Genomic DNA, 113,815 nt, shown 5'->3' on the forward strand with positions numbered 1-113,815 from the left:
GCGAATAGACTTCCAGGCGCTTGCGCACGGTCTCTTCCTTGTCGTCGTCGCGCTGGATCAGCGGTTCGCCGGTTTCGTCGTCGACGTTCTCCACCTTCGGCGGGTTGTAGCGCACATGGTAGGTACGGCCCGACGCCACGTGGACACGGCGGCCGCTCATGCGCTCGATGATGGCATCGAACGGCACGTCGATTTCCAGCACGTAGTCGATGGCCACGCCGGCTTCCTTCATGGCCTCGGCCTGCGGAATCGTGCGCGGGAATCCGTCGAACAGATAGCCCTTTGCGCAGTCCGGCTGCTTAAGACGGTCCTTCACGAGGCCGATAATGATGTCATCCGACACCAGTCCGCCCGCGTCCATCACCTTCTTGGCTTCGATGCCCAGCGGCGTACCGGCCTTCACCGCGGCGCGCAGCATGTCGCCGGTGGAGATTTGCGGAATGCCGAACTTCTCGCAGATGAACTTGGCTTGCGTGCCTTTGCCGGCGCCAGGCGCGCCCAACAGGATCAAACGCATTTACGGGTCCTCAAGGTATTTGAATTCGGTCTGGCGGGATCTATGGAAGGAGGGTACCGCTGCAACTTGACGCGGGACTTACGTCCGGCCATGCCTCGACGTCGCTACGTGAAGGTCAAGGCATATGCCGGCGTCCGCTCATGCGCGGCGCCCGAAGCGCAGCGTCGTCTGGCTGTCGTGCGAAGGTCCTGCAATTCGCGGCGACTGGCCAGCGGCGCGCATCCGGGCGGCTCGATCTTTATCTCCCCACCGAGCCTTTGCCGCCGTGTCGCGCACGGCTGCGGGCTCTGTATCGGCACGCATTATGCCATGGGCAATGCCGGTTCGGCCTTCGTCCAGGTTGCAGCAGTATGAACTCCAGCGGGAAACCGGGGTCTACGGCACCGGCCGAGTGATGCTCAGGGACCGTCCTGTGCCATCCCCTGCGCCCAGAGCGCGCGTACGCGCTCCAGATCGGCCGGCGTGTCCACGCCCGGCGCTGGCGTCGCGGCCGTCATCATCACGCCGATACGCTCGCCATGCCACATGGCGCGCAGCTGTTCCAGCGCCTCCACCTGTTCGACTGGCGAGATCGCCAGCGTCGGGAATCGCCGCAGGAAGCCGGCACGATAGGCGTAGATGCCGATATGGCGCAGCACGGGCATGGCCGGCATCGGCACCTGCGCGGTGGCGGCCGGCTGCGTCGGCACGGCGGCCCAGGCGTCGCGTGCCCATGGAATCGGCGCGCGCGAGAAGTACAGCGCGCGGCCCGCGTTGTCGCACACCACTTTCACGACGTTGGGATTGAAGACCTCGGCCACATCGTCCAGCGGATGCGCGGCCGTGGCGATCGCGCAATCGGGATGCGCGGCCAGGTGCAGCGCCACCTCGTCGATCAGGTTCGGATCGATCAGCGGCTCGTCGCCCTGCACGTTGACCACGATGGCGTCGTCCGCCAGGCCCAGCTGGGCGGCAACTTCGGACAGGCGGTCCGTGCCCGACGGATGGTCGGCACGCGTGATCACGGCCTCCACGCCGCGCGCGGCGCAGGCGGCCGCCACGTCGGGCGCGTCGGTGGCCACCACGGTGCGCTGCGCCGACGACGCGTGCGCGCGTTCGGCCACGCGCACGATCATCGGATGACCGCCAATATCGGCCAGCGGCTTGTTCGGCAGGCGGGTGGAAGCCAGGCGCGCCGGAATGACGACGGTAAATGCGGGAATGCTCATGATGATTGCCGGATCGCGCCGACGCGGGTGGCGCGGGGGTCCGCTCAGTGGTCGGACGGTTCCACGGGCACCACGCGGCCCGGTACCGACTGGCGCGCTTCGTCGGCCAGCATGACCGGGATGCCGTCGCGAATCGGGTAGGCCAGCTTGTCGGCGTGGCAGATCAGTTCCTGGGCGGCGCGGTCGTACTCCAGCTTGCCCTTGCACAGCGGGCAGACGAGGATTTCAAGCAGCCGGTTGTCCATCCTGGTGTTCCTTGTCGAGTCCGGTCGCCGCGCCGGAGGATTGCCCCGTGGTAACGGGGGTGGCGACGGCCGGGTTGCGCGCCAGTACGACGCGCCGGATTTTGTCGATCAGGCCCGCGTCGATCACGGGCGTGGTGGGGACGACCCAGATCCTCGGGTCGTCAAAACGCTCGCATTTTACGGCATCCTTCTCGGTGATCAGGATCACGTCCGCATGGAGCGCATCGTCATTGCCGGCGAACGGGTCGTCGGCGAAATCGTAGTGGTCGGGCAGCGGCATCGTCGCCGTGGGCGTCAGGCCCGCGCGGCGCAGGCTGGCAAAGAACCGTTCCGGATTGCCGATGCCGGCTGCGGCCAGCACGCGCTTGCCCGCAAACTGGGCGACCGGGCGCGCCATGGTGGGGTCGTTGAGCTGCCAGGCGTCATCGAGCTCCAGCCGCATTCCATAGACGTCGGGCTTGTCCGGCGTGGCCTTGAAGTTCGGGTCGTTGATCAGCGTGGCGTCGCGCGGCCGGCTCAGCGGCTCGCGCAGCGGCCCGGCCGGCAACAGCATGCCGTTGCCGCCCATCCGTGCATCGAACATGACGATCTCGAAGTCGCGCTGCAGCCGGTAATGCTGCAGCCCGTCGTCGAGCAGCAAAACATTTACGCCCGGATGCGACACCAGCATCGTCTGCGCGCACAACGCCCGGTCGGGGAACACCCAGACGGGCACATCGGTGGCACGCGCGATCAGCAGCGGTTCGTCGCCCACGTCCACGGCCTTCGAGGTCGGCTTGACCCGGCGCGGGTGCTTCAATGCCACGCCGTAGCCACGCGATACCACGCCGGGACGCAGCCCGGCCTCGCACAGCGCATGGGCCAGGGCGATCACGGCCGGCGTCTTGCCGGTGCCGCCCACCGTCACGTTGCCGACCACGATCACCGGCATCGGCAGGCGCGTCGACTGGAACCAGCCCTGGCGGTAGCCGTGGCGCCGGATGCGCGCGATCAGCCCGAACAGCAGCGACAGTGGCCACATCAGCCAGGCGAACCAGCCGCGGCGCTGCCACTGGGCGGTGACGAAGTCGGCAAGGGCGTGTCGGGGAGCGGGCATGAGCGGGACGGATGGAAAAAGGCGATGCCACCCTGGGGTGGCATCGGCCCGATGCAGACATTATGGGCATTGCGCAGCGCATGCGGCAAGTTTGCCGCCCGTCCGGCCCTGCGCACCCGGTGCGGGGTCAGCGTTGCTGCGCGGTCTGCGTGGCGAAGGTCAGGCGCGACAGGCCCGCCACGCGGGCCGCTTCCATCACGTTGATGACGGCCTGGTGGGTGGCCTGGGCATCGGCATTGACGATGACCACCGGCTGCTGCCCGCTGCCGGCCGGGCCGGCGGCGCTGCGCAACTGGTCGGCCAGGCTGGTGACGTCCTTCTGCTCCAGCACCTGCTTGTTGACGGAGTAGACCCCGCGCGCCGAAACCGATACGACGATCTCGGTCGGGTGTTGCTGTGCGCGGTCGGCATCGGCCGTGGGCAGCTGGATCTGCAGTTCGGTAAAGCGCGAGTACGTGGTCGTGATCATCAGGAAGATCAGGATCACGAGCAGCACGTCGATGAGCGGGATCAGGTTGATCTCCGGCTCCTCGCGCCGCTGGCGGGAACGGAAATGCATGGCGTGCTCCGGCCGCGTCAGGCCCTGCGCTGCGGCAGGATGGCGTCCAGGAACGCGGTGGCGCGGAATTCGAGCTCGGCCACGTAGTCGTCCACCAGGCGCCGGAAGTAGCGCCAGAAGATCAGGGCCGGGATCGCCACGATCAGGCCGAAGGCCGTGTTGTAGAGCGCCACCGAGATGCCGTGCGCCAGCTGCTCGGGGTTGGCGCCCGTGCCGCCCTGGTTGCCGAAGATCTCGATCATGCCGATCACGGTGCCCAGCAGGCCCATCAGCGGCGCCACCGAGGCAATCGTGCCCAGTGCGTTCAGGTAGCGTTCGAGGTCGTGCGCCACGATGCGGCCGGCTTCTTCCACCACGTCCTTGGCGGCGTCGCGCGACGTTTGCGGCTGCAGCACCACATGGCGCAGGCCGGCGGCCAGCACGCGGCCCAGCGGGGAGTTCTTTTCGAGATTGCTGACGACCTCGGGCGTGGCCTTGCGCTGCTGGGCGGCGGAGAGCGCCTCCTCGTACAGCTTGGGCGGCAGGATCTTGCTGCGCTTGAGGGAAACGAAGCGTTCGACGATCAGCGCGAGCGCAATGACCGAGGCCAGCAGCAGCGGCCAGATCGGCCAGCCGGCCGCTTGAATGATGGAAAACACGTGGACCCCCGAAATTCTACGAAAGCGACAGACCCGAAATGGACGGCATGACGACAAACTGCGCGGCAGCCTTTGATGCGCGCTGGCTCCCATGCGCACCGGCAATGCTCGAAAAATTGCAGGCGCCACTCTAACCCGCTCCCGGCCAGCCCGGCAAGCCGCGTTGGATGCCGCTGTCTGCGGCTTTCCACACTGACGCGGGACAGCATTGTGGACCACTTGTGGAAAGCGTTCGGAAAAACGGGCTAACCCGTTGATTCGAAAGGATTGCCGTCCTGTTGCCTGTTTTTTGTGCAGGACGGGGAAAGTACATGGAATCGACGGTGGTTTGCCAGTTCGACCGGCGCCATCGGGCGTTTCCGTCACAACTTTCCACACGCAGGCGGGACAGTGTTGTGGATCGGCTGTGGAAAGCCGTCGAAGAGAGACGCTAAATTATTGATCCGAAAGGGAAAGCGTTGTCGTGCCTAAAAAACGGTCAACGCGTTGGCGGGGCGGGCGCCCTTGGCACGCCAGCGCGGGGCGTCAGCTTTCCACATCGGCACAGGACAGGATTGTGGATCGGTTGTGGATAAGGGCGGGAGAAACCGGCTAACCCCTTGATCCATATGACGGTATACATGTCTGCCTAAAAAATGGGCAGTCCGGGTGCCCGCGCGTGCCGTGCGGCACGGTCGACTTCCCACTCGCGCATGCGTTGCCACAGCGTGCTCCGATGCGCAACGTATACGTTGTCCACAGGCCAGACCCTTGACAAATCCATTATCCAAAGCTTCTGTGGATAACTTTGTGAACAAGCGCCGGCCCGTTTTGGTAAGTGGTTGACGCGTAAGGCTTTCTCTTACATTGCCTGTTTTTTGGTCCCGTCAGAAACCTCAAGCGAATCAATAGCTTGTACCGACTCATGCGCAATGCCGGCGAACACATGGGTACTGCCCGGTGCCTCTTGACATAGCGGTTATGCTGTGGACATGTCCATCTCACGCCGCCTGCGCGGTTGTGCACCATGCCAGAGAACGAGAACCTTTCGCGTTTTGCGCCGTCTCAGCCGCCCTCGCGCACGCGCGACGTGATTCCGGTCAGCGAACTCAACCATGCGATTGCCGGCGTGCTCGAACGCAGCTTTCCGTTGGCGTGGGTCAGGGGGGAGATCTCGAACTTCACTCGCGCGGCCAGCGGCCACTGGTATTTCTCGCTCAAGGATGCCCGCGCGCAGATCCGCTGCGTGATGTTCCGGGGACGTAACCAGCACGTGGACTTCGCGCCGCGCGAGGGCGAGGCCGTCGAAGTGCGCGCCGTGGTGTCGATGTACGAGGCCCGGGGCGAACTGCAGCTGGGCGTGGAAGCCATGCGCCGCGCCGGCCTGGGCAATCTCTACGAAGCGTTCCTGCGGCTCAAGGAAAAACTTGCACAGGCGGGTCTGTTCGATCCCGCACGCAAGCGGCCGATCCCGTCGCATCCGCGCACCATCGGCGTGATCACGTCGTTGCAGGCCGCCGCGATGCGCGACGTACTGACCACGTTGCAGCGGCGTGCGCCCCACGTCAACGTGATCGTATACCCCGTGCCAGTCCAGGGCGCCGGCGCGGCCGACAAGATTGCCGCCATGCTCGATACGGCCAGCGCACGCGATGAATGCGATGTGCTGATCCTGTGCCGCGGCGGCGGCAGTATCGAAGACCTGTGGTCGTTCAACGAGGAAGTGGTGGCGCAGGCCATCGCGCGCAGCCGCGTACCGGTGGTGTCCGGGGTGGGTCACGAAACCGATTTCACGATTGCCGATTTCGTGGCCGATGTCCGCGCCCCCACGCCGACCGGCGCGGCTGAAATGGTCAGCCCGGACCGCGCGCATCTGCTGCAGGCCGCCCGCCGCGCCCGCGAGGCGCTGGCCCAGTGCATGGACCGCCAGCTCGAACGTCGCGCGCAGCATCTGCAGTGGCTGTCGCGCCAGTTGCGTAGCCCGCAGGCGCAAGTGCAGGAACGGCGCGCACAGGTCGACAATCTGGCCCGACACTTGCGTGCGGCACTGCGCGATACGGTGTCCGCGCAGCGCCACCGGCACGACGTGCTGGCCATGCGCTGGCGGGCCTGCCGGCCCGATACGGATGCGGCACAGGCGGTGCTGGACCGTACGGCGGCGCGCATGGACGCCGCGCTGGAACGCCGTCACGAACGTGAAACGCAGCGGCTGGCGCGCGCGGCCGGGGCGCTGGAACTGCTGGCCCCGCAGCGCACGCTGGAACGGGGGTATGCGGTGCTGCTCGACAATCGCGGGCGGGCGCTGCGGTCGCCCAGCGACCTGCGCGCCGGCAGCATTGTCGAGGCGCATCTGGCGGACGGCACGGCGGACCTGGAAATCGCCAATGTACAGGCCAAACTGGCGGCTTTCTGAGGGTTTTCGAGGCGCGCGCGCCGCCCTGGTTGCGACTGATTCTCAGTCGATTGCAATGACTCCCCTGAGCGGCCGCAGGGGAAACTAACATGAGGTCAGGGGGCTTTCCGGGGCCGTTTGCGCGGGTCTGGCAAGTCACCTACAATCGGCCATTCTCCCCACCAAAACCGTAGAGACAGAACAATGGAACACACGCTCCCTCCTCTCCCGTACGCGCATGACGCCCTGGCTCCGCACATCTCCAAGGAGACCCTGGAGTTCCATCATGACAAGCACCACCAGACGTACGTCACGAACCTGAACAACCTGATCAAGGGCACCGAGTTCGAGAACGCTTCGCTGGAAGAGATCGTCAAGAAGTCGTCGGGCGGCATCTTCAACAACGCTGCCCAGGTGTGGAACCACACGTTCTACTGGGAATCGATGAAGCCGAACGGCGGCGGCCAGCCGACCGGTGCCCTGGCTGACGCGATCAACGCCAGGTTCGGTTCGTTCGACAAGTTCAAGGAAGAATTCACGAAGACGGCCGTTGGCACCTTCGGTTCGGGCTGGGCCTGGCTGGTCAAGAAGACCGATGGCTCGCTGGACCTGGTGTCCACCTCGAACGCCGCCACGCCGCTGACCACCGACGCCAAGCCGCTGCTGACCTGCGACGTGTGGGAGCACGCCTACTACATCGACTACCGCAATGCCCGTCCGAAGTATGTCGAGGCATTCTGGAACGTCGTGAACTGGGACTTCGCTTCGAAGAACTTCGCCTGAGTGCCTGCGCTGGCCGCATCAGGCGGCCAGGTGCGGTCCCCGGCAAAGCGCCCCGGAAATTCCGGGGCGTTTTCGTTTGCGCACGGAACGACGCGCAGGGTTACGGTTCGCGCGCCCAGCCCGTGCGGCGCCATGCCACGGGGCCCATCGACGCCAGCGTCACGCCGGCCACGATCAGCGCGCAGGCCAGAAAGATCATCGACCCGTCGCGTTCGGTGACCTTGCCAGCCAGCGCCAGGCACAGCAACGACAACACGGGTGTGCCGTAGCCCAGGATGCCGATCTGCGCCGCGTTGCCGTGCCGCATGGCGTAATCCCACAGCACGAACGAGATGCCCAGCGGCCCCAGCCCGATCGCCGCGACCCATGCCAGGTCGCTGGCCGATGGCACGAAGCGGGGCTCGATCAGCAGGTGACTGGCAATGGCCAGCAGCCCGGCCCCCAGGCAGAAACCGCCGACGGCCCACGACGAGAACGGCGGCAACCAACGCGCGCCCAGCGAATAGACCGCCCAGACGATGGCGGCCAGCAGCGCCAGCGCATAGCCGGCCATGTGCGTGCCGTCCGGGCCGCCCGCGCCCGCGCCGAATGCGCCGGCCCCCGATCCTGCCGTGATGGCCACGATGCAGCCGCTAAAGCCAAGTAGCGCCCCGGCGACCTTGGTGATGCAGTCGATGCCGCGCCAGATCGTGGTGCCAAGCAGCACCAGGATCAACGGCCACAGGTAGTTGATCAGGTTGGCCTGGGCAATCGGCGCCAGCCTGAACGCCATGACCAGGCCCGCGTTGTACACGAACAGGCACGTCACGCCGAACGCCAGCGTGCGCGGCGGCACACGCCACTCGCGTACGCGATGCAGGGAGGTCGCGCTGCCCAGGCACAGCGCCAGGCCCGTCAGCAGCAGCGGCGGCACGTCGGGTGCATGGGACACCAGCGTTGCGAACGACGCCCAGAGCAGGATCGCGCCGGCGGCGCAGAGCCATGCGGCGCGCCTCATGCCGCCGCTCCTAGCGCGGTGCCTTCGCAGTCGTCCGCCACGTTGAAGTCCGTCAGGCAGTTCAGCCTCATGGCGCGGATCTGCTCGGTCATGAAATCGATAAACACGCGGATGCGCGTGGGCAGATGCTGGCGGCTCAGGTAGCAGATGTAGTGGCCCCGATCGTCGGGCGCATGGCGCGCCAGCGCCACCAACAGTTCCCCGCGGGCGATGTGGTCGCAGATCTGGTAGCCGGCCATCTGCGCGACCCCCCAGCCCGCCAGCACCGCATGCAGTACCAGGTCGGCGTCGTTGAAGGTCATGCGCGCGCGGGGCAGGAACTTGCGGACGATGCCGTCGGCCTTGAACTCCCATTCGAAGATGCGCCCGCTGGAAAAGCGGAAGTTGATGCATTCGTGCTGCGGCAGGTCGTCCAGCGTCTGCGGCAGCCCGTGGCGGGCCACGTAAGACGGCGCGGCGCACAGCGCCATCTGCATCGGGATGAGCTGTTTGGCGATGATGCTCGAATCCTCGATCCGCCCGTTGCGGAAGGCGACGTCGATCTGTTCCGACGCAAAGTCCGTGGGCCGGTCGTCCAGCAAGAGGTCGATGGCGATGTCCGGGTAGAGCTGGACGAATTTGTCGAGCAGCGGCGCCACGATCTTGCGGCCGAACCCCACGGTGGCACTGATGCGCACCAGGCCGCGTGGCGGGCCCTGGCGCAGTTCCAGCATGTCATTCATGGCCTCCACGATATGCGTGACGCCCTGATGGCAGTTTTCGAAGAAGCGTTGGCCTTCGCGCGTGAGCTGCGTGGTGCGCGTGGTGCGCAGGAACAGCCGCGTGCTCAACTGGGTTTCCAGCTTCTGCACGTTGCGGCTGACCGCCGAGCGGCCAATGCCCAGGCGCTCGCCGGCCTTGGCGAAGCTGCCTTCGCTGGCCACGGCCATGAACGCCATGATGCCGGCGTAGCTGGCGGCAAAGCTCGTAGACAGTGCGTCGGCGCGGTTTGGCAGGCTGAGCCTGAAAGTGCGGTCCGACGCGTCGGCCGGTTGTATCGGTTCCATGATTTCCCCTGCGCTTCCCGGCGCTACCTTGGTGCCGCGCGGGAAGCCGTTTGATCCTGCCGGGGCAGGCGAATTTCGAAGCACGCGCCGCCTTCGCGGCGGTTTTGCGCGCGGATGCTGCCGCCGTGGTCCGTCACGATGCGATGGCAGATGGCCAGCCCGACGCCCAGCCCATCGTCCTTGGTGGTATGGAATGCGTCGAACAGGCGCGGCAGGTCGTCGGCCGCGATGCCGCAACCCCGGTCGCTGATAGCCACCACCGCATCGTGGCCGTCCGCCGACAGATCCACGGTCAGTTGGCGGGCCTGTTTTGGCGTTTCGGCCATGGCTTCCATCGCGTTGACGATCAGGTTGCCGAACAACTGCTGCAATGCTGCGGGCTCGGCCATGACGACGACGTCGGGATGGCGCTCGTTCGGCGCCACGTGGATACCGTGACGCCGCAGGTCGTCGTCGAGCCAGTGCAGCGTGTCGCGCAGCACTGCGTGGAGCGGCACCGGCTGCCGTGGCCGTTCCACGGGCGATGCCAGCATCCTGAGATGGGCCAGCAGCGTGCCCGCGCGCTGCGCGTCGGTCACCAGGCGTTCGAGCGACGCGATGGCCGCCTCCACGTCGGGCGGGTCGTGTCGCAGCCAGCGCAGCGCCGACTGGCCCCGCGTCACCACCGAGGCCACCGGCTGCACGGCGTCGTGGACGACCATTGCCACGCACCGACCCAACAGCGCCAGCCGGTCCGCGTGCACGGACGGCGCCTGCAGGCGCAATTGTCCATGGTCGCCCCTGCACGCCGGGGCGCCGCGAACTGGTTCAGTCATGTCCTTCTCGCTGTCGATATGACCGCCGGCACTCATGCCCACCCCCTTTGCCGACCTGCACTTGATGTTAATAACCGGTGAATTGACCGTAAATGACAGCGTTCCCGTTTTTTCTGCCAGACTGCCAGCCGCTCCCGGCACGTCGGGCCAACGCCATGCGCGATTGGTGCCCTTGTGGAAACAGCACTGCGCGTGGCGCGGGCTTGTGACCGGTCCCCCGCACTCACTACACTCGCGCCCAACTTGCCTTGCCGCCCCGACCCCGCCGGCCCGAACCGTCGCGGGGATGCCAGGCCCGTGCCCGGGTGCCGGCCAGGCCCATACGTGACACCGAGCCCGCGACACACGGGAGGAGACGAACAATGACCGCCTTGCCAACCCTCACGCGCATCGTCCCGGGTGTGCCGGCGGTGAAACGGCCGTGCCGCCGACGCGCCGCATCACGGCCGGGGCGCAGGCTTGCAAGGGATCGTCCCGTTGGCATAGCATCGGTCGTCTACCGCAATACCCCTCATGCTTCAGCACCAGCCGCCCCCCTCCGCCGGAAACATTGAAGACATGCCGCGCAACATCCTGTTCGTGGCATACCCCGATGTGAGCCTGCTCGACCTTGCCGGGCCCCAGACCGTGTTCTGGGCTGCGTCCAACTACGCACGGGCGCGTGGGTTGGCCGGCTATCGCTGCCACACGACCAGCTTTGCCGGCGGCAGGGTGGCGACGGTGGAGGGCACCACGATGGATTCGGTGTCGCTGGCATCGTTCGACTTGCGGATGATCGACACCGTGATCGTGCCGGGGTCGCCCATCATCCTGGAGGTGGCGAAGCACGAGACCGCGTTGCTGGATTGGCTGGCCAATGCGTCGGGCACGATCCGCCGCATGGCGTCGGTGTGCAGCGGCGCCTTCCTGCTGGCATTCGCGGGCCTGCTCGACGGCAAGCGCGCCACCACGCACTGGGCCATGCTCGATCGCTTCCGCGAACTGTTTCCCACGGTGGACCTCGATCCCGACGCGATCTTCGTGCGGCAGCAAAACCTGTGGACGTCGGCCGGCGTCACCACCGGGATCGACCTGGCGCTGGCCATGGTGGAGGCCGACTATGGCCACGAGGTGGCACTCAATGCCGCCAAGGAACTTGCGGTGTACATGAAGCGGCCCGGCGCGCAACCGCAACTCAGCGAGATCCTGATCTCCCAGAGCCGGCAGGTGCCGGTGTTCGAGGCGCTGCACCTGTGGATCGTGCAGAACCTGGCCACGCAGGACCTGTCCGTCGAGCAGCTGGCCGGGTACGTCGGCATGAGTCCGCGCAACTTCGCGCGGGTCTACAAGGAAAAGACCGGCCGCACGCCGGCCAAGGGCGTGGAGCACTTCAGGCTGGAAGCGGCGCGGCGGCAGTTGCAGGACCCGGGCCGGCCCATCGACGTGATCGCCCACGAGTGCGGCTTTGGCAGCGAAGAGCGGATGCGCGTGACGTTCCAGCGCCATTTCGGGCTGTCGCCCAGCGAATACCGGCTCAAGGTCAATCGCTAGGTCCGCGCGCCGTCCGCCCCGGCGTTCTTTTTCGATGCGATTGGTGCAAATCGGGAAACACCGTGCGCCGGGCGTCGGTCTGGTGAGCCGCCCCGCACGCACCTAGCATGCAAGACACGTGGACCCGTTCCACTTTTCGAGCATGGAGACGCATCATGAAGATCGTAGTCGTAGGGGGCACCGGCCTGATTGGCAAGAAGGTGGTTGAGCGGCTGGCCGCGCAGGGGCATGACGTGCTGGCCGCGTCGCCGGGCACCGGCGTCAATACGCTGACGGGCGAAGGCCTGACACAGGCGCTGGCCGGGGCCCAGGTGGTGGTGGACGTCGCCAATTCGCCATCGTTCGAAGACCAGGCGGTGCTGCACTTCTTCGAGACTTCGGGCCGCAACCTGGCGGCCGCCGAAAAGGAAGCCGGCGTGGCGCACCACGTGGCGCTGTCGGTGGTGGGTACTGACAAGCTCGCGCAAAGCGGCTACTTCCGCGCCAAGATCGCCCAGGAAGCCCTGATCCGGCAGGCGGGTATTCCGTACACGATCGTGCGCTCGACTCAGTTCCTGGAATTCCTGGCCGGCATTGCCCAGTCGGCAGGGCAGGCGGACACGATCCGCCTCACCCCGGCCCTGATCCAGCCGATCTCGTCGGATGACGTGGCCGATGCGGTAGCCGATGCCGCGCTGGCCGCCCCCGTCAACGGCACGATCGACATCGCCGGGCCCGAACGCTTCCGCATGAGCGACCTGGTGCAACGCTACCTGCAGGCCACCGGCGACCGCCGCACGGTCGTGGCCGACCCCGCCGCGCGTTACTTCGGCGCCGACCTGCAGGAAGGCACGCTCGTGCCAGAAGGCGAGGCGCGTCTGGGCCACATGCATTTCGAGGACTGGATTCGTCAACTGCAGAAATAGTCTGGAGACGACGCGATGGAGAACGAGAGGTTGCAGCCTCCGCCATTGACGCTGCTCGACAGATACCGGGGCCAGGGCTTCACGGCGCTGTACACGACGACCGTCACGGTTGGCGGGGGCCAGGCCGCGCATGGCCGCGCATCCGGCATCGCCAGGTCCGACGATGGCAGTCTCTTCCTCGAACTTCGGTTGCCGGTCGCCATGGGTGGCCCTGGCGGCGGAACCAACCCCGAGCAGTTGTTCGCCGCTGGCTTCGCTGCGTGCTTTCACGGTGCGCTGAGCCTGCTGGCCCGGCGCGCGCAGGTGGAGATGGCCCACGCCACCGTTGCAGCCGAAGTCTCGTTTGGCCGCGATCCCGTTGACGGCGCTTACGCGCTGATTGCCGAGATCCGCATCCGCATGCCCGGCGTGGCCCGGCGCGTGGCCGAGGAACTGGTACGTGACACCGAGCGGCTGTGCCCGTACGCAAAGATGGCCCGCGGGGGCATCTACAGCATCGTGCGTGTCATCGACTGAGCCACGGAGCGGTACATGAGTCCCCGCCGTGCGGGGCAGTGCGCCATTGGTGCCGGCGCGGCAACAGACTGGGCACCTTGGCGGCACTACCGGCACGGCGGGCCGCGCACTACGATCCATATCAAGCCGATCCCGTTGCGCAACGCACTGCGGCGGGCGGCGAACGTATCCCCCTTGGTTCCGCAGGAGCGACACATGTCACAACGTTTGAACTACTTCCAACAATCGCCGGAACTGACGAAGAAGCTCGTCGAACTCGGTGCCCTGTTCCAGAAGACCACGCTCGAGCAGCACATCCGCGAGCTGGTGGAAATCCGCGCGTCGCAGCTCAACGGCTGCGCATTCTGCGTCGATATGCATGTCAAGCAGGCCAAGATCCACGGCGAGCGCGAACTGCGCCTGCATCACGTGGCCATCTGGCGCGAGTCCACGCTGTTCTCGCCGCGCGAACGCGCCGCGCTGGCCTGGACCGAGGCGCTGACCCAGCTGCCCGCCCACGGTGTGCCCGACGAGGTGTTCGAGCACGTACGCACGCAATATTCGGAGAAGGAGCTGTCCGACCTGACGTTCCAGATCGGCGCCATCAATGCGTGGAACCGGCTTAACGTGGCGTTCCAGATGGTGCCGGGCTCGGCCGACAAGATGTTCGGTCTCGACAAGGCCGGACTGGAGTAAGGCCATGAGACGCGTCCTGTCCATCGCGGCCATGCTGGCTGCCTCATGTGCGCTGCTGGCACCCCCGGCCTTTGCCGCGGCGGCCGACGCGAAGGTGACGCCGCTGACCACCGAACCGCTGCCCGAGTATCCGGGCAAGGAGGTGCAGATGATCATGGTGGAATACCCGCCGGGCGGCTACGACCCCGTGCATCGCCACGATGCCCACGGCTTCATCTACGTGCTCGAGGGCACCATCATCATGGGCGTGAAGGGCGGCAAGGAAGTCACGCTCAAGCCGGGCCAGACGTTCCATGAAGGTCCCGACGACATCCATACGGTCGGGCGCAACGCCAGCACCACCAAGCCGGCCAGGTTTATCGTGTTCCTGATCAAGAATCAGGGCGCGCCGATCCTGACACCCGTGAAGTAGCCGGTGCCATCGGGCCGGCAGGCGCGCCAGATCCGTGCGCGCCTGCCGCCCCAGTTCCCCCCTCGTTTCACCCATCCCTCCGCCATGCGTATCGATCGTTGTTCCGTCCCGCCAGGCCACCGCAGAGATACCGGAGTCCAATCGTGAACGCCATGACGTCAAAGCCCGGCGGCCGCCGCGAGGCCACCGAACCCGTGGTCTACATCGTCGACGATGATGTGGATCTGAACGACGCGCTGGCGGACCTGCTGCGGTCGGTCGGCCTGCGGGCGCGTTCGTTCCTGTCGGCCGACGCGTTCCTGAAAGCGCCGCTCGAACCGGTGCCCGGCTGCGTGGTGATGGACGTGCGGCTGCGTGGCGCCAATGGCCTGGAAGTCCAGCGCGAGCTGATCCGGCGCGGCATCTGCCTGCCGGTGGTGTTTATCACCGGCCATGGCGATATCGAGATGACGGTGCGCGCCATGAAGGCCGGCGCGCTCGATTTCCTGGCCAAGCCGTTCCGCGACCAGGACTTTCTGGACGCCGTGACCGAAGGGATTGCCGTGGACCGCTGCAACCGGCAGGCACTGCAATGCGGTGACGATCTGCGCGCGCGCTTTGCGACGCTGAGCGGCCGCGAGCGCGAGGTGATGGCACTGGCCGTGTCGGGCCTGATGAACAAGCAGATTGCCGGCAAGATCGGCATCAGCGAGGTCACGATCAAGATCCACCGCAGCCGCGCCATGCGCAAGATGGCCGCGCGCACGTTTGCCGACCTGGTCAAGATGGCGATCGATCTCGATCTGCGACTGGATGCCGAGACCGCCGGTATGGCCGCGACGCTGGCCGCGCCGCCGGCCGCCCAGGCGCCGCGCGCCGGCCTGGCCGCGGTGGACCAGCCGATGGTCGCGCATTGACAACGCAGACCTACGCCGACGCCTGTCCGGCGACGGCCGTGCGGTTCCGGCCGGCCTGCTTGGCCTGGTACATCAGCGTATCGGCGTCCTTCAGGGCTTCGGCCAGCGACGCGGCGTTGCGCGGCCACGTGGTGACGCCAAGCGAAATGGTGATGTGACCGACCGGATCGATGGCGGTCTGCTCGACCAGCCGCCGCAAGCGCTCCGCGGCTTCACCCGCCGACCCGGCATGCATGTCGGGCAGCAGCATCAGGAATTCCTCGCCGCCCACCCGGAACGCCAGGTCGGTGGCGCGGCACACCTGGCGCATCATCTCCGCCAGCCGCTGCAGCACGATGTCGCCAACATCATGGCCATAGGTGTCGTTGACCCGCTTGAAGTGGTCGATGTCGAGCGCAATCACGGCCACCTGCTGGCCGCTGGCCTCCAGCGTCGCCAGGCTGGCGTCGAGCGCGCGGCGATTGAGCAGGCCGGTCAGCGGATCGGTCTGCGACGCGATTTCCAGCCCCATCACCTGCATTCTGGCCAGGTCGATGCCGTGCAGCAGCGCCTGCTTCAGATGGCTGGCCTCGAAGTACCAGGCATTGACCTGCGCCACGGAGGCGGTGCTTTCGATCAGACCCGTGGACGTGGTGCTGTCGGCCAGCTGCCTGAGCGGCCTGGCAATGTACCGTGTCAGGATCCAGATCAGCACGAAGCCGATCACGGCAATCGGCGCGCTGGCGACAACAAACCGCTTCATCAGCGTGTCGATCGGTGCCAGCACCGAAGCCAGCGGCTGCTGGCTGACGATGGCCCAGTGCGCGGTGGGGATGCTGGCATAGCCCGCCAGCATCGCGCGGCCGTCGGCGTCCACCATCTCGATGCTGCCTTGTCCGGCGCCCAGTGCCTGTTCGGTGGCCGGATTGGCGGCGGCGACGGCGCCAATCCGCGCCTTGACCGGATGGAACAGCAACTGGTGCCGGCCATCGACCGCGTAGACTTCAGAATCGGTGAGGAAAACATGCTGGCTCATCAGTTCATGCAGCCGGCCGTCCTTCAGCAGATGGAGCGATCCGCCGATCAGTCCCAGATACGTGCCATGCCGGTCGAAGATCGGCACCGAGACGAAGATCACCAGGTTGCCGGCAATCGACCGATACGCGTTGCTGACGACGGGCTTGCGACCATGGACCGCGCCGATCTGTTCCGGCGACTCGACCGTGCGTTGCTCAAGGTGCAGTGCCTCGGGCAGGGCGGCGACGATGCGGCCCTCGGCATTGACGATGGCGACGGCGTCAAAATCCCGGCCCATCGAAGTCAGCCGCTCCACGGCGTCGCGGCGGGCCGCGGGGTCGTCGAAGCGATCGGCAAGCCGTTCGCCGGCTTGCTGGAACCGAAACTGCGCCTCGCGCAGGAACCCGTCGATCGAGGACGCAACGCGCGCGCTGTAGGCCCGGTTGGCTTCCAGCGACCGCTCCACCAGCGTTTGCCGCTCGATGCGGTACGCGGCGTAGAGGCAGTTGCCCAGCGTGACGACGCACGCTGTCAGCGTCAGTCCCAGGATCAGGGTTCGCAGGTCGATTTTCTGGCGTGCCATGAGCGTGCGGAGGTTGCGTTCCGGGCGGGAAGCGTTTGCCGCAGCCAGCGCAGGCTAACGGCCGACGGGGGAGACTGACGCCAAGAGCATACAGGCTGGCCGCGGTTGATGCGAAAAAAATGGCCCCGGCGGGTGCCAGGGCCATCGATCAGGCGACTAGGGGAAGGAAACGGCTATTGCGCCGTCCAGCCCCCATCCATCGCCCAGGCGGCGCCGCGCACCTGGTCGCCGAACGGCGAGCACAGCATCAGCACCAGGTTGCCCAGTTGCTCGGGCGTGACGAATTGCCCGGAGGGCTGCTTGTCGGATAGCAGGCGGGCCTGCGCGGCCTCGACGGTGATGGCGTCGCGCTGGGCAATCGCGTCGATCTGGGCGGCGACCAGCGGCGTCAGGACGAAGCCCGGGCAGATCGCGTTGCAGGTGATGCCGGTGGCGGCCGTTTCCAGCGCGGTGACCTTGGTCAGGCCCACCAGCCCGTGCTTGGCGGCCACGTAGGCGGACTTGCCGGCGGAGCCGACCAGCCCATGCACCGACGCGATGTTGACGATGCGGCCCCAGTTGGCGGCGCGCATGCCCGGCAGCGCCAGGCGCGACGTATGGAAGGCAGACGTCAGGTTGATCGCCAGGATGTCGTCCCACTTCTGCACCGGGAAATCCTCCACGGGCGACACATGCTGGATGCCGGCATTGTTGACCAGCACATCGACCCCGCCGAAACGCCCGGTCGCCAGCGCGAACATGGCTTCGATCTCGTCGGGGCGACGCATGTCGGCGGCGTGATGGATCACCTCGGCACCGAGGGTGCGGATGCTTGCCAGGGCGGCCTCGATGTCGCCGAAGCCGTTGAGCACGATATTGGCGCCGGCCTGCGCCAGGGCCTGGGCGATACCCAGACCGATACCGCTCGTGGAGCCGGTGACCAGCGCGGTCTTGCCATGCAGATTGACCATGATGCTTCCCTGGGTGCGGTCAGACCAGACCGGTCGTGTAGAACACGAAGATCACGAAGAACACGGCCAGCGTCTTGATCAGCGTGATGGCGAAGATGTCGCGGTACGACTCGCGGTGCGTGAGGCCGGTCACGGCCAGCAGCGTGATCACCGCGCCGTTGTGCGGCAGCGTGTCCATGCCGCCGCTGGCCATCGACACCACGCGGTGCAGCACTTCCAGCGGAATCTGCGCGGCCTGCGCGCCCTGGATGAATACGTCGGACATGGCGGCCAGCGCGATGCTCATGCCGCCCGATGCGGAGCCCGTAATGCCGGCCAGCGTGCTGACCGACACGGCGGCGTTGACCAGCGGGTCCGGAATGCTGCGCAGGGCATCGCTGACCACCAGGAAGCCCGGCAGCGCGGCGATCACGCCGCCAAAGCCGTATTCCGACGCCGTGTTCATCGACGCCAGCAGCGCACCCGACACGGCACTCTTGGTGCCCTCGGCAAAGCGCGACTTGACGGCGCCGAACGCGGTCAGCAGCACGATGACGATACCCAGCAGCAGGGCGCCTTCCACGGCCCAGATGGCGGTCACGCTGGCGATCTTGGTTTCCACCGGCTTGGTCAGGCCCGGCAGCGACACACTGTTGGACTGGCCGTACCAGAGCGGGATCATCCGCGTCAGCCAGAAGTTGGACACGCCCACCACTACCAGCGGCAGGATGGCCAGCAGCGGCGGCGGCAGCTTGCCGCCTTCCACCCGCTGCGGCTCGTTCAGCAGGTTCGTGCCGTAGCCCTCGCCACGGGCGGCGGCCGCGCGGCGGCGCCATTCCAGATACGACAGGCCGACGATGATGATGAACAGCGAGCCCGCCACGCCCAGCGCCGGTGCGGCCCACGAGGTGGTCTTGAAGAACGTGGTCGGGATGATGTTCTGGATCTGCGGCGTGCCCGGCAGCGAATCCATCGTGAACGAGAACGCGCCCAGGGCGATGGCACCCGGCATCAGGCGCTTGGGGATGTTGCTCTGGCGGTAAAGCTCGGCGGCAAACGGGTAGACCGCGAACACCACCACGAACAGCGACACGCCGCCGTAGGTCAGCAGCGCGCAGACCGCCACGATCACCGCGTTGGCGCGCGAGCGGCCGATGTAGCGGATGGCCGCGGCCACGATCGATTCGGAGAAGCCCGACAGTTCGATGACCTTGCCGAACACGGCACCGAGCATGAACACCGGGAAGTACAGCTTGACGAAGCCGACCATCTTCTCCATGAAGATGCCGGAAAACACGGGCGCCACCGCCGACGGGTCGGTCAGCAGCACCGCGCCCAGCGCAGCCAGCGGCGCGAAGAGGATCACGCTGTAGCCGCGATAGGCGGCGAACATGAGAAAGGCCAGTGCGGCGAGCACTATGACAAAAGACATGAGGTCTCCATTGCTTGTTCTTGAATGCGGTAGAGCCGTGGCAGGTTACCCCGGTGCCGTGTAATGCGAGGGTCCCCTGCGCAGATGACAGGGGACCGCTTGATTAGCAGGCTCCGTGCCACATTCAAAAGTTAAGAATAAGGCGCAAACAGTGTAGTCTGGCTCGCCTTGTCTCTTCATTGAGACAAAGCAAGCGATGCGCACAGCGTTGAAGTCTCCGTTATGAGACACTTCGTGTCTACAAATCGAGACAACCATTCCCGGACCCGCAGCCATGCACAAGATCGCCGACCCAGGTGGCGCCCTGCTGTTCGACTACGACTACGTGGCGCGACGTGCCATGGAGTCGCTGTTCCGCACCTTTGAAAACTTCAGCGAAGGCACGTTCGTGGTGGACGAGCACGCGCGCGTGGTCTGGATCAACAAACGCTATGCGGCGCGCTTCGGGTTCACCAACCCGCAGGACGCGATCGGGCTCGATTGCGAGCAGGTGATTCCGAACAGCCTGATGCGCGAGGTCGTCACCACGGGCAAGCCGATCCTGCTGGACCTGCTTGAAACCGACCGCGAACCGATGATCGTCACGCGCCTGCCGATCAAGGACGACAGCGGGCGCACCATCGGCGGGGTCGGGTTCGCACTGTTCGACGAACTCAAGGCGCTGACGCCGATCTTTGCGCATTACTCGCGGGCCCAGGCCGAACTGGCGGCGGCGCGCCGCTCGCTCGATCATGCGCGCCGGGCCAAGTACACGTTCGCCAGTTTCGTCGGTGCCAGCCCGGCGGCCCAGGAGGTCAAGCGCCAGGCCCGGCGGGCCGCGCTGGTGGAGTCGCCGGTGCTGCTGCTGGGCGAAACGGGCACGGGCAAGGAACTGCTGGCGCATGGCATCCACGCGGGTTCGGCGCGTGCCGAGCGGCCGCTGGTCACCGTCAACGTGGCGGCCATTCCCGATACGTTGCTGGAAGTGGAGTTCTTCGGTGCCGCGCCGGGCGCCTACACGGGCGTGGACCGCAAGGGGCGCGTCGGCAAGTTCGAGCTGGCCGATGGCGGCACGCTGTTCCTCGACGAAATCGGCGATATGCCGCTGGCGCTGCAAAGCAAGCTGCTGCGCGCCCTGCAGGACCGCGAATTCGAGCCGCTGGGGTCGAACCGCATCGTGCGCAGCGACGTGCGGATCATCGCGGCCACGTCCGCGGACCTGCCCGCGCTGGTAGCCGAAGGCCGTTTCCGCGCCGATCTCTATTACCGCCTCAATGTGCTGTCGATCAACCTGCCGCCGCTGCGCGAGCGCCGGGCCGACCTGCTGCCGCTGGTGTACGCCATCGTCGAGGAACTGAGCATCAAGGCCGAGCGCCACCCGATGGGCCTGCACGACGATGCCCTGCGGCTGCTGCACGACTATGACTGGCCCGGCAACGTGCGCGAACTGCGCAACGTGCTGGAGCGCGTGGTGATGCTGTGCGACGAGGATTCGGTGGACGCCGCCACGCTGGCACCGCTGCTTGGCACGCGTCGCACCGGCCCGGCGCCGGTGGCCGAACCGGCGGTTCCCACGGAAGAACCCTCCGCACCCGTCGCGCAGAGCCCGCAGGCCGTCGTGCCCGGGACGTCGCCGGCAGCGCCCGCGCAGACGTACGCAGAGGCCATGGCGCAGTTCGAAGCCGCGTTCCTGGCCCAGGCGCTCGATGCATGTGGCGGACGCGTCGCAGAGGCCGCCGCGCGCATCGGCATCAGCCGGGCGGCGTTCTACAAGAAGTTGGCCGCCACGCGCGGCGGGCTGTGATAAGGTCGCCGGCAGAGAGGCTCCGCCCTGGTGTTGATCGCGGCGAGAGCGCCAGCCAGGAGACCGCCAATGCGCAATGCGCTGACATTCCAGGATGCCCTGCAGGCCGACGTGCTTGCCGCCGGCCACGATGACGGGGCCGACCGCAGCGAACTGCTGCGCCGTGCCCATGGCCGCTCGGCCGGTTTCGGGCTCGACGCCGCACAAGTTCCCGACTATCAACCGCTGAGCCGCCGCGCGCTGGGCGAACGCGTCGAGCGCAACCGCGCGCTGTACCGCCTGGCGCTGCCCGTGATGGAAGGCCTGTACCGGCAGGTGGCCGGCACCGACAGCCTGGTGCTGCTGAGCGACAGCGGCGGCGTCATCCTGCACAGCGTGGGCGACGGCGATGGCAGCGGCTTTGCCGCGCGTGCGCGCGACGTGGCGCTGGCGCCCGGCGTATCGTGGTCGGAGGCCAGCAAGGGCACCAACGCCATCGGCACCGCGCTGGCCGAGGGACGCTCCGCGATCATCCATGGCGACGAGCACTTCCTGCACGCCAATCGCCAGCTCACCTGTTCCTGTACGCCGATTGCCAGCCCGACGGGCGACTGGCTGGGCGCGCTCGACGTCAGCGGCGACCCGCGCGGTTTTCATCCGCACACGATGGCGATGGTGCGCATGTCGGCGCAGACCATCGAGAACCAGCTGTTCGCCGCCCAGTTTGCCGATGCACTGCTGGTGCGCTTTCACGGCCGGCCCGAACTGGTCGGCACCCTGTTCGAGGGCATGGCCGCGTTTGCGTCCGATGGCACGTTTCTGGCCGCCAATCGCAGCGGTTGGTTCCAGCTTGGCATGAGCGCCGATGTGCTGGCCGGCGCCACCTTCACCGAACTGTTCGGGCTGCCGATGCCGCCGTCCGGCACCGCCGATACGCTGCTGCGCGACCTGGCGTTGCCGAGCGGCGTGCGCATTTACGCGCGGCTGTCGCATCGGGCGGAAGCTGCCGCCCCGTCGAGCGTGCCGCAACCGGCAGTCCAGCCGTCGTCGGCGCTGGCGCGCCTGGACACCGGCGACGCCCGCATGGCCGCCGTGCTCCAGCGCGTGGCGCGCCTGCGCGGGCGCGATATTCCGCTGCTGATCCAGGGACGCACCGGGTCCGGCAAGGAATGGCTGGCGCGGGCCGTGCATGCCGATTCGCCACGGGCCAGCGGCCCGTTCGTGGCCGTCAACTGCGCGGCCATTCCCGAGACGCTGATCGAGGCCGAGCTGTTCGGCTACGAAGACGGCGCGTTCACGGGCGCGCGGCGACGCGGCCACGCCGGCAAGATCGCGCAGGCGCACGGCGGCACGCTGTTCCTGGACGAAATCGGCGACATGCCGCTGGCGCAGCAGGTGAGGCTGGTGCGCGTGCTGCAGGAGCGCGCGGTGACGGCGCTGGGCGGCACGCACAGCACGCCGGTCGATATCCGCATCGTCTGCGCCACGCACCGCGACCTGCGCGCACAGATGGCCGACGGCACGTTCCGCGAAGACCTGTACTACCGCATCCACGGGCTGGCCGTGACCTTGCCGCCGCTGGCCGGGCGCAGCGATTTCGACGTGCTGGTGTCGCGCATCCTGCAGGACGAATGCGCACACGGGCCGCAGGCGATCTCCGCACCGGCGCTGGCGCTGCTGCGCCGGCATGCATGGCCGGGCAACCTGCGCGAACTGGCCAGCGTGCTGCGTACCGCTGCGTTGATGGCCGAAGGCGAGGCGCGGATTGACGTCGAGCACCTGCCGGACGACTTTGCCGCGCACCCGGCCACGCCGGCCACGCCGGCCGCGCGGGCCACGGGCGATGCCGATGCCGCCGCGGGCAGCATGCGTGACTGGGAGGCGGCGCGCATTCGCGAAGCCCTGGCGCGCCACGGCGGCAACGTCAGTGCCGCGGCGCGCGAGCTTGGCGTGTCGCGCAATACCATCTACCGGCGGCGCTAGCACCGGCCTGGCCGGCGGCGCCGCGCCTGGCGGGTCAGAAGAATCCGAGCGGATTCGGGTTGTAGCTGACCAGCAGGTTCTTGGTCTGCTGATAGTGGTCCAGCATCATCCGATGGTTTTCGCGGCCCACGCCCGACTGCTTGTAGCCGCCGAACGCGGCATGGGCCGGATAGGCGTGATAGCAGTTGATCCACACGCGTCCGGCCTCGATGCCGCGGCCCATGCGGAACGTGCGCGCGCCGTCCCGCGTCCACACCCCGGCGCCCAGCCCGTAGAGCGTATCGTTGGCAATCGCCAGCGCCTCTTCCTCGTCCTTGAAGGTCGTGACCGAGACCACCGGGCCGAAGATTTCCTCCTGGAAGATGCGCATCTTGTTGTGGCCCTCGAAGATCGTCGGCTTGACGTAGTAGCCGCCCGCCAGATCGCCACCCAGCGCGTTGCGCTCGCCGCCGGTCAGCACGCGGGCGCCTTCCTGCTTGCCGATGTCGATATACGCCAGGATCTTCTGCAACTGCTCTTCGGAGGCCTGCGCGCCGATCATCGTCGACCTGTCCAGCGGATGCCCCTGGCGGATCGCCTCCACGCGCTTGACCGCGCGCGCCATGAACGCCTTGTAGATCGATTCCTGGATCAGCACGCGCGACGGGCAGGTGCAGACTTCGCCCTGGTTCAGCGCGAACATCGCAAAGCCTTCCAGCGCCTTGTCGAAGTAGGCGTCGTCGGCAGCCATCACATCCTCGAAGAAGATGTTTGGCGACTTGCCGCCCAGCTCCAGCGTCACCGGGATCAGGTTCTGCGACGCATACTGCATGATCAGCCGGCCCGTAGTCGTTTCGCCAGTAAAGGCCACCTTGGCGATGCGCGGGCTCGACGCCAGCGGCTTGCCCGCTTCCACGCCGAAGCCGTTGACGACGTTGATCACGCCCGGGGGCAGCAGGTCGTGCAGCAGTTCCATCAGCACCAGGATCGACGCCGGCGTCTGTTCGGCCGGCTTGAGTACCACGCAGTTGCCGGCCGCCAGCGCCGGGGCCAGCTTCCACACGGCCATCAGCAGCGGGAAGTTCCACGGGATGATCTGGCCCACCACGCCTAGCGGCTCGTGAAAGTGATAGGCAATGGTGTCGTGGTCGATTTCCGAGATGGTGCCTTCCTGGGCGCGGATGCAGCCGGCGAAGTAGCGGAAATGGTCGACGGCCAGCGGCAGGTCGGCGGCGGAGGTTTCGCGCACGGGCTTGCCGTTGTCGATGGTCTCGGCCACGGCCAGCAGCGTCAGGTTGGCCTCGATCCGGTCGGCGATGCGGTTCAGCAGGTTCGCGCGCTCGGCGGTGGACGTGCGCCCCCATGCCGCGCGGGCGCGGTGGGCGGCGTCCAGCGCGGCTTCCACATCCTTTTCGTTCGAGCGCGGCACGCGCGTGAACGGCTTGCCGGTGAGTGGCGTGACGGCTTCGAAGTACTGGCCGTCAGCCGGCGGCACCCATGCGCCGCCAATGTAGTTGTCGTACTGTTCCTTGAACGGGTAGGGCACGCCCAGCTGGGCAATTTCAGCCATGTTCATGTCTCGCTCCACTTGTCGATATCGTTGGTCGTGCCATCGGGCACGCCGGGACCGACTGCAAGCGCCGTGCCGGGTCCGCGCCCGACGCTGCCATGCGGGATGGCGGCCGGCGGGGGCCGGTGGCAGGGGCGGCGGGGTGTTCCAGAATGGAGCAGGTGTTGCGGGCCGGTACAACCGACGCGGCCGCCGCACCGGGCGTCATGGCGGCGTGATAACGTCACGCGAGGCAACGTGAAGGGAGTTTGCATGCAATCGGGCATTGTCGAAGCCGGCTATGGTTCCGACCCGGTCGGTCTGGTCAGCGGTTTCCTGTTCGAACCGGGGCAGCCGGGGCGCGAGATCGATTCCAGTGCCGCCGCCGCCTGGCTTCGCGCGCATCCGGCGGCGGGCCCGGACGACGCGGTGGAGCAGACCGAGCGCCCGTTCGTCTGGCTGCACTTCAACCTGTCGCACAGCGCCTGCGAACGCTGGATGCGCGGTCAGCTTGGCTTGCCCGACGATTTCTTCGAGGCGCTGCGGCAGGGCTCCCATTCGACCCGCATCGAACGCCAGGACGCCGCGCTGCTGGCCGTGGTCAACGATGTGATCTACAACTTCGGCGTGGCCTCGACCGATATTTCCACGCTCTGGGCGCATGCCGACCACCGGCTGGTGGTCACCGCCCGCGCGCGCCCGCTGCGGTCGGTGGACCGGCTGCGCGCCGCCGTGCGGCGTGGCGAGCGGTTCCGGTCGCCGCTGAATCTGGTGGTGCACCTGCTGCAGGACCAGGCCGACGTGCTGGTACAGATCGTGCGCGAGACGGGTGTCAGCGTGGACCAGATCGAAGACCAGCTGCTGTCGCAGCGGCTGCAGTCGAACCGGGCGGACCTGGGCGCCATGCGGCGCGGCCTGGTGCGCCTGCAGCGGCTGCTGGCGCCCGAGCCCGGCGCGCTGTTCCGGCTGCTGAACCGGCCGCCCGCGTGGCTGCTCGAAACCGATTTGCAGGAATTGCGCGAATCGACCGAAGAATTCTCATTGGTGCTCAATGACCTGGCCGCGCTCGTGGAACGCATCAAGCTGCTGCAGGAAGAGATCGCCGCCAAGCTCAACGAGCAGACCAACCGCACGCTGTTCACGCTGACGCTGGTCACGGTGCTGGCGCTGCCGATCAACATCGTGGCCGGCTTTTTCGGCATGAATGTAGGCGGGATTCCGCTTGCCGGGCATCCGCACGGTTTCTGGGTGCTGGTGGTGCTGGTGGCCAGCTTCACGGTGCTGGCCGGGCGCTGGGCGTTCCGCAAGCAGGAAAGCGGCATGATGTGATGCATGATGCCTCTATGACAATTCGTAAAATTGCCATATTGCAGGCGTACGATCAGTCACCAAGGCGCCCGCCGTTCGGCGCGCGCAATGGAGGAAAGCCATGGACTACAACGACGAAGCCCTGATCCGGCGCATTCACCGCGAGGTGGCGGACTACTACGACGAAGAGCTCGAACTGGAGCTGGAAGACCGCGATCCGCTGGTGGTGCAGCGTGTGCTGGCGGGCGAGGCAGGCGGCCCCGGCGACAACAGCAATCTCAACGGCGACGAAGCCGAGCGCGCCGAGCGTCGTCTCTATTTCCGCGAGCTGTTCCGCCTGCAGGGTGAACTGGTGAAGCTGCAGAGCTGGGTGGTGGCCACGGGCCACAAGGTCGTGATCCTGTTCGAGGGGCGCGACGCGGCCGGCAAGGGCGGCGTGATCAAGCGCATCACGCAGCGGCTGAATCCGCGCGTCTGCCGCGTGGCTGCGCTGCCCGCGCCGAACGACCGCGAACGCACCCAGTGGTACTTCCAGCGGTATGTGTCGCATCTGCCCGCCGCAGGCGAAATGGTGCTGTTCGACCGCAGTTGGTACAACCGCGCCGGCGTGGAACACGTGATGGGGTTCTGCACCGACGAGCAGTACGAGGAATTCTTCCGTTCCGTGCCCGAGTTCGAACGGATGCTGGTGCGTTCCGGTATCCAGGTGATCAAGTACTGGTTCTCGATCACCGACGACGAACAGCACATGCGCTTCCTGAGCCGCATCCACGACCCGCTCAAGCAGTGGAAGCTGAGCCCGATGGACCTGGAGTCACGCCGCCGCTGGGAAGACTACACGCGCGCCAAGGAAATCATGCTGGAGCGCACGCATATCTCCGAGGCGCCGTGGTGGGTGGTGCAGGCCGTGGACAAGAAGCGCGCCCGGCTGAACTGCATCCACCACCTGCTGCAGCAGATGCCCTATGTGGAGCCGGCGCAGCCGTCCATCGTCCTGCCCGAACGCGAACGGCATGCCGACTATGTCCGCCAGCCCGTGCCGGACAACATGATCATTCCGGAGATCTACTAGCGAACGGTGTCGACGCCCGCAGCGGGCCTGCGTGCGTATCACGACAGATTGAAACGGTTGTTGGCGCGAACCATCGCGGAAAAGCGATGTAATGGCGCTAAACCTGCCGCGTTCCGCGTCGTTATTGGGTGACCACTCCGATCGGGCGCGATGCGCGCGCCCGGCCCCGGAGACCGCTTAGTTTCGGAGCCACCCAATGCGTCGCATGACCCCGCGTGCCGGCACGCGCCATCGTTTTCCCGCCGGCTTGACCGGCCTTGCGGCCTTGGCCGCGTTTGTCCTGGCCGCTTGCGGCGGGGGCGGTGACGGCGGCGACAGCGCCGCCGCCAGCCAGGCCGCCAGCACGGCCACCGCCACGACCCCGCCGCCCCAGCAGGTGGGCCTGAAACAGTCGTGCACCGGCTGTGGCGCCACGGGCGACAGCACGTACGGGGGCACCGATGCCGGGATCTGGGGCTACCAGAACAACACTGGCGCGGCGGTCGACGCGCAGTATGCAATTTCCGGCGTGGCCGGCAAGACGATCTGGCTGCAACTGTCCAATCAGGGCGATGCCGCCGTGGCCATGCCTGCGGGCCTGTCGGCGCAGGTGGCGGCAGAGATGATCGCGCCGCAGGCGCTGAGCCAGGCGTCGGCGGACGAAACCACCCAGCGGGCCATTGGCGAGTACAACCGCAAGGGCTGGGTCGATGCCACGCGCACGCCGGGTGATCCGATGCTCAGCACGCTGGGCGTGCCGGCGCCGCTGGCCGCGGCGATCGGCACCGCGGGCCTGGCGGAGGGTGCTACCCGCAACTGGTATCACACGGACGGTACCCAGCGTGCTGCCACGCTGCGCAAGCAGGTGGCCGCCAGCGACGGCACCATCGTCAACGTCTGGGTGGAGACCGCCGAGGCCGCCAATGTGCCGGACCCGACAGTTCTCGAGCTGGCCAGCGCCTTTGCCGGCAGCAGCATGATCTACGATCGGCTGCTCAACGTGGGCGGGCGCGTCTGGGGTGCCAATTCGTACGGCACGTCGATGCTGCCGGCCGGCGCGCCGGTGGATATCGTCGTGCTCAATTTCAACCGCGACGGCAAGCCCTACGGCACCGTGGGCTACTTCTGGGGCCTGCACAACTTCCTGAAGACCAAGGAACCGAACAGCAACGAGTCGGTGTCGCTGTACCTGGACAGCGAAACGCTGTCGCTGGGCAATGCGGCTGGCCTGCGGTCGGTCAAGACCACGATGGCGCACGAAGGCACGCACATGCAGAACTTCTATCGCCGCCAGATCAGCATGGGCGCCGATTACGCCTACGACACCTGGCTCGAGGAAATGACCGCGATGCAGATGGAGGACTTCCTGAGCGGCGCCATCCTGTCGAACTACAACCCGATCCGCGACGTGCGCCTGCCGGACTACTACCGCTACAGCGACTACAACTGCAACCTGACGGCGTTCACGGGCTTCGGCGTGTCGTGCGAAAGCTATGCGGTGTCGGGCAGCTTCGGCGGCTTCCTGAACCGCCAGCTGGGCATCGGCTTCTTCCGCGACCTGCTGACCCGCCAGCAGGCGGGCTCCAAGGCGGTGCTCGCCGCCGCAATCGCTGGCGGCGGCTGGAGCTTCGATCGGGCCCTGACCAACTGGCGCGCCAGCACCAACAGCAACATGCCGCTGGCGCTCACGCCGCAGGGCTTCGGCTATCCGCAGTGGTCTGACGGCACGTACACCCTGCCGGAAATCGATCCGTCCGGCGCCGCGTACACCGCGCTGCGCAAGTTGCCGGCCACCGCACCGTCGATGCTCCAGGGCTACGGCAGCTACATCGCACCGCGCAGCGGCAGCAACGGCGTGTACAGCGACAAGGTGCGCGTGCCGGCCGGCGTGACGCTGTCGGTGGTGGTGTATTGACCGGAGGCGGTGCGTTGGCGATTGCCGGGGGCTGCGCGTTGCGGCCTACAGCACCACCCCCGGAAACGCCTCGGCGAACGTCTGCACCGTGCCGGTCAGTGCGCCGTCGTAGCCGGGCAGGGCGTTGACGCGTTCGCGGAAGCTGCCGCTCTTCATCGCCGATACCGCGCCCTGCAGCGCCGGGCTGTGCAGGGCATCCGTTTCCAGCGCGAAGAAGTAGCGTTCCTTGAGCACCGGCACGAACTCCAGGTTGAAGCGCCGGGCCGCCGTTTCCACGCCGAATCCCACGTCCGCCATGCCGCTGCCGATGTAGGCGGCCACGGCCGCGTGCGTGAATTCGCCGTTGCTGAAGCCTTCGATGCGGCTGCTGTCGATGCCGCGCCGGGCCAGCATCAAGTCCAGCAGCAGGCGCGTGCCGGACCCCAGTTGCCGGTTGACGAAGCGCACGTCGGCGCGCGTCAGGTCTTCCAGCGAGCGGATGTTCAGCGGATTGCCGGGGCGCACGAACAGCCCCTGCTGGCGCGTGGCCAGGTGGATCAGGCAGTGCTTTTCGGGGTGCAGCCAGCGCGAGAAGCCGCGCAGCGTCTCTTCCTCGAACTCGCCAACCGGCACGTGAAAGCCGGCCACGTCGCAGGCGCCCTCGGACAGCGCGGCGGCGGCCTCCAGGCTGCCGCAGTACTTGAGGTCGTGGCGCACCTTCTGTTCGTCCAGGAAGTCACGCAGCGCCGCCACGGCAAAGCCATGGCTGGCGTGAATGCGCACGGCCGGATCGCTGGCCGCCATCAGCTTCTTGAGTTCGATCTCGAGTTCGGAGGCCAGGCTGTCGAGCGTGGGCGACAGGCGCGCGGCAATGCGCTTGCTGGCCCACACCAGCTGTTGCGCCAGCGGCGTCAGGGTAGACCCTCGGCCCCGGGTCTTGGCGATCAGCGCGCCGCCGAAAAGCGTCTCGGCATCGCGCAGGATGCCCCAGGCGTAGCGGTATGACAACGCCATGGCCTCGGCCGACTGGGCGATATTTCCCGTGGATTCGATCAGGCCCAGCAGGGCCACCAGGCGCGACACATCCAGTGCTGGCGCGGGTGCCGGGGCGGCGTCGTCACGGATCTGCAGGTGCGGAAGGATCGAAATACGTAGCATATGCGGAAAATAGCATATTGAACGGGGCAAAACACGGTTCTATAGTCGCATAAAGAGGCCAAAAAGCCCGTTGTGATGTTCCGGAATATGAATAAAAAAGCCGATTTCGGAACCGACAGAACAAAATGGAGACAGCATGCCAGACACCGCCATCCCCACGGCGCCAGCCGGCAATGGCCGGACGGATTCCGCAGATATCGCGCGCATCGTCGCGGCCAGGCGTGACATGCCTGGCGCGTTGCTGCCGATTCTGCACGAGATCCAGGACACCCAGGGCTATATCCCGGCCGATGCCGTGCCGGTCATCGCCAAGGCCCTGAACCTGTCGCGTGCCGAAGTGCATGGCGTCATCACGTTCTATCACCATTTTCGCGAGCAGCCGGCCGGACGCCATGTCGTGCAGGTGTGCCGTGCCGAAGCGTGCCAGTCGGTCGGTGCCGACGCGCTGGCCGAACACGCCTGCCGCAAGCTGGGCTGCGACTTCCACGAGACCACGGCCGACGGCCAATATACGCTGGAGCCGGTCTACTGCCTGGGGCAGTGTGCCACCGGCCCGTCGATGATGATCGGCGACCGCATTCACGCGCGCGTCGATGCCAAACGGTTCGACAAGCTTGTCGATGCCGTCCGTGAAGACCAGGAGGCCCGCGCATGACCACCACCATCTTCGTTCCGCGCGACTCCACCGCGCTGGCGCTGGGTGCCGACGAGGTGGCGCAGGCCATCGCCGCCGAAGCCGCACGGCGCGGCGCCGACGTGCGTATCGTGCGCAACGGCTCGCGCGGCATGTTCTGGCTGGAACCGCTGGTCGAGGTACAGACCGCTGCCGGACGCACGGCGTACGGCCCGGTGACGGCAGACGACGTCGCCGCGCTGTTCGACGCCGGCTTGCTGACCGGCGGCCAGCATGCACTGGCGCTCGGGCTGACCGACGAGATTCCGTTCCTGAAGCAGCAGGAGCGCCTGACCTTTGCCCGCGTGGGCATCACCGATCCCCTGTCGCTCGACGACTACATCGCCCACGAGGGCTATGCCGGCCTGACGCGCGCGCTGACCATGGAGCCCGCGCAGATCGTGCAGGAGGTGCTCGACTCCGGCCTGCGGGGTCGGGGCGGCGCGGCGTTTCCGACCGGCATCAAATGGAAGACCGTGCTGGCTGCGCAGTCGCCGGTCAAGTACATCGTCTGCAACGCCGACGAAGGTGACTCGGGCACGTTCTCCGACCGCATGGTCATGGAAGACGACCCGTTCATGCTGATCGAGGGCATGACGATCGCCGGCCTGGCCGTGGGCGCCGAGTCCGGCTACATCTACACGCGCTCCGAATACCCGCACGCGATTGCCGCCACCGAGGCCGCCATCGCCACCGCCACGCAGGCCGGCTGGCTGGGCGACAACATCCGGGGCAGCGGCAAGCGGTTCACGCTGGAAGTCCGCAAGGGCGCCGGCGCCTATGTATGCGGCGAGGAAACCGCGCTGCTGGAAAGCCTGGAGGGCAAGCGGGGCGTGGTGCGCGCCAAGCCGCCCCTGCCGGCGCTGAAGGGGCTGTTCGGCCAGCCCACCGTGATCAACAACGTGATCTCGCTGGCCACGGTGCCGGTGATTCTGGCGCGCGGCGCCAGGTTCTACCAGGACTTCGGCATGGGCCGCTCGCGCGGCACGCTGCCGTTCCAGCTGGCCGGCAATATCCGGCAGGGCGGTCTGGTGGAAAAGGCGTTCGGCGTGACGCTGCGCGAGCTGATGTTCGACTTCGGCGGCGGCACCCGCAGCGGCCGGGCCATCCGGGCCGTGCAGGTGGGCGGCCCGCTGGGTGCCTACCTGCCCGAGTCGCGCTTCGATGCGCCGCTCGACTACGAGGCCTATGCCGCGTTTGGCGCGGTGGTGGGCCACGGCGGCATCGTTGTGTTCGACGAGACCGTGGACATGGCAAAGATGGCCCGCTATGCCATGGAGTTCTGCGCCATCGAGTCGTGCGGCAAGTGCACGCCGTGCCGGATCGGATCGACGCGTGGCGTCGAGGTGATCGACCGCATCATCGCGGGCGACCAGCCCGTGAAGCATGTGGCGCTGGTGCGCGACCTGTGCGACACGATGCTGGCGGGTTCGTTGTGCGCGATGGGCGGCATGACGCCGTACCCGGTGCTGTCCGCGCTGAACGAATTCCCCGAGGACTTCGGCTTGTCGGCCAAGCCGGCCCGCGCCGCCTGAACGGTATTCAAGAACCGACGCACCCCTCAGGGGCGCGCATCCACAAAAAGCAGTGCATTACGGGAGACATCCCTTGAACGCTCGCGACGATTTCGACTACGGCACCCCGGCCATCGATTCCGACACTCTGGTCACGCTGGAGATCGATGGGGTATCCGTCACCGTGCCGGCCGGCACCTCTGTCATGCGCGCCTCTGCCGAAGCCGGCATTGGCGTGCCCAAGCTCTGCGCCACCGATTCCCTGGAACCGTTCGGCTCGTGCCGGCTGTGTCTGGTGGAGATCGAAGGCCGGCGCGGCTATCCGGCCTCGTGCACCACCCCCGTGGAACCGGGCATGAAGGTGCGCACGCAAAGCGGCAAGCTGGGCGAACTGCGCCGTGGCGTGATGGAGCTCTATATCTCCGATCACCCGCTCGACTGCCTGACCTGCCCGACCAACGGCAACTGCGAACTGCAGGACATGGCCGGCGTGGTGGGCCTGCGCGAAGTGCGCTACGCGGACGGCGCCGGCGGTGCCGCCCCGATCGCCACGCACACGCACATGAAGAAGGACGAGTCGAACCCGTATTTCACATACGACCCGTCCAAGTGCATCGTCTGCAACCGCTGCGTACGGGCCTGCGAGGAAACCCAGGGCACCTTCGCGCTGACCATCAGCGGCCGGGGCTTTGATTCGCGCGTGTCCGCCGGCACCAGCCAGCCGTTCATGGAATCGGACTGCGTGTCGTGCGGCGCCTGCGTGCAGGCGTGCCCGACCGCCACGTTGACCGAGACGTCGGTGATCCAGCTGGGCCAGCCGTCGCACAACGTGGTGACCACGTGCGCGTACTGCGGCGTGGGCTGCTCGTTCAAGGCCGAGATGAAGGGCAACGAGGTGGTGCGCATGGTCCCGCACAAGGACGGCGCGGCCAACGAAGGCCACGCCTGCGTGAAGGGCCGCTTCGCCTGGGGCTATGCCACGCACAAGGACCGCATCCTCAAGCCGATGATCCGCGCGAAGATCACCGATCCCTGGCGCGAAGTGTCGTGGGAAGAGGCCATCGGCTACGCCGCGTCGCAGTTCAAGCGCATCCAGGCCGAACACGGCACCGATTCGATCGGCGGCATCGTGTCGTCGCGCTGCACCAACGAGGAAGGCTACCTGGTGCAGAAGCTGGTGCGTGCGGCGTTCGGCAACAACAACGTCGATACCTGCGCACGGGTTTGTCATTCGCCGACCGGCTATGGTCTGAAGACCACGCTGGGCGAATCGGCGGGCACCCAGACGTTCCGCTCGGTGGCCAAGTCCGACGTGATCATGGTGATCGGCGCCAACCCGACCGACGGCCACCCGGTGTTCGGCTCGCGCATGAAGCGCCGCCTGCGGGCGGGCGCCAAGCTGATCGTCGTGGATCCGCGCCAGATCGATCTGGTGGATTCGCCGCACATCCGTGCCGACTATCACCTGCAGCTGCGCCCGGGTACCAACGTTGCCGTGGTCACGGCGATGGCCCACGTGATCGTCACCGAAGGCCTGCTGGCCGAGCAGTTCATCGCCGAGCGTTGCGAGGACCGCGCGTTCCAGCAATGGCGCGACTTCGTGGCCCTGCCCGAGAACTCGCCGGAAGTGCTGGAGGCGTCCACCGGCGTGCCGGCCGAAACGCTGCGCGGCGCCGCGCGGCTCTACGCCACCGGCGGCAATGCAGCCATCTACTACGGCCTTGGCGTGACGGAACACGCGCAGGGCTCCACCACGGTGATGGGCATCGCCAACCTGGCCATGGCCACGGGCAACGTCGGCCGCGAAGGCGTGGGCGTGAACCCGCTGCGCGGCCAGAACAACGTGCAGGGCTCGTGCGACATGGGATCGTTCCCGCACGAACTGCCGGGCTATCGCCATGTATCGGATTCGACCGTACGCAGCAGCTTCGAGGCCGCGTGGGGCGTGGGCATCAACCCCGAGCCGGGCCTGCGTATCCCGAACATGTTCGAGGCCGCGCTGACCGGCACGTTCAAGGGCCTGTACTGCCAGGGCGAGGATATCGTCCAGTCGGACCCGAACACCCAGCACGTGGCCGAGGCGTTGTCGTCGATGGAATGCATCGTCGTGCAGGACATCTTCCTGAACGAGACGGCCAAGTACGCGCACGTGTTCCTGCCCGGTTCGTCGTTCCTGGAAAAGGACGGCACGTTCACCAACGCCGAGCGTCGCATCTCGCGCGTGCGCAAGGTGATGCCGCCGCAGGCCGGCTATTCGGACTGGGAAGTGACGCTGCTGCTGTCGAAGGCGCTGGGCTATCCGATGGAGTACAAGCATCCGTCCGAGATCATGGACGAGATTGCGCGCCTGACGCCGACGTTCTCGGGCGTGAGCTACCAGAAGCTCGACGAACTGGGCAGCGTGCAGTGGCCGTGCAACGCCGAGGCGCCGCAGGGCACGCCGACCATGCACGTCGACGGATTCGTGCGCGGCAAGGGCAAGTTCATCATCACCAAGTACGTGCCGACCGACGAAAAGGTGACGCAGAAGTACCCGCTGCTGCTGACCACCGGCCGCATCCTGTCGCAGTACAACGTGGGCGCGCAGACGCGGCGCACGCACAACGTGCACTGGCACGACGAGGACCGGCTGGAGATCCATCCCCATGATGCCGAGGAGCGTGGCATCAAGGACGGGGACTGGGTGGGCGTGCAGAGCCGGGCCGGCGAGACCGTGCTGCGAGCGATCGTCAGCCAGCGCATGCAGCCGGGCGTGGTCTACACGACCTTCCACTTCCCCGAGTCGGGCGCCAACGTGATTACCACCGACAACTCGGACTGGGCCACCAACTGCCCCGAGTACAAGGTGACGGCGGTGCAGGTGATGCCGGTGGCGCAGCCGTCCACCTGGCAGCGCAACTACCAGGCGTTCAACGAAGAGCAGCTTGGCCACCTGCGCGCGGCCAGCGAGACGGCGCAGGCGGGCTGACCCGGGAGCGGCGATGAAACGCGACGTGCCATCTCCGGACAGCGCGGCCGGCACCGACGAGGTGCCGGCGCAGCGCACGTTCCCGGTCAGCCGCTGGCGTCACGGGGTGTTGACGGCCGAGGTCGATCATCTGGCCGAGGAAGTGCCGGTGGCGCTGGAGTTCAACGGCATCTCGCATGCGGTGATGCTGGCCACGCCGGCCGATCTGGAAGACTTCGCGCTGGGCTTCAGCCTCAGTGAAGGCATTGTGGCGGCCGCCAGCGACATCTACGGCGTTGACGTCGAGGCCGGCGCGCAGGGCATCACGGTCAAGGTCGAGATTGCCACGGGCGCCTTCGTCGAACTCAAGGGCCGCCGGCGGGCCATGGCCGGACGTACCGGTTGCGGGCTTTGCGGCACCGAATCGCTGGACGAGGTCATGCGCATGCCGGAACCGGTGCGCAGCCAGGCCGAGTTCGATCCGCGCGTGTTCGAGCATGCGTTCGCGGTGCTGCACAAGCGTCAGGCGTTGCTGCGCGACACCGGCGCCACGCATGCGGCGGCGTGGATGCGGCCGAATGGCGAGGTGGCGCTGGTGCGCGAGGACGTGGGCCGGCACAACGCCCTGGACAAGCTGGCCGGCGCACTGGCCCGCGGCGGCCAGGAAGACATTGCGCGCGGCGCGGTCATCGTGACCAGCCGCGCGAGCTACGAGATGGTGCAGAAGACCGCCGCCATCGGCGCCGGCGTGCTGGCGGCGGTGTCCGGTCCCACGGCCATGGCGGTGCGCCTGGCCGAGACGGCAGGCATCACGCTGGCCGGCTTCGTGCGGGGCGGCACCATGGTGGTCTACAGCCATCCTCAACGACTACATACTGGATAAGGGTCTGGCATGCATATCGAGAACCTGGTCAAGATGGCCAACCAGATCGGCAGCTTTTTCGAGGCGATGCCCGATCGCGAAGAGGCGCTGGCCGATATCGCCTCGCATATCAAGAAGTTCTGGGAACCCCGCATGAAGCGGGCGTTCCTGGCGCATATCGAAGCCGGCGGCGAGGGGGTGCACCCCATCGTCGTGGAGGCGGTGGCGCGTCATCCCGAAATGCTCCAGATCGTCCTGCGGGCGGCGGCCTGAGGTTCGTCTTCGCCGCGCCTTCTACTTCCTCAGCCGGTAGAGCAGCTGCAGGATCGCCAGCCCGAACAGGGTGGCGATCACGGCCGTCGCTTCGCGGCCCAGCCCGCAGGCGACGCCGATGGCCGCCACGGTCCAGATGCTGGCCGCCGTGGTCAGGCCGCGCACATCCTCCCCGCTGTTCAGCTTGATGATCGCGCCGGCGCCCAGAAAGCCGATGCCGGACATCAGGCCCTGCAGCACGCGGCTCATGTCCGGCAATGGCACGCCGGCCTGCAACGGCACCAGCACGAACAGCGCCGAGCCCATGGCCACCAGCATGTGAGTGCGCAGGCCGGCCGGCTTGCCCGCCGCTTCGCGCTCGTAGCCGATCAGCCCGCCCAGCAGCACGGCCAGCGTCAGGCGCAGCAGGATGCGCGTGAGTTCCTTGATGTCCGGCACGTCGGCAAATTCCGAGCGCAGCGTACCGTAGATATCGCCCCAGAGTCCTTCCATGGCTGTCTCCACCCAGGCGTGTTTGGCTGGGGCAGGCTAGCATGCGGGGGCAGGGCGGCGCCGTCGGGCGCGCGCTGACAAGACGGTCAGCGCAGACGCAGCGGCTCCAGCAGCGCGGCGTCGTACTGGGCACGTGTGATCCGGCCCAGTTCCATCATCCGCAGCAGGATGTAGCTCTGCCGCTGCCGCGCCCGGCGCGGGTTCACCACGGGATTGTTGGCCGACGGTGCCTTGGGCAGACCGGCCAGCATCGCGCATTCGGCCAGCGACAGCTGGTCCACGGGCTTGCCGAAGTAGGTATCGGCGGCTTCCGAGAAGCCATAGGCGCCCTGGCCCAGGTAGATCTTGTTCAGGTAGAGCTCGAGGATCTCGTCCTTGCTCAGCGCGTTTTCGATGCGGTACGCCAGCAGGATTTCGTAGAGCTTGCGCGTGTAGGTCTTCTTGCGCGACAGGAAGAAGTTGCGGGCCACCTGCATGGTGATGGTGGATGCGCCCTGCGACAGTTCGTCCGACAGGTTGGCGATGCCGGCGCGCATCACGCCCACATAGTCGACGCCATCATGCAGGTAGAAGCGGTCATCCTCGATGGCCACGACGGCCTCGGGCAGCGTGTGGGGGAAATCCGCCAGCCTGACGTAGCCCGGCGTCTGCCGGAAGGCCAGCATGGCGTCGAGCGACGGCAACTGCCGGTTGGCCATCAATACGGCGAATGCAACCAGCAACGTGCCGCCCACCACGGCGAGCAGCACGAATTTGACAAAGGCGGACCAGATACGTTGCATGGCGCGTATTGTGCCATTGCCAGAAGCGATACCGGATTTTCTGGCCGCTCCCAGGGCAGGGCCAGGGGCGCCCGCGCGCCCGCGCCGAGGGTATCTGGTGATAATCGGGGTGTCGTCGCCGTTGGCGATCTGAAATAATCGACGCCAATGCCGAACATTTCAAGAGCCATGCAGATCGATAACCTTTATAGCGCGGCCGCCACAATGCGGCCTTGCCTGGACCTGGAAACCATCGCCAACGCGCGCGACCTCGGCGGGCTGACCGGGCATGCCGGGCGCCGGATTCGCCAGAACAAGCTGTACCGCAGCGCCAATCCGGCACTCGGTTGCGCCGCGGATCTCGACAAGCTGCACGCGTTGCAGCTCGACATCGTCGTCGATTTCCGGTCGTCCGGCGAGAAATCACCGGGCGAGCAGGCATTTGGCGAGCGTTTCGCGTGGCTGGCGGTGCCGGTACTCGATGGCGCGATGTCGATGGACGTATTGCTGCCGCGCCTGCGTGCGAGCAACGCCGCGCAGATGCACGGCTTCATGCTCGACGTGTATCGCGATTTTCCGGTGCGGTACCGCGACGCTTTCCGCACGTTCCTGCGGCACGCCGAAGCGGGCAAGACGCTCTACTACCACTGCACCGCTGGCAAGGACCGCACCGGCTTTGCGTCGCTGCTGCTGCTGGGCGCACTCGGCGTGTCCCAGGACGATATCGTGGCCAACTACCTCGAGTCGAACCACTGGAACCAGCGATTCAATGAAAAGATGCTGGCCGGCGTCGCGCAGATCGGCGTGACGGCCGAGGCGATGCTGCCGCTGCTGGAAGTGCGCCCCGAGTACATCGAGGCATCGATGGATGCCATCACCGCGACATACGGCGGCCTGGAGCGCTTTCTGTCCGACGACCTCGGCGTGGACACCGCATTGCTGCGGGCCCACTACCTCGCGCCATAGCCCAACCCCCCAGTCTCAGGGTCCGCCGCTCTCGCGCAGGATACGCGCCGTAGACAGCGCGATCATGCCTTCCTCGTCGGTCGGCAACACCAGTACCGGGATGCGGCTGCTATCGCGGCTCACGCGCTGGCAGTTGTCGCCGTTGGCGGTGGGGTCCAGCGAAACGCCGAACAGTTCGGTCAGGTGCGCGCAGATGCGGGCGCGAATGTCGGGCGAGTTTGCGCCCACCCCGGCCGTGAAGACCAGGGCGTCCAGGCCGCCGAGCGTGACCGCGAGCTTGCCGATTTCCTGGGCCGCACGGTACGCGTAGAAATCGACGGCCAGCTTTGCACGCGGGGTGTCGCTGGCCAGCAGCGCCCGCATGTCGCTGCTGATGCCGGAGATGCCCTTCAGGCCTGACTGCCCATACAGCATCGACTGGATCGCATCGGGGCTCATGCCCTGCGCGGCAAGGTACAGCACCGCGCCGGGATCGATCGACCCGCAGCGCGTGCCCATGGGCATGCCGTCGAGCGCGGTCAGGCCCATGGTCGAATCCACGCTCTTGCCGCCGTGCATCGCGCACAGGCTGGCACCGTTGCCCAGGTGCGCCACGATGACACGGCCTTCGGCCAGATCGGGCGCCACCTGCTTGAGGCGGCGCGCGATATACGCGTACGACAGCCCGTGAAAGCCGTAGCGCCGCACGCCCTGCTCGTAGTATTCATAGGGCAGCGCCATCAGCTGCGCCAGCTCGTCGCGGCCGACGTGGAACGCCGTGTCGAAGCAGGCCACCTGCAGCAGGTCGGGTGCCGCGGCGCGAATGGCACGGATCGCCGTCAGGTTGTGGGGCTGGTGCAAGGGCGCCAGCGGCACCAGCGTTTCGAGCCTGGCAATCACCGCGTCGTCGATGCGCACCGCATCGGCAAAGTCGCTGCCGCCATGCACGACGCGATGGCCGATGGCCACCGGCGGCGTGTCGCGCAGCGCAACGCTCAGTGTCAGCCGGATCAGGCGGAAGGCGGCGTCGTGGTGGGGTACCTGCTCGACGGGAAATTTCTGATCGGTCACTTCGCGGCCGTCGGCCATGCGCGCCAGCAGGCGCGGTGCCACGCCGATGCCTTCGATCTGGCCATGCGCGGCCAGCGACGGCTGGATATCGACGTTCTCGTGCGCCGCGTCGGGCACCACGTAGATCGATACCTTGACGCTCGACGAACCGGCGTTGACGACGAGAATGACGGGATGTGGTGTGCTCACGCCAGGGTCTCCTCAGGCCGGTACGGCGGTTTGCGCGGTGCGCCGCGAATGCGCCAGCAGCACCGCGATGGCGCAACTGCCGATGCGGGCGCGCACGCTGTCGGCGCGGCTGGTCAGGATGACCGGGACGCGCGCGCCCAACACGATGCCCGCGGCCTCGGCGCCGGCCAGAAACGTCAACTGCTTGGCCAGCATGTTGCCGGCTTCCAGGTCCGGCACCAGCAGGATATCGGGGTCGCCCGCCACCTCCGACTTGATGCCCTTGGTATCGGCGGCGGCCTTGCTGATGGCGTTGTCGAACGCCAGCGGCCCGTCGAGCAGGCCGCCCTCGATCTGCCCGCGCAGGCTCATCATGCACAGCGCAGCGGCTTCGATCGTCGAGGGGATCTTGTCGGTGACGGTCTCGACGGCAGACAGGATCGCCACCTTGGGCCGCTCGACCCCGAGCACGCGCACCAGGTCGATGGCATTTCGAACGATATCGGCCTTTTCGTTCAGCGTGGGGAAGATGTTGACGGCCGCGTCGGTAATGAATAGCGGCTTGTGATAGCTCGGCACATCCATCGCGAACACGTGCGACAGCCGCCGCCCGGTGCGCAGGCCGCTGGCGCTGCGCGCCACCGCATGCAGCAATTCGTCGGTGTGCAGGCTGCCCTTCATCAGCAGTTCGGCCCGGCCCGTGCGGACGGCCTCGACCGCACAATCGGCCGACGCATGGCTGTGCGGCGCGTCGATGATCTCGGTGTCGCCCAGCGCCAGCCCATGCTCCTCGGCCACGGCGCGGATGCGGGCCGCGGGGCCACACAGGATGGGCACGATCAGCCCGAGGCGCGCCGCTTCCAGCCCGCCATCGAGCGAAGAATAGTCGCAGGGATGCGCTACGGCGGTCGGGATGGGCGGAAGGCCCTCGCAACGTGCGAGCAGCCGGGCGTACTTGTCGTCGGACGATGGGGTCGGCATGGGCAGGTACCTGGTGAGCCATCGGGACAGCACCCGGCAGGGCATGCGGATGCTGCGTTGCGCAAACGTTCCGAGCCAGTATAGGCCAACGCGGGCGCCGTATCGATGACTTGGTTCTGTCACTTGCGAAGCGGCCCGACGCATTGGACTTTGGTAACGGTTGTCAGGGCGCGCCCGGGCTGGTAGATTTTTACTGTTGCATCGCAGCAAGCGATGTTCGCGCCACGCTGCATGCCATCTGACTCCGCCAATCCCCAAGGAGAAACGGAAATGAATGCACGCCAACCTGTCCCGGGGCAAGCATCCGGACAGGACGCCCCCGCCCAGGCCGCCCCGCAGGGCAAGCCGGCTGATCCAGCCGCATCGGCTGCCCAGGCCACCCTCCCCACTTCACCATTTCCTTCCGCGATATTCCCGTCCGCCATGTTCCCGCCGGTGCCGATGAATCCGTTGGCGCAGGCCGCCTGGGAATACGGGCTCGACGCCTGGCAGCGTTCCATCCTGTTTCTCGACGTGCTGCGCCAGCGGGGCAACGAGACCGCGGAGCACGAGCGCGGTGGCATGCCGCCCGTGCTGGTCTTCGACTACGAGGTGCTGATGGACGGGCGCGATCTGCCCCGGCCGGTGAACTACGCTCTGTTGCGCATCGTGCCGCCGGAAGCGCATCCCACCGACATGACCCGGCGCCCGTTCGTGGTGATGGACCCGCGCGCGGGTCACGGCCCCGGCATCGGCGGCTTCAAGGCTGACAGCGAGATCGGCAACGCCATCCGCACCGGCCATCCGTGCTACTTCATCACGTTCTTCCGCGACCCGTGCCCGGGCCAGACGATCGAGGATGTGGCGCGTACCGAGGGCAAGTTCCTGCAGGCCGTGGCCGAGCGCCATCCCGATGCGCCGGGCAAGCCGTTCGTCGTCGGCAATTGCCAGGCGGGCTGGGCGCTGCTGATCCTGGCTGCTGCATCCCCGGAAGCGACGGGCCCGATCCTGCTGGCCGGCGCGCCCGTGGCATATTGGTCGGGCGTGCGCGGCAAGAATCCGATGCGCTATTCGGGCGGCCTGCTCGGTGGCACGTGGCTGTCGTCGCTGGCGGCCGACCTGGGCAATGGCCGTTTCGACGGCGCCTGGCTGGTGCAGAATTTCGAGAAGCTGAACCCGTCGAACACGCTCTGGGAAAAGCTGTACAACGTCTATGCCAAGGTCGATACGGAAGGGCCCCGCTTCCTGGAATTCGAACGCTGGTGGGGCGGCCACTTCCTGATGAACCGCGGCGAAATCGACTGGATCGTGCAGAACCTGTTTGTCGGCAACCACCTGACGGCAGGCGAGGTGCGCAGCAGCGACGGCCAGACCGTGATCGACCTGCGCAACGTGCGCTCGCCGGTGATCGTGTTTGCCTCCTGGGGGGACAACATCACGCCGCCGCAGCAGGCGCTGAACTGGATTCCCGATCTCTACGCGAGCGTGGACGAACTGGTGGCCAACGATCAGACCATCGTCTATTGCCTGCATCCGTCCATCGGCCACCTGGGCATCTTTGTCTCGGGCAGCGTGGCCAACAAGGAGCACTCGGAGCTGTTCTGCGCGCTGGACCTGATCGACGTGCTGCCCCCGGGGCTGTATGAAGCGAAGATCGAGGACGTTGCACCTGGGTCCCCGCACACTGACCTGATCGAAGGCCGCTACCTGGTGCGTTTCGAACGCCGCACCATCGACGACATCCTGGCCCTGGACGACGGCCGCGAGGACGAGCAGCCGTTCGAGGTCGTGCGCCGCGTGGCCGAGATCAACCAGCATCTGTACGATACCTACGCATCGCCATTCGTGCGCGCCATGTCGAACGAGGCCACGGCCGAGGGTATCCGTGCGATTCACCCGTCGCGGCTCGAACGCTCGCTGTTCGCCGACAGCAACCCGTGGATGCAGTGGGTTGCCACGATGGCGCCGGTCGTGCGCGACGCGCGCCAGCCGGTGTCCGCCGACAATCCGCTCCTGGCCATGCAGCAGGCCGTGTCCGACCAGATCGTGCGCTCGCTCGACCAGTATCGCGATGCGCGCGACGCCTGGCAGGAGCGCATGTTCGAATCGCTCTACGCCACGCCGTGGCTGCCGGCGATGCTGGGCATGACGGCCACGCCGAAGGCACCGGAGTCGCCCGCCATCACGGCCCTGCGCAAGGAGGTGGCCGAATTGCGGCGGCGCGAGGCAGAACGCGAGATCGACACCGGCACGCCGCTCGATGCCTTCCTGCGCGTACTGTCCTATGTGACGCAGGGCCGCTCGGCCATCGAGGAGCGGCCGTTCAACCTGCTGCGCAAGCTGGCGCGCGAGAACCCGCCGGAGCAGCGCATCACGCTGGCGGAATTCAAGGACGCCGTGCGGCGGCAGAGCTATATCGTCAGCCTCGACCCCGAAGGGGCCATCCGGGCGTTGCCGGCACTGGTGCCCGAGATGAAGGAGCGCCGCCGCATCATGGTGCTGGCGCACCGCGTGCTGACCGTGGGTGGGCCGCTCGATGCCGAATGGCTGGCGCGTTACCGCGAGGTTGCGGAGATATTCGGCACCGACCACGGCAACGGCAAGGCCACGCAGGAGGCGCGGGCGTAGCGGTATGTCGCTGGCGCGCTGCCTCGCCCGCGAAGCCAGCAGAAAGAGCCAACAATGGGAGGTTTGCGCATGCTCCAGGTTCCTAGTCCCCCGCTGTCCGGCAACCGCGTGCTCGTCGTTGGCGTCGCCAACGAGGATTCCATCGCGTGGGGCTGCGCACGTGCGTTTCGCGAGATGGGCGCCGAAGTGGCCCTGACCTATCTGAACGACAAGGCCTACCCGCATGTGGCGCCGCTGGCCGAGCAGATCGGGGCGCCGATCCTGATGCCGCTGAACGTGGAAGACGACGCGCAGATGGATGCGCTGTTCGCGCGCATCGGCGAAGTCTGGGGCCATCTCGATTCGGTCGTGCATTCGGTGGCCTTCGCGCCCAAGGCCGACCTGCAGGGCGGGCTGCTGCAGTCGTCGGCCGCCGGCTTTGCGCGGGCCATGGATGTGTCATGCCATTCGTTCATCCGCATGGCGCGCCGGGCGGTGCCGCTGATGGGGCAGGGCGGCACGCTGTTCGCGATGAGCTATGACGGCGCCAACCGCGTGGTGCCGAACTACGATCTGATGGGGCCGGTCAAGGCCGCGCTGGAAGCCACCTGCCGCTACCTGGCCTACGAGCTGGGGCCGAAGGGCATCCGCGTGCATGCCATCTCGCCGGGGCCGCTCAAGACGCGCGCGGCGTCCGGGCTCAAGGATTTCGATGTCCTGCTGGCCGAGGCAGCCGGCCGTGCGCCGCTGGGCGAACTGGTCGACATCATGGATGTGGGCTTTACCACCGCGTACCTGGCCACGCCGTATGCGCGCCGCGTGTCGGGCAATACGGTGTACGTGGACGGTGGCGTACACATCATGGGGTGAAACGTGCGATTGCCGCATCGGCCGGCCGCCACGTGGCAAAGCGCGGCCTAGAATACATGCATCACCACTTTCCAATGCGGGAGAGGCTGCCATGCAGGTGTTGATCCGCGGGCTGCATCGTGATGTGACCGAGGAAATGCTGCGGGACAAACTCAAGGACTACGCCACGGTGAACTCCGTCGAGATCGTGCGCGACGGCGATGCCGATCACCCGTGGGCGTGGGTGGACCTGGCGGTCGACCCGTTCACCTGCTGGCGCCTGCTGCGGCAATTCGACAAGCAATACTTTGCCGGCAGCATCATGCGCTGGTACATCCCGGCCCACCAGAGTTGACGCCGGCCCGCTGGCGGGCCCGCACCGGGTGCTTCTGGCGGTACCATACGCGTTCCCTTCATTACACACAGGTCAGCGCATGCTCGAACTCCAGGGCGCCATCTGGTTTCGTGCCGGCAAGCAGGATTGGGGCGGTCGCGACCGCATCGCGCTGCTTGCCGCCATTGGCGAACACGGCTCGATCACGGCTGCCGCGCGTGCGGTGGGCATCAGCTACAAGGGCGCATGGGATGCCATCGATGCCATGAACAACAGCGCCGGCGAGCCACTGGTCGTACGCGCCGCCGGCGGCAAGGGCGGCGGCGGCACACGGCTGACCGAGCGGGCCGCGCGCCTGATCGCCACCTACCGCGCAATGGAAGCCGAGCACGCCCGGTTCATCGCTCACCTGGAGCGGGCCGGGGCGATGTCCGACGCCAATCCCGAAGATATCCATCTGATCCAACGCATGATGATTCAGACCAGTGCGCGCAACAAGCTGTTCGGCCGCGTGGAGGCCGTGCGGGCCGGCGCCGTCAACGACGAAGTCACGCTGGCGCTGCCGGGCGGCCTGCGTATCGTGTCCACGATCACGCACGAGAGCGTGGAAACACTGGGCCTGGCGCCGGGCGCCGAGGCGTTCGCGCTGGTCAAGGCGTCGTCGGTGCTGATCGGGCTGCCGGACCCCGTCGCGCGGCTTTCCGCCCGCAACCAGTTGCCCGGCACGGTCGCCCGTGTGGTGCCCGGCGCCGTCAATGCCGAGGTAGTACTCGAACTCGATGGCGGCGGCACCGTGGCGGCCATCATCAACAACGGGGCGCTGGCCGACCTGGACCTGAAGGAAGGCGTGCGCGCGCTGGCGATCTTCAAGGCATCGAGCGTCATACTCGGGACGATGATCTGAGCCATGGCACGCAATGTCGAAATCAAGGCGCGCATCGGCAGCGTCGGCGCGCTGGTGCCGCGTGCTGCGGCCATCGCCACCGAGGGCCCGGAACGGATCGAGCAGGACGACACCTTCTTCCCGTGCCCGAACGGGCGCCTGAAGCTGCGCGCGTTCGACGCAACGTCGGGCCAGCTGATCTTCTACGCGCGGCCCGATCAGGCCGGGCCCAAGGAGAGCTTCTATATCCTGTCGCCCACCGCGTCGCCAGACACGCTGCGCGACGCGCTGACCGCTGCGCACGGCACTATCGGGCGGGTGCGCAAGGTGCGCACGCTGTTTCTGGTGGGCCGCACCCGCGTGCATCTGGACCGCGTGGAAGGGCTGGGCGATTTCCTGGAGCTGGAAGTGGTGCTGCGCGACGGCGAGGCGGTGGATGCCGGCGTGGCAGAGGCCCACGCGCTGATGGCCCGGCTGGGCGTGGCGCCCGATGCGCTGATCGAGGGCGCCTATCTTGACCTGCTGCGCCAGCAGGTTGCCTGACCGCTACACAGCGTGGTTGCTCGCGGGCGCGTAGACCGGCGGGTGCCGGTGCGCGCGGCCGCTGGCGTGGATGCGGCCTTCGCGGATTTCGAGCACGTGGTCGCCCAGCACTTCGACGTCTTCGGGGTCGTGCGAGATCATCAGCATCGGCACATCCAGGCTTTCCTGCAGCGCGCGAAGTTCCTCGCGCATCCGCGTGCGCAAGGTCGGGTCCAGCGCCGAAAACGGTTCGTCCAGCAGCAGGATGTCGGGCCGTGCCACCAGGGCGCGGGCCAGCGCCACGCGCTGCTTCTGCCCGCCTGAAATCTGCGACGGATACTGGTTGACGATCTCCCCCAGGCCAAATGCCTCGACCCAGCGTGCGGCTTCGGGCGGCAGCGCGCGGCGCGCCGGATTGCGCCAGCCCCGCCTGAGCCCGAACGCAATGTTCTGCGATACGGTCAGGTGCGGGAACAGCGCGTAATCCTGAAAGAGGTAGGCCACGCGGCGCTCCTGCGGCCGAACGTCGATGCCGGTGTCGCTGTCGAACAGCGTGCGGCCATTGAGCACGATGCGGCCGCTGTCGGGCGCCATCAGGCCGGCAATGGCCCGCAGCGTCAGGCTCTTGCCGGCCCCGGACGGGCCGAACAGCGCAACGCGCCCGCTATCCGATTCGAATGAAATATCGAGCGCGAACTGGCGATCTTGCGATGCCATGCGTTTCCGGACGGTGATCTGCATGCTCATGTCGATCTCACCCCCTGATGGCGTCGCGCCGGAACCTGCGGCGCTCGAACACGGCGTCGGTGCCGCGCTGGGCCGGCGGCACGAGCCGCGCGGCCACCACCAGCAGCACGATGCAGGTGAGCGACGTCACCAGCACCAGCAGGTTCGCCGTGTCGTCGTTGCCGGCCTGCACGGCCTCGTAGATGGCGACCGACAGGGTTTGCGTGCGGCCCGGCAGGTTGCCGGCCACCATCAGCGTGGCACCGAATTCGCCCAGCGCCCGCGCAAAGGCCAGCAGCACACCGGCCACGATGCCGGGCAACGCCATGGGCAGCGTCACGCGGAAGAAGATGGCGGATTCCGAGACGCCCAGCACGCGGGCCGCATTTTCAAGCTGGTGATCGACGCCCTCGAACGCGGCGCGCGCCGACTTGAGCACCAGCGGAAACGCCACCACGGTCGAAGCCAGGACCGCGCCCTGCCAGGTGAATACCAGTTCGATGCCCAGGTTTTCCAGCCAGGCCCCGAATACGCCCCGCCGTCCCACCAGCACCAGGAGGTAGTAGCCCAGCACGGTAGGGGGCAGCACCAGCGGCAGCGTCAGGATGGCATCGACCACATCGCGCGCCCGCGAGCGCCAGCGCGCGATGGCATAGGCGGCGGCCACGCCGAGCACGGCATTGAGCAAGGTAGCCCATCCCGCCACCTTGAGCGACAGCAGTAGCGGAACCCAGACAGCATCCATGGCGATGACTTCAGACAGTGATTCGGGGGAACGGGGTTGCCAGGGCAGGCCGTGGCGACTCAGGGCTTCTGGAAACCGTACCTGGCCAGCGTGGCCTGGCCTTCCGGCGACAGCACATACTGCACGAACGCATTGGCCTGGGGCGCCTGCCTGCTCTGCGTGGTCACGGCGATCGGATAGGTCACCGGCGTGGTGGCAGGCACGCGCGCGGCCACCTTGACCTTCTCCGGCATCACGGCGGCGTCGGTGGCGAACACGAAGCCGGCATCGACCTCGCCGCGCGCCACATAGTCCAGCGCCTGGCGCACGTTCTGGGCCGGCACGCCCTTGGCCTCCACTGCATCCCACAGCCCCTGCGACGCCAGCGCGCCCTTGGTGTAGCGGCCCACCGGCACCGACGACGGGTTGCCGTAGGCAACGCGCCTGATATCGGCGCGGGTCAGGTCCTTCGGCGCGGCGATGTTCAGCTTGCTGTCATGGGGCACGATCAGCACGATCGCATTGGCCGCGAAATCCTTGCGCGTGGCGGCCTGCACGACCTTTTCGGTCTCGGCCTTGTCCATGGCGCTCTGGTCGGCCGAGGCGAACACGTCGGCCGGCGCACCCTTGACGATCTGCTGCATCAGCACGTCCGACGCGCCGAAGTTCAGCACCACCCTGGTATCGGGATGGGCGCGCTCGAATTGCTCGCCCAGCTGCTTGAACGCGTTGGTCAGGCTGGCGGCGGCAGACACGACCAGGTCGGCGGCAAAGGCCGACGGCGCGGCCAGGGTCAGGGCAAGCAGGGCGGCGCCGGCGGCGGCACGGCGCGCAAGGGGATAGAGGCTCATGGCAGATGCGGCGGAAGGGTATGGAGTGCTCGATGGTTTGCATCCGCAATATAAGCGGCTATATAACGCAGCGTCAATTGCGCCAACGGATAAGGGTCTTCAGCGGACCGAAATCGTCCTGGCAGCCCCCGGGGTGCCGCATAAATATGACGTTTTTGGCATATGTGCGCGGATTGTCACGGTAATGACGCGATTTCGCCACTTCCCTGCCATCCCGGCTTCCGACAATTCCCCAAGCTGCACCATAAACAGAACACGACAGGGAAATCCGAGACCATGCAAAACCATCGCATCCGGGCCGCCATGCTGGCGGCCGTGGCCACCGCCGTGCTGGCCGCCTGCGGCGCCGACGACAACAACAACGCGGGCAGCGGCAACAGCGGCGGTAACGGCGGTAACGGCAACACGTCGATCCCGGCCGGCACGAAGTCCACGCTGGCGCTGCTGGAAACCACCGATCTGCACACCAATGTGCTGAGCTATGACTACTTCAAGCTCGCCGAGGACAAGTCGATCGGTTTCGAGCGCGTGGCCACGCTGATCAAGGCGGCACGCGCCGAATTCCCGAACAGCCTGCTGCTGGACAACGGCGACACCATCCAGGGCACCGCGCTGTCTGACTACCAGGCGCTGGTCAAGCCGATCGGCTGCGGCGAGACGCTGGCCATGTACAAGGTGATGAACGCGGCCGGATTCGACGGCGGCGGCATCGGCAACCACGAGTTCAACTACGGCTTGCAGTACCTGAGCCAGGTCACGGGCAACCGCTTCCAAGTCGATGGCCTGCCCGACCCGTCCGCGCAGCAGACCTGCGCCGGGCCGAAGTTTCCGCAGGTGCTGGCCAACGTCTACAGCGTGAAGACGCGCCAGCCGCTGTTCCAGCCGTACGCGATCCTGAACAAAACGATCACGGCGACGGGTCCGGACGGCAAGACCGTGTCGGCACCGATCAAGGTCGGCATCATCGGCGTTGCACCGCCGGCCATCCTGAGCTGGGACAAGCGCTGGCTCGACGGCAAGGTCTACACCGAAGGCGTGGTCGAGACCGCCAAAAAGTACATCCCCGAAATGCGCGCCAAGGGCGCGGACCTGGTGGTCGTGATCTCGCACGGCGGGCTGGACAATTCCACGTACTCGCCGACGATGGAGAACGGTAGTTATCACCTGTCGAAGGTGGAGGGCGTGGACGCCATGCTGATCGGCCACTCGCACCAGATCTTCCCCGATGCAACCAGTACGGTGAGCCAGTTCAACCTGCCGGGCGTGGACAAGGCCCGCGGCACGGTCAACGGCGTGCCGACCGTGATGGCCAACTACTGGGGCAAGCACCTGGGCGTGGTCAACCTGGCGCTGAACTACGACGGCAAGAACTGGAGCGTGGACCGTGCCAACACCAGGGTCGAGGCCCGCTCGATCCAGAATGCCGACAAGACCTACGTGGCCGCCGACGCCAGCGTGGCACCGGCCATCGACACCGAACACCAGGCCACCATCCAGTACGTGAAGACGCCGATCGGCAGCACGAACTACCGCATGACAAGCTACTTTGCCGATGTGGGCGACCCGGGCGCGATCCAGATCGTGAACCAGGCGCAGGCGAAATACGTGAAGGACTATATCGCCGCCAACCTGCCGGCGCTGGCGTCCCTGCCCGTGCTGTCGGTGTCGGCACCGTTCAAGAGCGGTTTCGGCGGCGGCAACGACTATACCGACGTGGCGTCCGGCAATCTGGCCATCAACAACGCGGCCGATCTCTACCTGTACCCGAACACCGTCTACGCGGTAAAGGTCAATGGCGACGAACTGAAGGCCTGGCTGGAAACCGCGGCCAGGCGATTCAACCAGATCAACCCGGCGCTGGCCACCGAGCAGCCGCTGATCAGCACGTTCCCGGGCTACAACTTCGACATGTTCACCGACGCGGACATGCAGTACGAAATCGACGTGACGCAGACGGTGGGCAACCGCATCAAGAACCTGACCTACAAGGGGGCGCCGGTCACGTCGGCCATGGACTTCATCGTGGCCACCAACAACTACCGCGCCAGCGGTGGCGGCAACTTCCCGGGCCTGGACGGCACCAAAACGGTCTACGCGTCGCCGGACGCCAACCGCGACGTGCTGATCCAGTACGTGAAGGCCGTCGCCAACGTGACCCGCGCCGCCAACGGCAGCGCCCGCAGCTGGCATTTCACGAAGGTGGCGACCGCCGGCGACGTGGTGTTCAGCTCGGGCGTGGGCATGCTGGCCCAGGCAGCGGCGGGCGGCGTGGCCGGCGTGTCCCTGGTCGCCGCCGACGACGGCTCGGGCAAGAACCTGTCGAAGTACAAGATCGATCTGAACCAGTAATCCATCCACGATGCCAGCTACTGCTACCGCCTCCGCCGCGCCCGCGCGCGCGGCATCGCGCCGCCTGTCGCGCCGCCTGTTGCGCATACATCCGCTGTTCGTGGTCGCAACCGTGGCGCTGACCGTGGCCGCAGCCGGCGTGGCCGGTGCAGCGATGTGGCGGCACCAGTCCGACACGCGCCACGCCGAACTGTCGCAGTGGCAGTGGCTGGCGACATCGGCTGACGATGCCGGCGCGCTGGATCAGCTGCAGCAGGCCGCCCGCGCCGGCGAAACGGCTGCGCGGGCCGCACTTGGCGAAACGATGATGTCGCGCACCGACGCGGCCACGCGTGCAGATGGCGAACGCTGGCTGCGCATGGCGGCAGACAGCGGCCATGTGCGTGCCCAGTTCCTGCTCGGCAAGGCGGCGATGCTCGGCACGCTGGCCACCGGCCGGGCAGACCTGCCGCTGGCCTGGCGCCTGCTCGATGCGGCGGCCAATGGCGGAGACATCGGTGCGGCCTACTACCTGGGCCTGTTGTTTCGCGGCGGCCATGGCCGCACGCCCGATCCGGCCAGCGCGGCACGCTGGTTCAAGGTGGCCGCCGATGGCGGTGTGGCGCAGGCCATGTTCCTGCTCGGCAATGCCTATCGCGAAGGCGAGGGCGTGGCGCAGGACGATGCCCGTGCGGTGGCGTGGTACGAAGCGGCGGCCGAACGAGAGCATCCCGCGTCGATCCAGACGCTGGCCATGGCCTATCGCAACGGCGAACTGGGGCTCGTGCAGGACGACCGCAACTACCGCCAGCACATTGCCGAGGCGGCGCACGCGCTCAAGCATCCGGCCATCAATCCCTGATGGCCCCGCCCACCCGGGCGCTCCACCGCCGGCCCCCGCTACTGATAGCTCATCGTGAACGTCGCCAGGCCACGGACGGTGCCGGCCATGACGTTGCCGGTGGAGACGTATTCGGCGCTCATACGGATGTTCGTGACGCCGCTGGATTGACCGACGCGCCACTGGTTCACCGTCCCTGCCGTGGCCGAGTCGGGACCGAACCTGACAGGCTCGTTGTCCGGATTCCGGATGCGCAGGCGCACGCCTTGCGCCGTGGAATCGCTGGCCAGCGTAAGCAGGTCGGTCCGGTTGCCCGGCATCGTGGCGTCTGTCAGGGTGATGAAGACGTTCGTGTCGGTATCGCACTGCAGGCCGATGAAGAAGCCAGTGCGTCCCGTGGTGGCGCCGGCTTCCTCCAGTGCCATGGCATGTGCGGGTTCCATGGGAACCGCAACGCTCGGGGTGGTGACGCGGCAGGAGCGCGATGCCACGGTGCTGTTACCCATCGAAACGGTTGCCTGTGTGCCCGACGCGCTGCCGTTGTCCCGGTTGATACTGCGAAGCGAGTAGATGGGGCCGATGTTGATCTGGCCATTGGTGTTGATCTGCCCGGTCTTGACCAGTTGGTGCGTCATGATCAAGGTTCCCGTGTAGCCGTTCGTCAGCGAGTAAGCGTACGTGGAAAGCGTCCTGTAAGTGCCCGCGGACGTGTCGGAAGCCCTGCCAGGGGCACCCCCGGCTCCGCGGCCAGTTCTCTGGGCCGTGGCGCGAATGCCGATGCCGGGGATGCCCGATTCCCATACGTCCTGAACCGTGGAGGATGCATTCAACGTGGGCATGAGCTGGACGGATATGCCCCGGCTGTTGTATCGCATGCGCGGACATCTGACTGAAATCGTTACCGTTCTCTGTTCGCTTATCGTCGCCCCTATTGGCGCATCCCGCGATACGTTGATATTCGAGAAGGCGAAACTGGACGATTGGGGTCCGAGTGTGCACTGCTGGGCAAGGGCGCTGCCCGACGTCAGCCCGAGCAGACACGTGACGAGCCCGGGCAGCATTGCGAAGACATATCGTCCAGCACGATATGCAAAGGTCTGAAGTGTTGTCATGTTACCCCTCATGGACTGCTGGCCACCCGCGGATGGACGCGGTGGCAGGCAGTGAATCCGTCGAGCGAAATGCAGCAGGTGTGGCGCCGCCGCCCGCGTGCCATGCCCCATATCGACCCTGCTGGGCGGCACGTCTGGATGTTTTCAGCTCGGCGGTCACCGGAGAACACGGGTGCTGAAACCCGATTGGCCCATTCCCGCCCTGACATCGGCAGCGTTGCTGCCACGGACGGGGACGGTGCTTCTACTAGCCAGTCATTGATAGCTCATCGTGAACGTAGCCAGCGCCCGGACTGTCCCGGGGCTGACTGTGCCGCTGGCCACGTACTCGGCACTCATCGCGATGCTGTCGGTTGCGTCCGACGCGCCCACCCGCCACTGATTCGTGTTGCCCGCGACAGGCGAGTCCGGCCCGAAACGCACGGGATTGTCGTCGGGGTTGCGGATGCGGATACGGACCCCGCGTGCCGTCGATGCGCTGGTGAGCGTGAGCAGGTTGGTGCGGTTGGCGGGCCTGGTCGCGTCGGTCAGCGTGATATGGACGTTCGAGCCGGCATCGCATTGCAGCCCGATGAGGAAGTTGGTTCTACCGGCACTGTCGCCGCGGGTCCGGAGTTCCGTCACATTGACATTGCGCAGCGGCACATCGACGCTGGGCGTGGTGACGCGGCATGTCAGCGCGTTGAACGCCGAGTCGCGCAGGAACACCTGTGCCTGTGCGGCCGAGGTGACGTTGGCGGGAATGTTGTGGCTGCGCAGGGCGAACATGTTGCCCGTGGAGATATGGCCCGTGCCAACGATCTGTCCCGTCTTGATCAACTGGTACGAGAAGCGGTAAGTCCCCGTGTAGGGGGCCGAACGCGCGACGCGCGGCCCGAAATCGGTCTTGCTGCCTGTGCCGACACTGGACACCACCGCGTTCCGGAAGTCCACGGAAATCACGCGCACGCCGACGCCCTGCGTGCCGGTGGCCCACACGCCCGTCACGCCGGTGGCAAGCCGCAGGCTGGGAAACAGCTGCAGATAGAATCCGGGACCTCCGACGGACGGGCCGCCATAGTCAGCGGGATTGGCCGGGCAGGTCACCTGTGCAGCGGTGGTCACGACTTCGCTCAATGCGGTGCCCACCACGGCATCCCTGGGGATGCTGAAGCCGTTGAACGCGATGGAGGCCGCGTCCGACTGGATCGTGCATTGTCGAACCGGTCGATCCTGCGCGTGGACGATGGCCGGCAGGCAGGCCAGCAGTCCGGACGCGATGACTCTGCCCACGCATGGGCTGCGGTGCGGGTGTGGCATCATGCTGATCACGCTTTTGCCTCCGTATCGGGCTGAGGCTGGCATACGGCGCGCACCTGGGCATACGTGGTGGCGTTCTTGTCCCGTGGTGGCAGTTCGTATGCAATGGTGCAGCGTTGGCTGTTGTCCGTGCCCCAGGTCACCTGCAACTGTCCGGCCTGCTCGATGCCGCGCGCGAAGATGATGCCGCTCTGGCCCACCACGCCGATATCCGCCTGCTTGTCGTCCGACACCGTCGCTCCGAAGGGCAGCGGCTTGCCGTTCGGCAGGGTGGCGGACACGATGGCCGAACGGCCAGTCAGCGCCGCAAACGTGATCTTCACTGCGGCGTTTGCACGCGGTGCCACCTGGACGCTGGTTGCGTCCAGCGAGACGTCCAGCGGCAGGCCTTTCGGATTCAGTTCGATCGTGTTCATGTTGTAGGGCTGCAGGTACGGCACGATGGCGTAGCCAAACGCGTCGATCCTGACGCCCGGCGCGTTGGCAACCCGCGCGCCCGAGGCGCCCTTGGCCTCGACAATGCCGATGGTGTCGCCCAGATAGTTGGCCAGCGTGACGCCGCCCGCGTGCGCCACGAGCGCGCCTTGCAGGCCGCCCGAGTACTGGGTGTATCGGCTGCCGCCGCTGACCGACGCCGATACCGTGGTGTACGGCGTGCGGTACTGGACATTGCCGCCGCCCGTTGTCGCGTGCGGCATCCGGTCGACGTTCAGGCCGTAGGTCACCGCGTTGTCTTCCAGCGCCGTGCCGCTCAGCCGCATCTGCTGCGATGACTCGCTGCCGCTGTTGTGCGTCCCCGAGAAGGACAGCATCGGGGCATGGCTGCCCTTTCCCAGGGGGACGGTCAGGCTGGCGAAGACCTGCGTGCTGAACCGCGCGGTCAGTAGTTCGCGCTGGCGCGACGCCGCGATGTTGTAGGTCATCGGCAGCCCCAACAGGTTGGCTGCGTTGCTGTAGCCCACCTGGAACATCAGCGCCGTGCCGCGCCGATTCAAGTACTCGGCAGACGTGCCGGTCAGATAGAGACTTCCCCATCGATCGCCCAGGCCCTGGTTCAAGGTGAGCTGGATCTGGCTGCGCTGGCGGTCCACCGCGCGGGCGTTGCCACCGCTGGAACGCGCGGCAAATGCATCGCGCATCGTCCAGAAGCCGCGGGTTGCGTAGCGGTATGCCGCGATGGTCATGTTGGTGCTGGTCGTCGGCACGAACTTGCTATAGCTGATGCGCACGCTCTGCCCGCTGCTGTCCTCGAAGCCGGGGATCATGGCGCGCGCATGCGTGGCGTCCAGTGCGAAGGCGCCCACGGGCAGGTTGAAGGCCGCGCCAAGCAGCCCCGCCTGGTATCCCTCCGAGAGCACAAGGCCCGCGTAGCCCGTGACGAGATTGTTGAAGCCGTGCTGCACCGTGCCCTGCACGAGCTTCTCGCGCCTGTTCCGGATGCTCGACCCGGTGCGGTATTCGCCTGCCGCCGCCGAATAGCGGGTGATGCCGGGGCGCAGCAGTTGCACGACCGACGCATAGGGCACGGTAAAGCTGCTCTGGCTGCCGTCGGCCTCGGTCACCGTGACCAGCAGGTTGCCGCCGTAGCCGGTGGCATAGAGATCCCTGATCTCGAACGGGCCGGGGGCGACGGTCGTCTCGTAGAGCTTGTTGCCGTTCTGCGTGACCGTGACGCGCGCGTTCGAGCGTGCCACACCGCGTACCAGCGGCGCATAGCCGCGCGACGAGTCCGGCAGCATCCGGTCGTCGCTGGCCAGGTTCGCGCCGCGCACGGAGAAGCTGTCGAAGACGGCACCATCGGTATAGGCGTCGCCCAGCGTGAGCTGGCTGCGCCAGGCGGAAATGTCCCGCTGCACATAGGTGGCGATGTTCTGGTAGTTGTAGCTGTCCTTGCCGACCGACTGCCAGCTCATCGACGATCGCTGCCGCAAGTGCCACGGCCCGATGTTCAGGCCCGCATCGAGCCCCAGGTACGTGAACGTGCCCGCGCCATGCCCCGTCGTGTGGAACGTGTTGAGGTTGTAGGCAACCGTGGCCGACGGCACGCCATCGTCAAGCAACTCGGGGCTGACGCTGCCGCGCGGCGTGCGGCGCAGCAGGGCCTGGGCAATGCTGAGGTCGAGGCGCAGGTCGTTGAGGTTGAACGACCAGCCGATGTCCTCCGAGATCGCCGACGGTTGGGTGCATTGGCCCCGGATGGCCCGCGCAATGGCGTTGCGGCTGGTCGACGGCAACGCCTGCTCGTCGAGGTTGAGCCGGGCAATGACCGCGCCGTCCATGCAGGGCGCCACGCCGGTGTCCTGCGGACGGAACCGCACGGTCTCGCGTGCAATCCACGCGCCGTTCAGGTAGATGTCGACGGGATAGTCGCCGGGCGAGACCGGGTTGCCGTTGGCGAAGCGGCTGACATCGACCATGGAGCCGTCCGACCGCTTCAGGAACTGCGCGTTGAACTGCACCGTGGCGACCGTGGCCGCCTCGCCGGACTCACCAGCCAGTGCCGCCGCCGGGAGCGACGTGACCAGTACCCAGTGCGCGGCCAGCACGCGCGACGGCCTTGGTCTTGGCTTGTGCATCGTCATTGCCCGGTGACAGCTGGCGCGGCCGGCCGCTTCCTGTGGGTGCCCGTGACGGCAGCGCCAAAGTCGTTGATAAACGTGTAGTGCACCTCGTCCGGCTCGCCAGAGGCGGGGTGCGTGCCGTCGATGGGGAACTCCACCGTCGCGCCGGGCTTTGCCATGGCACCGGCGTCAACCGCGTACACATGGCCGCGCGCGGTGGCCTCCACCCTGGTGTAGGTGATGTGATAGGGCGTCGGGTTCAGGGCGGTCAGCACCTGCCTGCCGTCGTCCTTGCGCACCAGGCGCCAGGCCACCCGGGCGGGCGCGCTGGACGCGTCGCCGGGCAGGCCGGCGGGGCGGAATAGCAGCTTGATGCGCGTCCGGAATGCAAACTGCAGCGAGTTCTGCTGCGCAGTGCCGCCCGACGCCACCGGCGGGACATCGAGCACGTTCAGCCAGAACAGCGACTCGCGATCACCGGGCAGGGGCTGCTGCAGGTGGATGATGCGCAGCGTCTGTCCCTTCTTCGGATCCAGTCTGAACAGCGGCGGCGTCAGCGTGAAGGGCGATTTCGCTTCCTCCGGCGAGGCGTTCGCGTCGCCGTCGTCGATCCATGCCTGCACCAGCGATGGCGTGTCGCCCTCGTTGGTGACCTTGAGGGTGACCTCCCGTTCCGATTCCGGATAGACGACGCGGGTCCCGTTCAGGACCACGGACGCAAGGGCGCCGGGCGCGGCCAATGCCAGGAGAACGGCAGCCATGGCTGCGCGGTGGCGAGATGTCTTGAGCATGATGAACGGCGGGCTGTAAGGCCGGCACGAGGCCGGCCGGTAGTGCTGGCATGCGGGAGGGCATGCCGGCGGACGCGAGCACGGATGGCGCCGCTGGTTACGGGTACACGACCGAATACGTCAACGCGGACGTGAAAACGCCCGCGGTGGCCGCACCGCCCGTTGCCACGTACTGCGCGTAGTACTGCAGCGAAGCCGTGCCGCCCGTGATGGCCACTTGCTGGGTGTTCTGCGAGGCAAACGCAGCGCCCACGGCGACGTTCGTCAGGTCGGCATTCAGCACACCGATCTGCACGTTGGTAGCGGCTGTGATGCCGGGGGTATCGTCGGTTGCGGGCGCGCTGACGGTGGTGTTGATCAGGCGGCCCGTGGCCAGGTCCACGGCGGCGCCGGGCTCGAAGTAGACCGCCACGTCGGCGGTGGCGGGCGTGCAGCCGGTGAGCTGGAAGTTGAACGGCGTACGGCCGGCGATATTGCCCGCGGTCGCCAGGGTCGACGCCGAAACGGGCGGCAAGGCCACCGTGAAGTCGGTGCCCCCGCCATTGCCGGAGATCGTGCAGGTATTCGTGGTGATCCGGCCGGTAAAGGTGATGGTACCGTCGGAGGCGGATGCGGCCGGACTCAACACGGCAAGCAGTAGGGACGCTGCGAGGATTTTCGTTCGATGGTGGTTCACTGTGGACCTCATGTCATGGGTTGAGAGGGATCGCTGCCAGGCCGGACCGGGAAGGTCGGACAAAGCGCAAAGACAGCCATGCCGCGAATCAGGCGCAACCATGCAAAAGGCATCTGCCCCGGCACGGCGCGCATGACGCCGCTTGCGCATCGCGCGTTCCTGACGGGGACAAACAGTACCGATACGGATAATCCTGCTGAATCGTTATTTTCTGGAATTTGGCGAAAATAATTCTTTGATTTTTGGGAGTATTTCTATTGCTTTTCGGAAGCTTCCGAGACGGCCAACGTGCCGTAGTTTCACGGGTCTGAGCGGATAATCCATGCCATGGCCGTATTCATCGTCCGGCATGGAATCGAATGCCGATTTCTGATCAGAAATTTCCTTAATTCGCACTGAAGGAGGCAACCCAACGAAACGGCGATGCCGCCTGCGGTATGCTTCCGGCGTGCCCCCAACCGAGGACCTGCCATGAAGACCGTCTACCTCGCCGGCTTCGACGTATTTCGCAAGGATGCGCTCGCCTGGGGCGAGCATCTGAAGACGCTTTGCGCCCGGTATGGCTTCGAAGGGTGCTATCCGCTGGACAAGGCGGCCCCGAAGGGGTTGTCGGGGCCCGACACCGCGCAGTGGATCTACGAGGCCAATATCGCGCTGATCCGGCGGGCCGATATCGTGATGGCGAACCTGGACGACTTTCGCGGCCCCGGGGAGCCCGACAGCGGCACGGCCTTCGAGGTCGGCTTTGCCGTGGCGCTACAGAAACCGGTGTGGGGCTACGCGGCCGATGCCGGCACGCTGCTGGACCGCGTGCGCGTGTCCACCGACGACGATGGCGATGCGCGCGACGCCAACGACTACGTGGTCGAGAACTTCGGCCTGCCGATGAACCTGATGCTGGCCTGCAGCGTGCGGCTGGTGAAGGGCGATGCCGAGGCCTGCCTGGCCGAGATGGCCGGGGCCGACCGGCGCCGCGCCGCGCGTCGTGCGCAGGCCCAGGCGCAGGCCAATGGCGACCCGGAGGACTAGCTGCCTACTTGCCCGCCTGGCGGGCCGGTGGGGCCGGGGCGGGGGCCGGGGTGGGCGCCAAAGCGGGGGCCGAAAATGCGGCCGTGCCGCCCTGCACGCGCAGCGATTGCACGCCGGCGGCAATATCCGATGCCGTGGTGGCCACGATCTGGCGATAGGCGCCGACCACGCCATCGACCTGGCCCGGCGCGGGCAGGTCGGCTTCGGTGCGCCCGCTCAGCACGCGGCCATCGGGCAGGCGGCGCACCGTCCATGCGATCGATGCCCCCGCGCGCTGGCCCGGATCGGCGTCCAGCCGCACCACTTCGGTCGTGATGCGGAACACCGGCGAGACGTCCGAGATCCCTTGCTGGTACGTGTCCACGGCCCCCAGGTTGCCCTGCAACTGCTGCGACAGCGCATCGCGCAGTTCGTCGGGCAGCGGCGACGACCAGCGCGACTGGTCGAGCAGCTTCACATTGCCCGTATTGCCATCGGTCACCACCAGTTGCGCGCGGTTCAGGCGCTCGGGCACGCGCACCGGCGCGACCTCGATCCATACCGGCTGCGTGGCGGTGGCATTGGCGGGAGGGGTTGGCGCGCCGGCCGGTGCGGCGGCACCGGTCGCCAGCGTGTAGTAGCGGGGCTCGGGCGAGGCACAGCCGGCCAGCCATGCCGCCGCCAGCAGCGTCGCGCCAAGTGTCAGCGAACGTTTCATCATTTGTCCTCCGTCTTGCCGCGCAGCAGCGCCTCGGGGTGGCGTTCCAGATAATCGGTCAGCGCGCGCAGCGACACCGCCGTGCGCGTCAGTTCCTGCAGCATGCGCCGCGTGTCCTGCTGCAGCGGCGCATCCGACGCCAGCGTGCCGTTGGCCGCCGTCAGCGTCCGGCGCGCATCCTGCAGCGCGGCCAGCACCTGCGGCGCCACGTCGCCATTGAGCTGCGCCACAAGCTTGTCGGCGGTCTCCAGCATCTTGTTCATCGACACGATGGCCGTGCGCGCATCCTGGCCGATCTGCTCGAACGGCACCTTGTCGATCTTGTTGACGATATCGCCCAGCTTGGCCTGCAGTTCGTCGAACGTGCCAGGCGTGGTCGGGAATTCCGGCATCGGGGCTTCGAGGTCGATGTCCTTGGCCGGCGGCGCCTTCGGGAAGAAGTCGAGCGCCACGTACAGCTGGCCGGTCAGCAGGTTGCCGGTGCGCAGCTGCGCGCGCATGCCGCGTTTGACCAGCGCCTGCACGATGGTGCGCTTGCGCGCCTCGTCGGCCACGTCGCGTTCGCGGAAACCCATGCGCGACGGATAGAGCTCCACCACCACCGGCATGCGGAACGCCTTCCTGTCGCGCTGGTATTCGATGCCGATCGAGCGCACCTGGCCCACGATCACGCCCCGGAAGTCCACCGGCGCGCCCGGCGACAGCCCGCGCACCGACTGGTCGAAGTTCAGCACGGCCAGCGTCGGCGCCAGTTCCTCGGGTTCCTTCATCGCCTCGGCCTGATCGGCTGCCAGCAGATACTGGGTGTTCTCGGCGGCCGCCTCGTGCGCGCTGGTGTTCTCGGGCGCCTGGAATGCCACGCCGCCCAGCAGCACGGTGACCAGCGATTGCGTGGACAGCTTCAGGCCGCCGGCATCGAGCTTCAGGTCCACGCCGCTGGCGTGCCAGAAGCGGGTATCGGCCGTCACGAGCTTGTCGTAGGGCTTGTTGACGAACACGCGCAGCGTGATATCGCGCCCGTTGGGCTCCAGCTGGTAGGCCACCACCTGGCCGACCGGCACGCGCCGGTAGTAGACCGGCGAGCCGATATCCAGCGATCCCAGGTCCTGCGCACGCAGCACGAACTGCCGCCCCGACGCATCGGCGGTGACCACCGGCGGCACTTCCAGGCCCGTGAAGCTGCGCCGGCTTTCAGTGGACTTGCCGGCATCCACGCCGATATAGGCGCCCGACAGCAGGGTTTCCAGCCCCGACACGCCGCTGATGGCAAAGCGCGGCCGCACCACCCAGAAGCGCGTGTCCTTGACGGCGAAGTTCTCGGCGTCCTTGGTCAGCTCGATCGAGGCCAGCACGTGAGACCGGTCGGACGCGAGCCGCACCGACTTGACCAGCCCGATGTCCACGTCCTTGTAGCGCACGGCGGTCTTGCCCGGGGTCAGGCCCTCGGCGGTGCGGAAGGTGACGGTGATCTCGGGGCCGCGCGACGTCAGCGTGTTGACCAGCAGCGAGATGCCCACCACGGCCGCCACGATCGGGATCAGCCAGACCAGCGATGGCAGCCACGGGGCGCGGCGCTTGCGCGCGGGCTGGGGTACGCCGGGCGATGGGGTAGGGGTATCAGGATCGGGCATTGTCGGATTCCGGCAATTTCGAAGGGGCGGGCGGGTCGAGCGAATCCCACAGCAGGCGCGGGTCGAACGACAGCGACGCCAGCATGGTCATGACCACGACGGAAGCAAAGGCCAGCGCCCCGCCCCCGGGAATGATGGTGGCCAGCGCGCCGGCGCGTACCAGCGACGCCAGCAGGGCCACCACGAAGATATCGAGCATCGACCAGCGGCCGATGATTTCGACCAGGCCATAGAGCCGGGTCTGCTGGCGGATGCGCCACGTCGATTTGAAATGGACCGATGCCAGCAGCAGCGTCAGGATCAGCATCTTCAGCAGCGGCACGATGATGCTGGCGATCAGCACCACGCCGGCCAGCATGTGCGAGCCCGACAGCCACAGGTAGATCACGCCGGACATGATCGTGTCGCGCTGCGTGCCCAGGATCGATTCGGTCACCATCACCGGCAGCAGGTTGGCCGGGATGTACAGGATGAACGCCGACAGCAGGAAGGCCCAGGTCCGGGCCAGGCTGGCCGGCTTGCGCTGGTGGAGCGTGGCACCGCAGCGCGGGCAGGGCTGGCCCTCGAGCGCGATCGGGCTGACCAGGTCGCAGGCGTGGCAGGACAGCAGGCCGCCCGATGTCGCCGTGGGCACCTGCGCCAGGGGCGTGCGTTCGTCGTCGTCGGTCAGCTCGGCCACCACGTCGGCGGCCATGCGGCGCGAGCGGGCCAGCTGTTCGCGCGCCTGGGCCGTGCGCGAGGGGCGCGGGCCGGTCACGCGGTGTCCTCCCGGGGCGGGGCCTCGTCGGCGCCGGCCGGCTCCAGGTAGTGCCACAGGTCGCGCGGGTCGAACGACAGCATCGCGGCCAGCACCACCACCAGCGCGCCAAACGACCACAGCGCCACGCCCGGAATCACCTGGGCCATGGTCGACAGCTTCACCACGGTCACCAGCACGCCGATCATGAAGACCTCGATCATGCCCCACGGCCGCGTCTGGCGGATGCCGCGCACGATGCGGTCGAAGCCGGGCGGCATGCGATGGCGCGCCATCGGCACCAGCAGGTAGCACATCATCAGCATCTCGGCGAGCGGGAACAGGATCGTGGTGCCGAACACCAGCATCGCCACCAGCGTCATGTGGTCGCTGTGCAGCGCCTGCACGGCCCCCCATAGCGTGGTCTCGGTGCGCACGCCCTTGAGGTCCATCTCGACGATCGGGTAGGTGTTCGATACCAGGAACAGGATCAGCGCGGTGACCACCAGCGGCAGCAGGCGCTGGTAGGCGCGGCTGCTCTCGCGGTACAGCACGCCGCCGCAGCGCAGGCAGGTGGCGCGCTCGCCCGGCGCCAGCGGGGTGCGCTCGTAGAGCGCGTCGCAATACTCGCAGGCCACAAGCCGGTGCAGGTCCTGCGCCGGCGGCTGGGATGAGACGTGCGCGTCCGGCGTCATGCGTCCGGCGTCAATTGCGAGGGCGGCGCCGGCGTCACGTCGGTCACGCCAGGGCGTTCCTGCGAGCCGATGGTCCAGTCGCGCAGCAGCGCGTAGGCCACCGCCAGCACGGTCGGGCCCAGGAAGACGCCCAGGAAGCCGAAGGCCAGTGCGCCGCCAAGCACGCCCATCATGATCCAGATCAGCGGCAGGCCGGTGCCCTTGCTGATCAGCAGCGGCTTGATGACATTGTCGGCCATGCCCACCACCGCGCCGCCCCAGACCACCATGAAGATGGCCCAGCCGGTCTCGCCGCTGTGATAGAGCCACAGCGCGGCCGGAATCCACACCAGCGGCGGGCCCATCGGCACCACCGACAGGAAGAACGTGATCAGGCCCAGGATGGCCGCGCCGGGCACGCCCGCGATCCAGAAGCCGATGGCGGCCAGCACGGCCTGCACGAACGCGGTACCCAGCACGCCGTAGACCACGCCCTTGATGGTGCCGCCGGCCAGCGCCATCAGGTGGTCGGCGCGCTCACCGGCCACGCGGCGCATGCCGCCACGCAGCCAGTCCACGGCCAGTTCGCCGCCGGTATAGAAGAAGAACGCCAGGATGATCGACAGGGCCAGCTGGCCCAGGCCGCCGCCGATGGACAGCCCCGCGCCCAGCACCGCATGGCCCACCGGCGCAATCAGCTTGCGCAGGTTGGCCACCATTTCGGAGTCGGCGTGGATGATCTGGTCGTAGTTCGATTGCAGCTGCGGCCCCACATAGGGCAGGCTGCTGAGCCATTCGGGCAGTTGCGGGATGCCACGCTCGGCGTAGCGGTTGACCAGGCCGGTCAGTTCGTCGATATGGGCCGAGAAGCTGGCGCCGGCATAGACGAACGGGCCCAGCACGATGATCGTGGCGATCAGCACGCAGATCAGCGCGGCCAGCCCGCGCCGGTTGCCCAGCCACCGCGTGAGCACGGTGTAGGGATACCACGAGCTGTAGGCCAGGATCGCGCCCCAGACCAGCGCGGTGGCAAACGGGGCCAGTACCAGCAGGGACCCGCCGATCAGCGCGATCAGCGCAAAGACCGCGGCGAGCTTTTCAATCAGTTGTCCGGAACTCATCGTTGCACGCCAGTCCGGCGCCCATGTTGCGAGAACGCCGTAAGCATAGCGGAATTCGACGCGGCTTCCGGGTAATCCCTTGCCGGGTCAACGATTGGCGGGCGTGGTCGCCCGGCGGTGAATCACCCCGCCGGCTTGCCGGCTTCGGCCATGTCCATGGCCTGGTCGCTCTGGCGCAGCAGCGCGGCCACAAGGTCCGATTGCGTGACCATGCCCACCACGCGGTTGCGTTCGTCCAGCACCGGCACATGGTGCAGGCCGCCGTCGGAGAACGCCTGGGCCAGGCTGACGATCGGATGCTCGGCGCGCGCGGTGATCACGGCACGGGTCATCAGGTCGCGCACCGCACCATTCACGCGGCGCGAGTTCACGCGATAGGCGCGGAAAAAGTCACTTTGCGTGAGAATGCCAAGCAGGCGGCGCTGGCGATCCACCACGGGCAGCGCCTTGATGTGATGGCGCGTCATCAGCGCGGACGCATCGGCGGCCAGCTGGCCCGGCCGCACCGCCACCACGTCGCGCGACATGATGTCGCCGCACCGTACCTCGCCAAAGCGGCGCGAATGGGCGCGCAGCTCGGCCGCCACCAGGATGGCCTCCAGATCGTCTTCCTCGATATCCAGGAATTCACCGCGCGCGGCCAGCACCGCATCGAGGTCCGCCCGGGTAAAGCCCACGCGCTTGCTGGGCGGCACGTCCCGGGTGTGGTGCTGCGCCGCCACCTCGGACGGGCGGTGCGGATAGCGGCGCCGGGTCACGTTGTTGAAGGCCAGTGCGGTCAGCAGCAGCAGCATCGAATTGACGGCCACCGGGATCACCACGAAGCCGAAGCCCAGCGCCTGCACCGCCGGCCCGCCGAATACGGCAGTGACGGCCACCGCACCGCTGGGCGGGTGCACGCAGCGTAACTGGAACATCAGGGCAATGGCGCCAGCCACCGCCACGCCCGCTGCGAGGCCGGGGTCCGGTATCCATTTCGCGCAGGCCACCCCCACGGTAGCCGCCACCATATTGCCGCCGATGATCGACCACGGCTGGGCCAGTGGGCTGGACGGTACGCCGAACAGCAGTACGGCCGAGGCGCCCATCGGCGCGATAAACCATGGGTTGAATCCCAGCAGGAACTGGCGGCAGATCCATTCGGTCAGCGCCAGGCCGATCAGGGCGCCCAGGCAGCTCTTTAGCCGCTCGCGCCAGTTGGCGGCGATTGGCATCGGGACAAAAGTGCGCAGCCAGGCACGGGCCTCGGCGACGGTGGAGGTCGGGTCGAATGCAGCGGGCATCGAAAGCGGGGGCGGCTCTGGAGGGTTGGGGGCGACACGGCGCATTGGCCGGGCGGGCGCGTCGTGGCGCATTGGCCGAGCCCGCAATGTATCACGGCATGATATTCGGCGCAGCCACCGGTGCGTCGGGGTTCCTGATCCGGCTCTACAGTTTGTAGCTGGACAGCAGGATGCTGGTCTCGGTGGCCGAAATGCCATCGACCAGCCGGATCCGGTCCAGCGTGCGGTCGAACTGCTCCAGCGTATCGGCGCGCAGTTCGGCAATGATGTCCCAGCGGCCGTTCGTCGTATGCAGCGTCTGCACGTTGGGATCGCCACGTAGCGCCTGCAGCACCTGGCGCGCCTTGTTGCCCTCCACGGCTACCGTCATCCATGCGCGGATGCGATGCGGTTCGGCTTCCGGCTTGAGCCGCACCGTATAGCCGACGATCTGGCCTTCCTTCTCCAGTTTTTCGATCCGGTTCTGCACCGTGGCGCGCGAGACGCGCAGCGCGCGTGCCAACGCCGTCACCGGCATGCGGGCGTTGTCGCGCAGCAGGCCCAGCAGTTGTCGATCGGTCGCGTCCATGGCGTCTCTCCGGCAGGTCTTGGCAAATTGCCAGCCAATGCAGACAAATTGTCAAACGTACATAGCGATTTGTCCAGTTTGCTAACTATTCGTTGGCGCCAACGGGCAGGAGAATGCACTCACGACATCGCCATTTATCCAGAACAGAGGAGAGCCGCCGTGATCCATCGCCCGACCATCCGCCCCCTTATGCGCCCGACCATCCTGCTGGTGGCCCCAACGTTCTACGACGTGTCGTACAGCATCAATCCGTGGATGGACCCCGACGCCTGGGCGCGCGACCCCGGCGGCATGCATCGGCGCGCGCTGGCGTCGTTCGACGCGCTGCACGATGCGCTGGGCCGTGCCGGGTTTGCCGTGGAAGTGGCCGAGGGTGTGGCGGGCCAGCCCGACATGGTGTTCCCGGCCAATGCCGCCGTGGTGCTCGATGGCAAGGCGGTGCTGGCGCGCTTTCGCTACCCGCAGCGGCGCGGCGAGGAACAGCCGTTCGCGGCGATCTTCGACGACCTGCGCGCGCGCGGCCTGATCGACAGCGTGGCACTGCTGCCCGACGGCTGTTTTCAGGAGGGCGCGGGCGATTGCATCTGGGACGCGCGGCGCGGCCATTTCTGGGCCGGCTACGGCCCGCGCTCGTCGCGCGAGGCAGCCGACGCCATGGCGCGCGAATTCGACCAGGAGGTGGTGGCGCTGGAACTGGCCACCGAGCAGAGCTATCACCTCGACGTGTGCTTCTGTCCGCTATCGGGCGGCGAAGTGCTGTACTACCCGCCGGCCTTCACCGAGAACGCGCTGCGCACGCTGCGGGCACGCGTCCCCATGGCCCAGCGCATCGAAGCCACCGAGGACGACCTGCGCCACTTCAGCGTCAACGCGGTCAATCTGGACGACCACGTGGTAATGACGCGCACCACATCGCATTTACGCCATGAACTGGGTCGGCGCGGGTATCGGCTGCACGAAGTGGACCTGACGCCGTACATGCTGTCGGGCGGCGGCGCGTACTGCATGACCTTGCGGCTCGACCGCGTCAGCACGCCCATGCGGCGTGCCGCTGCGGCATGAAGGAGATCCGCCATGAGAACGAACACGGAATTGACCCGGGAAGCGAACGTGCTGACGCGCTTTCTCGATGCAGACGATGCCGCCGCGCTGGTACGTGGCGTGGGCGTCCGGCAAGCCATCGTGCAGATGGCCGGCTGTGTGCGCGATGACTTCCTGCGCTGGCACGAATTTGAGAAATCTGCGAGGTTGGCGAGCCATTCGGCGGTGGGCGTGATCGAACTGATGCCGGTCAGCGATGGCACGCGGTTCGCGTACAAGTACGTCAATGGGCATCCGCGCAACGCACAGTTCGCGCTGCCCACGGTCATGGCGTGCGGCATGCTGGCCGATGTGCGGACCGGCTTTCCGCTGCTGCTGGCTGATCTGACGCTGGCCACGGCGCTGCGCACCGCAGCCACGTCCGCGCTGGCCGCACAGGCCATGGCCCGTTCCGGGGCACGCACCATGGCGCTGATCGGCAACGGCGCGCAGGCCGAGTTCCAGTCGCTCGCATTTCACGCCATCGCGGGCATCACGACCGTGCGGGCCTTCGATATCGATCCGTCGGCCACGGCGCGGCTGATGCGCAATCTGGCGAAAGTGCCAGGTCTGGAGATCGTGCCAGTACGATCGGTGCGCGATGCACTGGCGGGTGCCGACATCGTGACCACGGTCACCGCGGACAAGACACGCGCGACCATCCTCACGCCTGACATGGTGCAACCGGGCATGCATCTGAACGCCGTGGGCGGCGACTGTCCGGGCAAGACCGAGTTGCACGTCGATATCCTGCGTGGCGCGCGCATCGTGGTGGAGTATGCGCCGCAGTCACGCATCGAAGGCGAGATCCAGCAGTGGCCCGAGGCGCCCGTCAGCGAGCTGTGGCAGGTGCTCTCGGGTGCGGCGCCGGGCCGCGCGCATGCCGGGGAGGTGACCGTTTTCGATTCGGTCGGCTTTGCGCTGGAGGATTATGCGGCGCTGCGGTGGTTGCATGCGGCCGCGGCGGAGGGCGATGCCGGCCGCTTCGTGGCGCTTGTGGCCATGCCTCCGGACCCGCGCGATCTCTATGGGTGGATGATGCAGGCGGACGGCGGGGCGATGCCTGCGCAGCCGCGCGAGGCCGTCGCATCCGCCTGATGGCCGCGCCATAAAAAAAAAGCCCGGACGCGGTGTCCGGGCCGTTGCACATCGAACCTTAATGAAACCTTAAGCGCCGGTGCGCCCCATCATCAGCTGGGCACGCAGGAAGCCCTTGATTTCCTCCAGCGACGGTGTCTTCAGGAACACCATGATGCCCCATTGCTGCAGGGCGTCCGCCACGCCGTCGTAGGCCTGGCGATTGGTGATGACCGCGAAGATCACGCGCTGCCGCGAGAAGAAGTTCTGCAGTTTTTCGATCGTGGCGGATTCCGCGTCGTTGAGTTCCTCCACGTAGTAGAGCACCACGCGAGGTCGCGCATCGACCGAAGTAATGACCGTGTCCACCACGTCCTCCAGTACCTGGGTCTTCAGCGGCAGCGACCATTTGCCCAGCTGGGCACTGATGCGCTGCGCTTCGGTGTGGTTCGGGTGGAACACCACGAGGTCGAGATTGTGCTCGATGCCGACATCCGGCATGGCGCGGTTTGCCAGCAGGCGATGCACGGTTTCCTTGTGGATGCGCCGGTGGCCGCCATTGGTTTTCCAGGCGCCAAGTTCACCGCGTTCCACCATTTTCTGGACGGTGCCCAGCGATACGTTGAGAAGTTTTGCAGCGGTTCGCGTGCTGTAGTACGGCTTTTCAGCCAGTTCTGGATCCAGTTTCATCCAATCACCCGTAGTGTCGATCAGCAGCACAGCACGACTGGCGTGCCGCACGGGCGTCCTCGGACACGCCACGTCGGTCAAATGACCGGGCTGCTGTTTTTACTGACCCTGATTGCTGTCGACCCGCTCCCCGGCCGGTCTTTGTTGCTTTGTTCCTGTTGACGTAGCAACGGCTTCAGGTAGCCGTGCCCGCTTGCTGCAGTGGCGATCTTTGTCGCCTGGCCAGCCATCGCCGCGACGCTTGTGGCGCCGCCCGCTTGCCGGATGCCAATAGTATGGCTTCAAGATGATTCGTTGCTACAGGGAAAGCAATGATTGGCGTCACACTTTTGTTGTTTAACGAACATCGTTGCAATTCGGTAGACAGCGATGGACAAACGGAATGACGGCCGACATTTATGCCGCAGGCGTCGCGTACCGGATCAACAGACTGCGCACGCGACGGTCAGGTTCCCTGGTTATATACATTTGACACATTTGCGTCCGTGGCGTTGTACTCAGCTTGCGCCGCCGCTCGACAGACCATACTTGCGCACCTTGTCGAACAACGTGGTCTTGGCCACGCCCAGCGCCTCGCCGGCACGCGTCAGGTTGCCGGCGTGACGTCGCAAGGCATCGGCGATCAACGCACGTTCGAACTGCTCCACGGCCTGGGGCAACGGCAGCGCCTCGGGCGCGGCGCCGCCCTGCGCGGGATCGCAGCCCAGCCCCAGCACATGGCGTTCGGCCAGGTTGCGCAGTTCGCGCACGTTGCCGGGCCACGGGTAGGCCACCAGGGCCGCCATTTCGGCCGGCGTGGGCGGTACGGCCTCGCGTTCGAAGCGCAACGCGGCCTGCGCCAGAAAGTGTTCGAACAGCAACGGCACGTCTTCGCGGCGTTCGCGCAGCGGCGGCAGTTCGAGCGTGACCACGTTCAGGCGATAGTAGAGATCGGCGCGGAATTGACTGGCATCGGCCAGCGCGCGCAGGTCGGCCTTGGTGGCTGCCACCACGCGCGTGTTCACCGGCACCGGCTGGTTCGACCCGAGCCGCTCCACCACGCGCTCCTGCAGCACACGCAGCAGTTTGATCTGCATCGGCATCGGCATGCTCTCGATCTCGTCGAGGAACAGCGTGCCGCCTTCAGCGTGCTCGATCTTGCCGATCCGGCGTTTGGCCGCGCCCGTGAACGCGCCCGCCTCGTGGCCGAAGATTTCGGACTCGAACAGCTGTTCGGGCAGGCCGCCACAGTTGATCGGCACGAAGTGTTTTGCCCGGCGCCCGCTGGCTTCGTGCAGCCAGCGCGCCACCAGTTCCTTGCCGGTACCGGTTTCGCCGTGGATCAGCACGTTGGCCGCCGTGTCGCCAACGCCGGCGATCATCTGGCGCAGCCGCTCGATGGCCGGCGAATGGCCGATCAGCCGCGCGGCCAGGCCCTCGCGGCCTGCCAGACGGGCGCGCAGGTCGGCCACTTCCAGGGCCAGCCGGCGCTTGTCCAGCGCACGGCGGCAGGTGGCCACGAGCCGCTCCGGCGAGAACGGCTTTTCAAGAAAGTCGTAGGCGCCTTGTTTCATGGCCTGTACCGCCAGCGATACGTCGCCATGGCCGGTGATCATGATCACGGGCAACGCGGCATCGCGCGCGCCAAGTTCGCGCAGCAGGGCCATGCCGTCGGCGCCGGGCAGGTGGATGTCGCTGACGACGATGCCGGCAAAACCGGCCTCTGCCTCGCGCAGCGCGGCTTCCGCGCTGCCCACGGCGCGCGTGGCGATACCTTCGAGCCTGAGCGCCTGTTCGCAGCCCAGCCGCACGTCGGCATCGTCTTCGACGATCAGCACCGTCAGGGCGGCGTGGGCGCCGGCCGCTTCGATGACGTGGCTCGGTTCAGCCGACATGGCGCAGTTCCTCGGTAACGCGCGGCAGGGCGACCGTGAAGCAGGCGCCGCCGTCGGGGTGATTGATGGCGGTCAGGGTGCCGCCGTTTTCGCTCAGGATGCCGGCCGACAGCGTCAGCCCCAGCCCCAGGCCTTCGCCGGCGGGCTTGGTGGTGAAGAACGGCTCGAACAACCGCGCAAACGCGGTCTCCGAAAGCCCTGGCCCGTTGTCGCGCACGGTCAGGTGGATCATGCCGCCCGACTCGTAGGCGTGCAGCGACAGGCGCGGGTCTTGCCGGCCCTTCAGCGCATCGAGCGCATTGCCGATCAGGTTCACCAGCACCTGCTCCAGACGGTTCGGGTCGCAGCGCACGGTCAGGCAGGCGTCGATATCGCGCTCGATGCGCGGGCCCACGTCGGCCACGCGCGTTTCCAGCAGGAACAGCGCGTTGTCCACGGCATCGGGCAGCCGGGCGCTGTGGCCCTGGCCAGCGGCGGGATTGCGCGCGAACGACTTCAGCGCGCCGGTGATACGGCCCATGCGCTCCACCAGGCCGATGATCCGTTCGAGGTTGCCTTGCGCGGTGTCGTAGTCGCCCTGGGCGATGAATTTGCCCGTGTTGCCCGACAGCGTGCGCAAGGCCGCCAGCGGCTGGTTCAGTTCGTGGGCGATGCCGGCGGACATCTGTCCCACGGCAGCCAGCTTGCCGGCCTGCATCAGCCCGTCCTGGGCCTGGCGCAGGTAGGTTTCGGTCCGGATGCGCTCGCCGACCTCGGCCTGCAACTGCTGGTTGGTGGCGGACAGATCGGCGGTGCGCTCGGCCACCTTGCGTTCGAGCTCGCTGTTGGCGGCTTCCAGTGCGGCGCGCGCCGCCAGGCGCTCGCCCACGATGCGCCGCCGCACGTTCCAGGCGGCGCCCAGCAGCAGCACGAAGGCGGCCAGCACGCCGGCCAGCGCGGCGCTGTTGAGCGCGGCCACGCGCGCCTGGGACGTATTGGTCAGCAGGGTCAGGTCCCAGTCGGTGCCGGGCAGGGCCAGGTGCTGGGCCAGCATCGGCGGGCCCTGGCGCAGCCGCACCAGCGCGTCGCCGCCCTGCGACGGCCCATTGGCCAGCGGCCGCACCGTGGTGAGCGCCAGTTGCGGCAGCGGGGCGCGGTTGTATTGCAGGCTGCGGTCCAGCCGCGCGCGCTGGTCGTCCGACAGCGGCCGCAGCGCGGCGAGCTTCCACGACGGGTCCGATGCCAGGATCACCACGCCGTTCTCGTCGGCCAGCAGCATCTGGCTGTCGTTGCCCTGCCAGCGGTTTTCCAGCGGTTCCAGCCCGATCTTGACCACGGCCACGCCCACCGGGTGATCGCGGTCGCCCAGCGGCGCCGACAGGTAGTACCCCGACTCGCTGCGCGTGGTGCCCACGCCGTAGAAGCGCCCCAGCTGGCCTTCGATCGCGGTGCGGAAGTACGGGCGGAAGCTCAGGTCTTCGCCCAGATAGCTGTCCGGCCGCTGGAAATTGCTGGTGGCCAGCACCTTGCCGCGGGCGTCGAGCAGGTAGATGACCCGGGTGCCGGCGCGGCCGTTCAGGGCCGCCAGGTAGGCGTTGGCCTGCGACACGCGCTCGGGCGAGCCGGGATGGCGCAGCAGGGCGTCGATGCGCGCGTCCAGTGACAGCAGGCTGGGCACGTAGTCATAGCGGGCCAGTTCGCTTTCCAGCGCCTGGGCGTACAGCCGCATCTGCACCTGGCCGCGCTCGGCCTGGCGGGTCAGCGCGGCATCGTAGGTATAGCGATAGCCCAGCCAGCCGGCCCCGGTGACCAGCACGGCCAGCGCAAGCAGGGCGACAAAGGGAGCCATGCGGCGCCAGGGCGAGAGGGACGCCCGGTCGCCGTCGGAGGGGGACACGATCATGCGGATTCGGGAATGCGGACGCTGCCGTGTGGCCTATCGGGCTGGGTATGTGATCGGAAGACCACTCGCGAATTGCCCGGTGCGGTTCGGCAAGGCGACGTTTTACCACAGCCGGCAGCCAGCCCGTCCGAAGTGGCGCCCCCATGGTTCACCCGTTCGGGTCACGCTGCCTGCCGCCGCGCCGGAATCCGTAAACGCAAAAAGGCCCGGCCGCCTGATCGGCAGCCGGGCCCCTGGCACGCCTCCAGCCAGCTTACTTGCCGGCCAGGGCCTGAACGGGTGTCAGGCCGGCGTCGTCAGCCGAGGTATCTGCCTCGTCAGACAGTTCCGGCGCGCCAATCGCGTTCTCGCTTTTGGCGACAACGGTTGTGGCAATGGCGTTGCCAAGCACATTGGTCACGGTGCGGCCCATGTCCAGGACATGGTCGATGCCCAGCACGAGCAGGATGCCGGCCTCGGGCAGGCCGAACATCGGCAGCACGGCGGCCACCACCACCAGCGATGCGCGCGGCACGCCGGCGATGCCCTTGCTGGTCACCAGCAGCACCAGCAGCATCGTGATCTGCTGCGACAGCGACAGCTGGATGCCGTACACCTGCGCCACGAACAGCGCGGCGAACGACGTGTACATGATCGAGCCGTCGAGGTTGAACGAATAGCCCAGCGGCAGCACGAAATTGGTGATGCGGCTCTTCACGCCAAAGCGGTTCAGCTGGTCGATGACCTTCGGATAGGCCGATTCGCTGCTGGCCGTGGCAAAGCCGATCATCAGCGGCGCGCGCAGCTGGCGGATCAGCTTGAAGATGTCGCGGCCCAGGAAGTAGTAGCCCCCGGCGATCAGCGCGATCCACAGCAGCGCCAGCGACAGGTACACGCTGCCCAGCAACTTGGCGTACACCACCAGCACGCCCAGGCCCTGCGCGGTGATCACGGCCGCCACGGCGCCGAACACGCCCAGCGGCGCGAACGCCATCACGTAGTTGGTGACCTTCAGCATGATGTGGCCCAGGCCATCGATGGCGGCCAGCACGGGCTTGCCCACGCCGTCCTTGAGCGTGCCCAGCGCGAAGCCGAAGAACAGCGAGAACACCACGATCTGCAGCACCTCATTGGTGGCCATGGCCTCGACAAAGCTCTTCGGGAACATGTGGGCGACAAAGTCGCGCAGGTTCAGGGCGCCGGTCTTGAGGTTCGACGCGGCGTCGGCGGCCGGCAGCGGCAGGTTCATGCCATGGCCCGGGGCCAGCACGTTGGCCATCAGCAGGCCCAGCAGCAGCGACGTGATCGATGCGGCCATGAACCACGCCATGGCCTTCAGGCCGATGCGGCCGACGGTCTTGCCGTCGCCCATGCTGGCAATGCCCGACACCAGCGTGGCAAACACCAGCGGGCCGATGATCATCTTGATCATCCGCAGGAACACGTCGGTCAGAATTGACAGGTGATCGGCGATCGACTTGGCCATGGCCGCGTCCGGGGCCATGTTGTGCGCGGCACTGCCGACGATCACGCCGAGCAGCATCGCAACAAAAATCAGGGTTGGCAGTCGTTTTGTCATCGTGGGTACATCCTCCTTTGTGCCGGACCGGGCGCACGAACGGCCCTGGGGGAGGGCTGCGCACCCGGGACCGGATGTCATACGGCGGCGGCTAGATTGCACGAGCCGTGCCAGCCCGGTTGCACCTGGATACAGATGTAAAACGATGAATACAAAGGGATTTTTGAAGCGACGACGGCGCACTGTTCGGGAATCCGAACGCGGGGCGCAAAACGCCGTCCGGATTTCCGAACGGCGGTGCGCATCCATGTGGTGTCCGGCGCATGCTGCAGTGCGCAAGGTCCGCGCCGTGCGCGGGAAGGATCAGGCCGGCAGGCCCTCGCAGGTGTCGAGAAAGGCTTCCAGCGGCATCGGCTTGCCGATGGCGTAGCCCTGCGCGTAATCCACCCCGATGGCGCGCAGTGTATGGAGCGTGCTTTCGTCCTCGACCCATTCGGCCACGGTGCGCACGCCGAGCCGATGGCCGATGTCGTTGATCGAGCTGACGATCTCGCGGTCCACGGCGTTCCTGGCCAGGTTGCGGATAAAACTGCCGTCGATCTTGAGATAGTCGACCGGGAACTGCTTCAGATAGGCGAACGACGACAGGCCGGCGCCGAAATCGTCCAGCGCGACGGTGCAGCCCGCGCTGCGCATGTCGGCCACCACGCGGCTGGCGGCGGTCATGTTGTTGATCAGCGCGGTCTCGGTGATTTCCAGCCGGATGCGGTCGGCGGGCAGGGCCGAGTCTTCCAGCGCGGCGTGCAGGAAGGGCAGCAGGAACGGCTCGCCCAGCGAGTTGGCCGACAGGTTGATCGACACCGACAGCCCCGGCACGCTGGCCAGGCGGTCGCCGTACTGCTGCAGCACGTTGCGGATCACCCAGCGGTCGATATGGCCCATCAGGTCGTAGCGTTCGGCAGCCGGGATGAACGCGCCCGGCATGATCAGCGTGCCCTGTTCGTCCACCATCCGCACCAGGATTTCCACGTGGCGCGAATCGTCCTGGCCCGGACGCAGCGAGCGGATTTCCTGCGCGTACAGCCGGAAGCGGTTGGCTTCCAGCGCCGAATGGATGCCGGCGGCCACCTCCAGTTCGCGGTGATGGCGGCGTGCGTCGCTTTCGTCACGGCGATAGACCGACACGCGGTTGCGCCCGGCGGCCTTGGCGGCGTAGCAGGCCACATCGGCACGGCTCATCAGTTCGCTGACAGGCGGCACGTCGCTGTCGATGGCGGCGATGCCGATGCTGGCGCCCACGTCGTAGACGCGGCCGTTCCACGGAAAGCGCCGTTCGCGCACGGCGTCGATCACTTTCATGCCGATCTGCTCGGCGTGTTCGATGCTGCAGTCCTTGAGCAGCAGCGCGAATTCGTCGCCGCCCAGGCGGGCCAGCAGGTCGTCGGGCCGCACCTGGTGGCGGATCACGTAGCCCAGTTCGCGCAGCAGCACGTCGCCGGCACCATGGCCGGCCGTGTCGTTGACGATCTTGAAACGGTCAAGGTCGATAAAGCAGAGTGCGGCGCGATGGCCGTGCAGCCGGGCGCTCTCGCAGGCTTCACGCAGGCGTTTTTCGAACCAGGCACGGTTGGGCAGGCCGGTCAGCGCGTCGTGCGTGGCCGAGTGGGCCAGTTCGCGCTGCAGCGCCCGCGACGTGGTGATGTCCTGGAACACCAGCACGGCGCCCAGCACGCTGCCGTCGTTGGCCAGCACGGGCGCGGCGGAATCCTGCACGTCATGGCGTTCGCCGGTCAGGCTCTGCAGCACCGCGCCTTCCTGCAGGTAGGCCGGGCGCAGCGTTTCCAGGCATTGCTCGACCGGGCTGGGGATGACCAGGTCGGTGTCTTCGTCCACGATGCGGAACACCTGGTCCAGCGGCTGGCCCATGGCGGCGTCCAGGTTCCAGCCGGTCAGCTGCTCGGCAATCGGGTTCATGAAGGTCACGCGCATCACGCGGTCCGTGCAGATCACGGCATCGCCAATCGAGCGCAGCGTGATCTGCAGGCGTTCCTTCTCCTCGAACAGCGCCCGGTTCAGGTTGCGCTGCTCGGTGATGTCCCAGTTGGTACCCACCAGCGCCCGCGTGGTGTCGTCCTCGTGGCGCGAGATGGTGGCCATGGCGCGCACGTGGCGGATCTCGCCGGTGGGCCGCACCACGCGGTATTCGGTGTCGAAGCGGCGCACGCCCCGGATGGCCTGGCGCATTTCGGTGCTGACGCGGCTCACGTCCTCGGGGTGGACCATCGCGATCCACTGGGCCAGCGTCGGCGGCCCAAGCTCGGGCGCGGTGCCGTGCAGCGCGTGCATGCGGGTGTCCCAGGTGATCGCCGCCTGCGTGAAATCCCATTCCCAGATGCCCACGCCGCCCGCTTCCACGGCCAGCTGGGTGCGGCGCGTCAGCTGTTCCAGCTGTTCCTGCGCCAGCTTGCGCGTGTGGATGTCTTCCACCTGCGCGATGAAATGGTCGGGCCGCCCGGTGTTGTCGTCGCGCACCAGCGACACCGCCAGCAGCGTCCACAGGTAATGGCCGCTCTTGTGGCGGTAGCGTTTTTCCAGACGATACGAGTCGATCTCGCCGGCCAATAGCCGTTCTACGAGCCTGAGGTCGGCCGCGAGGTCGTCGGGGTGGGTCATCAGCTGGAACGGCAGGTCGCGCAGTTCGTCGGCGCTGTAGCCCAGCAGGTCGACCATGGCGCGGTTGACCATCTGCCAGCGGCCGTCCATGCCCACCAGCGCCATGCCGATGGCCGAGTGCTCCAGCGCCTGGCGAAAGCGCCGCTCGCTGCTGCGCAGTTCCAGCCGGCCCTTGCGGTTCTGCTCGGTCATGAACGCAATGCAGACCGGGAACACCATGACCAGCGCCCCGGACAACGGCACCGAGCGGGAGGCCAGGAACTCCGTGCCCGAGACCAGCCCGATGCATTCGGCGGCCACCGCCGACAGCAGCGCCAGCAGCGCCGTGGCAAACGGGTTGCTGGCCAGCGCGACGATGACCAGCGGCAATGACATCACCACGAACGGGTCATGGCCGGCGCGGATGGCGCCGGCGCCGATGCCCACGCACAGCGCGAACAGCCCGGCCAGCCGCAGCAGCATCGGGCGCTGGCAGGTGGCGCGCACGCGTTCGCGCGACAGCGACACCATCAGCGGCAGCAGCATCACCATGCCGACCGCGCCGGCATTCCACCAGTTCCACCACACCGTGGGAAACGGCGTGCCATAGCGCGCCGAGATGATCGAGGCCCCCAGCAGCCCGCTCAGGGCCGGCCCGACGGTCGAGGCAATGCCGAGCGTCAGTGCAAAGGTGGTCAGTTGTCCGGGACGGGCCAGCGCATGGCGGCCGACCATGACCTGCAGCAGCACGGCCGACCCGGCCAGTTCGGCCAGGTTGGCGACCGACAGCAGCAGCGCCGCGCCCAGCGGATGCCCGGCGACGACGACGTCGGCGGCAATATTGGAAGCCAGCATGATGGCCAGCAGCGCCGGCGCCTCGCGGGTGGGGCGGTGCAGCAGCATGCCCAGGCCAAAGGCGTTGGCCAGCCACACGGCCGCCGCATGACCCGGAACGCGCGCCAGCCACAGGCCGGCCAGCGCCAGCACGAAGTAGCCCGCAGCCGCCAGCAGCAGCGGACGCCAGTTGCCAAGGCGTGCGATGGACGGAAGGTTCGAAGGGGGCGCGGCCCTGTCAGGGGTCATCAGATTCGGGTTTCCTGGGGCGCGCCTGGCGCGCCGAAAGCCATGCCGGCAGGAATGCAATGGCCGCACCCTGCCCAGCGTAGGTGGCACTGTAGTCGCGCCAGGCGGAATCTGACGGCCGGGATAGGGGCATCTGCATGGCTTTGTTGGGACTGGCGCCGCAGGCCGAAAGCTGGTATGGCGGGCGGCGTGGGCGGCGCCTGGCGGGGGAATCGTGGCGATTACCTGGCCGGCATGACCGGCTTCATCGACCGCGCCCCGGCCGGGCTGGAGGGCTGACCGCCGCGCGTATCCCCCGGACTGGCGGCGCCGGCGCAGCTTCTGTACGATCCCGCACGGAACGCGAAGCGCGCGCCCGTTTCAATCGGGTGGCGCACTCTGCGCTTTCTCGGTGGCCGCTCACGGGGGATACCCATGGACGTCAAGCGATTCTTCCGCATTGCCAGCGCCGCGCTGGTTGCCTTCGTGGTGTTCGTGGTGCTGGCCGTGGGCAGCACGTACTGGTGGGGCGGCCGCAAGCTCCAGCGCAAGATCGACGTGGCCGTGCAGCCGGTGACGATCCCGACCGACGCCACGGCCATCGCCCACGGCAGGTACCTGTTCGAGTCGCGCGGCTGCGCGGACTGTCACGGCGCCAAGGGCAACGGCCGCCAGGTATTTGATGAATCCAACGGATTCCGGGTATTCGCACCAGACCTGACCCGCGCCAACCCCGATATCGCCAGATTCCAGCCCCAGGATTGGGACCGTGCCATCCGGCATGGCGTGGCGCCGTCGGGCCGGCCGCTGCTTGTGATGCCCAGCGAGGATTACAACCGGCTGTCCAACGAAGACTTTGGCGCGCTGGTGGCCTATGTCCAGAGCCTGCCACCCGGCCCGGGCCGACCCGGCGAGGTGCAGTTGCCATGGTTCATCCGGGGCATGTATGGCGCGGGCGTGATCAAGGACGCCGCCGAGAAGATCGACCACAGCCTGCCGCCGGCCGCGCCGGTTGTGGCCGCCGTGAACGCCCGGTACGGCGCGTACGTGGCCAATTCGTGCAAGGGCTGCCACGGGACCCAACTGCGCGGTGGCCATATCCCCGGCGCGCCGCCCGACTGGCCGCCCGCCGCCAACCTGCAGCCGGGCGGGGCGATGAAGCACTACCCCGCGGCCGATCAGTTCGTGACCATGATGCGCACCGGCAAGCGGCCCGACGGCACCGACGTCAGCCGCGTGATGCCATTCACCGCCTTCGCCAAAATGAATGACACCGACCTGCAGGCGCTGTATCTGTTCCTGAGCCAGAAATAATCCCGCTTATGGTGCGCACCGCATGATGTGAGCGGGACTGCGCAAGCTTTTCATATTTCTACTATGCTCCACGGGTTCGCCGGGTGGCCAGGGATCTTTTGCCAATGGCCCGGCGTGACGCGCGAATAACCGACTGGGCCAAGCACCCAAGGAGCACCCCCAAATGACGACCCTCACCCTCAACGGCAAGACCGTGGAGGTGGACGCCGATCCGTCCACGCCACTGTTGTGGGCCCTGCGCGACAACCTCGGCATGACCGGCACCAAGTTCGGTTGTGGCATGGCCGCGTGCGGCGCCTGCACCGTCCATATCAACGGCCAGGCCACGCGCAGCTGCGTGATGCCGATCTCCGCCACGGCCGGCAGCAAGATCAACACGATTGAAAGCATGGGCGACGACCCGGTCGGCAAGGCCGTGCTGGCGGCCTGGCTCAAGCACGACGTGGCCCAGTGCGGCTACTGCCAGAACGGGCAGGTGATGAGCGCCGTGGGCCTGCTGCGCAGCAAGCCGCGGCCCACCGATGCCGACATCGACCAGGCCATGGCCGGCAACGTCTGCCGCTGCGGCACCTATCAACGGATTCGCGCGGCGATCAAGGACGCCTCGCGCACCATCGCTGTCAAGGCATAAGGGGCTGCCATGCGTATTCGAGGGATTGAAGCCCTGGCCGGCGGCAACGGTGCGCCCGCTGCGCAACCGGAAGCGGCGGCCACGCTGTCGCGGCGCAGCTTTCTGAAGATGTCTGGCCTGGCGGGCAGCGGGTTTGCGCTCGGCATCGTCGGCGTGGATGCCGCGCTGGCCCAGCAGGCGCCCGCCAGGCCGGTGGCGCCGCCGCAGGCGTTCCTGACCATCGCGCCGGACAACACGGTGACCATCGCCGTGAACCGGCTCGAATTCGGCCAGGGCGTGCATACGGCGCTGCCGATGGCGCTGGCCGAGGAACTGGACGTCGACTGGAAGAACGTGCGCGCCATCCTGGCACCGGCCGGCGACGCGTACAAGGACCCCATGTTCGGTATCCAGATGACCGGCGGCTCGACGGCGCTGAACCATTCGTTCGAGCAGTACCGCGAGCTGGGCGCGCGGGCGCGGGCCATGCTGATCGGCGCCGCCGCGCAGAAGTGGGAGGTCGATCCGGCCAGCTGCACCGCGTCGATGGGCGTGGTCACGTCGGGCAACAACCGCGCCACGTATGGCGAACTGGCGCAGGCGGCCATGGGCCTGCCGGTGCCGGCCCAGGTCAAGCTCAAGGACCCGGCCCAGTTCCGCATCGTCGGCAAGCCCACGCCGCGCCTGGACGCCGCATCGAAGCTGCACGGCGACCCGGTGTTCGGCATGGACGTCCGGCTCAAGGACATGAAGGTGGCCGTGGTGGCGCACCCGCCGCGCTTCGGCGGCAAGGTCAAGTCGTTCAACGCCGACCGTGCGCGCAAGATCAAGGGCGTGGCCGATGTGATGCTGGTGAACACCGATCGCGGTGGTTCGGGCGTGGCGGTGGTGGCCGACGGCTACTGGCCGGCCAAGACCGCGCGCGACGCGCTGGAGATCGTCTGGGAAGACACCGGTTCGACGGTCAGCACGGCCGCGCTGTTCGACCAGTTCAGCAAGCTGGCCGCGCAGCCGGGCATCGTGGCGAGGCCGCTCGAAAGCGGCAATATCGACACCGTGCTGTCCGGCGCGGCCAAGGTCATCGACGCCGAGTATCGCGTGCCGTACCTGGCCCATGCGCCGATGGAGCCGCTGAACTGCACGCTGCAGCCCGAGGTGGCCGGCAACAAGGTGACCGCCGTGAAGGTGTGGGTAGGCTCGCAGTTCCAGACCATCGACCAGGGCGCCATCGCGCGCACGCTGCAACTGACGCCGGAAAAGGTCACGCTGAATACGATGATGGCCGGCGGTGGCTTCGGCCGCCGCGCCGTGCCGACGTCGGATTACCTAGTGGAGTCGGCCAACGTGCTGCGCGCCTGGGTGGCCAACGGCCATACCGAGCCGATCAAGGTGATGTGGAGCCGCGAGGACGACATCAAGGGCGGCTACTACCGCCCGCTGCACGTGCATCGCGCCCGCATCGGCGTGGACGCCCAGGGCAAGGTCGTGGGATGGCAGCACACCATCGTCGGCCAGTCGATCATCACCGGCACGCCGTTCGAGCCGATGATGGTCAAGAACGGCGTGGACGCCACGATGACCGAAGGCATCGTCGAGAACGACTACGACCTGCCGCTGCAGGTGCACGTGCATCATCCTAAGGTGGATGTGCCGGTGCTGTGGTGGCGCTCGGTGGGCAACACCCACACGGCATTCGTCAAGGAAACGCTGGCCGACGAAATGGCCACGGCCGCCAGGCAGGACCCGGTGGCCTGGCGCCTGGCCCGGCTGGACGAGAAGAAGCACGCGCGCCATCGCGCCGCGCTGCAACTGGCCGTGGACAAGTCGGGCTATGGCAAGACGAAGCTGCCCAAGGGGCATGCCTGGGGCGTGGCCGTGCACGAGTCGTTCGGCTCGGTGGTGGCCTATATCGTCGACGTATCGGTGGTGAAGGGCGAGCCGCGCGTGCATCGCGTGACGGCCGGCGTGCATGCGAACCGCGTGGTCAATCCGCTGACCGCCGAGGCGCAGGTCCAGGGCGGCTGCGTGTTCGGGCTGTCGATGATCAAGCCGGGCTTTGCCATCGAGATGGAAAACGGCATGGTCAAGAACAGCAACTTCCCCGACTATCCGCCGCCGCGCATGCCTGATGCGCCGGTGGTGGACGTGTTCTTCGTGCCGTCGAACGACAACCCGACCGGCCTTGGCGAACCGGGCACGCCCGGCATTGCCCCGGCCGTGGCCAATGCGCTGTTCCGCCTCACGGGCAAGCGCCAGCGTCAGCTGCCGTTCGTGATGGCCTGAGGCGGGTTCTTCCTGCCCTTGCGTGCTCCCCTCTCCCGCAAGGCGGGAGGGGGGCAGGGGGAGAGGGCATGGCGTTTCAAATTGCGACGTGTCGTGGCTTGAGCCGCTCGCCCTCTCCCCCAACCCCTCTCCCACTGCATGGGAGAGGGGAGCCGGATAGCGGTGATTCGAGCTACCACTGATCCCCCGCATTGCGCCACGCCTGCACGAACCTGCGCAGGTCGCCGGCCGACGCGTCGGTGATCGCCACATAGCGCATGCCGCCGGCCGTCCAGCTTTCGAGCTGGTACCCCTGCCGCACCCGTTCCCCCACCGATGCGCCCGCGCCCGGTATCACGAAGACGTCCACCGGATGCTGGCGGCGCTGATAGACCAGCACGGCCACGCGCTGCCCGTCGACAAAGTCCACCCGGCCGCCGACCAGCGGAAAACCGGCCGAAGCCAGGTCGCGGACATCGGGCGCGTAGTCGATGCGGCCGTTGAACCACGGCTTGACCGTGTGCTGGTCGGTCGAGACCACATCGCTGGCCCGGTTCGAGATCAGCCCGCGCACATGGCTGGCAACGATGCTGCTGGCCAGAAGGTCGTCCGGTGACGGGGCGGTGTTGTACTGAAACACGCTCAGGCCGATGGCGGCTGCCGTCACGGCGGCCAGCGCGGCATTGACCGGCGGCGACCACGCGAACCAGCGCCGCCAGCCGGCCGGTGCGTCGGATGGCGGATCGGCCGGCGCGCTGTGGGCGGGGTCGGGCAGGGCGTCGAGAATGCGGGCACGCAGTTCGGCCGGGGCGCGGTGGTAGGTGGCGCCGCGCCGCGTGGCACGGTGCAGCGCCTGCAGGTGGCTCAGGGCGTCCACGCAACCGTCGCAGTCTTCGAGATGCCGTTCCAGCCGCACGCTGTCGGCCGCGCCCACCTCGCCGTCGGCGGTGGCGTGCAGCAGCTGGCGGGCTTCATTGCAATCCATGGCGCCGGTCTCCTGCGGGGGGAATGGGGTCGTCCGGGTTCAGGCCGGTGGCGGCCGGCGAGCCGCTGGCCGCCTGCTGCGGCGCGCCATCGCGCAGCGCCACCACGGCGGCGGCCAGCATGCGGCGGCCGCGCGCCAGGCGCGACATCACGGTGCCTACCGGAATGTCGGCAATGCGCGCGATGTCGCGATAATGCAGTTCCTCCAGTTCGCGTAACACCAGTACCTCCCGAAACGCCACCGGCAGTCGCTCCAGCGCCGCATGGACCAGCCGGACGCCCTCGTCGCGCAGCAGCCACTGTTCCGGATCGCCGGGCGCGCCGTGCCAGTCGGGCAGGTCCGCATCGATCAGCGATTCGTCGTAGCCCGTTTCCGCCGCCCCGCGCCGCTTCTGCCAGGTGGTGAACCACGTGTTGCGCACGATGGCCAGCAGCCATGGCCGGGCCTGGTCGCCGCGGAAGCCCCCGAACAGCCGGAACGCGCGCAGGAAGGCCTCCTGCACCACGTCGTCGGCATCGCCCGCATTGCCACACAGCCAGCGGGCCAGGTTGTACGCGGCATCCAGGTGCGGCAACACCAGGGTGTCGAATCTGCGGCGCGTGTTGGCGGCGTCCAAGTCAGTCCTCAAGGGGCGGATCGGCAGGGCACTGCGGCATGGGGCGTCTCCCGTGTATTACCGGCGCTGGGCCGATTCTATTCCCGCCGGCCGCCGCGCGCCAACGGGGCAGACCCGCAGGGAATAAACGTCGGGCCGCCCCGGTATGACAGTCACCATCCACCCAACGGAGACGGTCATGAATGGAAACTGGAGCCGGCGCGACATCCTGCGCCTGGCGGGTGCGGCCGGCGGCGCCGTGTTCGCATCGGCCCTGCCGGGCTGGGCAGCCGGGCGCGATGACGACTTCGTGTTCGTCCAGCTGTCCGATGCGCACTGGGGGTTCGAGGGGCCGCCCAATCCCGATGCGCGCGGCACGCTGCCCAAGGCCGTGGCGGCGGTCAACGCATTGCCGCAGCCGCCCGATTTCGTGATGTTCACGGGCGACCTGACCCACACGACCGACGACCCGGACGAGCGCCGCCGCCGCATGCGCGAATTCCGCGACATCATCGCCCCGCTGCGCACAGGGGCCGTCCACCTGATGCCGGGCGAGCACGATGCCAGCCTGGACAACGGCGCGGCCTACCAGGAGCTGTTCGGGCCCACGCACTACACGTTCGACCACAAGGGCCTGCACGCGATCGTGCTGGACAACGTGTCGGACCCGGCCGGGCAGGTGGGCGAGGCCCAGCTTGCGTGGCTGGCCGCCGACCTGGCCAGGCAGCCGCGCGACGCGCGAATCGTGCTCTTCACGCACCGGCCGCTGTTCGACCTGTATCCGCAGTGGGACTGGGCCACGCGCGACGGCGCCAAGGTGATCGACCAGCTGACGCCGTACCAGAACGTGACGGTGTTCTACGGGCATATCCACCAGGAACATCACCGCATGACCGGGCACATCGCGCACCACGCGGCGCGCTCGCTGATGTTTCCGCTGCCGGTGGCGGGATCGCAGCCGCGCCGGCTGCCGGTGCCCTGGGATGCCGCGCATCCGTACCAGGGCCTTGGCTGGCGCGAGGTGAACGCCACGGCGTCGCCGGGCAAGGATGCATTCCAGCTGGCCGAGCAGCCAGTGATCGGGAGGGCGTGATGACGAACCATCCGACCGATCCGGCCGACCAGGCCGAGCAGGCCACCCCGCCCGCCCTCGCGTGCCGTCGCCGGATGCTGGCACAGGTCATGGGCCTGGTGCTGGCCGCCGCCGTCGTGCCCGGGATGGGCGGGGCCGCCGCGCCGCGCGTGATTCCGATGCGCGCGCGGCGCTTCGTGTTCGTCCCCGACAAGCTGACGCTCAAGCCCGGCGAGACCGTCGTGCTGGCGGTGACCGCCGAGGACGTCATCATGGGTTTCTCGGCACCGGACTTCTCGGTCCGTGCCGATCTCCCTCCTGGCAAGGCGGTAGAGGTGAGGCTGACCGCGCCGAAACAGCGCGGCACCTACACCTTCCTGTGCGACATCTTCTGCGGCTCGGGCCACGAGAGCATGAGCGGCACGATCAGCGTGGCGTAGCGGTCGGGAGCCGGGACTGGAGAGAGGAAAAGCGCCCGGTGCGGCCGGCGGGGCGGGACCATTGCAGGCTTGGGTGGGACATCCATCGCTTGACTCGACAAGGACAGGATGCGCAACTTACCCCGCGACATGCGGGGATACGAAGGGCGTATGACGGCCTATTTCAGCGTACGATGCCAGGGCAGTCGTGCATCATCGGGCTTGCGGCCAACTTCTCTCAGGCAGACCACCATGGAAACCCAGGAAAGCACCCTGACCCTCGCATTGCTGACGGTGCCGGCCCGCGCGGCCATCTGCCGCGCGCTGCTGGAGGCCGGCGATGATTGCCTGCCCGCCATTGTGCTGGCCGAAGCGTCCGGCGTGACACTGCGCCGCGCCGCCCACCATTTCCAGGAGATGGTTCAGGCCGAGGTGCTGGCGCTGGTCATCCGCGACCACCAGGTCTGCTATTCGCTCAAGGCGCGCCGGGCGGTGCGTGAGGCGCTGGAATTCGTCGATCGCAGCGGCCTGAACTGACTGTGCTGCTTCAGGCGCTTTTTTGAGGGCGCCGGTCAACTGGCCGGCGTGGTTCTCCGTTCATTCAGGGCGACCGGCCGTTGCCGGGTTGCGCCTTGCATCAGGAATCCAACGTGAAATTTTCGAACCGGATCGTGACGCTGCCGCTGTGGGCGATCCTGTATTTCGTCTTCGGCTACGCGTCGCACCAGATCAACGGGCCGTTCTCGGCCACCGGCTATATCTGGCTGCCGGCCGGCGTGACCGTGGCCGCCTTCATGCTGGCGCCGGCCCGCCGCTGGCTGCCGTTGGGGCTGGCCTTCCTGGCCGCCCAGATGCTGCTGGGCGTGGTGGAAGGACGCGATCCGTTCCGCATGGTGCTGTTCTCGCTGGACGAGATCGGCTTTGCGGCGCTGGCCGTGGCACTGGTCCACATGATGCGGTTCTCGCTCGAAGGACTGGCTTTCCTGCGCGGCGTGCTGGTGGCCGCCGTGGTCAGCAGCGTGGGCGGGGCGGTGTTCGGGGCGGGCTGGTTCTGGCTGTTCCTGGACGTGCCGTTCTGGGCCACCGCCAAGGTCTGGGCCGCCGCCGACTTCGTGGGTGTCCTGATCGTCACGCCGGTGTTCGCGGGCTGGGCGCGCTTCAGCGCGGCCCGTTCGGGTGGCCGGCGCCGGGGCGAATTCCTGGCCGGCATCGCCGCGCTGCTGGCCGTGCTGGTGACCGCCGCAGTCGTGTTCGACGGCACCCGCATCGTGCAGTTGTCGCTGGACGTGGCTTATGCGCTGACCTATATCCCGCTGTTCTTCGTGGCGATTGCGGCGCTGCTGCTGGGCGGACGGGGCGGCTCGGTGGCGGTGGCGCTGCTGTCGGCGCTGGTACTGGTCAACACTGCCCAGGGCGACGGCCCGTTCGCCGACACGGCGGTCTACCACGGCAATTCGCTGCTGGTGGCCCAGCTCTACCTGGCCGTGGCCGCGCTGCTCACGCTGCTGATCAGCACGCTGCGCACGGCCCGCGAGCAGCTGCACGAGGCGGCGGCGAGCCGTCAGAACGACGTGGAACTGGCGCTGGCCGCCAGCGGGCAGCTGGTGTACAACCTCGACCCGCATAGCGGCCGCCTGCGCTGGAGCGGCAGTGTCGAACAGGCGTTTGGCATGGCCGAGCCGGCCTTCTCCACGCTGGACGACGTGCTGGCCTGCGTGCATCCCGACGACCGCGCCGAGGTACGGCGGCGCTGGCTGCGCGAAAGCGACGGGGAAGTGCGCGGGGATCTGACCTTCCGGCTGCTGCTGCCGGCGGGCGCCACCACCACGGTGGTGGACATGAGCGGCCCGCTGCTGGACGGCGACGACTCCGTGGCGCTGATCGCCGGGGCCTGGCGCATCGTCGCCAGCCACGACACCGAGGGGCGGCGCGCAGCATGACGACCGAACAGGCACCGCGCGTCGGGGCCTTGCTGATCCATGGGCTGGGCGGCACCCAGTATGACCTGGGGCCGATGCACAAGGTACTGCGGCGCGGCGGCGTGGAAACCCACGCCGTGACGCTGCCGGGCCACGGCGGTACGCCGGAAGACCTGCTGCACGTGCGGGCCGAGCAGTGGATGGAGTCGGTCACGCAGGCCTACGACACGCTGGTCGACCAGTACGACACGTTCCACGTGATCGGCATGTGCATGGGGGCGCTGCTGGCGGTGACGCTGGCCGAACGGCGCCAGCACCGCAAGGGCAAGCTCGTGGCGCTGTCCGCGCCGGTCTATATCGACGGCTGGTCAACCCCGCCGTACCGCTGGCTGCGGCACGTGGTCTACCACCTGCCCGTGCTGCCGGGCCGCATCAAGGTCGAGGAAAACGAGCCGTTCGGCATCAAGAACGATCTGGTGCGCGCCATCGTCAAGGCCAAGTTCGAGCGCGGCGACAATTTCCACTACCGATGGGTGCCGCTGACCTGCATCCGCCAGGTGGACCGCCTGCGGCGCTGGGTGCTCGACGGCGCGCGGCGCGTGGCCTGCCCGACGCTGGTGGTGCATGCCCGCGAGGACGAACTGACGTCGGTGCGGTCGGCCGATTTCCTGCTGGCGAACGTGCCGCAGGTGCAAGGCGTGGTGGTCGAGAACAGCTACCACATGATCTGCGTGGACAACGACCGCGAGCAGGTGATGGCCAGCGTGGCCGGATTCCTCGGGCTCGACGCCGGCGCCGGCCGCGCGCGGACGCGCCGCGCCGTCGAGGCGCCGATGGCAGCCGAGGCCGTGCAGGCGCTGGTGCAGGATTACCTGGCCGCGCTGACGTCGCGCCATTTCGAGGCAATCTATCCGCAGCTCGATCCGGCCATCGTCTGGCGGCACGTGGGCGATCACCCGCTGGCCGGCGAGTATGGCGACCGCGATGCCGTGATCGGCCTGTTCCAGCGCCTGGCGCAACTGGCTGGCGACACGATCCGCATCGATGTGGCGGGCGCGCCGCGCGTGGACGGGCAGACTGTGGAGGTGGATATCAGTGTGTCCTATCTGTTCGACGGCACGCCGATGCAGGGCCACGGCACCCAGACGCTGCAGCTGCGCAATGGCCGCATCGCCGCCGTCGAATACCGCTCGGCGATGGCGGTCGCAAGCCCGGCGGCGCTGGCCGGCCAGGCCGTCTGAGCATGCCGGCCGGCGCCCGTCAGAACACGCGGCCCAGCTGCAGGTAGAGGTTCCAGACGCCCTTCGGGGCCGCCGCGAAGCCGAAGTAGAGCGGGCCGATCACGCTGTTCCCCCCAATGAACGCACTGGCGCTGGACTTGTACGGGCCGCTGCCGAAGTTGCGCCGCCTGAGCCAGACATCGCCGATTTCGAGGCTGGTGCCGAAGACCGTGCTGCGCAGCCCCGGCAGCGTGAACTCGCGCAGTTCGTTCAGATAGGTCAGCCGCCCATACAGCAGGTAGTTGCCCGAGAACTGGTCCGGCGCATAGGCCGACAGCCGCTGGAAGCCGCCCAGTGTGAAGCCCAGGCCGCCGCTGACGCTGTTGTTCGAGCGGTGGTCGTTGTACGTCATGGCACCTTCGGCGGCCAGATTCAGCGTGTGGCGGCCGTAGCTGCCGGCCCACAGCGCCTTGGCGTGGACGTCGTCGAAGCTGTTGTCGGCCCCGCCGAACGACAGCTGGTTCACCGCGTACAGGTAATAGCCCTTGCGCGGGAAGAGCGGGTCGTCGAGCTGGTCGATGGTCAGCTGGGCGCGCACTACGGGCTGGCGCACGCGGGCACTGAACCGGCCGTTGGGCGCACCGGCGAGCAGGTAGTCCGAGTCGTAGCGCACCTGCTGATAGTTCGCGCCGAGGCGGAACTCGCCCAGGCGGCCGATCGGCAAGCCGAAGTCGATACCGGCCTGGGCGGTGTCCACGCGCACGGCGGTCAGCGGCGTGGCATTGCGCTTGTCGCCATTGTCCGGGTAGATGTCCACGTGCTTGCGGGCGTATTCCAGATAGGGCGCGATATAGAAACCCAGCCGGTCGAACACGGGCTGGCGCAGTTCGGTATGCCATTTCGCCTGGTTGCTGCCCAGCACGATGTCATTGCGCCATTCGAGCCCGCCTTGGGTCAGCCATGGGTAGCGGTGGCCGAGCTGGAGGTTGAAGGCGCCCTTGCCGTCGAACGTGGTGGACAGTCCGAAGCCGAAGAGCAGGAACTGCGGGCCCCATGACTTTTCGTGCGCATCGACCTTGAGCACCGAGCGGCCGTTCTCGGTCACCAGTTCCTGCGTCACGCTCTCGAAATCGCCACTGGTCGACAACTGGGTCAGGTCGTGGTTGACGGCGGCCGTGTCGTAGCGGTCACCCTCGCGCACGCGCAGGTACTGGCGCACGTACGACGCCGGAATGCGGCCGGAGGTATGTACCTCGATCGCGTCGACCCGGCGCGGTTCCGCAGTGGCCACATGCGTGGCACGCGACGCGATGTACTGGTCCCAGGCCTCGCGCGGCAGGGCGAGGCCCGCCAGCCGGGGCGCGATGGCACTGGTGGCGGCATAACCCAGCCCGATACCGTCGCCGGCGTGCGAGAAATCGGTGAAGGACAGCTTGCCCAGATCGGGCTCCAGCAGGACGTCGCGCGGGCCCAGCAGCGCCTTCTGGGTGGCTACGTTCTGGTTGGTCAGGATCGTCACCATCTGCTGGGTGACGGCTGCCGGAGAGTCCAGCGTGGCCGGATCGTCGAGCGGGGTGGCTACGTTGACGGCAATCACGATGTCGGCGCCCATGTCGCGCGCCATCTGCACCGGCAGGTTGCTGACCAGCCCGCCATCGACCAGCGTGCGTCCGTTCACGGCGAACGGCGCGAACAGGCCGGGCACGGCGGCACTGGCGCGGATGGCACGGGGCAGCGAGCCGTGGTCCAGCACCACGGGCGCGCCCGTGCCGAGGTCGGTGGCGATCGTGCGGAACGGCACCGGCAGGGTATTGAAATCGACGTCTCCGGGCCATGCCGACGTCCAGTCCTGCAGCAGCGTCAGCAGCTTGTTGCCCTGCACCAGGCCGATCGGCAGCTTGACGCCATCCTTGCCAAGCCCCGCCGAAATGCCGATCGGATACTGGAAGCTGTCCTCCCGGAGCGTCTGCGGCAGCTGCGCGCGCTCGTTGCGGTCGAACACGATGTCGCTGAGGTTCACCCGGGACAGCCGGGTTTCCAGCTCGTCGGCGCCGATGCCGCTCGCGTACAGCCCCCCGACCACGGCACCCATGCTGGTCGCGGCAATGCAGTCCACGGGGATATGCATCTGCTCCAGCGCCTTGAGCACGCCAATATGGGCGTAGCCCCGCGCGCCGCCGCCGGACAGCACCAGGCCGATGCGCGGCCGGGTGGACGGGGCGCCATTCGCACCGTCGGCACCATTGGCCGGCCCGGCGCCGCATGCCGCATGGGCGTGCTGCCACGACAGCAAACCGAGCAGGAACAGACCGATCAGGACAGCCCACCCCGGCGGGGCTCGGTGCGGCGCAACGGGTTGGCGAAACATGACGGTCAATTCGGTAGGGCGGACAACGGTGGAGAATCCGTCTGCCAACGTCGCAGCGGGACTTTTCGTGGACATTGTCAGGGGATGCGGCCAGAAAGTCGCGATCTGGCGCGCCGCGAAGAAAAAACCGCAGGGTACGTACGGGAAAACCCCCATTCAGCCCGTGTCTTGAAAACGAAATACCCCGTCCCTATAATTAGCACTCGCTGGGGGAGAGTGCTAACAGCCAGGCTGTTGCCCCTTCCCTGCGGTATACCCGAAAACCTGATGGCCGTTGCCGACCGGTGCCAGGCACCGCTGATAACGGCCGTTTTGTGAATTAAAACTCACTTTTTTTGTATTTAGGAGTCCGTATGAACCTGCGTCCTCTGCACGACCGTGTGATCGTGAAGCGTCTGGACAATGAAACGAAGACCGCTTCCGGCATCGTGATTCCCGACAATGCAGCCGAAAAGCCGGATCAAGGTGAAGTGCTCGCCATTGGCCCGGGCAAGAAGGATGACAAGGGCAACAACATTGCCCTCGACGTGAAGGTGGGTGACCGCGTGCTGTTCGGCAAGTATGCCGGCCAGGGCGTGAAGGTGGATGGCCAGGAGCTGCTGGTCATGCGCGAAGAAGACATCATGGCTGTCGTCAACAAGTAATCGACGCCCGTCCTTCCAGACATACCCAGATTCCTGACCGCCCAGCCCGATGCGCGGGGCGGTCTTCCCAGATTCGGAGATTCAGAACATGGCAGCAAAAGACGTAGTGTTCGGCGACGCCGCACGTGCCAAGATGGTTGAAGGCGTGAACATTCTCGCCAACGCAGTGAAAGTGACGCTGGGCCCGAAGGGCCGTAACGTGGTGCTGGAGCGCAGCTTCGGCGGCCCGACCGTGACCAAGGACGGTGTGTCCGTGGCCAAGGAAATCGAGCTGAAGGACAAGCTGCAGAACATGGGCGCCCAGATGGTCAAGGAAGTGGCTTCCAAGACCAGCGACAACGCCGGTGACGGTACCACCACCGCTACGGTTCTGGCCCAGTCGATCGTCCGCGAAGGCATGAAGTTCGTGGCCGCCGGCATGAACCCGATGGACCTGAAGCGCGGCATCGACAAGGCCGTTGGTGCAGCCGTGGAAGAGCTGAAGAAGCTGAGCAAGCCGACCACGACCAGCAAGGAAATCGCCCAGGTTGGCGCGATCTCGGCCAACAGCGACGCCTCGATCGGCGAGCGCATCGCCGAAGCCATGGACAAGGTCGGCAAGGAAGGCGTGATCACGGTGGAAGACGGCAAGTCGCTGGCCGACGAGCTGGAAGTCGTGGAAGGCATGCAGTTCGACCGCGGCTACCTGTCGCCGTACTTCATCAACAACCCGGAAAAGCAGGTTGTTCAGCTGGACAACCCGTTCGTTCTGCTGTTCGACAAGAAGGTCTCGAACATCCGTGACCTGCTGCCGGTGCTGGAGCAAGTGGCCAAGGCTGGCCGCCCGCTGCTGATCATCGCCGAAGACGTGGAAGGCGAAGCCCTGGCCACGCTGGTGGTGAACAACATCCGTGGCATCCTGAAGACCGCTGCCGTGAAGGCTCCGGGCTTCGGCGACCGCCGCAAGGCCATGCTGGAAGACATCGCCATCCTGACGGGCGGCACGGTGATCGCCGAGGAAATCGGCCTGACGCTGGAAAAGGCCACGCTGCAGGACCTGGGCCAGGCCAAGCGCATCGAGATCGGCAAGGAAAACACCATCATCATCGACGGCGCCGGTGACGCAGCTGCGATCGAAGGCCGCGTGAAGCAGATCCGCGCCCAGATCGAGGAAGCGACCTCGGACTACGACCGCGAGAAGCTGCAAGAGCGCGTGGCCAAGCTGGCCGGCGGTGTTGCCGTGATCAAGGTTGGCGCTGCCACCGAAGTCGAAATGAAGGAAAAGAAGGCCCGCGTGGAAGATGCACTGCACGCGACGCGCGCTGCCGTGGAAGAAGGTATCGTCCCCGGCGGTGGTGTGGCCCTGCTGCGCGCCCGCGCTGCCATCTCGGCGCTGCAAGGCGACAACCCCGACCAGAACGCCGGTATCAAGATCGTGCTGCGCGCCATGGAAGAGCCGCTGCGCCAGATCGTGCTGAACGCTGGTGAAGAAGCTTCGGTCGTGGTGGCCAAGGTCATCGAAGGCAAGGGTAACTACGGTTACAACGCCGCTTCGGGCGAGTACGGCGACCTGGTGGAAATGGGCGTGCTGGACCCGACCAAGGTGACCCGCACCGCGCTGCAGAACGCCGCTTCGGTGGCTTCGCTGATGCTGACGACCGACTGCGCCGTTGCCGAAACGCCGAAGGAAGAGTCGGCTCCGGCAATGCCGGGCGGCATGGGCGGCATGGGTGGCATGGACGGCATGATGTAAATCGCGCCGGACTGCCGGGCCAGACGGCCTGACTGTCAAAAAACCCCCGAGAGTGTGAGCCCTCGGGGGTTTTTGTTTTGTGGGCCTTCAGCGAGCGCGGGCCCCAATCCCTTGTGCGGCGTCTTGCCGCTGGCGCAAGGATGGAAGCAATTCCCCCTTGAGCCATTGCATTGCTGCGCCGGTCGATATGGCAGTGCGCCGTTGCCACCCGCCGGCGTGTGCAATGCCGGCGTGGGGAAGCAAGGGAGCCGAGGCAAGTGCGAGCAGCACCCGCCGGCGTGAGCGGTTCGTGTTTGTCATGGGTGTCATGGGTGTCATGGGTTGGGCTGTATCCATGATCAGACGGCTCCCGGCCGCAGGCGGATGGAATCGATCAGCCTGTCCCATAGCTCCAGGGCTTCTTCGTCGCTGGCGAATGATTCGTTGTTGGTCTTGTAGACGCTTTCGATGACGTCGAGCTCGGCATTCAGCTGTGGCTCCGCGAGCGAATGCGCTTTGCCGGAGGCTTCCCATTTGAAGGCGTAGAGTCGCTTTCCCTTCTCCGTCCCCGCGATCAGGATCTCGTCGGCCTCGATGGGGCCGACCGGTCGCGCACGGTTGCGCAGTTGATGCATGCCGGCAATCGAGCCCAGCAAGCTCGTCAGCAAGCCGCCGGCCCGCTTGCGCAGGCTGGGCTCTACGCGATATTGAGCGAAGGCCGACACCTGGATCCATGCGTCGGGCTTGTTTGGGAGCTTGATGGTCAGGGACCAGCTTTCGCGGTTGAATCGGGTGTCTTCCAGAATGACGCTGCCCGCCACAAAGCCTTTTCGCTGAGGCACCGACGCGTCATCCACCGGCCGCAGCCTATCGGCAATCTCCGCGCAAAGCTTCAGCTGAGAGTCGCGACGGTCGTTCGACACTCTCATCAGATACGACAATGTCCGGCCCCCAATGCGGAAGTATGAGTCGAACTGGTACATGATCGTGCCGCCCGGACGATTCCAGGAAACCAATGTCACGCCGCGATGGGCCGAATGGTCCACTCGTTGAACGAACAGACTGCCGTATTGCTCGTGCGGAGCGGCACGCAGGGCCTGCTCACGCTGGTTGATCATGGCGTCATACGCCACATCTGTACGAATGTCGTCGCGAAAAGCCAGCGGGCTGTTATTGAATCTCCACTGAGGAACAATCACGGCATCGTCGGGCACATCTACCAAATGACGGCCGATGGCCATAGTCTTCGAGCTGCTCATGCGGACTCCTGTTCAAACGTCGGATACCAGTCGGCGTCTTGGGCGATCTTTATGATTGCGTAGAGACTGGCATATAACGCTCGTTCATCCTTATAGCTATCCTGGTGGTCATAGCCGAACTTCCGATTCGATTTACCAGGGCGACCGTGGCCATGCGAAAACGACATGACTACGCTCGGTCGACCTGCTGGTGCCGCAGCGGATTCGACAGGTACCGTACCGTCGCCGGGAGACTCGGGATCGGCGATATGCAACCATGTTCCATCACTGGTTCGAATTCTGCCGTTCCCATCATCGAGCTCTATTTGCATCGTGCCCGGGTCATGCCTGGCGACACCTTGGCCGATCCACGACACCGTTCCCCATGCACACCTGTTGTCGGCGGCCATGAGCCCGCTACCAAACAATCCGCCTTTATCCAGGGCGGGATCTCGCTCGCCCTGCGCGCCGTAATGGGTGTAAGTCGGTAGCTTGTATCGCCCGCCGATTGCGGCGTGAAACTCTTTGACGGTCCTAATGTTCTCTGCAAAGGTTTGGCGATCCGTTTCAGACGTTTGGATGTCATCCTCTTCGATAACCTCGTTCGTCGCACCAAGACCCAACATCCATTCATTGTGCGTAGGCACCAGCCCATACCACGCTGACGACTGATAGATCTCCGAGTACGGGTCACCGTTTCGGGGAAGGGCGAGGATGGCCGGCGGTTTCGAGCCATCAGCGTTCCGCGGTTCGCGGACAAAGAGCCATGGTTTTCCACCGTTGTAGTCGGCTGATGGCAGGAGTTCGAGCGCCCCTGGCGAATTGGCGGTGACGGCGGTCACCTCGGCGGCGTTGCGGCCCAGGACGACCTGGGACACGCCTTCGAAGCCGGCCCGCATGCGTTTGTAGGCGGCCGGTGCGCCCGTGGCCGGCTGAACGCCGTGAGACACCCCCAACACCTTGTCGCAGCCATGGATCTCGGTCAGTGCCCGGCTGACAAAGCCGCCCATGGAATGCGTGACCACAATTACCTTCTCGGCCACGATGCGCGACGGCTTCTTGCGCGCCATGCCTCTACTGTCCCTGCCTTCCCCATCGGGTGTATCGTGAAGCAGAATCGCCCCGCCCTCGTTGTAGTAGGGCAGGATCTCCTTTTCGATATACGCCTTGATTTGCTCGGCCGAATCCCGGTTGCTCTGGAGCCAGTTGTAGCCGCCCACCCACACGTCGAACTGGTACCGCGCCGCGTGCAGGATTTCGCCGCGGGTGAGCGCCTCCCCTTTTTCGCTCCCCCAGTCGGTGGGCGGTTCAGTTCCCGCCTCGGCGGCCCATTCCTTGAAGTCCACCTTGCAACGCTCGAAGTCGTACCGGGCCAGGTTGTTCAGGTAGTACTGCAGATTGGACAGGAATGCGTGGTAGCTGCCACGCATGATGGTTCCCCATCCACGTAGCGTCAGCACATTGATCGGCAAGCCGCTCCGGCCAGCGTCGATGGTGCCATTCGGATCGACTTCGACCCGATCCATCAACAGCGATGCGGCACGGCTCTGCGGAGAGGTAAAGGCGTAGGCGATGAGTTGCAGCAGCGCATCGGCCAGGCCCTGGAAATCGGTGCTCGGCGGGCGCCAGACTGCCTTCTTGCTTTGCGTGTCGCGAAGGTTGGTTCCCATGATGCCGGGCAGGAACAACACGGGAATGATGTACGGTTTGGACAGGATGACGTGCTCGACATTGGCGGACGCGGCGCTCATCGTGGAGACGCTGAAAGTTTGCCCATTGTCGTCGACGAACGTTGGCGAAATGACGCGCTTTGGATTCTGTGGCATGGAATGGATGACTACGGTGGCAAACTTGCGGATTACTGGACATTGCTCTTGATCGATTCGATATCGATGCTTTTCTGAGGCGGAAGATTCCCGTTCGAATCGGATGTCTCGTGGAACCTGGTGCCGTCATCCCGCGTCATGGTGACGTTGAACCCCGATACCGGCTCACCTGTCGACGGATTCCGCACCACCTGGCGGGCCACGAAATCGGCTTTGTCCCAGGTGTTCATCGTCTGCGCCAGCGAAGCGGGGCCTTGCCTGCCGATGCCGTTAGACCGGATCGTGCGCTCTCCGCGTGTTCCGTCTTCGATGCCGGTCGCGCTCATCAGCAGGTAAGAACCGCCGCACTTAAGCAACAGTTCCTGGCTGGCCTCGATGACGACCCGGCCGTTCGCACTGGAAATCACCATGTTCTTGTCCGCGCGCAGTTGCATGTCATCGCTCTGGGCCTGAATCTCGACCTTGCCTCTTGCTGCCATCAACTTGATGCCGAGCCTCTGCGCGAAGACCGACACAAGATCGCCAGCGGCCACTGTGAAACGTTTGAGTGCACTGAAATCGGCGTGGCGACCTGCCGTGGCGATGAGGTTTCCCGCAGCCGACTGTTGCAGGTCCGAGCCAGACGCCAGCGCGATGCCGGCAGGCGCGCTGACGAGGATGCCAGCCGCCTGCAGTTGATCGAGGGCATCCCGGAGCAGTGCATGTTGCCTTTCGCAGTCCGCGGCATGCGCCTGGGCGGCTCGGGCTGCCGAGGACAGCGATTCGCTATGCTGTAGCGCCTGTTCCAGAAGCCGCTTTGCAGATGCCATGTCAAGCTGCGGGCCGGCCCCTGCGGGCTGATCGTCCGCCGACAAAAACAGCCCCTTGCCCGCCCGCACCGCGCCCCAGTGCGATGTCCGCAACTCGAACCCCTGCCCGCGCTCCTTCATCTGGCGATCCACCAGATACCCGAGGTTCAGTTGCGACTTGCCGCCGTACTCGGTCGACAGCTTGATCCCCTCATGCCCCTCCCAGTCCTCGAAGCGCAGCTTGTTGTTGCGCTGCGTGCGGATCACGTTGCGCGATTGCCAGCCGTCCCGGCCGATGATCAGGTCTGGCTTGTGGCTGTTGTGCAGCGCGTGGGCGATATAGGGGCGGTTCGGGTTGCCGTCGTGGAAGGCGATGGCGACCTCGGTGCCTTCCAGCAGCGGGAAGTGGAAGCCGGTCTGCACGGCGCCGGCGAACGGCTTGGCCAGCCGCAGCGGTACGCTTTCCTGGCCGTTCTGCCATTCGTCGAAGTCGAGGTCGAAGCGGACGGTGTAATGGCCGTCCTGCGTCAGGTAGGCATATTTGTATTGGCCCGGCGAGATGACGCGACCGCTCAGCGTGCCGGCGATGCGCGGCCATTTCGTGTCGTCGACCGGCAGACGGAAGCGCCGGTCCGACGGAATCGCCTGATAGGTATTCCGATAAGCCTGATCGCGGGCGCCCGTGTGGATGACTTCGGTGATGACCTGGCCGTTGGGCGCATCCGGCAGCGTCGCATCCATGCGCAGGATGCGCGCCGGGCGCAATGCCAGCACGTTGCTTTCACCCTGGTAGACGACCTGGCTGGCGATGGCCGCCTCGTGGCGCAGCAGCGCCTCCCACTTCGCGCCAGCCATATCCAGGTGATGGGTGCCGTGGACGTATGGCTCGCCATAAGTCGTCCGATCCTTGTATGCAATGTTGGCGTCGGCCTTGAGCCGCTCGTAGGCGTGCGCGGGGTTGTAGTCCGATGCCAGGACCGATCTGGCGACAGTTTTCGTATTAGTACGAATGGCGAAGACCGCTTCGGTGCCCGACTCCAGCCCAGCCGTCTCCCGATAGGGCACCCGCAGTTCCGGCTGATAGATGTAGTGATCGATGTCGTCCCCGAACACCACAATTTCGCCAAATTTCCCGGGCGCAAAGTAGCAATACATGCCTTCCTGCTCCATCAGCAGGCGCACGTAGTCCCAATCGGACATCTGGTACTGCAGGCGGAACTTGTGCTCGGGATACTCGCGCCGTAGCCGGAAAGCGAATTGATGACCTTCGAGGTCGTGGCTGCGCAGGATGGCCTCGATGATTTGCGGTGCGGTCTTGTGCTGATAGACACGGCTGCGCGGCGTCAGCCGCAGGCGCGTCACCAGCGGCTCCACCACCATCTCGTAGCCGTGGAAGTCGCGCGTCTGGCGGGTCTTGGAGAACGCCGGAATCCAGCCGGCAAAGCGGCGCGGCTCGCTGCCATCGCCGGGGTCGATGACGAAGGTGGCCGGTCGGTTCAGGTAGTCGGCACGATCCAGTTCCAGTGGATGGGTCAGCTGGACGGTGACCTCGTAAGGCTTGCCGAGCGCCTCGACGGCCTTGAACGAGACCACCGACAGCGCGATGGCGGTGGGGGCGGCGGGGACTTCGAGGCGGTAGGTCTTCAGACCTGCATGCTGAAGAAACGACTGCCCGCCGGATACCAGAGCGTCCTTGTCGATCATCGGTTCACGCCACATGCTGTTTGCTGTGGGTGGCACGCTACACCGACTGGTGGCCGAGTGCGTCAACGAATCAGCAGCCAGCTAATCCGGCGCAAGCCGTCGTCACAATCGCCGCTTTGCGATTGACAATGGTGTGCGCGGAACGATGACCTGCGATAGAGCCGACGTACCGATCGGACCGACCAATTCCTCGGATCAGAGAAATCCGAGGCTGCCTCAGACTTCCACGACCTTGCCCCAGTCGAAAAAGGCGTTCTCGGGCGCGCCGGTTCTGCGCGAGATATAGCCGCGAGGGTTGCAGACCACGCGCGTGTCGTCGATCCAGTAGTCGAAGCTGGTGTGCGTGTGGCCATGGATCCAGAGATCGGCCTGGGCCACGAGGTCGGGACGCCGTGAAATGAAGCCGGCGGAGACGATGTCGTGGGCGTAGCGCGCATCGAGGCTACCAAGATCCGGGCCGTGGTGGGTGACCACGACGGTCTTCCCGTCGAACGGCTGCGCCAGAGCTTCGGCCAGCCACGCCGTGGCCGCGCGGTGGCGTGCCAGGGCGTCGGCCGGCGTGTATGGGCGGGGCAGGCCGTCGTCGCCAGTGGTGGTGATCAGCCGATGATCGACCATCACCTTGGCGCAGGCCGCCATGGCCTCGTCGATACGGTTCTCGCCGTACAGCGCATAGTCGGTCCACCACGTGGTGCCGATCACCCGCACCGGACCGCCCGGGGCGTCGGAAAATTCCGCTACTGCGCCATTGAGCAGCGTCACATTGCCGGACGCGGCGGCGCCGTCGGCCATCTGTTGGTCCACGGGATCGAACGCGCTTTCGTAGTATTCGTGATTGCCGGGGATGTAGAGCACAGGCCCCGCGAAGGTACGGGCGGCCCAGTCGATACCGTCGCGGCCGTTGGCGATGTCGCCGGCCAGGATCGTCAGATCGGCGCTGCAGCCGGGGACATCCTCCGGCATGTGGTGTTCGATGTGGAGATCACTGAGGATGCGGATTTTCATGGGGCTGGCCCCCCGTATCTGCATACGGGCGCGAATTGGTCTGCAAGCATTCTTAAGAAGACTTGGGGCTCCCGTCAAGCTGCACGGTTGCCTGGGCGGCGCGCCGGCGGTGCACCAAGCAGAAAAGCCCGGACTTGTCCGGGCAAGACTGTCTGCCTGGCATTGCACCAGGGGAGGACAGCCGGGGGAACCGTTATGACAATGCGCCGCTTGATGTGGCGTTAGTTGGTGCCCGCCATGGTGGGCAGCAGAACCCGGTAGATCTGGATGAACGCCGGCCCCAGCAGGACCAGCAGCAGCGTGGGGAAAATCGTGAAGATCAGCGGGAACAGCAGCTTCAGCGCGATCTTCGCGGCCTGTTCCTCGGCGCGCATGCGGCGCTTGGTCCGCAGCATGTCGGACAGCACCCGCAGGGACTCGCCCAGGCTGGTGCCGAAGCGGTCGGCCTGGACCAGCATCGATGCGAACTTGTCGACATCTTCCACGCCGGTGCGCAGCGACAGATTGCCGAGCGCCTTCTCTTTCGAGAATCCGGAGCGCAGTTCCAGCAGCATCAGCTGCAGCTCGTCGGCAAGCACGGGGCAGCGCAGCGCCAGTTCGTCGGCCACGCGCATCAGCGCGGCGTCGAGCCCCAGGCCGGCTTCCACGCAGACGGTCAGCAGGTCGATGACGTCCGGGAATTCCTCGAACACCGTCCGCTGGCGCGTGGCGACCTTGCGCGAGAGCAGGATGTTCGGAATGTAGTAGCCGATGGCGGCCAGCACCGCGAGCATCGCGAACATCGCGCTCTCCTGCTGGAATGCCGGGGTGCTGGCCGTTGCCACCAGTCCAAGCATCGGCAGCGCCACCGCCAGCAGCGTCTTGGCCGCGAAGTACAGCGGCGCGGCATTCGCGTTGCGCCATCCTGCGTTCATGAAGCGGATGCGCAGCTGCGAATGTTCCCAGCCCTCCTTGGGCAGCGACAGCCGCGAGACAGGCTGGGCCCATCGGACGATGGTATCGATCAGGGCCTGGCGCTGCCCGGCGTCGCCGGTGAAGCTGCCCGTCTCGCTGGCAATCCGTTCCATCCGGCCGCGCATCCGGTCGGGCGAAAACGCGTAGAGCACGCCGAATACGGTGCCGAACGCTGCGACGAAGATCAGTGCCAGCACGATCCACTGATCTATCCGAAAGCCCTGCATGATGTCTTGCATGATCGAACTCCCCCTCAGGTTGACCGTCCAAGCCTGCCTGTTGTTATCCGACTCATACCCGGATGCGGATGATCTTGCGCATCCACACCACACCGAAGATCATCGACGTGATGGCGCCGCCAATCATTCGCCATCCAAGCGGGTCTTCCCAGAGCACCTTCATGAAGTCGGGGTTGACGACCAGGATCATGCCGGCCGTGCCGAACGGCAGCAGGCCAAGAATCCAGGCGGAGAGCCGGCCCTCCGCCGACAACACCCGAATCTTGTCGAAGAGCTTGAGCCGCTCGCGCACCATCGTTGCGATGGTGTCGAGGATCTCCGCCAGGTTGCCGCCGCTCTCGCGCTGGATCAGCACGGCGATGACAAAGTAGCGGAGGTCGGCCACCGGCACGCGAATGGCCAGGTTCGTCATGGCCTCGTCAAGCGCCACCCCGTAGTTGATCTCTTCGAACGTGATGCGGAACTCGGGGCCCAGCGGCGCCTTGATCTCCTGTCCAACCATGCCCAGCGCACCGGAAAACGAGTGGCCGGCGCGCAACGCCCGGCTGATCATGTCCACCGCGTCGGGCAGTTGCAATTCCAGCTGCTTGAGCCGCCTGGCGCGCTGCCGCATGACGTGCAGGAAGGGCAGGGTCCACGCGAACGCCGCGCCGCCGAGCATGACGGGCATCGGCAAGGGCGCGACCGGAATCAGGGCCACCGCGCATAGCACCACCAGTCCGCAGTAGCCGAGCAACTGGGCCACCGACCACGAACTGCCGGACTGTTCGAGCCAGCGGTCCAGTGCGCCGATACGCGGCACGTTCATCAGCCAGCGCTGCATGCGCGGCGAATCGCTGAGCAGCCGCTTCTTGAGAATGGACAGGCGCTCGGCGCTGACATGGCCGCCGGCCGACAGCGCCCGCAGGCGCGCCTCGATGCGCCTGGCGGCGGGCCCGTGGGCGTTGTTCCACCATAGGTAGATGGCTTCGACGCCGAGCACTACGGCGACGAAGAGCAGGATGCCGAAGGCATAAAAGATCGTGCTCATGTGTGACCCCCCGGGGATGTTGTCGTTTGGCGCGTGCGCGGGTTCAGACTTCGAAGCGGCGCGCGGGGTCGTAGATCTCGTCCGGCAGGCCGACGCCGAATACACGCAGCCGCTCGGCAAACTTCGGATACACGCCGGTGGCCTTGAAGTGCCCCTTGACCGTGCCATCCTCGGCCACGCCGGTGCGCTGGAAGGTGAAGATCTCCTGCGTGTTGATGATGTCGCCTTCCATGCCGGTGATTTCCTGGATGCTGATGATCTTGCGCCTGCCGTCGGTCATGCGCGCGGCCTGGACCACGACCGTGATCGCCGAGGCGATCTGCTGCCGCATGGCCTTGGCCGGCATGGTCAGGCCGGCCATGCTGACCATGTTCTCGAGCCGGGTCAGCGCGTCGCGCGGCGTATTGGCGTGGATGGTGGTCAGCGAACCTTCGTGGCCGGTATTCATCGCGTTGAGCATGTCCAGCGCCTCGCCGCCGCGGATTTCGCCAAGGATGATGCGGTCGGGCCGCATCCGCAGCGCGTTGCGCACCAGGGCGCGCTGCGTGATCTCGCCCTTGCCCTCGATGTTGGGTGGCCGGGTTTCCAGGCGCAGGACATGGGGCTGGCGCAGCTGCAGTTCGGCGGCGTCCTCGATGGTCACCACGCGTTCGTCTTCGGGAATGAAGCCGGACAGGATGTTCAGCAGCGTGGTCTTGCCGCTGCCCGTGCCGCCCGAGACCAGCACGTTCACCTTCGCATGCGCCAGCGCCTGCAGCAACTGGGCCATCGGTTGCGTCAGGCTCTTCAGCGCCACCAGGTCCGACACCTGCAGCGGATTCACCGAGAACCGGCGAATCGACAGCAGCGGCCCGTCGATGGCGGAGGGCGGGATGATGGCGTTGACGCGCGAGCCGTCCGGCAGCCGGGCATCCACCATGGGGCTGGTTTCGTCGATCCGACGTCCCACGCGCGACACGATCTTCTCGATCACCTTCATCAGATGCGCGTCGTCGTAGAACACCACGTTCGTCAGCTCGAGCTTGCCGCGCCGCTCCACATACGTCTGCCGCGCGGTGTTGACCAGGATGTCCGACACGGTGGGATCATTCAGTAGCGGCTCCAGCGGGCCGAAGCCGAACATTTCGTCGTAGATCTCCACGGTCAGCTGGCGACGCTCGTTGTCGTTGAGCAGCACTTTCTGCTCCTCGATGATGAGGTTCACCAGTGTGGAAATCTCCTGACGCACCTGCTCCTGGGGAAAGTGCGCCAGGCGCTCCAGTTCCACCCGGTCGAGCACGGACTCGTGGACATCGCGCTTGAGCGCGTGGTATCCGGCAGTGTTCGTGCCGGCGGCGGTGCCAAAGTGGATCGTGGCATGGCCGTTCGCCGTGAAGGGCGTCCCGGCATTGGCGAGTTGTTCGCGGATCGACATGATGGACTCCTGGCTTGGCGGATTCGGTTCCGGGTGTTCGGGCGGATCGGTCTGACTGGGGCAGGCGGCTTCAGGTGCTGCGCGCGCGCAGCATCAGCTTGCGCAGCGGCGACACGCTTTCCTGCCGGCTGCGGCGCTCGGCTTCCTGGTTCGGGGCCAGCTGCATGGCCATCGACTGCAGTGCGCGGGCAATACTGCTGCGCTTGCTCAGCTTGGCCACCGGCTCGCCGTGGCTGACGGCCTCGTCCACCGTGGCCGGGTCGTCCGGCAGGGTGAACGCCACCTTCATGCCGAAGATCTCTTCCATCGTGGCGCGCGGCACTTCGTTCTTGCGGCCCGTGCGGTTCAGTACCACCCGGATCTTGTCGTCGGGGTAGTGCAGGGCGCGCAGGATGTCGAGCAGCCGGCGGCTGGGACGCCCGAATGCGATGCTGGGTTCGGTCACCACGCAGATGCGGTCGCTGTGGTCGAGCATGCTGATCGACAGCGGATCGATGCTCTGGCCCACGTCGAAGATCACATAGTCATAGTTCGGCTGCATGACCGACAGGATCCACTCCAGCTTTTCCTTCTGGATCTGGCTGGCCCGCACAGGATCTGCCGCACCCGCGAGCATGTCCAGGCCGTCGCTGACATGCACGAGGCAAGCCTCCAGGAACGCCGCGTCCATGCGGTCGATCTGGCTGCAGATTTCCGACAGCGTGCTGGGTGGGGCCTTGTCGGTCACGATATAGGTGAGATCGCCAAAGTGCCGGTTCAGGTCCACCACCAGCACACGCTTGCCAAAGTGGCGCGACAGCGCATCGCCCAGGTTCGCGGCGATGAAGCTGGTGCCCGCGCCGCCCTTGCAGGAGATCATCGACACCACCTGCGCCACGTCGTGCGAACGCGGCACGTGCGTGGCTTCCACGCGTTTCAGGGCTTCGGCCAGCTGGCTCTTGTCCAGCGGCCAGGAAAGCACGTCGCGCACGCCGGCGCGCATGGCCTGGATCAGCACGCTGGAATCGTGCGACTGCGTGATCAGGATGCAGGGCAGGTCGGGATGCTGCTGGCGCAGCGTTTCCACCGCGAACATCTGGGCGGGTGCGATATCGGGCAACTCCAGGATCAGCAGGTCCGCCATGCGCAGCCGGCTCGCCTGCAGCGGCAGGCGGGCCAGACCTTCCTGCATCGACATGGTCTGGAAGTTGCCGGCGTTGGCCGTGAGCCGGTTGATCTCAGCCAGCCGTTCGGCGTCGTCGGATGCGATCAGGATCTTGAGCATGGTGTCCTCGCGATGTTCGGGGCGGATGGAGCGAATGGGTGAGCTGCGCGTCAGCTGCACACCGACCCGCCGGTCGATGTCTGCATGCTTTCGCGCGTCATGGTCGTGGTGAACGCCGGCATGCCGATACGCAGGCGCATCACCGGGATCACCGTGGCAATCGTCACATTGGTCACGCTGACGGTCACGGACTGGCAGCTGGCGCGCGCGGTGGCCGGATCGCTGTCGCAGCCCGTGGGCGAGTAGGCCACGCTGATGTTCGAGTTCTGCAGCAGCGGCAGCATGTTCTCCATCTTTGTCTTGATGATGCTGGCGTTGGAGTCGCACACCACAGCCGACCGCGCGGCCAGGCGCGTGACCTCCGCGGCGGTGTTCCAGTAGAAGAGCACCCGGGAGAATTCGATGATGCCGATCAGCAGCGTGAAGAACACGCCCGCGATCAGCGCGAACTCCACCGCGGCAACGCCGCGCTGCCGGGCAAGCCTGAGGGGGTGGGCACGATGTGTCATAGCACTTGCCTCATGACGGTGGTGATATCGCCGAACTTCAGCCCGGAAAGATTGATGAACGACTGCAGCGGCGAGTAGGCAAAGCCGCTGATCCGGACGGCCACCAGGTTCACGGTGCCGGCCTGCGTGCCGGTGCCTGCGGGGTTGTCGTAGGTGGCGACGTTGCTGAAGGTTTGACCCGGGCATCCGGTGCCATCGACGCGGTCGCAGATGACGACCATCGCCGTGGTCAGCCCCGGCGCCAGCGGCTGGCCGGAGCAGCCGGTGTTCCCGTAGGCGGCCAGGCACTTGGTCGCCGCCGTCGGGTACGTGACGTCGTCGGGCGAGAATTGCGACAGGTAGCGGGCCGCCGAGCGCGTGGCCTTGGTCAGCGTGTCGTACTGATAGACCGCGCGTCCGAATTCGGCGACGCCGCAGGCCATCAGCACCATCGGCACGAGCAGGATGCCGAACTCGACCGCGGCCACGCCGCGCTGGTGCCTGCGGGTGTGGGGTCGGGAGTGTGTCAGCCGTTTCATGATCGACTCCTATTGCACCAGCACGGGAACGAGCGGACCGACGCCGGTACTGGCTCCCGGCATGCCCTGCGTGGCGCAGGGGCTGCCCGGCATGCTCGAATCGCCGCGATATTCGAGATGCACCGTGTCGTTGGCGCCCCCCTTCTGCATCGGGTCGAGCATCAGCAGACAGGCCCAGCCCTTCACGGTCACCTGGTGCGCGCCCGGGGTGCCGAGCGGCGAGCAGTCGACGATGGGTGCCAGCACCAGGCGGCGGTCGGCGCCAGCCTGGTAGGTGGGGCCGCTCGCCGTGGTGCCCTGCGTGGTCAGCCCGGCGGCCGTGTCGCCCTGATAGGGCGCGTAGGCCTTGCGGTTGGCCAGGAAGTTGGACTGCGTCACCCCCTTGGTGTCGGTCGATGTGCCGCTGTAGGCGTTGCTTTGCGCTTTCCACGACGTGGGCGTGTAGGCGAAGCCAGTGAAGTCGGTCACGCCCACGGTACTGCCCTTGACGATGCCGAAGCGGCTGTTCCATTCGTCGGCGATCGACGCCTTGTTGCCGGTCGTGCCGATCTGGGCGCCCGTGGCCGGCAGGTTGCACTGGCCGGCTCCCTTGAGCTGGTTGGCCAGGTCCTTGGCGCTGGTGCCGCCGCTCAGGTCCGCCCAGCCGAAGTTTCCGCCTCCGTATGACAAATCCTGGACGTCCGCTGTGCCCGCCTTGGTCGTCAGCCACTGCCCGATGGTGTAGCCGCCTGGCACGGGCGGCGTGGCCGTGTCGGCCTTGCAGACGAACACCGGAATCGCGCAGGTGGTCTGCGCCGACGTGGTCGTGGCCACGGCAAACGCGGCGACCGTGCTCGGACCGATGTTCGTGCCGGGCAGGGCATTGAGCGCCTGTGCGAACCAGTTGGCGATGCCGGCGCGCGAGACCTCGCACTTCACGTACTTGATGGTGTTGAGCGGGTACGTGACCGAGTTCCTGTCCAGGAAGGGGTTGGCCAGCGAATCGGTATAGGTCACGGCCTCGGTGGACGTGATACCCGGCTGCTGTTCCAGCTTGCCCTGGAACAGCACCAGATTGCGGGCCCCGGCGGTAAAGCCTGCGGCCTCGGAAACCGTAAGCGGGGTGGCGCCGGTCAGGTCGCGCGCGGCGGCCAGCGCGCACGCGTCCGCCCGGTTCTGCAGTTCGCTCTTGCTCACGTACAGCTTGCCCAGATCGAGTGCCAGGCCGATGAAACCGACCAGCACCGCGATCATGAGGCCGACGATGATGGCGACGGCGCCGCGCTGCCGCGCATGAATGCAAGGCAGTGGCTTGCCGCGAGGCCTGGTTCTGGACATGATGGCACCCTCCCCGGAAAGCGTTGCGTTGGCTTCAGCGTTGGCCGCCGCCGCCCATGCCGACGCCACCGTAGCCGCCGCCCGCACCGAAATCGATGCCGAAGACGCTGGGTGCGCCGCTGCCCTGCTGCATCCGCATCAGCGAGCGGTCGAAATTGCGCATCGCGGCCACGGCCGTCTTGCCGTCTGTTCCTTCGACGGTGGGCAGTCCGGCCGGCGCTTCGGGGTTGATGATCTGCTGCTGCTTGATGGCGGCCAGCGCCTCGCCCCGGTGATGGTCCCACACGGGGGTAGAGGTCATGCAGGCCGACAGCCCGAGGCAGGTCAGGGTGCCGAGTACGAGCGTGGCGGCGCTGCGCGAAAGCTTGCGTGTGTTGTTCATGATCGTTCTCCTGGAGGCGCGGCGGATCAGTTGCTGCCCGGGGTGCCGGGGCCGGTGGCGGTGGCCGTCGCGGCGCGGGCCTGGGCCAGGCGCTGCGCGGTGGCTTCGATGCGTGCGACGCGCGCGCTGTGGTCCTCGCTCGTGACGGTCGACGCGGTGCCCGTTACGGGCGCGCGGGGTGGCCGTGATCCGGCGGCAGCCACGGGTGCGGCCGGAGACGCGGGGCCCGACGGCGCCGGTTCGTCCAGGACCTTGCCGACCGGAACCGTCGGGACCGACGTGCCCGGCGTGGTCTCGGTGCGCGGTGCCGAAGGGGCGGGTGCCGGGGCCGTGGCCGGTGCGGCCGGTTGCGAAGGGGCCGGGGCGGGCTGCTGCGGCGGCTTGCCACGGCCTTCCATGTTGCCCATGAAGTAGAGCGACAGCGGGTCAGGCGTTGTGAAGCCGTCGGTCGGCAGCGGGTAGTTCTGGTTCGCCATCGGCTTGACCAGGCGCGGCGTGATGATGAACACCAGCTCGGTCAGGTCCTGCTGGAACTGCGTGCTGCGGAACAACGTGCCAAGCACCGGCACTTCGCCCGCGCCGGGCAGGGCCTTCAACGCGCCCCGTGCGCTGTCCTGCAGCAGGCCGCCGATCGCGAAGCTCTCGCCATCGCGCATCTGCACGGTGGTGGATGCACGCCGCGTCGTGATGAGCGGCAGGATGGTCTGGCCGGTCAGGCTGCTGCCGCTAACCGTGGCGCCCGTGGGCGACAGTTCCGACACTTCGGGCGACACCTTCAGGTGGATGCGGCCATTGGCCAGCACCGTGGGCGTGAACTTCAGCCCCACGCCGTATTCCTCTTCCTGCAGCGTGATGGTCGAGGCGCCGCCCAGCGCGTTGCTCTGCGCCACCGGGATGTAGATCTTGCCGCCCGCCAGGAAGCTGGCTTCCTGGCCGCTGATGGTTACCAGGTTCGGCTCGGCCAGCACCTTCACCAGGCTGTCATTCTTTTGCGCGTCGATGGCCAGGTTGAACGGCTTGTTGTTGGCCTTGCTGCCGAAGAAGCCGGCCGCCGCGCCCGTGAGCAGGTTGGTCAGCACGCCGCCGGTCCACGACCCGAAGCCGCCCTGGATGTTGACGGCCGATCCCAGCTGGTTCAGCAGGGTCTTGGAGACCTCGGCAACCTTCACTTCCAGCATCACCTGCTGCGGGGTATCCACCGACATCATGTTGAGCACGCCGCCCTTCCTGGCATTGCCGCCGTCGCCCTGGGCCGCGTTGGCATAGGCCTGGGCGATGTCCATGGCCTGCAGGGCCGCCTGCGAGCTGGACACGCTGCCGGTCAGCACCAGGTTGTCGGCGGCGGTCATCACGCGGATGCCCGATTCGCCGGGCAGCAGCTGCGCCAGCGATGTCTGCAGACCGTTCGCGTCCGCGTTGACTACCACGTTGATGATGCTGCAGGCGCCGCTGCGGCCCTGCACGATCATGTTGGTGGTGCCCACGGTGCGGCCCAGCACATAGAGCGTTTGCGGAGACACCATCGTGGCCTGCACGACGTTCGGGTTGCCCAGCGTGCGGTTGCGAATGGGCTCCGGCAGCGGAATCAGCTGCGACTTGCCCACCGGCACGATCACGCTCGATTCATTGCGGATGGCGCCGGAGCAGCTCGGCCCCCGCACATCGGCGGCGTTGGACGGCGCGGCCGGAACCGGCGTCATGCTGATGGTCATCTGCACGGGACCGCCCGTTGCCGGGACCTTGACCCCGGGCGCCGCGGATGCTGCCGGCGTGGTGGCCTTGGCGATGTTGCCGGCATCGACGGCAACCTGGGCCGCGGCGGCCAGCGGAGTGCAGAGGATGGCCGCCAGCACGACCAGGCGTGTGCCGCGTGCTGCTTCGGATGTCTTCTTGTTCATGATGGATCTCCCCCCGGAGAATGATTCGGATGGATGCGTTGCGCGTCTCGTTCGTCACCGTCCGTGTTCAGAAGCACTCAAGGCTGCCCTGAACACCTGCCAGCACCCCGACACAATTGCCCGGACGAGCCGGCGCGGCCACGATGGTGCGGGTCTTGACCACGGTGCGCGGCGCGGCGGCCGGCGCGGCGGCGGGGGCCGGGGCCGGCGGATCGGCGCGGCCCAGCAGCGTGTGCTTGGTGGCGCCGCCGGTGTTGATGTCGGCCACGTCCATCTGGTTGCGCAGTACCAGCGACAGCGTGCCCACGCTGCGCGCCACATCGAGCTTTTCGGCCTGGTCGGGCGTGACTTCCAGCGTCACGGCGTTGACCACCTTGGGCTGCGTGTCGTCGCGGCTCACCTGCTGGGCCACCGCCAGCACCAGGATCTTCTCGAGCACGATCTTCGAGATGTTGCCGTTCTGGGTGCTCCTGGCTTCCTCGTTCGTGTTGACGATCACGTCGACGTAGTTGCCGGGCAGCGCGAAGCCCGCCACGCCCACCACGTCGTTGACCCGAACCGTGATGGCGCGCTTGCCGTCGTTGATGACCGCCGACAGGCCACCCTTGGTGCCGATGGGCGCCAGCTTGGCGTCGAGGATGGGCTCGCCGCGCTGCAGGCTGGTCCGTACCACGCGCCCGTCCAGGGCCTTGAGGTCCTCGAATGCGCCCGGCGGCACGCTGGCGGCCGGCCAGCTCACAAGCTTGAGCTGGCTGCCGTTGAGCGGCTGGCCAAGGTCGAGGTCGTTGGCGGCCACCACCACCTGCCTGATCGAACTCGACGACTGTTGGAGCAGCCATCGGGAAGCGGATACCACCGCCGCCGCGCCGGCGATCAGCGCAACCAGCAGCATCAGGATTGCTCGCGTGTTCTTCATGATGACTCTCCCCTACGTAGGTACGTGCTTCCTGGCCGGGCCGGTTCAGCCCGCTGCAGGATGGCCGACTGGCCAGCGGTGTTCGCTGGTGACGGGTGACGACACTTCCGGCCTGGCGCGCAGGCCGTAGTAGCTCTGCCAGGCCCGGCAAAGCCCCTCTGCGGTCACGTGCGGGGCATCGTCGTGGTAGCGCAGGTGCGACGCCACGAGCCGCAGCAGGTCGCGCGGAATGCAGGCCAGCAACGGGATGTCGCTGGAAAAGTGCAGGCTCTCCAGCAGGAATTCGAAGGCCGGTTCGGGCCAGGCGAGGCCCAGGTCCGCGGCCGTGCGCAGGCAGACCTCGCGATAGTCGTCGACCGACAGCGGCCCCACGTAGAGCTTGCTGCCCAGCCGGCGCAGGAAGGCGTCGTCACCGAGCTGGCTGGGTTCCAGGTTCGTGGAAAACACCGGCCATACGTCGAAGGGCACCGAAAACCGCACGCCGCTGTGCAGCGTGAACATGTCGATGCCGCGATCCAGTGGCACGATCCAGCGATTCAGCAGCTGTTCCACGCCCACCATCTGCCGGCCCAGGTCGTCCACGATGTAGATGCCGTTGTTGGCCTTCATGTGCGGCGGCGCCTGGTAGAAGCCCGAGGCGCTGTCGTAGCGCAGGTCCAGCATCGACAGCGTCAGTTCGCCGCCGGTCAGCACCACGGGCCGATGGCAGACCACCCAGCGGCGGTCCATGGCGCGGTGGGAGCCCGGTGCGTCGCCGGTGGCAACCGGCGTGTGCACCAGTGGGTCCAGCACCTGGATGATTTCGCCCGCCACCGTGATCGCGTGCGGCACGGGCACGGCACCGGGCAGCAGCGCGCCAAGGCGCTGCGCCAGGTAGGTCTTGCCGCTGCCCGGCGGACCGTAGATCATCAGCGCCCGCGCGGTGTTCAGGGCCATGCCGATCGATTCGAGCAGCGCCCCCGGCACCACCAGTTCCTGGAAGGCACGGGCCACTTCGGTCTTGGTCACCGACGTATGGTGGATCGAGTGCAGGGCGATGGCGTCGATGTACGCCTGCAGCGTGACCGGGGCGGCGCCCGTGTAGCTGCAGCGCGCGGCGGACTCGGCGGCACGGGCATAGCCGGCGTCGGTGAGGCGGAATCGCACGTCGATGTCGCTGGCGCCGCGATGCGCCACCTCGAGCAGCCGTTCGCGCACGCCCAGCGCCGCGATCTCGTTCACCACCGAAGCGGGCAGCCGGAGCGTATCCATCAGGATGGCCAGCGAGACGCTGCGGTGCAGGTAGGCGGCCTTCAGCAGCAGCCCCAGCAGCAGCGACACCTCGAGCCCGGTATCCGCGATGGTGCGCGGCGGCACGGCCCAGGCGGGTGGCGGCGCCTGGTCGATCTGGGCGTGCCGGACCACCGAGGCGAGTGCCTCGGGCAGTTGTGTCGCCTGGTCGTCGTGGTGTTCTGACATTGCCATTCCCCTTGAATGTTGGTCTGCATTGCCGTGGCGTTGCATGGCGCCGCCCGGAGACATCGATTGGCCCGTCATGTCCGGGCGAACAGCATGGTCAGCGTGCCGGCGGCGATAGCCACGCCGTAGGGCAGCGAGCCCACCGACGGGCCCGCCTGGCCGGTGAGCGCGATGCCGCCGAGGTTGCGCAGCAACTGCCGGCCCTTTCCGGTCACGAGCACCAGCATCAGCGCCCAGGCGCCGCCGATCACGAAGCACGCAAGCGCGATCCATGCGGCAAGACTGGCGCCCAGCCAGGCGCCCACGGCGGCCATCAGCTTGACGTCGCCCGCAGCCATGCCGCGGAGCAGATATACGGGCAGGAAGATGCCGAAGCCGGTCAGCCAGCCGAGCGCCCATGCGGAGGTGCCCGCAGCCGGCCCGTGCACCATCATCTGGACCGGCAGCGCCGCCAGCCATGCGCCGAACGTCAGCCAGTTAGGGATGCGGCGGCGCTGCAGATCCGTGGCGGCGGCAGTCAGCACCACCACGATGGCGATGGGGCCGACAAAGGGCGAGAGCGACGGGATCGTGGACATGGCGGACTCGGTTCGTCTGGGTTGGCGTGGCCGTTTCAGGGCATCTCCGCTGCAATGAGTTCGTAGAGCGCCTTGACGTTGCTGCCAAGGACGCTCACGGCTCCAATGATCACCATCGCAATCAGGGCGCCCAGCAGTGCGTACTCGATCGACGTCACGCCGCGTGTATCGCAGCGGAAGTTCCGGCACAGGGTTTGGATGCCGCGCATGGTGGTCTCCTCAGTGGGGCCGTAGCTTGGTGAGTGGTCCGTCAGGCGGCCAGCTCCGCGCCGATAAAGCTGAAGACGCTGCTCAGGTTGGTGCCGACGGTCTGCACGGTGGCGATGATCACCACCGCGATGAGCGCGGCGATCAGGCCGTACTCGATGGCGGTGACACCGTCGTCGTCGTGAAGGAACGTCTTCAGGCTGGCAATGGGGTTGCGCATGGTTGCTCTCCTGGGTGGGGTCGTGAGGCGGGGCGTCGCAGGTTCCGCAGCGTGGGGCACGCACGCTTTACGCCGCGGAACCTGCGGTCCGTCAGGCCAGTTGGGCGCCGATGTAGCTGAACACCTTGCTCAGGTTGGTACCCACGGTCTGCACGGTGGCGATGATCACCACGGCGATGAGCGCGGCGATCAAGCCATATTCGATGGCGGTCACGCCGTCGTCGTCACGGACAAAACGCGTCAGGTTTTGGGTCAGTCGTTGCATGGCAAGCTCCTTGTGTTGTGGAACAAACGCTTCTATGGGAACTACGTAAGGACAATCCGACATTCAGATGCGGGCACGGCAACAGTGCGGCGGCGCGCAGATGGCGCAGCAGTGGAATGGCCATCGGCCGGCGCCCGTGCCGGGGCCCTGCGGGCTGCGTGCCTGCAGACGGCGTTCGGCGGACGCATGGATGCACCGTGCCGCATGTTGGGCGTGGCTGGCGCGTGCCATGCATCGGAAGGGCACGCTGCCGCCGCCGCGAGCGGAGACGGTGCGACCCTGTGCCCGATGCAATCTCACGAGCGGACCGATAGCTGGCATGGTGCGGCTCCCCGAATCGTTGTGGTCGTCTGCCTGCAATCACGGTCATCGCGGGCAGTGCGGCAGTCCGGTGAATCGGTGCCGCATGCCAGGCATAGGCAAACCGCGGGCCAGCCACGCCACGACCCTTGTGCCGCAAGGCTTTGCGGGCAGGTGTGTCCGACGGCGGGCGAGGCGATGCGCGCTGCAGGCGCCGTTTCGGGCCCGCGTCGTTGCCAGCCGGAAACGCTGCCGAGGCGATTTTTTTTGGATGAGGCCACCCAGGGATGAGGGCTATCCGACCGGCGTTCCGGGGTGACGCGGCTGCACGGCGGCCGCGCTCATCCGAAAGCATGAGGCGGACGAGGCTGGTGGCCGGGCCCGGTCACGCCGTTGGATGACAACCGCCCGGGTGGATCCATGCGGCGCACGGCATGGCCCGTCTGATGGATGAACCGCCCGGCCGCGGGGGCGACGTTTCCGAATGGAATCATCCACGGCCGCGTCGTGTGCAGGCCGACGCGCGCGCCGGCTTTCCCGCGTGCCCGCAAACGCTTGCGTGGCGCCATTTCCGGCCAGGAACCCACCCGTGATTCAGAACGGAAACGTTGTCGGCGCCAACAGGGCTGCAGGCGGCCTCTCGCCTGTTTTTGCGGCCTGGCGTGTCTTGCGCAAACGTCCTCGCATGACAAGACTTAGGCAACGCCAGGCATTGCCGAGGTTCATGGAGCGGCGACAAGCGGCCTGCAGGACAACAACGGAACGGGGCAACTCATGAATCAGGAAGCAGTCCGGACAGACACCGGGAAGCATGGCCAGCACGCCGGTCGCGCATGGCTGGATCTGGACCGGGCGCGCGTCTACAGCGCGGCGGTGCTGCTCCTGTTCGTGCTCCTGATGGTGACCTGGTCCTGGTACAGCCGGGGCTTCACCGACAGCCACGTCAGCCGGCCCGGCGCCGACTTTGCCGTCTTCTGGAGCGCGTCGTACCTGGCACTGAGCGAAGGCGCGGTGCATGCCTACGACGTGGCCCGGCACCTCGATGTGATGGCGGCCTACGGGCCGCTCGGCGCCGACAGCACAGACGTGCTGCCCTGGCTGTATCCGCCCACGTTCCTGCTGGTCGTGCTGCCGCTGGCGGCACTGCCGCTCGCGTTCAGCTATGTGCTGTTCGTGATGGCCACTGGCTATGCCTACCTCCGGGCGGTTGGCGGCGTGGTGGGGGCGGGATCGCTGTGGCGGCGCGGCCTGTGGCTGCCGGTGCTGGCATCGCCGGCCGTCCTGATTTCCGTCATCCTGGGCCAGAACTCGATGCTGACGGCGTCGCTGATCGGCGGCGCGGTGTGCCTGATGGGCAGGCGCCCAGTGCTCGCCGGCGTGCTGATCGGGCTGCTGGCCATCAAGCCCCAGCTCGCGCTGCTGGTGCCGGTGGCGCTGATCGCGGGGCGCCATCTGCGCACACTGGCCAGCGCGGCGGCCACGGCCGCGATCTTTACGGCTGTCAGCGTG

At 66.9% G+C, this 113,815-nt stretch carries 100 protein-coding genes (2 of these 100 cut by a window edge); 40 read left to right on the forward strand and 60 right to left on the reverse strand.

What is annotated here, in order from left to right:
- From adk to D9X30_RS11270, 6 genes are all read right to left on the reverse strand, one after another.
- Positions 1-517, reverse strand: partial view of an adenylate kinase gene (gene adk, locus D9X30_RS11245; RefSeq protein ID WP_153946653.1) — the 5' portion only. The gene continues 149 nt to the left of window position 1, outside the view; 517 of the gene's 666 nt are visible here — the first part of the coding sequence; its start codon is at positions 515-517; its stop codon lies off the left edge, out of view.
- Between the two features lie 398 nt (positions 518-915).
- Positions 916-1,725: a 3-deoxy-manno-octulosonate cytidylyltransferase gene (gene kdsB / locus D9X30_RS11250; RefSeq protein ID WP_153946654.1), complete on the reverse strand. Its 810-nt coding sequence runs from the start codon at positions 1,723-1,725 to the stop codon at positions 916-918.
- Between the two features lie 44 nt (positions 1,726-1,769).
- Positions 1,770-1,970, reverse strand: coding sequence for a Trm112 family protein (locus D9X30_RS11255; protein WP_153946655.1), 201 nt, complete (start codon positions 1,968-1,970; stop codon positions 1,770-1,772).
- Positions 1,951-3,066, reverse strand: coding sequence for a tetraacyldisaccharide 4'-kinase (gene lpxK, locus D9X30_RS11260; protein ID WP_153946656.1), 1,116 nt, complete (start codon positions 3,064-3,066; stop codon positions 1,951-1,953). The genes D9X30_RS11255 and lpxK overlap by 20 nt, the downstream gene beginning before the upstream one ends.
- Positions 3,067-3,193: 127 nt before the next feature.
- Positions 3,194-3,625: an ExbD/TolR family protein gene (locus D9X30_RS11265; protein ID WP_153946657.1), complete on the reverse strand. Its 432-nt coding sequence runs from the start codon at positions 3,623-3,625 to the stop codon at positions 3,194-3,196.
- 17 nt (positions 3,626-3,642) lie between these two features.
- Complete coding sequence (locus D9X30_RS11270) at positions 3,643-4,263, reverse strand: MotA/TolQ/ExbB proton channel family protein (RefSeq protein ID WP_249640941.1); 621 nt, start codon at positions 4,261-4,263, stop codon at positions 3,643-3,645.
- 1,006 nt (positions 4,264-5,269) lie between these two features.
- On the opposite strand from D9X30_RS11270, the gene xseA reads away from it, so the two are divergent.
- Both xseA and sodB read left to right on the forward strand, forming a co-directional pair.
- A complete protein-coding gene (gene xseA, locus D9X30_RS11275) occupies positions 5,270-6,655 on the forward strand; it encodes an exodeoxyribonuclease VII large subunit (protein ID WP_153946659.1) in 1,386 nt (461 codons plus the stop codon).
- A 183-nt stretch (positions 6,656-6,838) separates the two neighbouring features.
- The gene (sodB, locus tag D9X30_RS11280) at positions 6,839-7,417 is read left to right on the forward strand and encodes a superoxide dismutase [Fe] (RefSeq protein ID WP_153946660.1); all 579 of its coding nucleotides are present in this window, start codon (positions 6,839-6,841) and stop codon (positions 7,415-7,417) included.
- Between the two features lie 100 nt (positions 7,418-7,517).
- Here the strand turns inward: sodB and D9X30_RS11285 are convergent, their stop codons facing one another.
- Genes D9X30_RS11285 through D9X30_RS11295 form a run of 3 tightly spaced genes read right to left on the reverse strand, consistent with a single transcriptional unit; the run spans position 7,518 to position 10,275 of the window.
- Positions 7,518-8,414, reverse strand: coding sequence for a DMT family transporter (locus D9X30_RS11285; RefSeq protein WP_153946661.1), 897 nt, complete (start codon positions 8,412-8,414; stop codon positions 7,518-7,520).
- Entirely contained in the window at positions 8,411-9,460 is a 1,050-nt protein-coding gene (locus D9X30_RS11290) for a LysR family transcriptional regulator (RefSeq protein ID WP_153946662.1), read from the reverse strand. Before D9X30_RS11290 ends, D9X30_RS11285 begins: the two co-directional genes overlap by 4 nt.
- A gap of 23 nt (positions 9,461-9,483) precedes the next feature.
- Complete coding sequence (locus tag D9X30_RS11295; protein ID WP_194946476.1) at positions 9,484-10,275, reverse strand: sensor histidine kinase; 792 nt, start codon at positions 10,273-10,275, stop codon at positions 9,484-9,486.
- Positions 10,276-10,833: 558 nt separating this feature from the next.
- Between D9X30_RS11295 and D9X30_RS11300 the strand changes: the two genes are divergently transcribed.
- From D9X30_RS11300 to D9X30_RS11325, 6 genes are all read left to right on the forward strand, one after another.
- Entirely contained in the window at positions 10,834-11,805 is a 972-nt protein-coding gene (locus tag D9X30_RS11300) for a GlxA family transcriptional regulator (protein WP_228770823.1), read from the forward strand.
- Positions 11,806-11,960: 155 nt separating this feature from the next.
- The gene (locus D9X30_RS11305; RefSeq protein ID WP_153946665.1) at positions 11,961-12,710 is read left to right on the forward strand and encodes an SDR family oxidoreductase; all 750 of its coding nucleotides are present in this window, start codon (positions 11,961-11,963) and stop codon (positions 12,708-12,710) included.
- 15 nt (positions 12,711-12,725) lie between these two features.
- Positions 12,726-13,226 (forward strand): Ohr family peroxiredoxin, encoded by a 501-nt coding sequence (locus tag D9X30_RS11310; protein ID WP_153946666.1) that lies wholly within the window; start codon positions 12,726-12,728, stop codon positions 13,224-13,226.
- A gap of 195 nt (positions 13,227-13,421) precedes the next feature.
- Positions 13,422-13,901, forward strand: a complete 480-nt coding sequence (locus D9X30_RS11315) for a carboxymuconolactone decarboxylase family protein (RefSeq protein WP_153946667.1) — start codon at positions 13,422-13,424, stop codon at positions 13,899-13,901.
- Positions 13,902-13,905: 4 nt separating this feature from the next.
- The gene (locus D9X30_RS11320; protein ID WP_153946668.1) at positions 13,906-14,313 is read left to right on the forward strand and encodes a cupin domain-containing protein; all 408 of its coding nucleotides are present in this window, start codon (positions 13,906-13,908) and stop codon (positions 14,311-14,313) included.
- A 152-nt stretch (positions 14,314-14,465) separates the two neighbouring features.
- Positions 14,466-15,209 (forward strand): response regulator transcription factor, encoded by a 744-nt coding sequence (locus D9X30_RS11325; RefSeq protein ID WP_153946814.1) that lies wholly within the window; start codon positions 14,466-14,468, stop codon positions 15,207-15,209.
- 10 nt (positions 15,210-15,219) lie between these two features.
- On the opposite strand, the gene D9X30_RS11330 is transcribed toward D9X30_RS11325, so the two are convergent.
- The 3 genes from D9X30_RS11330 to D9X30_RS11340 all read right to left on the reverse strand — a co-directional run bounded on the left by D9X30_RS11330 (position 15,220) and on the right by D9X30_RS11340 (position 19,149).
- Positions 15,220-16,788 (reverse strand): sensor domain-containing diguanylate cyclase, encoded by a 1,569-nt coding sequence (locus D9X30_RS11330; protein ID WP_153946669.1) that lies wholly within the window; start codon positions 16,786-16,788, stop codon positions 15,220-15,222.
- 173 nt (positions 16,789-16,961) lie between these two features.
- A complete protein-coding gene (locus tag D9X30_RS11335; RefSeq protein ID WP_153946670.1) occupies positions 16,962-17,738 on the reverse strand; it encodes a 3-hydroxybutyrate dehydrogenase in 777 nt (258 codons plus the stop codon).
- 19 nt (positions 17,739-17,757) lie between these two features.
- Positions 17,758-19,149 carry a GntP family permease gene (locus D9X30_RS11340; protein WP_153946671.1) on the reverse strand — a complete coding sequence of 464 codons (1,392 nt, stop codon included), beginning with the start codon at positions 19,147-19,149 and terminating at the stop codon, positions 17,758-17,760.
- Between the two features lie 274 nt (positions 19,150-19,423).
- Between D9X30_RS11340 and D9X30_RS11345 the strand changes: the two genes are divergently transcribed.
- On the forward strand, positions 19,424-20,932 hold the full coding sequence (locus D9X30_RS11345; RefSeq protein ID WP_153946672.1) for a sigma-54 interaction domain-containing protein: 1,509 nt from the start codon (positions 19,424-19,426) through the stop codon (positions 20,930-20,932).
- Positions 20,933-21,001: 69 nt separating this feature from the next.
- Positions 21,002-22,894 (forward strand): sigma-54-dependent Fis family transcriptional regulator, encoded by a 1,893-nt coding sequence (locus D9X30_RS11350; RefSeq protein WP_153946673.1) that lies wholly within the window; start codon positions 21,002-21,004, stop codon positions 22,892-22,894.
- Positions 22,895-22,928: 34 nt separating this feature from the next.
- On the opposite strand, the gene adh is transcribed toward D9X30_RS11350, so the two are convergent.
- Positions 22,929-24,449 carry an aldehyde dehydrogenase gene (adh, locus tag D9X30_RS11355; protein WP_153946674.1) on the reverse strand — a complete coding sequence of 507 codons (1,521 nt, stop codon included), beginning with the start codon at positions 24,447-24,449 and terminating at the stop codon, positions 22,929-22,931.
- Between the two features lie 246 nt (positions 24,450-24,695).
- Here adh and D9X30_RS11360 point away from each other — a divergent pair, with 246 nt between their 5' ends.
- The 3 genes from D9X30_RS11360 (at position 24,696) to D9X30_RS11370 (ending at position 28,696) form a co-directional block, all read left to right on the forward strand.
- Positions 24,696-25,751, forward strand: a complete 1,056-nt coding sequence (locus tag D9X30_RS11360) for a transporter (protein WP_153946675.1) — start codon at positions 24,696-24,698, stop codon at positions 25,749-25,751.
- Positions 25,752-25,851: 100 nt separating this feature from the next.
- Positions 25,852-26,802, forward strand: a complete 951-nt coding sequence (gene ppk2, locus D9X30_RS11365) for a polyphosphate kinase 2 (protein ID WP_153946676.1) — start codon at positions 25,852-25,854, stop codon at positions 26,800-26,802.
- Positions 26,803-26,998: 196 nt separating this feature from the next.
- A complete protein-coding gene (locus D9X30_RS11370) occupies positions 26,999-28,696 on the forward strand; it encodes a M30 family zinc metallopeptidase (RefSeq protein ID WP_153946677.1) in 1,698 nt (565 codons plus the stop codon).
- Positions 28,697-28,741: 45 nt separating this feature from the next.
- On the opposite strand, the gene D9X30_RS11375 is transcribed toward D9X30_RS11370, so the two are convergent.
- On the reverse strand, positions 28,742-29,833 hold the full coding sequence (locus tag D9X30_RS11375) for a substrate-binding domain-containing protein (RefSeq protein WP_153946678.1): 1,092 nt from the start codon (positions 29,831-29,833) through the stop codon (positions 28,742-28,744).
- A gap of 136 nt (positions 29,834-29,969) precedes the next feature.
- On the opposite strand from D9X30_RS11375, the gene D9X30_RS11380 reads away from it, so the two are divergent.
- The 5 genes from D9X30_RS11380 (at position 29,970) to D9X30_RS11400 (ending at position 36,102) form a co-directional block, all read left to right on the forward strand.
- Complete coding sequence (locus D9X30_RS11380) at positions 29,970-30,488, forward strand: formate dehydrogenase subunit gamma (protein WP_153946679.1); 519 nt, start codon at positions 29,970-29,972, stop codon at positions 30,486-30,488.
- Positions 30,485-32,041 (forward strand): formate dehydrogenase beta subunit, encoded by a 1,557-nt coding sequence (locus D9X30_RS11385; RefSeq protein WP_153946680.1) that lies wholly within the window; start codon positions 30,485-30,487, stop codon positions 32,039-32,041. The genes D9X30_RS11380 and D9X30_RS11385 overlap by 4 nt, the downstream gene beginning before the upstream one ends.
- Positions 32,042-32,114: 73 nt before the next feature.
- The gene (gene fdhF / locus D9X30_RS11390; RefSeq protein ID WP_153946681.1) at positions 32,115-34,988 is read left to right on the forward strand and encodes a formate dehydrogenase subunit alpha; all 2,874 of its coding nucleotides are present in this window, start codon (positions 32,115-32,117) and stop codon (positions 34,986-34,988) included.
- Positions 34,989-35,001: 13 nt separating this feature from the next.
- Positions 35,002-35,850, forward strand: a complete 849-nt coding sequence (gene fdhD, locus D9X30_RS11395; RefSeq protein ID WP_153946682.1) for a formate dehydrogenase accessory sulfurtransferase FdhD — start codon at positions 35,002-35,004, stop codon at positions 35,848-35,850.
- Between the two features lie 9 nt (positions 35,851-35,859).
- Positions 35,860-36,102, forward strand: coding sequence for a formate dehydrogenase subunit delta (locus D9X30_RS11400; RefSeq protein WP_092595096.1), 243 nt, complete (start codon positions 35,860-35,862; stop codon positions 36,100-36,102).
- Positions 36,103-36,123: 21 nt separating this feature from the next.
- Here the strand turns inward: D9X30_RS11400 and D9X30_RS11405 are convergent, their stop codons facing one another.
- Positions 36,124-36,594, reverse strand: coding sequence for an MgtC/SapB family protein (locus D9X30_RS11405; RefSeq protein ID WP_153946683.1), 471 nt, complete (start codon positions 36,592-36,594; stop codon positions 36,124-36,126).
- Positions 36,595-36,680: 86 nt separating this feature from the next.
- Positions 36,681-37,376 (reverse strand): transglycosylase domain-containing protein, encoded by a 696-nt coding sequence (locus tag D9X30_RS11410; RefSeq protein WP_153946684.1) that lies wholly within the window; start codon positions 37,374-37,376, stop codon positions 36,681-36,683.
- A 168-nt stretch (positions 37,377-37,544) separates the two neighbouring features.
- Between D9X30_RS11410 and D9X30_RS11415 the strand changes: the two genes are divergently transcribed.
- The gene (locus D9X30_RS11415) at positions 37,545-38,321 is read left to right on the forward strand and encodes a tyrosine-protein phosphatase (RefSeq protein ID WP_194946477.1); all 777 of its coding nucleotides are present in this window, start codon (positions 37,545-37,547) and stop codon (positions 38,319-38,321) included.
- Between the two features lie 15 nt (positions 38,322-38,336).
- Here the strand turns inward: D9X30_RS11415 and D9X30_RS11420 are convergent, their stop codons facing one another.
- On the reverse strand, positions 38,337-39,560 hold the full coding sequence (locus D9X30_RS11420) for an acetate/propionate family kinase (RefSeq protein WP_249640942.1): 1,224 nt from the start codon (positions 39,558-39,560) through the stop codon (positions 38,337-38,339).
- A 12-nt stretch (positions 39,561-39,572) separates the two neighbouring features.
- Positions 39,573-40,520 (reverse strand): phosphate acetyltransferase, encoded by a 948-nt coding sequence (locus D9X30_RS11425; protein ID WP_153946686.1) that lies wholly within the window; start codon positions 40,518-40,520, stop codon positions 39,573-39,575.
- Between the two features lie 423 nt (positions 40,521-40,943).
- Between D9X30_RS11425 and D9X30_RS11430 the strand changes: the two genes are divergently transcribed.
- From D9X30_RS11430 to D9X30_RS11450, 5 genes are all read left to right on the forward strand, one after another.
- The gene (locus D9X30_RS11430; protein ID WP_153946815.1) at positions 40,944-43,127 is read left to right on the forward strand and encodes a DUF3141 domain-containing protein; all 2,184 of its coding nucleotides are present in this window, start codon (positions 40,944-40,946) and stop codon (positions 43,125-43,127) included.
- Between the two features lie 69 nt (positions 43,128-43,196).
- On the forward strand, positions 43,197-43,976 hold the full coding sequence (gene fabI / locus D9X30_RS11435) for an enoyl-ACP reductase FabI (RefSeq protein ID WP_153946687.1): 780 nt from the start codon (positions 43,197-43,199) through the stop codon (positions 43,974-43,976).
- Between the two features lie 91 nt (positions 43,977-44,067).
- Positions 44,068-44,310 (forward strand): RNA recognition motif domain-containing protein, encoded by a 243-nt coding sequence (locus D9X30_RS11440; RefSeq protein WP_153946688.1) that lies wholly within the window; start codon positions 44,068-44,070, stop codon positions 44,308-44,310.
- 79 nt (positions 44,311-44,389) lie between these two features.
- The gene (locus D9X30_RS11445; protein WP_153946689.1) at positions 44,390-45,193 is read left to right on the forward strand and encodes a TOBE domain-containing protein; all 804 of its coding nucleotides are present in this window, start codon (positions 44,390-44,392) and stop codon (positions 45,191-45,193) included.
- Positions 45,194-45,196: 3 nt separating this feature from the next.
- Complete coding sequence (locus tag D9X30_RS11450; protein WP_153946690.1) at positions 45,197-45,715, forward strand: class IV adenylate cyclase; 519 nt, start codon at positions 45,197-45,199, stop codon at positions 45,713-45,715.
- 3 nt (positions 45,716-45,718) lie between these two features.
- On the opposite strand, the gene D9X30_RS11455 is transcribed toward D9X30_RS11450, so the two are convergent.
- The 3 genes from D9X30_RS11455 to modA are packed head-to-tail and all read right to left on the reverse strand — an operon-like array spanning position 45,719 to position 47,995.
- Positions 45,719-46,441, reverse strand: a complete 723-nt coding sequence (locus D9X30_RS11455) for a sulfate/molybdate ABC transporter ATP-binding protein (RefSeq protein ID WP_153946691.1) — start codon at positions 46,439-46,441, stop codon at positions 45,719-45,721.
- Between the two features lie 7 nt (positions 46,442-46,448).
- Positions 46,449-47,165 (reverse strand): molybdate ABC transporter permease subunit, encoded by a 717-nt coding sequence (gene modB, locus D9X30_RS11460; protein ID WP_153946692.1) that lies wholly within the window; start codon positions 47,163-47,165, stop codon positions 46,449-46,451.
- Between the two features lie 59 nt (positions 47,166-47,224).
- On the reverse strand, positions 47,225-47,995 hold the full coding sequence (modA, locus tag D9X30_RS11465) for a molybdate ABC transporter substrate-binding protein (protein WP_153946693.1): 771 nt from the start codon (positions 47,993-47,995) through the stop codon (positions 47,225-47,227).
- Positions 47,996-48,271: 276 nt separating this feature from the next.
- On the opposite strand from modA, the gene D9X30_RS11470 reads away from it, so the two are divergent.
- Positions 48,272-50,344, forward strand: a complete 2,073-nt coding sequence (locus D9X30_RS11470) for a bifunctional 2',3'-cyclic-nucleotide 2'-phosphodiesterase/3'-nucleotidase (RefSeq protein WP_153946694.1) — start codon at positions 48,272-48,274, stop codon at positions 50,342-50,344.
- A gap of 10 nt (positions 50,345-50,354) precedes the next feature.
- Positions 50,355-51,185 carry a tetratricopeptide repeat protein gene (locus D9X30_RS11475; RefSeq protein ID WP_153946695.1) on the forward strand — a complete coding sequence of 277 codons (831 nt, stop codon included), beginning with the start codon at positions 50,355-50,357 and terminating at the stop codon, positions 51,183-51,185.
- Between the two features lie 38 nt (positions 51,186-51,223).
- Here D9X30_RS11475 and D9X30_RS11480 read toward each other — a convergent pair whose 3' ends face one another.
- The 5 genes from D9X30_RS11480 to D9X30_RS11500 all read right to left on the reverse strand — a co-directional run bounded on the left by D9X30_RS11480 (position 51,224) and on the right by D9X30_RS11500 (position 57,603).
- The gene (locus D9X30_RS11480) at positions 51,224-51,799 is read right to left on the reverse strand and encodes a fimbrial protein (protein ID WP_194946478.1); all 576 of its coding nucleotides are present in this window, start codon (positions 51,797-51,799) and stop codon (positions 51,224-51,226) included.
- 732 nt (positions 51,800-52,531) lie between these two features.
- Entirely contained in the window at positions 52,532-53,548 is a 1,017-nt protein-coding gene (locus tag D9X30_RS11485; RefSeq protein ID WP_194946479.1) for a fimbrial protein, read from the reverse strand.
- Positions 53,549-53,583: 35 nt separating this feature from the next.
- Complete coding sequence (locus D9X30_RS11490; RefSeq protein WP_228770824.1) at positions 53,584-56,151, reverse strand: fimbria/pilus outer membrane usher protein; 2,568 nt, start codon at positions 56,149-56,151, stop codon at positions 53,584-53,586.
- A gap of 2 nt (positions 56,152-56,153) precedes the next feature.
- Positions 56,154-56,897 carry a fimbria/pilus periplasmic chaperone gene (locus D9X30_RS11495; RefSeq protein ID WP_228770825.1) on the reverse strand — a complete coding sequence of 248 codons (744 nt, stop codon included), beginning with the start codon at positions 56,895-56,897 and terminating at the stop codon, positions 56,154-56,156.
- 127 nt (positions 56,898-57,024) lie between these two features.
- Positions 57,025-57,603 (reverse strand): fimbrial protein, encoded by a 579-nt coding sequence (locus D9X30_RS11500; RefSeq protein ID WP_249640943.1) that lies wholly within the window; start codon positions 57,601-57,603, stop codon positions 57,025-57,027.
- A gap of 471 nt (positions 57,604-58,074) precedes the next feature.
- Here D9X30_RS11500 and D9X30_RS11505 point away from each other — a divergent pair, with 471 nt between their 5' ends.
- Positions 58,075-58,632, forward strand: coding sequence for a nucleoside 2-deoxyribosyltransferase (locus D9X30_RS11505; protein WP_153946701.1), 558 nt, complete (start codon positions 58,075-58,077; stop codon positions 58,630-58,632).
- Positions 58,633-58,636: 4 nt separating this feature from the next.
- Here the strand turns inward: D9X30_RS11505 and D9X30_RS11510 are convergent, their stop codons facing one another.
- The 7 genes from D9X30_RS11510 to D9X30_RS11540 all read right to left on the reverse strand — a co-directional run bounded on the left by D9X30_RS11510 (position 58,637) and on the right by D9X30_RS11540 (position 65,342).
- Positions 58,637-59,332: a PqiC family protein gene (locus tag D9X30_RS11510; protein ID WP_153946702.1), complete on the reverse strand. Its 696-nt coding sequence runs from the start codon at positions 59,330-59,332 to the stop codon at positions 58,637-58,639.
- Positions 59,329-60,960, reverse strand: coding sequence for a PqiB family protein (locus D9X30_RS11515; RefSeq protein ID WP_153946703.1), 1,632 nt, complete (start codon positions 60,958-60,960; stop codon positions 59,329-59,331). Before D9X30_RS11515 ends, D9X30_RS11510 begins: the two co-directional genes overlap by 4 nt.
- The gene (locus D9X30_RS11520; RefSeq protein WP_153946816.1) at positions 60,947-61,654 is read right to left on the reverse strand and encodes a paraquat-inducible protein A; all 708 of its coding nucleotides are present in this window, start codon (positions 61,652-61,654) and stop codon (positions 60,947-60,949) included. The genes D9X30_RS11515 and D9X30_RS11520 overlap by 14 nt, the downstream gene beginning before the upstream one ends.
- Positions 61,655-61,713: 59 nt before the next feature.
- On the reverse strand, positions 61,714-62,391 hold the full coding sequence (locus D9X30_RS11525; RefSeq protein WP_153946704.1) for a paraquat-inducible protein A: 678 nt from the start codon (positions 62,389-62,391) through the stop codon (positions 61,714-61,716).
- Entirely contained in the window at positions 62,388-63,491 is a 1,104-nt protein-coding gene (locus D9X30_RS11530; protein WP_153946705.1) for an AI-2E family transporter, read from the reverse strand. Before D9X30_RS11530 ends, D9X30_RS11525 begins: the two co-directional genes overlap by 4 nt.
- 122 nt (positions 63,492-63,613) lie before the next feature.
- Positions 63,614-64,774, reverse strand: a complete 1,161-nt coding sequence (locus D9X30_RS11535; protein ID WP_153946706.1) for an HPP family protein — start codon at positions 64,772-64,774, stop codon at positions 63,614-63,616.
- A gap of 145 nt (positions 64,775-64,919) precedes the next feature.
- Entirely contained in the window at positions 64,920-65,342 is a 423-nt protein-coding gene (locus D9X30_RS11540) for an Lrp/AsnC family transcriptional regulator (protein WP_153946707.1), read from the reverse strand.
- Between the two features lie 189 nt (positions 65,343-65,531).
- On the opposite strand from D9X30_RS11540, the gene D9X30_RS11545 reads away from it, so the two are divergent.
- Together D9X30_RS11545 and ocd are read left to right on the forward strand one after the other, a co-directional pair.
- Positions 65,532-66,404: a dimethylarginine dimethylaminohydrolase family protein gene (locus tag D9X30_RS11545; protein WP_153946817.1), complete on the forward strand. Its 873-nt coding sequence runs from the start codon at positions 65,532-65,534 to the stop codon at positions 66,402-66,404.
- Positions 66,405-66,416: 12 nt separating this feature from the next.
- Positions 66,417-67,520, forward strand: coding sequence for an ornithine cyclodeaminase (gene ocd, locus D9X30_RS11550; RefSeq protein WP_153946708.1), 1,104 nt, complete (start codon positions 66,417-66,419; stop codon positions 67,518-67,520).
- Between the two features lie 69 nt (positions 67,521-67,589).
- Here ocd and D9X30_RS11555 read toward each other — a convergent pair whose 3' ends face one another.
- The 5 genes from D9X30_RS11555 to D9X30_RS11575 form a co-directional block, all read right to left on the reverse strand.
- On the reverse strand, positions 67,590-68,189 hold the full coding sequence (locus tag D9X30_RS11555; protein WP_153946709.1) for a helix-turn-helix domain-containing protein: 600 nt from the start codon (positions 68,187-68,189) through the stop codon (positions 67,590-67,592).
- Between the two features lie 497 nt (positions 68,190-68,686).
- Positions 68,687-70,063 carry a sigma-54-dependent transcriptional regulator gene (locus D9X30_RS11560; RefSeq protein WP_153946710.1) on the reverse strand — a complete coding sequence of 459 codons (1,377 nt, stop codon included), beginning with the start codon at positions 70,061-70,063 and terminating at the stop codon, positions 68,687-68,689.
- Positions 70,053-71,945: a sensor histidine kinase gene (locus D9X30_RS11565; RefSeq protein WP_153946711.1), complete on the reverse strand. Its 1,893-nt coding sequence runs from the start codon at positions 71,943-71,945 to the stop codon at positions 70,053-70,055. Before D9X30_RS11565 ends, D9X30_RS11560 begins: the two co-directional genes overlap by 11 nt.
- 253 nt (positions 71,946-72,198) lie before the next feature.
- Positions 72,199-73,503 carry a dicarboxylate/amino acid:cation symporter gene (locus D9X30_RS11570; protein WP_153946712.1) on the reverse strand — a complete coding sequence of 435 codons (1,305 nt, stop codon included), beginning with the start codon at positions 73,501-73,503 and terminating at the stop codon, positions 72,199-72,201.
- A gap of 303 nt (positions 73,504-73,806) precedes the next feature.
- Positions 73,807-77,178: a diguanylate cyclase gene (locus D9X30_RS11575; protein WP_153946713.1), complete on the reverse strand. Its 3,372-nt coding sequence runs from the start codon at positions 77,176-77,178 to the stop codon at positions 73,807-73,809.
- A gap of 414 nt (positions 77,179-77,592) precedes the next feature.
- On the opposite strand from D9X30_RS11575, the gene D9X30_RS11580 reads away from it, so the two are divergent.
- The 3 genes from D9X30_RS11580 to D9X30_RS11590 all read left to right on the forward strand — a co-directional run bounded on the left by D9X30_RS11580 (position 77,593) and on the right by D9X30_RS11590 (position 81,364).
- Positions 77,593-78,471, forward strand: coding sequence for a c-type cytochrome (locus tag D9X30_RS11580; RefSeq protein ID WP_153946714.1), 879 nt, complete (start codon positions 77,593-77,595; stop codon positions 78,469-78,471).
- A 163-nt stretch (positions 78,472-78,634) separates the two neighbouring features.
- Positions 78,635-79,102 (forward strand): (2Fe-2S)-binding protein, encoded by a 468-nt coding sequence (locus tag D9X30_RS11585; RefSeq protein ID WP_153946715.1) that lies wholly within the window; start codon positions 78,635-78,637, stop codon positions 79,100-79,102.
- 9 nt (positions 79,103-79,111) lie between these two features.
- Entirely contained in the window at positions 79,112-81,364 is a 2,253-nt protein-coding gene (locus D9X30_RS11590; protein ID WP_153946716.1) for a xanthine dehydrogenase family protein molybdopterin-binding subunit, read from the forward strand.
- A 172-nt stretch (positions 81,365-81,536) separates the two neighbouring features.
- On the opposite strand, the gene D9X30_RS11595 is transcribed toward D9X30_RS11590, so the two are convergent.
- Both D9X30_RS11595 and D9X30_RS11600 read right to left on the reverse strand, forming a co-directional pair.
- Positions 81,537-82,328 (reverse strand): anti-sigma factor family protein, encoded by a 792-nt coding sequence (locus D9X30_RS11595; protein ID WP_153946717.1) that lies wholly within the window; start codon positions 82,326-82,328, stop codon positions 81,537-81,539.
- Positions 82,315-82,944: an RNA polymerase sigma factor gene (locus D9X30_RS11600; protein ID WP_153946818.1), complete on the reverse strand. Its 630-nt coding sequence runs from the start codon at positions 82,942-82,944 to the stop codon at positions 82,315-82,317. The genes D9X30_RS11595 and D9X30_RS11600 overlap by 14 nt, the downstream gene beginning before the upstream one ends.
- A 178-nt stretch (positions 82,945-83,122) precedes the next feature.
- Between D9X30_RS11600 and D9X30_RS11605 the strand changes: the two genes are divergently transcribed.
- From D9X30_RS11605 to D9X30_RS11625, 5 genes are all read left to right on the forward strand, one after another.
- Positions 83,123-84,016, forward strand: a complete 894-nt coding sequence (locus D9X30_RS11605) for a metallophosphoesterase family protein (protein ID WP_153946718.1) — start codon at positions 83,123-83,125, stop codon at positions 84,014-84,016.
- Entirely contained in the window at positions 84,016-84,435 is a 420-nt protein-coding gene (locus tag D9X30_RS11610) for a cupredoxin domain-containing protein (protein WP_502799628.1), read from the forward strand. The genes D9X30_RS11605 and D9X30_RS11610 overlap by 1 nt, the downstream gene beginning before the upstream one ends.
- 231 nt (positions 84,436-84,666) lie before the next feature.
- Complete coding sequence (locus D9X30_RS11615; protein ID WP_153946719.1) at positions 84,667-84,951, forward strand: helix-turn-helix domain-containing protein; 285 nt, start codon at positions 84,667-84,669, stop codon at positions 84,949-84,951.
- A gap of 113 nt (positions 84,952-85,064) precedes the next feature.
- A complete protein-coding gene (locus tag D9X30_RS11620; protein ID WP_249640944.1) occupies positions 85,065-86,354 on the forward strand; it encodes an MASE1 domain-containing protein in 1,290 nt (429 codons plus the stop codon).
- Complete coding sequence (locus tag D9X30_RS11625; RefSeq protein WP_153946721.1) at positions 86,351-87,574, forward strand: alpha/beta fold hydrolase; 1,224 nt, start codon at positions 86,351-86,353, stop codon at positions 87,572-87,574. Before D9X30_RS11620 ends, D9X30_RS11625 begins: the two co-directional genes overlap by 4 nt.
- A 19-nt stretch (positions 87,575-87,593) precedes the next feature.
- On the opposite strand, the gene D9X30_RS11630 is transcribed toward D9X30_RS11625, so the two are convergent.
- The gene (locus D9X30_RS11630) at positions 87,594-89,921 is read right to left on the reverse strand and encodes a patatin-like phospholipase family protein (protein ID WP_153946722.1); all 2,328 of its coding nucleotides are present in this window, start codon (positions 89,919-89,921) and stop codon (positions 87,594-87,596) included.
- 353 nt (positions 89,922-90,274) lie between these two features.
- Between D9X30_RS11630 and groES the strand changes: the two genes are divergently transcribed.
- Positions 90,275-90,565, forward strand: coding sequence for a co-chaperone GroES (gene groES, locus D9X30_RS11635; RefSeq protein WP_008644494.1), 291 nt, complete (start codon positions 90,275-90,277; stop codon positions 90,563-90,565).
- Positions 90,566-90,653: 88 nt separating this feature from the next.
- Positions 90,654-92,297, forward strand: coding sequence for a chaperonin GroEL (gene groL, locus D9X30_RS11640; RefSeq protein ID WP_153946723.1), 1,644 nt, complete (start codon positions 90,654-90,656; stop codon positions 92,295-92,297).
- A 338-nt stretch (positions 92,298-92,635) separates the two neighbouring features.
- Here the strand turns inward: groL and D9X30_RS11645 are convergent, their stop codons facing one another.
- The 19 genes from D9X30_RS11645 to D9X30_RS11735 form a co-directional block, all read right to left on the reverse strand.
- Positions 92,636-93,535: a T6SS immunity protein Tli4 family protein gene (locus D9X30_RS11645; protein WP_153946724.1), complete on the reverse strand. Its 900-nt coding sequence runs from the start codon at positions 93,533-93,535 to the stop codon at positions 92,636-92,638.
- Complete coding sequence (locus D9X30_RS11650) at positions 93,532-95,340, reverse strand: esterase/lipase family protein (protein WP_153946725.1); 1,809 nt, start codon at positions 95,338-95,340, stop codon at positions 93,532-93,534. The genes D9X30_RS11645 and D9X30_RS11650 overlap by 4 nt, the downstream gene beginning before the upstream one ends.
- Before the next feature lie 32 nt (positions 95,341-95,372).
- The gene (locus D9X30_RS11655; protein WP_153946820.1) at positions 95,373-97,832 is read right to left on the reverse strand and encodes a type VI secretion system Vgr family protein; all 2,460 of its coding nucleotides are present in this window, start codon (positions 97,830-97,832) and stop codon (positions 95,373-95,375) included.
- 216 nt (positions 97,833-98,048) lie between these two features.
- A complete protein-coding gene (locus tag D9X30_RS11660) occupies positions 98,049-98,837 on the reverse strand; it encodes a metallophosphoesterase (RefSeq protein WP_153946726.1) in 789 nt (262 codons plus the stop codon).
- A 221-nt stretch (positions 98,838-99,058) separates the two neighbouring features.
- Complete coding sequence (locus tag D9X30_RS11665; protein WP_153946727.1) at positions 99,059-100,030, reverse strand: type II secretion system F family protein; 972 nt, start codon at positions 100,028-100,030, stop codon at positions 99,059-99,061.
- 52 nt (positions 100,031-100,082) lie between these two features.
- Positions 100,083-101,060 carry a type II secretion system F family protein gene (locus D9X30_RS11670; protein ID WP_153946728.1) on the reverse strand — a complete coding sequence of 326 codons (978 nt, stop codon included), beginning with the start codon at positions 101,058-101,060 and terminating at the stop codon, positions 100,083-100,085.
- 43 nt (positions 101,061-101,103) lie between these two features.
- A complete protein-coding gene (locus D9X30_RS11675; RefSeq protein ID WP_153946729.1) occupies positions 101,104-102,474 on the reverse strand; it encodes a TadA family conjugal transfer-associated ATPase in 1,371 nt (456 codons plus the stop codon).
- Positions 102,475-102,544: 70 nt separating this feature from the next.
- A complete protein-coding gene (locus D9X30_RS11680) occupies positions 102,545-103,738 on the reverse strand; it encodes a CpaE/TadZ family protein (RefSeq protein WP_153946730.1) in 1,194 nt (397 codons plus the stop codon).
- 50 nt (positions 103,739-103,788) lie between these two features.
- Positions 103,789-104,247 carry a TadE/TadG family type IV pilus assembly protein gene (locus D9X30_RS11685; RefSeq protein ID WP_153946731.1) on the reverse strand — a complete coding sequence of 153 codons (459 nt, stop codon included), beginning with the start codon at positions 104,245-104,247 and terminating at the stop codon, positions 103,789-103,791.
- Positions 104,244-104,765: a TadE/TadG family type IV pilus assembly protein gene (locus D9X30_RS11690; RefSeq protein ID WP_153946732.1), complete on the reverse strand. Its 522-nt coding sequence runs from the start codon at positions 104,763-104,765 to the stop codon at positions 104,244-104,246. The genes D9X30_RS11685 and D9X30_RS11690 overlap by 4 nt, the downstream gene beginning before the upstream one ends.
- 9 nt (positions 104,766-104,774) lie before the next feature.
- Entirely contained in the window at positions 104,775-106,082 is a 1,308-nt protein-coding gene (locus D9X30_RS11695) for a pilus assembly protein TadG-related protein (protein WP_153946733.1), read from the reverse strand.
- A gap of 34 nt (positions 106,083-106,116) precedes the next feature.
- Positions 106,117-106,464 carry a hypothetical protein gene (locus tag D9X30_RS11700; RefSeq protein WP_153946734.1) on the reverse strand — a complete coding sequence of 116 codons (348 nt, stop codon included), beginning with the start codon at positions 106,462-106,464 and terminating at the stop codon, positions 106,117-106,119.
- A 26-nt stretch (positions 106,465-106,490) separates the two neighbouring features.
- A complete protein-coding gene (locus tag D9X30_RS11705) occupies positions 106,491-108,362 on the reverse strand; it encodes a type II and III secretion system protein family protein (RefSeq protein ID WP_153946735.1) in 1,872 nt (623 codons plus the stop codon).
- 67 nt (positions 108,363-108,429) lie between these two features.
- Positions 108,430-109,278 carry a Flp pilus assembly protein CpaB gene (gene cpaB, locus D9X30_RS11710; RefSeq protein ID WP_153946736.1) on the reverse strand — a complete coding sequence of 283 codons (849 nt, stop codon included), beginning with the start codon at positions 109,276-109,278 and terminating at the stop codon, positions 108,430-108,432.
- A gap of 45 nt (positions 109,279-109,323) precedes the next feature.
- Positions 109,324-110,736 (reverse strand): DUF8689 domain-containing protein, encoded by a 1,413-nt coding sequence (locus D9X30_RS11715; protein ID WP_153946737.1) that lies wholly within the window; start codon positions 110,734-110,736, stop codon positions 109,324-109,326.
- A 74-nt stretch (positions 110,737-110,810) separates the two neighbouring features.
- Positions 110,811-111,314 carry an A24 family peptidase gene (locus D9X30_RS11720; RefSeq protein WP_153946738.1) on the reverse strand — a complete coding sequence of 168 codons (504 nt, stop codon included), beginning with the start codon at positions 111,312-111,314 and terminating at the stop codon, positions 110,811-110,813.
- Between the two features lie 35 nt (positions 111,315-111,349).
- Entirely contained in the window at positions 111,350-111,523 is a 174-nt protein-coding gene (locus tag D9X30_RS11725; protein ID WP_153946739.1) for a Flp family type IVb pilin, read from the reverse strand.
- Positions 111,524-111,564: 41 nt separating this feature from the next.
- Positions 111,565-111,741 carry a Flp family type IVb pilin gene (locus D9X30_RS11730; RefSeq protein ID WP_153946740.1) on the reverse strand — a complete coding sequence of 59 codons (177 nt, stop codon included), beginning with the start codon at positions 111,739-111,741 and terminating at the stop codon, positions 111,565-111,567.
- 91 nt (positions 111,742-111,832) lie between these two features.
- Complete coding sequence (locus D9X30_RS11735) at positions 111,833-112,006, reverse strand: Flp family type IVb pilin (RefSeq protein ID WP_153946741.1); 174 nt, start codon at positions 112,004-112,006, stop codon at positions 111,833-111,835.
- Positions 112,007-113,080: 1,074 nt separating this feature from the next.
- On the opposite strand from D9X30_RS11735, the gene D9X30_RS11740 reads away from it, so the two are divergent.
- On the forward strand, positions 113,081-113,815 hold the 5' portion of the coding sequence (locus tag D9X30_RS11740; protein WP_153946742.1) for a glycosyltransferase family 87 protein. It continues 534 nt past the right edge of the window; only the first 735 of its 1,269 coding nucleotides appear in the window; it begins with the start codon at positions 113,081-113,083; its stop codon lies beyond the right edge, outside the window.

This window comes from Cupriavidus sp. U2 (genome assembly GCF_009663685.2).
Lineage (GTDB): Bacteria > Pseudomonadota > Gammaproteobacteria > Burkholderiales > Burkholderiaceae > Cupriavidus > Cupriavidus necator_C.

Excerpts from the sequence above, each read along its gene's own strand:
- D9X30_RS11595 (WP_153946717.1), bottom strand. The coding sequence starts at position 82,328 with ATGGATTGCAATGAAGCCCGCCAGCTGCTGCACGCCACCGCCGACGGC.
- D9X30_RS11655 (WP_153946820.1), bottom strand. The coding sequence starts at position 97,832 with ATGATCGACAAGGACGCTCTGGTATCCGGCGGGCAGTCGTTTCTTCAG.
- D9X30_RS11700 (WP_153946734.1), bottom strand. The coding sequence starts at position 106,464 with ATGAACAACACACGCAAGCTTTCGCGCAGCGCCGCCACGCTCGTACTC.
- D9X30_RS11615 (WP_153946719.1), top strand. The coding sequence starts at position 84,667 with ATGGAAACCCAGGAAAGCACCCTGACCCTCGCATTGCTGACGGTGCCG.
- xseA (WP_153946659.1), top strand. The coding sequence starts at position 5,270 with ATGCCAGAGAACGAGAACCTTTCGCGTTTTGCGCCGTCTCAGCCGCCC.
- D9X30_RS11360 (WP_153946675.1), top strand. The coding sequence starts at position 24,696 with ATGCAATCGGGCATTGTCGAAGCCGGCTATGGTTCCGACCCGGTCGGT.
- D9X30_RS11315 (WP_153946667.1), top strand. The coding sequence starts at position 13,422 with ATGTCACAACGTTTGAACTACTTCCAACAATCGCCGGAACTGACGAAG.
- modA (WP_153946693.1), bottom strand. The coding sequence starts at position 47,995 with ATGAGCCTCTATCCCCTTGCGCGCCGTGCCGCCGCCGGCGCCGCCCTG.
- D9X30_RS11560 (WP_153946710.1), bottom strand. The coding sequence starts at position 70,063 with ATGTCGGCTGAACCGAGCCACGTCATCGAAGCGGCCGGCGCCCACGCC.
- D9X30_RS11660 (WP_153946726.1), bottom strand. The coding sequence starts at position 98,837 with ATGAAAATCCGCATCCTCAGTGATCTCCACATCGAACACCACATGCCG.
- adh (WP_153946674.1), bottom strand. The coding sequence starts at position 24,449 with ATGAACATGGCTGAAATTGCCCAGCTGGGCGTGCCCTACCCGTTCAAG.
- D9X30_RS11715 (WP_153946737.1), bottom strand. The coding sequence starts at position 110,736 with ATGTCAGAACACCACGACGACCAGGCGACACAACTGCCCGAGGCACTC.
- kdsB (WP_153946654.1), bottom strand. The coding sequence starts at position 1,725 with ATGAGCATTCCCGCATTTACCGTCGTCATTCCGGCGCGCCTGGCTTCC.
- D9X30_RS11520 (WP_153946816.1), bottom strand. The coding sequence starts at position 61,654 with ATGGCCGCCGACGTGGTGGCCGAGCTGACCGACGACGACGAACGCACG.
- D9X30_RS11685 (WP_153946731.1), bottom strand. The coding sequence starts at position 104,247 with ATGACACATCGTGCCCACCCCCTCAGGCTTGCCCGGCAGCGCGGCGTT.
- D9X30_RS11400 (WP_092595096.1), top strand. The coding sequence starts at position 35,860 with ATGCATATCGAGAACCTGGTCAAGATGGCCAACCAGATCGGCAGCTTT.
- D9X30_RS11725 (WP_153946739.1), bottom strand. The coding sequence starts at position 111,523 with ATGCGCGGCATCCAAACCCTGTGCCGGAACTTCCGCTGCGATACACGC.
- D9X30_RS11255 (WP_153946655.1), bottom strand. The coding sequence starts at position 1,970 with ATGGACAACCGGCTGCTTGAAATCCTCGTCTGCCCGCTGTGCAAGGGC.
- D9X30_RS11605 (WP_153946718.1), top strand. The coding sequence starts at position 83,123 with ATGAATGGAAACTGGAGCCGGCGCGACATCCTGCGCCTGGCGGGTGCG.
- fabI (WP_153946687.1), top strand. The coding sequence starts at position 43,197 with ATGCTCCAGGTTCCTAGTCCCCCGCTGTCCGGCAACCGCGTGCTCGTC.
- D9X30_RS11590 (WP_153946716.1), top strand. The coding sequence starts at position 79,112 with ATGCGTATTCGAGGGATTGAAGCCCTGGCCGGCGGCAACGGTGCGCCC.
- D9X30_RS11680 (WP_153946730.1), bottom strand. The coding sequence starts at position 103,738 with ATGCTCAAGATCCTGATCGCATCCGACGACGCCGAACGGCTGGCTGAG.
- D9X30_RS11570 (WP_153946712.1), bottom strand. The coding sequence starts at position 73,503 with ATGACAAAACGACTGCCAACCCTGATTTTTGTTGCGATGCTGCTCGGC.
- D9X30_RS11475 (WP_153946695.1), top strand. The coding sequence starts at position 50,355 with ATGCCAGCTACTGCTACCGCCTCCGCCGCGCCCGCGCGCGCGGCATCG.
- D9X30_RS11450 (WP_153946690.1), top strand. The coding sequence starts at position 45,197 with ATGGCACGCAATGTCGAAATCAAGGCGCGCATCGGCAGCGTCGGCGCG.
- D9X30_RS11470 (WP_153946694.1), top strand. The coding sequence starts at position 48,272 with ATGCAAAACCATCGCATCCGGGCCGCCATGCTGGCGGCCGTGGCCACC.
- D9X30_RS11305 (WP_153946665.1), top strand. The coding sequence starts at position 11,961 with ATGAAGATCGTAGTCGTAGGGGGCACCGGCCTGATTGGCAAGAAGGTG.
- modB (WP_153946692.1), bottom strand. The coding sequence starts at position 47,165 with ATGGATGCTGTCTGGGTTCCGCTACTGCTGTCGCTCAAGGTGGCGGGA.
- D9X30_RS11690 (WP_153946732.1), bottom strand. The coding sequence starts at position 104,765 with ATGAAACGGCTGACACACTCCCGACCCCACACCCGCAGGCACCAGCGC.
- D9X30_RS11295 (WP_194946476.1), bottom strand. The coding sequence starts at position 10,275 with ATGACTGAACCAGTTCGCGGCGCCCCGGCGTGCAGGGGCGACCATGGA.
- D9X30_RS11545 (WP_153946817.1), top strand. The coding sequence starts at position 65,532 with ATGCGCCCGACCATCCTGCTGGTGGCCCCAACGTTCTACGACGTGTCG.
- D9X30_RS11480 (WP_194946478.1), bottom strand. The coding sequence starts at position 51,799 with ATGACGCACCAACTGGTCAAGACCGGGCAGATCAACACCAATGGCCAG.
- lpxK (WP_153946656.1), bottom strand. The coding sequence starts at position 3,066 with ATGCCCGCTCCCCGACACGCCCTTGCCGACTTCGTCACCGCCCAGTGG.
- D9X30_RS11720 (WP_153946738.1), bottom strand. The coding sequence starts at position 111,314 with ATGTCCACGATCCCGTCGCTCTCGCCCTTTGTCGGCCCCATCGCCATC.
- D9X30_RS11455 (WP_153946691.1), bottom strand. The coding sequence starts at position 46,441 with ATGAGCATGCAGATCACCGTCCGGAAACGCATGGCATCGCAAGATCGC.
- D9X30_RS11525 (WP_153946704.1), bottom strand. The coding sequence starts at position 62,391 with ATGACGCCGGACGCGCACGTCTCATCCCAGCCGCCGGCGCAGGACCTG.
- D9X30_RS11490 (WP_228770824.1), bottom strand. The coding sequence starts at position 56,151 with ATGCACAAGCCAAGACCAAGGCCGTCGCGCGTGCTGGCCGCGCACTGG.
- D9X30_RS11675 (WP_153946729.1), bottom strand. The coding sequence starts at position 102,474 with ATGTCGATCCGCGAACAACTCGCCAATGCCGGGACGCCCTTCACGGCG.
- D9X30_RS11610 (WP_502799628.1), top strand. The coding sequence starts at position 84,016 with ATGACGAACCATCCGACCGATCCGGCCGACCAGGCCGAGCAGGCCACC.
- D9X30_RS11535 (WP_153946706.1), bottom strand. The coding sequence starts at position 64,774 with ATGCCCGCTGCATTCGACCCGACCTCCACCGTCGCCGAGGCCCGTGCC.
- D9X30_RS11585 (WP_153946715.1), top strand. The coding sequence starts at position 78,635 with ATGACGACCCTCACCCTCAACGGCAAGACCGTGGAGGTGGACGCCGAT.
- D9X30_RS11285 (WP_153946661.1), bottom strand. The coding sequence starts at position 8,414 with ATGAGGCGCGCCGCATGGCTCTGCGCCGCCGGCGCGATCCTGCTCTGG.
- D9X30_RS11575 (WP_153946713.1), bottom strand. The coding sequence starts at position 77,178 with ATGACCCCTGACAGGGCCGCGCCCCCTTCGAACCTTCCGTCCATCGCA.
- D9X30_RS11340 (WP_153946671.1), bottom strand. The coding sequence starts at position 19,149 with ATGTCTTTTGTCATAGTGCTCGCCGCACTGGCCTTTCTCATGTTCGCC.
- D9X30_RS11325 (WP_153946814.1), top strand. The coding sequence starts at position 14,466 with ATGACGTCAAAGCCCGGCGGCCGCCGCGAGGCCACCGAACCCGTGGTC.
- ocd (WP_153946708.1), top strand. The coding sequence starts at position 66,417 with ATGAGAACGAACACGGAATTGACCCGGGAAGCGAACGTGCTGACGCGC.
- D9X30_RS11705 (WP_153946735.1), bottom strand. The coding sequence starts at position 108,362 with ATGAACAAGAAGACATCCGAAGCAGCACGCGGCACACGCCTGGTCGTG.
- fdhD (WP_153946682.1), top strand. The coding sequence starts at position 35,002 with ATGAAACGCGACGTGCCATCTCCGGACAGCGCGGCCGGCACCGACGAG.
- D9X30_RS11540 (WP_153946707.1), bottom strand. The coding sequence starts at position 65,342 with ATGGACGCGACCGATCGACAACTGCTGGGCCTGCTGCGCGACAACGCC.
- D9X30_RS11630 (WP_153946722.1), bottom strand. The coding sequence starts at position 89,921 with ATGTTTCGCCAACCCGTTGCGCCGCACCGAGCCCCGCCGGGGTGGGCT.
- D9X30_RS11515 (WP_153946703.1), bottom strand. The coding sequence starts at position 60,960 with ATGCCCGATCCTGATACCCCTACCCCATCGCCCGGCGTACCCCAGCCC.
- D9X30_RS11265 (WP_153946657.1), bottom strand. The coding sequence starts at position 3,625 with ATGCATTTCCGTTCCCGCCAGCGGCGCGAGGAGCCGGAGATCAACCTG.
- D9X30_RS11425 (WP_153946686.1), bottom strand. The coding sequence starts at position 40,520 with ATGCCGACCCCATCGTCCGACGACAAGTACGCCCGGCTGCTCGCACGT.
- D9X30_RS11300 (WP_228770823.1), top strand. The coding sequence starts at position 10,834 with ATGCCGCGCAACATCCTGTTCGTGGCATACCCCGATGTGAGCCTGCTC.
- D9X30_RS11565 (WP_153946711.1), bottom strand. The coding sequence starts at position 71,945 with ATGATCGTGTCCCCCTCCGACGGCGACCGGGCGTCCCTCTCGCCCTGG.
- D9X30_RS11580 (WP_153946714.1), top strand. The coding sequence starts at position 77,593 with ATGGACGTCAAGCGATTCTTCCGCATTGCCAGCGCCGCGCTGGTTGCC.
- D9X30_RS11350 (WP_153946673.1), top strand. The coding sequence starts at position 21,002 with ATGCGCAATGCGCTGACATTCCAGGATGCCCTGCAGGCCGACGTGCTT.
- D9X30_RS11380 (WP_153946679.1), top strand. The coding sequence starts at position 29,970 with ATGCCAGACACCGCCATCCCCACGGCGCCAGCCGGCAATGGCCGGACG.
- D9X30_RS11310 (WP_153946666.1), top strand. The coding sequence starts at position 12,726 with ATGGAGAACGAGAGGTTGCAGCCTCCGCCATTGACGCTGCTCGACAGA.
- D9X30_RS11530 (WP_153946705.1), bottom strand. The coding sequence starts at position 63,491 with ATGAGTTCCGGACAACTGATTGAAAAGCTCGCCGCGGTCTTTGCGCTG.
- D9X30_RS11510 (WP_153946702.1), bottom strand. The coding sequence starts at position 59,332 with ATGATGAAACGTTCGCTGACACTTGGCGCGACGCTGCTGGCGGCGGCA.
- D9X30_RS11320 (WP_153946668.1), top strand. The coding sequence starts at position 13,906 with ATGAGACGCGTCCTGTCCATCGCGGCCATGCTGGCTGCCTCATGTGCG.
- D9X30_RS11495 (WP_228770825.1), bottom strand. The coding sequence starts at position 56,897 with ATGGCTGCCGTTCTCCTGGCATTGGCCGCGCCCGGCGCCCTTGCGTCC.
- D9X30_RS11330 (WP_153946669.1), bottom strand. The coding sequence starts at position 16,788 with ATGGCACGCCAGAAAATCGACCTGCGAACCCTGATCCTGGGACTGACG.
- D9X30_RS11410 (WP_153946684.1), bottom strand. The coding sequence starts at position 37,376 with ATGCAACGTATCTGGTCCGCCTTTGTCAAATTCGTGCTGCTCGCCGTG.
- D9X30_RS11335 (WP_153946670.1), bottom strand. The coding sequence starts at position 17,738 with ATGGTCAATCTGCATGGCAAGACCGCGCTGGTCACCGGCTCCACGAGC.
- D9X30_RS11405 (WP_153946683.1), bottom strand. The coding sequence starts at position 36,594 with ATGGAAGGACTCTGGGGCGATATCTACGGTACGCTGCGCTCGGAATTT.
- D9X30_RS11385 (WP_153946680.1), top strand. The coding sequence starts at position 30,485 with ATGACCACCACCATCTTCGTTCCGCGCGACTCCACCGCGCTGGCGCTG.
- D9X30_RS11670 (WP_153946728.1), bottom strand. The coding sequence starts at position 101,060 with ATGAGCACGATCTTTTATGCCTTCGGCATCCTGCTCTTCGTCGCCGTA.
- cpaB (WP_153946736.1), bottom strand. The coding sequence starts at position 109,278 with ATGAAGAACACGCGAGCAATCCTGATGCTGCTGGTTGCGCTGATCGCC.
- D9X30_RS11735 (WP_153946741.1), bottom strand. The coding sequence starts at position 112,006 with ATGCAACGACTGACCCAAAACCTGACGCGTTTTGTCCGTGACGACGAC.
- D9X30_RS11625 (WP_153946721.1), top strand. The coding sequence starts at position 86,351 with ATGACGACCGAACAGGCACCGCGCGTCGGGGCCTTGCTGATCCATGGG.
- D9X30_RS11665 (WP_153946727.1), bottom strand. The coding sequence starts at position 100,030 with ATGCAAGACATCATGCAGGGCTTTCGGATAGATCAGTGGATCGTGCTG.
- D9X30_RS11290 (WP_153946662.1), bottom strand. The coding sequence starts at position 9,460 with ATGGAACCGATACAACCGGCCGACGCGTCGGACCGCACTTTCAGGCTC.
- D9X30_RS11375 (WP_153946678.1), bottom strand. The coding sequence starts at position 29,833 with ATGCTACGTATTTCGATCCTTCCGCACCTGCAGATCCGTGACGACGCC.
- D9X30_RS11430 (WP_153946815.1), top strand. The coding sequence starts at position 40,944 with ATGTTCCCGCCGGTGCCGATGAATCCGTTGGCGCAGGCCGCCTGGGAA.
- D9X30_RS11370 (WP_153946677.1), top strand. The coding sequence starts at position 26,999 with ATGCGTCGCATGACCCCGCGTGCCGGCACGCGCCATCGTTTTCCCGCC.
- groL (WP_153946723.1), top strand. The coding sequence starts at position 90,654 with ATGGCAGCAAAAGACGTAGTGTTCGGCGACGCCGCACGTGCCAAGATG.
- D9X30_RS11555 (WP_153946709.1), bottom strand. The coding sequence starts at position 68,189 with ATGAAACTGGATCCAGAACTGGCTGAAAAGCCGTACTACAGCACGCGA.
- D9X30_RS11445 (WP_153946689.1), top strand. The coding sequence starts at position 44,390 with ATGCTCGAACTCCAGGGCGCCATCTGGTTTCGTGCCGGCAAGCAGGAT.
- D9X30_RS11440 (WP_153946688.1), top strand. The coding sequence starts at position 44,068 with ATGCAGGTGTTGATCCGCGGGCTGCATCGTGATGTGACCGAGGAAATG.
- ppk2 (WP_153946676.1), top strand. The coding sequence starts at position 25,852 with ATGGACTACAACGACGAAGCCCTGATCCGGCGCATTCACCGCGAGGTG.
- D9X30_RS11645 (WP_153946724.1), bottom strand. The coding sequence starts at position 93,535 with ATGAGCAGCTCGAAGACTATGGCCATCGGCCGTCATTTGGTAGATGTG.
- sodB (WP_153946660.1), top strand. The coding sequence starts at position 6,839 with ATGGAACACACGCTCCCTCCTCTCCCGTACGCGCATGACGCCCTGGCT.
- D9X30_RS11650 (WP_153946725.1), bottom strand. The coding sequence starts at position 95,340 with ATGCCACAGAATCCAAAGCGCGTCATTTCGCCAACGTTCGTCGACGAC.
- D9X30_RS11505 (WP_153946701.1), top strand. The coding sequence starts at position 58,075 with ATGAAGACCGTCTACCTCGCCGGCTTCGACGTATTTCGCAAGGATGCG.
- groES (WP_008644494.1), top strand. The coding sequence starts at position 90,275 with ATGAACCTGCGTCCTCTGCACGACCGTGTGATCGTGAAGCGTCTGGAC.
- D9X30_RS11345 (WP_153946672.1), top strand. The coding sequence starts at position 19,424 with ATGCACAAGATCGCCGACCCAGGTGGCGCCCTGCTGTTCGACTACGAC.
- D9X30_RS11730 (WP_153946740.1), bottom strand. The coding sequence starts at position 111,741 with ATGCGCAACCCCATTGCCAGCCTGAAGACGTTCCTTCACGACGACGAC.
- D9X30_RS11695 (WP_153946733.1), bottom strand. The coding sequence starts at position 106,082 with ATGTCCAGAACCAGGCCTCGCGGCAAGCCACTGCCTTGCATTCATGCG.
- D9X30_RS11415 (WP_194946477.1), top strand. The coding sequence starts at position 37,545 with ATGCAGATCGATAACCTTTATAGCGCGGCCGCCACAATGCGGCCTTGC.